The following is a 115,343-nucleotide window of genomic DNA, read 5'->3' on the forward strand; positions in this document are numbered from 1 at the left end:
GCGGGCTGGATCGAACGGGTGACCCGGTAGCCATGGTAATTGGCGAACAATATGTCCTGCGAGTTGCGCACCTCCAGCGACACGGCGTCGCGGCTCTCGCCCGCCTCCTCCTCGGTCTGGGGCGCCAGGAAGCGCCAGTGGCGGACCCGGTCGAGCACGATCTCGGCGCGGCGGTGATGCTCGGCCGACATCTGATAAACATGGCCCGGCGTGTCGGTATCGGACACGTAGAGACCGGCCGAGGCGAAGGTGTTGGGCGTCCACAGCCCGTTGAACGTGCCGCCGCCGCCATCCGTCACCCACAGGCTGGCGAACTGCCCGTCCCAGCGCTTGGTCGGATCGGGATCGCCGCTATGGTCGGCATTATAGGGATCGGTGCGGCTGCCATCGGCGAGGAAGGTGCCATGGCCGCCCTGGAACTTGACGTCGTCGACCAGCGACGCCGCGCCCGCGCGCCAGAGCAGCGCGGTGGCGCGCGGGTTGCGCCCGCCGCTATCCAGACCGAGGCCGGATACGATCGCATCGCCGCCGCGCGCGCTTTCGATCAGGCCGCGCGGACTGCCGATGCCCCGGAACGCCGGGCTGTCCTCCGCCAGCACGATCTGGGTCAGGCTGGGGTGGAGGCCGATCAGCACGCTGTCGCGCCGCAGCTTCAGCGTGTCGGTGACGCGGTAGAAGCCGGCGGGGAAATAGAGCACGCGGTGCGTGTCGATCGCGCGCTGCAGCGCGGCGGTATCGTCGGTCGCGTTGTCGCCGCGCACGCCCAGGTCCCGGACATTGGTCCAGCTCGCCACGGCCGGCATCGCGCGGATCGCATCGGCACGCTGTCCGGGCAGGCGCGTGACCGGAGCGGCATCTATCCGTGTCTCGAACCGGCCCATCGTGCCGAGGCCGGGCAGCGTCAGGCCATAGGTGAACGCCCGCACCTGATAGCGTCCGCCCGATCCGGGCACCGTCTTGCCGCTGTCGCGGAAGCGGGCGAAGACCGGCGTGTTGCTGGCCACCGCATTCTCGAACCCGACTTGCGTATAGGCGTTGCCCTCGTTGCTGATGACGACGCCGGCCTGCGAGACATTTTCGAACCGGACGTTCGATCCCCACAGCCAGTCGCCATAGCCGCGATCGATCTCCACACCGATCGGCACGTTGCGGAACACGGTGTTGACCAGCGTCAGCCCCGCCTCATGCTCGCGGATCGCGGCGTCGCGCTGTCCATCGAAGCTGGAGTCGAGCAGCGTGTACGGCCAGGCGGGCGAGGGCTTTTCGGTCAGGATGCCATAGCGTCCGCCATGGAAGCGCAGGTCCATGCCCAGATTGCCGACCTGGTAGATGCCGGCGAGAGCGCTGCCCAGGTTAAAGTCGATATGGCTGAGATAGGCGTGCTGCGCCGCGTGGAAGCGCACGGCGGTCGCCGCCGGATTGCCGTCGCCGATGCGGAAATCGACATTGCTCATCGCGGAATAGAAGGTGCCCGAATTGGCATCGGCGATGCCCGGATCGAACGGCACGCTGGTCGGCGGCGGCACGGGCACGGGCGGGGCGGCGGGTTCGCCGGGCGCGGCGCGGCGGTTGCCGGTGAAGAAGATCATGCTCCCGACCCCGCGCTGGAACCCCGGCGTGTTGGGGGCAAGCACGAAGACCGGCCGCGTCCGCCCGACACCGAACAGCCGCACCCCCGGCCATATGTAGAGCGTCCGTGACAGGCGATAGTGACCGCTCGGCAGGAAGACGAGGCCGCCGCCGCCCTTCGCCGCGACCGAGTCGATCGCCCGCTGGATGGCGGCGGTCGCGTCGGCGACGCCATCCTTCGGAGCCGTCACGGTCACCGCGCGCGGGTCGGCGGGGGCGGTGAGATAGGCGGAAATGCCGCCACCCCGCCTCGGGGCGGCGTGCGCGGCGGGCAGCCATGCGGCCGGGGTCAGGGTGGTCCCGGCGAGCAGCAGGGCCGCCGCCCGGCCGGTCAGGCGGGTCATGGCTGGTCGGATGGTCATCGCGCTCTCTCCGTCAGGGGCTGTGCCGCGCGTCATATGCGCGCCGGGGCCAATCGCCTGCCCAGGGTGTTGAACCCCGTCGATAGGGTCGGGCCGCCGACCCGACGACTGCGACAAAGGTCGTAATGGTCAAGTCCGCATCGGCCCGTCATCGGTCGGTGATGCGGCCTTGCGGGCCGTGAAGGGATGAAGGACGCGCGATGATGCCAGGCGAGACACCAGCGAGCCAGCCCTGCGCCATCGTGGTCATGGGCGTCAGCGGCAGCGGCAAGTCGACGCTGTCGGCCCGGCTCGGCGAGCGGCTCGGCTGCCCGGTGCTGGAGGGCGACTCCTACCATTCGGCCGAGAACGTCGCGAAGATGCAGGCCGGCCACGCACTGACCGACGCGGATCGCTGGCCATGGCTCGATCGGCTGGGGGCCGCGATCGGCGACGCGGCCCGCACCGGCGGCGTCGCGGTCGCCGCCTGTTCGGCGCTCAAGCGCGTCTATCGCGAACGGCTGGAGACGGCGGCGGCAATGCCGCTCCATTTCGTCCTGCTCGACACGGGCGCGGCGGAGATCGAACGACGGATGGAAAGCCGGGCGGGCCATTATATGCCGTCCAGCCTGCTCGCCAGCCAGATCGCGACCCTGGAACGGCCGGGCCCCGACGAGCGCGCGATCACGCTCGATGCATCCCGCGCGCCGGACGATCTCAGCGTCGCGGTGCTCGACTGGGTGGAGGGCGTGTCGGCCTGACCGGAAACGGCGCATCACGGCATCAGCCGCTTGCGCCCTTGCGACAGATGCCAGCGCATCGCCAGCGCCGCGCCGTCCGCATCCTGTGCGCGGATCGCGTCGACGATCGCGTCATGCTCCTCCATCATCGCGCCGATCACCTCCGGCGCCCGCGCGCGCGAAATCTCGACGCCGGCGCGCAGGATGCGCATCACCGCGTCCTGCAAATGGTCGAAGACGGGCACGAAGGCGGCATTGGCCGTCGCCTCGAAGATCGTACGGTGCAGCAGCCAGTCCTCGTCATGCGCGGGGGCGTTGGACAGCAAGGCGGTGCGCAGCGCCGCCAGCGCCGCCTCGATCGCCTCCATCTGCTCGGGCGAACGCCGCTGCGCCGCCAGCCGCGCCGCCTCCGCCTCCAGCACGAAGCGCACTTCATAAGTGCCGAGCGTCGCCGCCAGCGCATCCATCGGCATATGGCTGCCGAGCCGGGCGGAGGGGCGGCGCTTCACATAGGAGCCGGCGCCGCGCCGCGCCTCGGTGATCCCGTCGGACGCCAACCGCGCCAGCGCCTCGCGGACGATGGTGCGCGACATGCCGAACGTCTCGGCCAGCCGGCTTTCGGAGGGCAGGCGGTCGCCGATCGCCAGGTCTTCCTCGGTGATGATGCGGACGATCGCCGTATAGGCCCGGTCCGCCAGTCGCCCCTCGCTCACCCGCGCCCCCTGTCCGAAATCGGGTCGTTCAAACGACATAGCTGAGCGCCACGACCAGCACGAGCCCGACGACGGAGATGGTCGTCTCCAGCAGGGACCAGGTGCGGAACGTGTCCGCCGTGCTGGTGCCGACATAGCTTTTGACCAGCCAGAAGCCCGGATCGTTGACATGGCTGAAGAAGACCGAGCCCGCGCCGATCGCCAGCACGACCAGTTCCGGCGAGACGCCCGAACTGGCGACCACGCCCGGCATCACGCCGACCGCGGTGATCGTCGCCACCGTCGCCGACCCGGCCGCCAGTCGGATGCCGACCGCGACCAGCCAGCCGAGCAGCAAGGGCGAGATGGCATACATCAGCACGACACGGGCCAGCAGGTCGGACAGGCCGGCGCTGACCAGCACCTGCTTCAGCGCGCCGCCCGCGCCGATCGCCAGCAGGATCGCGCCCGCCGCGCCCATCGTCTCCTGCCACACCGCATCCTGGATCGCCGCCTCGCGCAGCCGCCGGCCGAACAGCAGGGGCAAGGCGAGCAGGTTGGTGACGAGCAGCGCCACGACCGGATTGCTCGCCGCGACCAGCGCCGTGCTGCCCGACAGGCCGGGCAGCAGCTGGCCCAGCTCGCCGGTCGCGATCAGCAACACCGGCAACAGCACGATTAGCAGCGCCAGCGGCAGGGCGGGGGTGGCGATGGCTAGCTGGTGGTCGCCCAGCACCGGCGGGGCGAGGCGGACGCCGCGCGTCGTCACCTTGGCCAACAGCGGCCCGGCGAGGATCGCGGTCGGGATGGCGATGACGATGCCATAGAGCATGGTGCGCCCGAGATTGGCCCCCAGCGCTTCGACCGCCAGCAGCGGCCCCGGATGCGGCGGCACCAGGGCATGGACCACGCCCAGGCCGGCCAGTGCCGGCATGATCAGGCGCAGTCGCGCGGAGTCGCGGTCGGCATCGTCCGGCCCCGCCATCGCCTCGGCGGCCGCGACCACGATCGGCAGCAGCAGGACGAGGCCCGTCTCGAAGAACAGCGGCAGGCCGATGACGATCGCGATGCCGAGCGTCGCCCAGGGCGCCGCGCGCACGCCGGTCAATCCCAGCGCCGCGCGCGCCAAAGCGGCGGCCGCGCCCGACAGATGCAGCATCGCCCCCAGCGACAGGCCAAGCGCCACGACCAGGCCGGTGCCGCCGATGATGTCGCCGACGCCCTTCTGCACCGCCTTGGCGATGTCGGGCAGCGGCAGGCCGGCGAGCAGGCCGACCGTGAACGCACCGCAGAGAAGGCCGATAAAGGGATGCAGCCGACCGCGCACGATCATCAGCACGGCCAGCAAAATGCCCGCCAGCGCCGCGCCGATCAGCCGGACGTCGCCGCCGGTCAATGCACCGCTCACGCCCGCGTCTCCGGCCTTGGCATCTGTCCGGTCCGTGCTGGCCGCATCGCATCCTCCCTTGCTTCATGGGCGGCGCATTCGCCTGTCCCGGGGACTAGCTGTAGGACAGATTTTTGCGGATCGGCAAGAAAAAAGCCTTGATTGCAAGGGGTGACGGGGATCATAGATAAAATCTGTCCAACCGGATCGCGCCCAGCGCCGGTGGGATCATGATATTTCGACCGGCCCGTCAGGTGGCCGGCGAGCCCCGGCCGAAGGGCCGCCAGAGGAGGATGACGATGGAAGCGACCGTCCACACCAGCCGCCAGCCAGACGCGATCGAGTCGCCGCTGGCGCAGCTGACCCCCACCCAGATGAAGGTCATGCGCGGCGTCCATTCGGGCCTGCTCAACAAGCAGATCGCCTTCGACCTCGGCATCGCCGAGGCGACGGTGAAGGCGCACATGACCGCGCTGATGCGCAAGCTCAACGTCCGCAACCGGACCCAGGTCGCCATCGCCGCACAGGCGCTGAGCCTCTGACATAAAAAAACGGCGCGCCGAAGCGCGCCGTCCCGACCATGATGGTGGAGACGGCCCCGAACCTGTCCGAGGCCGTCTTTTTGCGGTCAGAGCTTGAAGCCGACGCTCACGCGGAAGCTGCGGCCCAGGAAAGCGTCATAATAGCGATTGGCGCTGACCGAGAAGGGGAAAGGCACCTTCTTGTCGAGCACGTTGTTGACGATCAACCGGATGTTGAATCGATCGCTCAGATCGTAGCCGGCTGACGTGTTGAACATCCAATAGGCGCCGATGCGCGGATACTCGTAATTGCTGTCCGGTACGTTGACATTGATGCGGGTCGGGCCATTGTAGATGGACTGCCACATCAGGTTGAAGCCGCCATTGTCGTAATTGACGTTCGCGGTGAAATTATCCTTCGGCTCCTGCGTCGTGCCTACCTTGTACTGGATGTCGCCGCTGCCCACCCGGTAATAATGCTCGATCGTGTGCAGGTAATTGACGCCGACCGACAAGGTGCCGGCCGCCTCACTCGCCCCCAGTCGCGTGAAGGGAAGGGTGTAGGCGAAACCGCCCTGAATGCCCCGGAAACGTTCGATGCCGATATTGTAGTTTCCGGTGGTGAACGACGTCACCTGGCCGTTCGCATCGCGGGTGAAGCTGCCGCAGAACGGGCTGTTCGGATAATTGGCGGAATCGTAGCAGGCGTTCATCACATCGACGAGTTCGAGCGAGGCGACTTCGTTCTTTACGTCGATATGGACATAGTCTCCTGACAGGCGCAGGCCGGGGATGAACTTCGGCTCGAAGACGCCGCCCGCCGTCCAGCTATTACCGATTTCGTTCTGCAGGTTGGGATTGCCACCCGAACGTCCGGCAGCCGTGTAGTCGACCACGTTGGACGTGAAGTTGGCGGGTAATCCGGCCGCCGCGCAATTGGCGGCGCGTTTGCTCGGGTTCGGTCCGCCTTTGATGTACCGGCTGTCGCATGGATCGTTAGCGGCGGAGAAGACCTGCCCGATCGGTGCGAACAATTCGGTGATGGCGGGCGCGCGCAGCGACCGTGTGTAGTTCCCGCGCAGCGTCAGGCCCTTGAACGGCGCATATTTGCCGCCGCCGGTATAAGCCCAGAAGCCACCGGTCATGCTGTTCCTGACATAACGGGCCGCGCCTTGGAGTTCCAGGCTGTGGATCAGTGGGACGTGCATGTCGCCCGACACCAGCGGCACGTTCAGTTCGGTGAAGAACTCGTTGGTGTGATAGGAACCGGCGACCGGATCGATCGGAATGGGATTGCCATATTGGGTCCGGGTTCCATCCCCGTTGGGCTCGCCATAATAGAAGGTGCCAGGCCGGAAATTGGTGGACTCGTAGCGATGCTCATAGCCGAGGACGAACTTGGCGAAGCCGGCGGGCAGCTTGATCAGGTCGCCCTTGATGTCGGCGATCACGTCGCCCTGGATGTTCTGTTGCGTGGGGGTAGCGATGGCGGTGATGTAATTCATCGCCGCCTGGCTGGCCTGGTGGACACCGAAGATGTTGAGCGGCGCACAGGTTGCGCTGATCGTCGGGATCGTCGCATTGGTGGCACCGGGAGCGCAGGTGATATTTCCACTGGCATCCCGCACGGCATTGATGGCGTTGAAGAAGTTTTTTGTCACCAGTTCACGCGCGGTGGTCTTGGTGTTCGAACGGCCGTAGATACCCTTCACTTCCCAGGTCAGCGTGCGATCGCCGAAATGCAGGTCGCCGTCCAACCCGCCGACGACGCGATAGAGATCGGTGGCGGTCCGGAACCTGCCGGTTGCCAGGTCGGTGTTGGCACGCGCCAGATAGAATTTATCGGTCGGCTGGCCATTGGCGGCGAGATTGCTGATGATCGTCGCCCGGTCCGCCGCACTCAGGAACGGGTTGGCCGTGCTGATGACCAGATTGCCGTTGGTCTCTCCCGCGTTGCCGAACAGGGCGGTGTTGTAGAAGGGTTGACCGCGAAGATTGGTCGCGATGCTGCGGCCGTACCAAGCCTCGCCCGAGAAGCGCAGGCTGTCACTGAAATCGTAGTGGAACAGCGCCGTTCCCGAGAAGCGGCTGCTGTCGACCTGGAAGTTGCCGAAGTCGCGGATGCGGAAGCCGTCACCACCGGCCTGGATCAGGCTCTGTCCGGTGATTTCGCCATTGTTGAAGGGCGTCAGCGACCCGTTCGCCCCGAAGAAGAGTGCGCGACCCTGTGCATCGGTGATCGCGGAGGACCGCCGACCGGACAGGATCGGTACCCCGTCATTCACCATCGGCATGCCGGTGTTGGTGAACACGGCGTAGCGCTGACCACCATAATAAAGCTGCTGCTGGAACGGCTTGCCACGTTGCGCACGCGTGAAGAACGGCGCATCGCCGCTTTGATAGAAGATCTCGGACGTCGGGATGCCGTTCTGCTTGTCATATTGCATGCTGAGCGTGATGTTGCCGCGCTCTTCGTCAAAGTTCTGACCGACCAGGCCCGACACATTATAGGTGGCGCCGCGGCCGCGCTCGGAGACACCGGACTGTCCGGCGAAGGACAGACCCTGGTAGTTGCGCTTGAGGATGACGTTGACCGTACCCGCGATCGCATCCGAGCCGTAGATCGGCGCGCCGCCGACCGACACCGTCTCGACGCGATCGACCAGGTTGGTCGGCAGTGACGCGAAGTCGACCGGGCTTCCCGCGACCGGACCGAACAACGAAGAACTGGCGCTCGATACGAAGCGGTTGCCGTTGACCAGGGTCAGCGTCCGCTGCGCACTCAGATTGTACATGTTGACGAAGGTCTGGCCTGCGCTGCCGAAGCCCTGGCCGCCGACCGGGCTGTTGCCGGGCACGCTGAAGACCGGCAGTTCGAGGAGCGCCATGCCCAGATTGGTATAGCCACGCTTTGCGATGGTCTCCGCCGTGATCGCCTGGGTCGGCTGTGCCGCGATCGGCGACTGCGCGATGCGTGAGGCGGTGACGACGATCTCGTCACTGGCCTCTGGCGTCGTCGTTGTCGCCTGCGCGTCGACCGACGGCGCTGTGGACGTCGCGGACGCCGCGTCCTGCGCTGCCGCAGGCGTGGCGAGTGTGACGCTGGTTGCGAGCAAGGCGGTGCCAAAGAGGTAGCGAGATCGCATGATTGTGTCCCCTGTTCTCAGATCGACGGGGATCGTAACGTTGCCAAACCGTCATATTCAACTGGATCAATAAATCTGAGTTTATATGCTACATCTATGTTGTATTTGTGCAACACGACTGGGATGCGTTCGTCCGATCGGATCGCCCAGCTACGACTTTGGTCGCGCATGAACGCCGAAACCCCGACGTCTAGAGAAAACCGTGTAAAAACAACGGGAGACGGGTGATGAAGGCGATGTGGCTGCTCGGTTCGGCGATGATCCTCGCAACCTCGCCCGCCCAGGCGGCCTCGACCTCCGTCTATGCCACCGCCCCGGCTGAGCCGCGCGCGGTGACCGTGCGCGGCGTCGGCGACGGCAAGGCGGACGACAGCGCCGCCATCCAGCAGGCGATCGACGCGGCGGCGGCGGGGGGGCATGGCGGCATCGTCTTCCTGCCCTCCGGCCGCTACCGGATCAGCCGCACCATCTTCATCCGCACCGCCGTGCGCGTCTTCGGCGTGGGCAAGACCCGGCCGGAAATCATCCTAGCCGACAATAGCGAGGGTTTCGGCTCGGGCGTCGCGGCGATGCTGAGCTTCTCCGGCGAGGACCAGTATCGCAGCGGCAAGCCCGCCGTGCCGCCGCCGACCAGCGTGCCCTTCGACCCCACCGTCTTCGACGCCACGTCCAGCACCTTCTATTCGGCGCTGGCCAATGTCGATTTCCGGATCGGCGATGGGAATGCCGGGGCGGTCGCGGTGCGGTTCCGCGTCGCGCAGCACGGCTATGTCCGCCATGCCGACTTCCATATCGGATCGGGGCTGGCCGGCGTCTATCAGGCGGGCAACGAGTTCGAGGATCTGCGCTTCTATGGTGGCCGCTACGGCATCATCACCGAGAAGACCTCGCCCGCCTGGCAATTCACGCTGATCGACAGCGAGTTCCAGGGCCAGCGCGACGCCGCGATCCGCGAGCATGAGGTCGACCTGACCCTGGTCAATGTCGCGATCCGCGACACGCCGGTCGGGATCGAGATCGATCGCGGCTATTCGGACTCGCTTTGGGGCAAGAATGTCCGGTTCGAGAATGTCTCCAAGGCGGGCGTCGTCGTCTCGGAGGAGAAGAGCGCCTTCACGCAAATCGGCTTCGACAATGCGATCGCGGTCAATATGCCGGTCTTCGCGCGCTTCCGCGACAGCGGTCGGACGGTGGCGGGGCAGGGGCCGCGCTACCGGGTCAGCGACTTCTCCTATGGGTTGAAGCTGCCCGGCCTCGGCACGATCGGCGAGTTCGCGACCGACGTGACGATGGCGCCGATCGCGCGCGTGCCGGCGCGGCGGACGGCCGCGATCCGCGCGCTGCCGCCGGTGTCGCAATGGGCCAATGCGCATGACCTGGGCGTGAAGGGCGACGACGCGACCGACGATACCGCCGCGCTGCAACGCGCGATCGACACGCACCGTGTCGTCTATCTGCCGATCGGGCGCTACCGCGTCACCGACACGCTGCGGCTGCGGCCGGACAGCGTGCTGATCGCGCTCCACCCCAGCCTGACGCATCTCTACCTGCCCGACGAGACGCCGGCCTATAGCGGCGTCGGCGGTCCCAAGGCGCTGCTGCAAAGCGCCAAGGGCGGCAATGCCATCGTCCATGGCCTGGGCCTGTGGACCGGCGGCGTGAACCCGCGCGCGACCGCGCTGCTGTGGAAGGCGGGCGAGGCGTCGATGGTCAACGACGTAAAGATCCAGGGCGGCGGCGGCACCGTGCTGACCAAGGGCAGCCCGATCGGCTTCGGCGATCCGCGCGCGCGCTTCGACGGGCAGCATCCCAGCATCTGGGTGACGGACGGCGGCGGCGGCACCTTCGCCGCGCTCTGGTCGCCCAACACGCTCGCCTCCGCCGGCTTCTATGTGTCGGACACCAAGACGCCCGGCCATGTCTATGAATTGTCGGCCGAGCATCATTACCGGGCGGAGATCGTGCTCGACCATGTCGAGAATTGGGAGTTTCTGGCCCCGCAGACCGAGCAGGAGGTCCGCGACGGCGTCAACGCCATCTCGACCGAGATGCGCAACTCGCGCAACATCCTGTTCGCCAACTATCATGGCTATCGCGTCACCCGCACGATCAAGCCGATGGACGCGGCGGTGAAGCTCTACAATTCGGGCGATATCCGCTTCCGCAACGTGCATGTGAACGCGGAGAGCGGTTTCGCCAGTTGCGACGCCAAGGGCTGCGGCACCTATACCCGCGCTAGCAAATTCCCGTTCGAGAATGCGATCAAGGACATGACGCGCCAGCAGGAGGTGCGCGAGCGCGAATTCGCGAAGCTCGACGTGCCGGCCGCACCCGCGACCGCCGCCACCGCATCGGCGGTGCCGGTAACGGCGGGGGTGACGAAGCTGGCGGACGGCTTCTACTCGATCGCGGGCGGCGCGACCGATGCCCGGGGCAAGCTCTATTTCATCGACCGCGAGTTCCAGCGCATCCATGGCTGGTCGAAGGCGGAGGGGCTGTCGATCGTCGCCGACGCGCCGCTCGATGCGGTCAATCTGGCGGTCGACCGTTCGGGCCGGCTGATGGTCCAGTCGTCCGCCGGGCGCGACGGCAGCGTCTACAGCATCGATCCCAAGGCTCCCAACGACGTTCGTCCGATCGCGCCGACCCCGAGCGTGGCGCGGCGGAACGCGCGTACGCTGATGCCGGTCAATGTCTGGGCCAATGGCGAGTTCGCCGATCGTATCGATCCTAAGACCTATGAATTTCCGCCCATCTCGCACTTCTTCACCAGCAAGATGGGCGAGGCGCGGCCGCAGGATTACGTCTCGCCGGACGGATCGCTGGTGCTGCCCGCGTTCCGCGTGTGGAACCAGGGGCCGGACGATCATCGCGGCTGGCGCTGGTCGGACACGCTCGACAGCTATGGCCTGGTCGGGCCGGGCGCGGACGGCCGGGTGGTGCTGACCAACGGGTCGGAGAACTTGACCTATAGCGGCGTGGTCGGACCGCAGGGGACGCTGAGCGACCTGAAGGTCGTGGCGGATCGCGGCGGCGAGAGCGTGGCGCGCGACGAGGCCGGCAATCTCTATGTCGCGAACGGCCAGGTGTTCGTCTATGCTCCCGACGGTACGCTCACCCGGCGGATCGACGTGCCCGAGCGGCCGCTGCAACTGGTGATCGGCGGAGAGGATCGGCGGACCTTGTTCATTCTCAGTCACCACGCGCTCTATTCGGTCGGTCTGTGAGCGCAGCCATGATCGATCGCCGCCGCCTGCTGGCCGGTGGACTGGCGCTGGCCGGCACGGCTGGTTGGGTGGGCGCGGCGGCGGAGCCCGTCGCCACGCTTCGCCGCCTGTCGCCCAAGCTCGACCGGATGATCGCGCCGGACGCGCGCATCGACGTGATCGCGCGCGGCATCCGCTGGGCGGAGGGGCCGGTCTGGGTGCCGGGCGGCGATTACCTGTTGTTCAGCGATCCACCCGCCAATCTGGTGCGGCGCTGGGACCGCAAGGCGGGACGCGTCGCGCCCTTCCTCTCGCCCTCGGGGGCGGGCGACACCGATCCGAAACTGGTGCGCGAGCCGGGGGCGAACGGCTTGGCGCTCGACCATCAGGGGCGGCTGCTGATCGCCAATAGCGGCGGCCGGTCGATCGACCGGCTCGACCTGAAGACCCAGCGGCGGGAGACCCTGATCGACCGCTATCAGGGCAAGCGCTTCAACAGCCCCAACGACCTGCATGTCGCCAAGGACGGCGCGATCTATTTCACCGATCCGCCCTATGGACTGGCGGATGCCGACCATTCGCCCTTGCGGGAGACGGCGGTGAACGGCGTCTATCGCCAGTCGCCGGACGGGACGATCGACCTGATCGACGGCACGCTGACCCGGCCCAACGGCATCGCCCTCTCACCGGACGAGCGGCAACTCTATGTCTCCGTGTCGGACGACACCGCGCCACGGATCATGCGCTATGATCTCGACGCCGCCGGTCGTCCCGGCGCGGGGCGGGTCTGGCTGGACGCGAAGCCGATGCAGACGGGCGGCGCGCCCGGCCTGCCCGATGGCATGAAGGTCGCGCGCGACGGCACGCTGGTCTGCTCGGTGCCGGGGGGCATGATGCTGCTGACGCCCGAGGCCGAGCCGCTCGGCCTGATCGCGACCGGCGCGCCGATCGCCAATGCCGCCTTTGGCGAAGGCGGGCGGGCGCTGTTCCTGACCGCCAACGACCGCGTGCTACGCGTGCCGCTCCGGGCGGGGTGGCAGGGATAGTCCCGATCCGATCTCCCCGATGGGGGAGACGGTCAGCCTATTTCGCAGCAGACGGCCATTTCGTGCCGAGCAGCACCAGCCGGTCGCCGGTGATGCCGAACCAGTGCGGCACGCCGGCCGGCACCAGGATCACGTCGCCGGGTGCCAGTCGCCGCGTCGTGCCGCCGACGATCCGGTCGCCCTCGGTCAGGTCGGGCTTGACGACGCGGGACACGTCCAGCGTACCGCCGGAGATCAGCGTGCCGGCCCCCGAAAGGACGATCGCATATTCGGCCTGATCGGGATGGACGGCCGGCTTGCCCGGCTTCTTCCAGATTTCGATCGCCGCCGAGCGATCACCGTCGCGGACCAGCGGCTGCCAGGCGAAACCCTGACCGGGCTCCATCGCCTTGTCCATCGCCTCCACCTGCGCCTTCACCTCGGCGCTGGTGGCGAAGCCGGTCGGGTCGGCGGCCTGCGCCGCCACCGGGGCGGCGAGCAGCAGTGCGAGCAGCAACAGCCTCATGCCCGGCCGTCCAGCCGGATCGTGCGGCCCTCGCGTGCGGAGCGATAGATGGCCTCCACTATCCGCATGTCGCGCAGACCCTCCTCGCCCGAGACGATCGGCTCTTGCCCGGAGCGGATGCACTGCACCAGATGGTCGAGCTGCCCCGCAAACTGCGTCTTGGCGGGGCCGGGGGGTGGCGTGATCTCCTGCTCGCGGCCGTCCTTGCCGGTCCACATCCTGTTGCCGTCATAGCGGGTGGCGGGCTCCAGCTCGATCCGGCCGGTATCGCCCATCAGCAGGATGTGGTTCTGGTTGGCGCTGTACATGGACTGGCAGCCGGCGATCACGCCCGACGGGAATTCCAGCGTCCATTCGATCATGTCCTCCACCTCTGTGAAGCGGGGATCGCGGCGATCGGTGGACTCGCGCGCGGTGACGGCGATCGGCTCCTCGTTGGTCATGTAGCGCGCCGCCTGGAGGCTGTAGACGCCCATGTCCATCAGCGATCCGCCGCCCGCCAGCGCCCGTTTCAGACGCCACGCCTCGGGCGAGCGCTGGACGAAGCCGTGTTCGGTTCGAACATAGCGGAGCTTGCCCGCCGCACCCGTTTTGGCCAGCCGCATCGCCTCCAGGTTGAACGGCTCGAAATGGCAGCGATAGCCGATCATCAGCTTGCGATTGGCCTGTTTGCACGCGGCGATCATCGCCTCGCATTCGGCGACGGAGATCGCCATCGGCTTCTCGCACATCACATGCTTGCCGGCCTTCGCCGCGCGGATCGTATATTCCGCGTGCATCGAATTGGGCAGGCAGACATAGACGATGTCCACGTCCGGATTGTTGCGGATGCTGTCGAACGTCTCATAGGAATAGATGGAGCGCGCCGGCAGCTTATGCTCCGCCGCGACCCGTTGCGCCTTGGCCGGATCGCCGCTGACCACGGCGGCGAGGCGGCTGTGCGCGCAATTGGCGAATTGCGGGATGATGACGTTCAAGCCGTAGGTGCCCAGGCCGACAATGGCATAGCCGAGCGGCCGGTCACCGCGCCCGGCCGCCCAGCCGGTCGAGGTCAGTGACAGCGCGGCGGCGGACAGGATCAGGTCGCGGCGGGCGATTTCCATGGGGGCATAGTCTCCGTTCGGTCGGAGAATGGTCCCCAAAAACAACCGCTTCAAGCGAACATTTCGGCTGCAATCCTTTGTTTGGTCGTAGACGCGCAGCGGGATCAGGCAGCGGCGGCGGCGCGGGGCATCCCGTAGAGATAACCCTGACCCAGCCGGCATCCCAGCGCGCGCAGGGCCACCGCCTGCGCCTCGGTCTCGACCCCCTCCGCCACCACCGCCTTGCCCAGGTCGTCGCCCAGGCTGACGATCGCATGGATGATCGCGGCGGCGCCCTGATCGTCCTCCACCACGCCGGCGGTAAAGGATCGGTCGATCTTGATCGTATCGATCGGCAGGCGACGCAGATGGATCAGCGAGGCGAAGCCGGTGCCGAAATCGTCGAGCGCCAGCTTGATGCCGGCCGCGCTCAGTTCGTGCAGCGTCTGGACCACCGCCTCCGCGCCGCGATCCAGCATCACGCTCTCGGTCACCTCGACGCAGAGCAGGCTGGGTGCCACGCCATGATGCGCCAGCCGGTCGAGCACCCGCCGCGCCGCGCCGGGTTCGGCGAGTTGCAGCGACGTGAAGTTGACGCCCAGCCGGCCGATGCCGCCATTCGCATCGCGCAGATGCGCCAGCGCGCTTTCCAGCACCCAGGCCTGGATGCGCGGCGCGACCGTGCTGCTGGTCAGGACCGTTTCGAACTGGCTCGGCGCCATCAGGCCATAGATCGGATGCTGCCAGCGCAGCAGCGCTTCATGCCCCTCGACCCGGCGGGAGGCGAGGTCGACGATTGGTTGCAGGAACAGGCGGAACTCGCCGTGCTGCAATGCCGCTTCCGCATCGTTCGCCAGCGCCGCCTGGGCGCGACGGTCGACGCGCAGCAGCGGATGGTAGGATTGATGCCGACCGCGCCCCAGGCGCTTGGCCTTGTACAGCGCGAGATCGGCATTCTGGTAGAGCAGGTCGGGCGCGTCCGCATCCTCCGGAAAGCGCGCCGAGCCGATGCTGAGCGAGATGACGCCGCGTTCCTCGGCGAAGTGCCAGGTGGCGCCCTGCACCTGGTCGAGCGCGGGACCGGTCATCATGTCGTCCCGCAGCAGCAGCGCGAACTCGTCGCCGCCGATCCGTGCCGCAAAGCCGCCCTGCTCCTCCGCCACATCGGCCAGCATCCGGCCGACCTGGCGCAGCAATGCGTCGCCGCCAGCATGGCCCAGCCGATCGTTCACCTGCTTCAGATAGTCCATATCCACCAGATACAGGGTGAAGCCATGGCCGCTGTCGATCAGGCTGGTGACATCGTGCTGGAACCGCTGGCGATTGCCCAGCCCGGTCAGGAAATCGGTCTGCGCCGACAGATGGATGGCGCGCGCCTCCGCCCGTTCGACATCGCGGGCGGTACGCGCCTGATCGCGTTCGGTGCGCAACCGCTCGAACCGATCGGCAATGGCGAGCGACAGGACCAGCGCCTCGAAGGCGAAGGCGGAAAAGGTGGCCATGTCGATCGAATCGCTGCTCGGCACCAATCCCAGATTGCGACCGAGCCGGGCAAGCAGCATCACGATCACCGGCCCCCAGCCGAGCAGGTAGAAACGCGCCGCCCGGCTGCCCCGCCATAGCGCGACCATGCCGGCCAAACCGACCCATAAGGTGGCGATCCCTGCCAGGACGTTCAGCGCCCGGTCGCTCAGGACCGGCGGGACGGGGGCGCCGATCGAGGCGACCAGGCCCGCCACGATGCCGGCATATCCCAGCAGCCGCCCCCCGCGCGGCATCCAGGCGGGCAGTTGCTCTTCGTCGACCAGAGCGAAGAAAAAGCCATTGCCGACCGCGATCAGCAGTCCGACCAGGACATAGTCGACCCGTACCGCCATCGGCCCGACCAGGCCGGGCACCAGGAAGCCGGCGACGTTCGACCAGATCAGGCCATAGATCAGCGACAGGCTGGCCCAGAGCACGTACCAGCGACGATAGGTCCAGTGCCGCTGCACCCGCTGCCGGACGGGACCGATCACCAGATTATAGCAGAGCGCCGAGAGCACGGTGCCGGTGAACAGGCCCATGATCCACAGCCAGGGCGCGTCGGTGGAGCCCGGCCCGTCTGCCGGTTGCGCGTCGAGCCGGCGGATCAGCGACAGATCGTCGATCCCTGCAAAGCCGAGATACAGGCCGCGCACCGCCGCGCCGGGCTGGTTGATCGTGAAGAACAAGCGACCGCCCGGCGCCCAATGGCCGTCCAGCGCCTGATGATCCAGCACGGTCCGACGCGATCCCTCGACCGTATCCACCAGAAGCGCGACCTTGCGGAAGCGGGTCTGGTCGAAGGCGACGCGCCAGCCGGGCTGGAGTCCCTGCAATCGGGTGGCGTCGAGGCGCAGCCAGAGCCAACCTTGCGCGGCAGCGGACGGCTTGGCTGTGCCGCACCGATAGGTCGCTCGGCGTACCGTCATGGGGGCGGCCGCATCGACCAGGATCGTGCCGCACAGACCGGGGCGAAGATCGATCGATTGTCCTTGCGCCGAGAGAGGCACGGCCGTCAGCCAGAGCAGCACAAGCCAGCCGAGCTTCATCCCCAATCGCATCAGCGCCCTCGGACCGCCGGTGCCCCCGCCCCGGCTTTTTCCTCAAACCGCAAGTGTTATAGGGAGTTAGGTGAACAAGATAGTCAAAATGGTTCAATTGGACGCAAGGATGTTACCGGCTTCATTCCCGTTATGGGGCGGTGTCCCGGACCAGATGCGCGCCGCCCTGCGCGTCGAGGTCCAGCATCTGCGGCTGTGTGGCGCCATAGGCCGGCCAGGCGGGCAGGGCGGGGCTCGCCGGGTTTCCGGTGCGGACGAACTGGACCAGATAGGCGCTCGCCGTCCTGCCCGCCGCCCGGTCCGTCGCGCTGGTCGCCGCACCATATTTGATCGCGGCGGTATCGAAGAAGAAGGGGATGTCGGTGGCGTGCCCGGCGCCCTGAGTCTCCGGCGTGCGTGCCGACGACGCGACATAGGAGAAGCGGTAATAATAGGTCGGCACGCCCCGCGCCGCCAGTTGCGCCGCCGTGCTGCGCGCGCCTGCGATCATATAGCCGTTCGGTCCGCCGATATCGGCGCTAGTCGCGCCGAGCATGATGGGCACCTGCCGGAAGCGGCCACTGGCATAGGCGGTGCTGGGAACGATGGTGATCAGCCCGTCGACGATCGGACCGCTATAGGTGCGGGGCTGGCCCGGTGGCGGGGCCATGGCGGCCAGGTTGAGGCCGTCGACCACCGCCTCCGCCGGCAGCGCGCGCAGCTTCGCCAGCGCCTGCGGATCGTCGGCGGCGATCCCCTTGGCCGTCGCGAAGGCGACGCCGATCGCCTCGGCTTCCGCCAGGCTGGGGCCGGGGGTGGTGCCGGGGCCGCCCGACTGGATCACTGCCTTGTGGAACAGGGCCGCACCCTTGGGCTCCTTCATCAGCAGTGGCGAGGTGAGCAGGTTGTGGACCGACATGCCGCCAGCGCTCTCGCCGATGATCGTCACATTGTCCGGATCGCCACCAAAGGCAGCGATGTTGCGCCGGACCCAGCGTAGCGCGGCGATCTGGTCCAGATAGCCGTAATTGCCCAGATAGGGGCCATCGGCCTTGGCGCGCGTCAATGCCGGATGGGCAAAGGTGCCGAACCGGCCCAGGCGGTAATTGAAGCTGACCACCATGATGCCTTGTCGGGCGAGGTCCGCCCCCGAATAGGTCGGCGGTGACGACCCGCCATTGACGAAACCGCCGCCATAGATCCAGACCATCACCGGCAGCTTGGCCTTGGCGCCGGCCGGCTTCCAGACATTGGCGTAGAGGCAGTCCTCCGCTGGCGGCGTGCCGAGCGGCGCGGCGTCGCTGGGGAAGGGGAGCTGCATGCAGTCATGGCCGTAGCGGGTGGCGTCGCGCTCCCCCGACCAGGCTGCCGCCGGCTGTGGCGCGCGCCAGCGCAGCGGCCCGACCGGCGGCGCGGCGAAGGGAATGCCCTTGAACGACACCACCCCGGCTGCGCTGCCGCCGCGCAGCGTACCGGTGTCGATGCGGACCCGGGGCGGCGTGGCCTCCTGCGCCAGAACGGGGAGTGCGGTGGTCATGGCAAGCGCGGCCAGGGCAAAGGCGGTACGCATCGAAAATCCTCCCCGGATAATATCTATTTACGTCATCCTACCCGACCTATTCCGGCGGGACCAGCACTGGCGGGCGGGATAATGGTCGTAGAAGGCCGGGGACGATGCGTCCGGCCGGTCAGCGCGCGACCACCAGCTTCACCAGCGTGCCGGGCTTCAGCGGTTGCTCGGCCGACAGGCCGTTGAGCGTCAAGAAGCGCTCGCGCTTCAGCTGCGGGACCGCCATGCGCGCCGACAGCGAGGTGACGCTGTCCCGTGGGCCGACCGTGACGACCCGGATCACCTGACGGTCGCTATCCTTGCCATAGGGCAGGCCATCGAGCATCCGCAGGAAGCGCGTGTCCTGCGCGGGTGCGGTTTCCGGCTTTCCGGTCGCGGCGGCGAGCTGGACCGCGCGGCGTACGCGATCCTCGCCATTGGGATGGGTCGAGGCCCAGGTCGGCACCGAGCGGCTGGCGGTCCCGGCGGCTTGCGCCGACAGGCCGGAGGACGCATCGAGCGCGCTCAATATGTCGGCGGCGGCATAGGGGTCATAGCCGGCGGCGGTCATGTAGCGCACGCCCAGTGCGTCCGCCTCATATTCCTGGTTGCGGCCATAGCGCAGCGTATAGAGTTGCGCGCCGGTGCCGACGACGCGGCTGGCGATGTCGCTGCCCGTGGCGATCCCCGCGCCCGCCGCCAGCAATGCGCCGATCGTCGAGCGGGTGTTGCGGCCGGCGGCATGACGCGCGGCAACATGCCCGACCTCATGCCCCAGCACCGAGGCCAGTTCCGCCTCCGAGTTCATCAGGCCGAGCAACTGCCGGGTGATGTAGATATAGCCGCCGGGAATGGCGAAGGCGTTCTCGATCGGTGAATCCAGCGTCGTCACGGTGAAATCGCTGCCGGCATTGGACAGGCCGGACTCGACGGCGACCCGCCGACCGACCCGCTCGACATAGGCGGCTTGCGGCCCGGTATAGGCGCCGCCGAATTCCTTGATCAGCTGCGGATTGGCGGTGGCACCCTGCTGGCGATCACCGGCGGAGATGGCGGTCGCGGTGCGGGCGCGGGGTTGCTGCGCCTCGACCGGCATCGCCAGCACCGCCGTCGTCGCCATCATGCCCGTGATCCAGTATCGCATTCTCATCCCCCGTCTTGGTACCAAGGGAAAAAAGCGCCGATCCGGTCCCGGTTCCCCTGCCGGCCCGGTTTCTAGGGCCGGAGCGGCACCGACGCCAGCCGCCCGATCCCCGCAGAACGTCGGCTGACGCAGTGCTCAATAGCGGAAGGTGACGGTGCCCAGCACGGTGCGCGGCGCGCCGTAAAAGGCCTGGTCATAGGTCAGGCCGGTCAGATACCGGCTGTTGGTGACGTTGCGCAGATTGGCGCTGACCGCAACCCGATCGGTCAGGCGATAGCTGGCGAGCAGGTCGAGCAGCGCATAGTCGCCCTGGGTAATGCGCGCGGCGACGCCGGTGGCGGTGGTGGCGTCATAATAGAGGCGGCTCTGATATTGCAGCGCCGCGCCCAGCTTGATCCGGTCGAAGGCCGGGGGCGAATAGCTGACGTTCAGCCGACCGGTGTTGCGTGGCACGAAGGTGCGGACCGGGCGGCCGTCCTGTCCGTCGACGCGCATCAGCGTATAGCCGCCCGTCACCTGCAGGCCCGGCGCGAGCTGTCCGCCCACATCCAGTTCCACGCCCTGCGACTTGGCATCCTGCCCGGTGTAGAAGCTGCGACCGGCGGCGAAGCCGGCATAGGCGGCGGTATTCTTCTGCTGCGTCTGGAACAGGGCCGCGCTGGCGTTCAGCCGGCCACCGAACCACGCGCCCTTGACGCCCGCCTCCAGATTGTCGCCGCGGATCGGCGACAAGACCCGGTTCAGCCGGTCGACCTCGGTCTGCGGATTGAAGATGGTCGCATAGCTGGCATAGAGGCTGAGGCTCGACGTTACGTCCAGCGTCGCGCCGACAAAGGGCAGGAAGCGGGTGTTGTCGAAATTGACCGCCGTTCCATAGGATGTGCCCGCGCTGGTCGCATGGGTCAGATTGCCGCCGACCATCAGCTTGAGCGGATCGGCGAGGCTCAGCCGCACCAGGCCATAGGCGGTCTCGCGCCGGGTATGCCGGTCCAGGCTCAGGTCATAGGTGCTGGGGAAGGCGGGTCGGGCGGCACGACCGGCGAGCAGGTCGGGCAGGCTGACTGGCTGGTTGATCGCGCCATAGCTGGAATATTGCCGATAGCTCTGCGCGCTGCGATTGAGGCCGAGCATCACGTCATGCTGTCGTCCGAACAGCGTGACCGGGCCGGTGACATAGCCCTCCAGCGTGAGGTTGCGGGTCGGCGCGCGGAACGCACCCGGATAGTTGAGCAGGCCCTGACCCGTGGTCCGGTCCGGATTGCCATAGACGTAGAAGAGCTGGTTGTCCTCGTCGGTCGCGCGGCGGATCGCGCTCAAGCGGGCGATCCAACCATGGCCCAGCTTGTGCGTCAGGTCGCCGAAGATCTGGCGGTCGATCACGCCCCAGCTCGACCAGTCGGGCGCGGTGCTGTCCGACCGGCGATAGGCGATACGGCTGCCGTCGGTGTAGAGCAGCGGCAAGGCGCCCCAGAGCGCGCCCCGGCTCTTGTGATCCTGATGGCCGTAACCGGCGCTGATCACCGTGTCCGGACCCAAATCCGCCTCGACGATGCCATAGCCGGTCCAGCGGCGCAGATGGTTGCGCGCCAGATAGCTGTCGGCATCCGAATAGACGCCGACCGCGCGGGCCCGGATGCTGCCGTTCTGGGTCAGCGGGACGCTGACGTCGCTTTCCAGCCGCAGGGCGTCATAGGAACCATATTGCGCGCTGGCCGAGGCTTGCAGGTCGCGGGTCGGGCGCTTGCGGATGAAGTTGACCACCGCCGCCGGATTGCCGGTGGAGGACAAAAGCCCCGGCGCGCCGCGCAGCACCTCGATATGGTCGTAGATGGCGGTGTCGATCGAACCGGTCTGGATGCCGAAGGCGAAGGGCACGCCGATGCCGTCGATCTGGAAGGTCTGGATGTCGAAGCCCCGCGCCGAATAATAGACGCGGTCGGTGTCGGAGAATTGCACGGTCACGCCCGGTACCGAGGCGAGTAGCGCATTGACGTCGTTAAGCTGGAAGTCCTGGATCTGCGCCCGCGTGACGACGCTGACTGATTGCGGCGTCTCGCGCAGGCTGAGCGGCAGACGCGTCGCGGTGGTCTGGCCATCGATTGTATAGTCGTCACTGCCCGCCGTCTGCGCGCCGGTGACGACGATCTCGTCATTGCCGGTCGTATTCGCGCGCTGCGGCTCGTCGGCCACAGCCGGGCCGGTCGCGGCGGCTGAGGCCAGCAGCGCAAGAATAAGGTTCATTATCAACAACTCCCTTTCGCGAGCGTCGTAGAAGGGAGATCCAGCTAATGCAACTGGTTATCGTTAGCGTGCTATGCATTGGCGCGATTGCATGGTCGCCCATCGTTCCTCTGCGTGCCGGTGAGTGAGGCGGCCCGAAGTCCTCCTCCGAAGTTGATGCGCGCCGCTTTGGCGCATCGCATAGACCATGTGCGGCCGCCAAGGCCTGCGGCAATATAACCTTAAATTACAGCTATATAACCAGTATTTTTGATTATCTGCTTGAATTCTAAATGACATGTCACTTTCATGTTAATAGCTATTTCTATTAAGCAATTGAAAAATCGAAAATAAGACAGATTGTTGGCCGTGACGTTGCATTTTAGCAACGTAAATTACAAAAATATGTAAGTTTATGGGCGTGTCGTTGCCGAACGACGGGGCGTGATCGATAAAACGCGCATCCAGATATTCGAATCAAAACGGATTCTGGCGAAAAATTCGATAAGATACTAATAACATTGGGGGTCTTGATGAAGACGTGCAAATCTGCTGGCCTTTTGGCGAGCACCTTCCTCGTCAGTACTGCGTTGTTCGCCACCTCGGTTGCCGCGCAGACTGCCCCGGAAGCGCAAGCCGCCCCGGCTGACACGCAAGCGACGGCCGCTGCGCCGCAGGGCGCCGACATCGTCGTGACGGGATCGCGCGTTTCCCGTCCCAATGCCGAGTCTCCCAGCCCGATCACCACGATCGGCGGCGAAGATATCAAGGAATTCGGTGCAACCAAGATCGAGGATCTGACCAACTCGCTGCCGCAGGTTTTCGCCAGCCAGAGCTCGGGTGTCTCCAACGGCGCGGACGGTACCGCGACAATCGATCTTCGCGGCCTCGGCCCGAGCCGTACGCTGGTGCTGATCGACGGTCGTCGCCTGATGCCCGGTGGGATCGCTGGTGGTGCGGGCGCCGACCTCAACTTCATCCCGGCTGCCTTGGTGACGAGCGTCGACCTGCTGACCGGCGGCGCATCGGCGACCTATGGCGCCGACGCCGTGGCCGGCGTCGTCAACTTCAAGATGAACCGCGATTTCCGTGGCCTGCGCCTGGACGGCCAGTACAGCTTCTTCGATCATAATAACGACAATCCGGTTGCCAGCGTCGTCGACCAGCGTTTCAGGGCGCCACGTGGCCACTCGGCCTTTGGCGGGGCATTCGATGTGACCGCAGCCCTGGGTGCGGGACTGAATGACAACCGCGGCAACGTCGTCGCCTATGCGGGGTATCGTGAGGAATCGGCCGTCACCCAGGCGAATTATGACTATTCGACCTGCGCGCTCAATCCGGACAGCCGCAATGTCGGATTGGCCTGCGGCGGTTCGGGGACGCCGGAACTGGCGCGCTTTGGCGGATTTTCGGCTGCGAACACCACGACCGCGGGCCTGCCGAGGGCAAGTGGCTATACGCTGACGGGTTCCGGCCTGCGCCCGTATGATGGCTTGGTCGACGCTTACAACTACGCTCCGGTCAACTATTTCCGGCGGCCGTCGAAGCGCTACACGGCCGGTGCGTTTGCGGATTACGAGATCAGCAAGGCCATCCACCCCTATCTCGATGTGATGTACGCTAATTATAGTACGCAGGCGCAGATCGCACCGTCGGGTGTTTTCTACGGTCCTCGTACGGTCAATTGTGATAATCCCCTGCTGTTGCAGAACAGGCAGCTCGCTACTGCCGCCTGCGGTGCCAATGCGGGAGTCGCCGGGACGACCGCGACCTTCCTGATCGGCAAGCGCAACGTTGAAGGTGGCGCACGGTTCGATGATATCGGCTATAGCCAGTTCCGCATCGTCTCGGGCGTGCGGGGCGAGCTGGACGATGTCTGGTCCTACGACGCCTATTATCAATATGGTCAGGTCAACAATACCAGCGTCTATCGCAACGACGTATCGAGCAGCCGGATCAACAACGCTTTGAACGTCGTGAACGTCAATGGCGTACCGACCTGTACGTCGGTCGTGAACGGCACCGATGACAAGTGCGTTCCCTATAACGTCTTCAACCCGGGCGGGATCACGTCGGCGGCGGCGGCCTATATCGGCATTCCGCTGGTCCTGACCGGCGTCACCAAGGAGCAGGTGCTCAATGGCGTCGTGACCGGCAACCTCAGCCAATATGGCATTCGTTCGCCCTTCGCCGAGGATGGCCTGCGGATCGCTGGTGGCGTGGAATGGCGCAAGGAGTCGCTCGCGACCCAGCCGGATCAGGCCTACATCAACGGTGATGGCGCGGGCCAGGGTGGTCCGACCCTGCCGATCTCCGGTTCCTACAGCGTCTTCGACGTTTTCGGCGAAGCGGGTGTGCCGCTGGTGACCGACAAGCCCTTCTTCCAGGACCTGTCGCTGCAGCTCGGCTATCGTCACTCCAAGTATAATGTCGTCGGCGCGACGAAGCAGAATTCCGCCGACACGTTCAAGATCGCTGGCAACTGGACGCCGATCCGCGACATCACGCTGCGGGGATCGTACAACCGCGCAGTCCGCTCGCCGAACATCGCAGAGCTGTTCGCGGCGCAGTCGCCTGGTCTGTTCGCAGGCACCGACCCCTGCGCCGGCCCAGCATCCAATGGCACCGTCAATGGCAATACCGCTGCGCAATGCGCCCGGACCGGTGTAACGGCGGCACAGTTCGGCAATATCGAGGCCAATACCGCCGCCCAGTATAATCAGTATAATGGCGGCAACGTGAACCTTCAGCCGGAGAAGGCTGACACCTTCTCGGCCGGCGTGCTGCTGACGCCCAAGAGCTTCCTGCGTAACCTCATCCTGTCGGTCGATTACTATCGCATCAAGGTGAACAACGCGATCGGCACGGTCGGGTCGCAGGTCATTCTCAACCAGTGCATCGAGACCAATGACCCGACCTATTGCGGCAAGATCGTGCGTGCGCCGGCCAGTGCCGGTCCGGCGGCCGGGTCACTGTGGCTGTCGCCGTCCGGCTATGTCCAGAACCTGACGATCAACACGGGCTCGCTCAGCACGTCCGGTGTGGAGGTCAACGGCGATTATCGCACGACCTTTGGCAGTGGCTGGAAGGCGCGCTGGCAATTCGTCGGCGTCTATCTGGACAAGTTTATCTCGCAGCCGGTTACGCGTGGCGACAGCTATAACTGCGCCGGTTACTATGGTCTGACCTGCGGCAATCCGAACCCGCACTATCGCTTCAACACCAACGTCAAGATCAGCACGCCGGATGATTTCGGCCTGACCTTGCGGTGGCGCTACCTGTCGGGCGTCACGGTCGACACGCTGAGTCCCAATCCGTTCCTCAACAGCCCGGGTGCGGCACCGAAGCACGACAACCGCATCAAGGCCTATAATTACTTTGACGTGCTGTTCAGCCTGCCGGTCCGTGACACCGCGACGTTCCGCATCGGCGTCAACAATCTGTTCGACAAGGATCCGCCGATCGTCAGCGCTGCTTCGTTGGGCGGCTGGGGCAATGGCAACACCTTCCCGGGTACCTATGACACGCTCGGCCGCACGGTGTTCGTGAACCTGACCGCGGATTTCTGATCCGTGGATGGTCGGGCCCGGCCACGGCCGAGCCCGACTCATACGTGCTAGGGTGGCGGAGCATAGTCTCCGCCACCTTTTTTGTGTCGGCGGTGACCGGTCACAGGGTAGCGCGACCGACACGTGCGGACCCACCACGTCTCGACACAAAAAAGGGGGCGGCACCTGTTCGATGCCGCCCCCTTCATGATGCAGGCGATGAGGATCAGTCGAAGCCGAGCGCCTCGGCGACGACGCGATTGACGATGCGGCCGCCCTGGACGTTCAGCCCTTCCTTCAGCGCCGGATCGGCGTCGATCGCGGCCACGCCCCGGTCGGCCAGCGCCAGGCCATAGGGCAGGGTGGCGTTGTTCAGCGCATGGCTGGAGGTCAGCGGCACCGCGCCCGGCATGTTGGCGACGCAATAATGGATCACGCCGTCGATCTCATAAGTCGGGTCGGCATGGGTGGTGGCGTGCGACGTCTCGAAACAGCCGCCCTGGTCGATCGCCACGTCGACCAGCACGGCGCGCGGCTTCATCAGCTTCAGCATCGGGCGGGTCACCAGCTTGGGCGCGGACGCTCCGGGGATCAGCACCGCGCCGATCACCGCATCGGCCTCGCCGATCTCCTGCTCGATCGATTCCAGCGTCGAGACGCGGGTGCGCACACGGCCGTGGAACAGCTCGTCCAGCTCGCGCAGGCGCGGAATCGAGCGGTCGATGATCGTCACCTCCGCGCCCAGGCCGACGGCCATGCGCGCGGCATGGGTGCCGACGACGCCGCCACCCAGCACCACGATACGCGCGGGCTGCACGCCGGGCACGCCGCCCAGCAGCACGCCGCGTCCGCCATTATAGGCCTTGAGCGCCGCGCCCGCCGCCTCGATCGACAGGCGACCGGCCACCTCGCTCATCGGTGCTAGCAGCGGCAGGTGACCGCGCGCATCGGTGACGGTTTCATAGGCGACGGCGGTGACCCCCGACGCCATCAGCCCCTTGGCCTGTTCGGGATCGGGCGCGAGGTGGAGATAGGTGAACAGAATCTGGTCGGGGCGCAGCTGGGTCCATTCACCGGGCTGCGGCTCCTTGACCTTCACCACCATGTCGGCGGTGGCGAACACCTCGGCCGCGGTGTCGGCGATGCGCGCGCCGGCCGCGACATAGGCCGCGTCATCGGAGGCGATGCCCGCGCCCGCGCCGGTTTCCACCAGCACCTCATGGCCGTGCGCGACATATTCGCGCACCGCGCCGGGGGTCAGGCCGACACGATATTCGTGGTTCTTGATTTCCTTCGGAACACCGACGCGCATGTCGCAACTCTCCATGGATGTTTGACGCACCATAGCGCAGCTGCCCGCGCCATTTCCCGGCGAACTTGGCCGCGACCTTGCCGATGGATGGTAGTTTCCAGTATTGGAGGCGGCGATGACGCTCGAATCCCAATCCTTGGACCAGGTCGACCGCAAGTTGCTGTCGCTGTTGATCGAGAATGGCCGTGCCACTTCCTTCGCGCTGGCCGAAGCGATCGGCCGATCCGCGACCGCGATCGCGCGCCGCTTGCGGGTGCTGGAGGATCGTGGCGTGATCGCGGGCTATGCCGCCCAGCTCGATCATGCCGCTTTGGGCTATCCCACGATCGTCCACATCAAGATGACGCTGGAAAGCCAGCGCAAGGAGGTGCTGGAGGCCTTCGAGGCGGCGGTGAGCGCCAGCCCCTCGGTCGTGCGCTGCGACCTGATGAGCGGGATGGACGATTATCTGGTGACCGTGCGCACCCGCGACCTGTCGCACTTCGCCGAAGTGCATCGTGAGGAATTGTCGCACCTGCCCGGCGTGGCGCGGATGGAGTCGGGCTTCGTGCTGCGCGAGGTGGTGAAGCCCCGGCTGCCCGGCGGGATGCTCGGATCGTGAACGCCCATCCCGCCGGGGTGGTCGTCACACCCGGAGATACCGGAAATACCAGACCTCATGCCCCTGCCGCCGCGCCTTGCGTTCGTAGCGCGTCTCCGGCCAGTCGTCGGGGCGGGTCAGGAAATCCTGCGGCGTCTGCGCCAGCCAGGTGAAGTCGCGGCGCTGGTTCATGACCATCATCGACCAGCGGCAATAGGTCGGGTCGTCCGTCCCCAGCCGGAACTCCGCGCCCGGCTTCAGCTTGGCGGCGATCAGGTCGAGCGGGCCGTGATTGACCATGCGCCGCTTGGCATGGCGCGCCTTGCGCCAGGGATCGGGGTGGAGGAGGTAGACGCGCTCCAGCGAGGCGTCGGGCAGCCGCTCGATCACCTCCAGCGCATCGCCCATGTGCAGCCGGACATTGTCCAGCGCGCCATCGCGGATATGGTTGAGCGCGCCCACCACGCCGTTCAGGAACGGCTCGCAACCGATAAAGCCGTGATCGGGACGCATCGTCGCCTGGCCGGCAAGATGCTCGCCGCCGCCGAAGCCGATCTCCAGTTCGAGCGGACGATCGTCGCCGAACAGCGTCCGGGCGTCGAGCGGGCCGTCATCGGCGATGGAAAGCCGGGGCAGCAGTTCCTCGACGAGCGCGGACTGGCCCTGGCGCAGCTTGTGGCCCTGTCGCCGGCCGTAGAGGCGGCGGATGGTGGTGGGTTCGGTCATGGCGCGCGGCCTTAGCGCCGGTCGACGCCGGAGCAAAGCGGCAGACGGTCCGTTCGAGCCCCTGAACCAGGATGAGGCTGACATGGGCAAGGGTAAGAAGGCGGCGAAGACGGCCGCAAAGGCCGATCGGGACGTGACCCATGAGGCGGCGCGGCACGACGACGGGCCGGTGCTGCGAGCGGCGGGGAAGCTGACGGACCTGGCCGACCAGCCGCCGCTGATCGCGCTGTCGGCTGGCACGATAGTGGTCGGGCTGCTGTCAAGGCGCAGGCCGATCGCGCGGACCGGATCGCGGATGCTCGCAAGCCACCTGCTGGCGACGGCGGTGAAGACGGTGCTGAAAAGCAGCATCGACCGCACCCGGCCGGCGCGCGCGTTGAAGCATGGCTATCATGCCGGCAAGGGGGACGGCGCGGACGACCCCTCGCTCAACTCGTTTCCGTCGGGGCATACCGCCGGTGCGGTCGCGGTGGCGGAGGCGATCGCAGCGGGCCATGGCCGTGCGGCGATCCCGGCGCGGCTGGCGGCGGCGGGCGTGGCGGCGCTGCAACCCAGCCGGGGCAAACATTATGTCAGCGACGTGCTGGCCGGGGCGGTGATCGGCCTGGCCGCCGAACGGCTGAGCCGCGCCCTGCTGGACCGGGTGGAGGCGGCCGTCGAACGACGGCTTACCCCTTCGGCACCCCGATCGTGATCTGCTTTCCCTGATTGCGGCTGTCGGGCTGGGCGTGGAGCACGCGGTCGACCACCTGGTCGGGCCGGGGCAGGCCATCGAATGTGCCATAGCTGCTGGCGCTGCTGTCGACATCCTCCAGCATCACGGTGAAGCGATCCTTGACCTCGGGCTTCAGGATCGTGGCGAAGGCGGGGGAGACGCTGACGCTGCGACCCGCATCGCCCAGCGCCACGACATAGCCGGTCTGGCCGGCGGCGCGGTAGACGGCATAGTCGACCGTGCTGCTGTCGTCGCGGCACCAGCGCGTCGGGGCGGGGTCCGCCGGCTGGGTGGCGGATTGGCTCAACAATCCCAGGAATGATGCGCCAAGCGCCTCGTTCATGTCGGACTTGCGCAGCTTCGCCTTCTTCCAGGCCATCGGCGCGTCACAGGCGCGGATCGGCAGTGCGGCGGGCGAGTCGGGAAAGGCGGCGGGCCAGCGGATCGCGGAGATCAGCCGCGTCATCCCGGCGTCCAGCGCCGCGAGGTCGCCATCCTTGCGGCTGAGCCGCACCGCCACCAGCCACGGCCCCATCGGCAGCATGGCGAGCCCGGTCGCGGGATAGGCCCCTTTGCTGGCGTGATAGACCCGTCGCAAGGCCGAGCCGCTATGGCTACCGGGTGGAGCAAAGGCGACCGGGTCGGCGCTGTTGGGTGCGGTGTCGCCCAACATGTCGTTGGCGCCGATCGCCGCCTCCGCCCGGTCGAACCATAGCGGGACGCTGGCGATGGCGGGGCGATAGAGGAAGAGGGTGGCGATGGTGGCGCGGGTCGGATCGGCGAAGCTGATCGTGACGTCGCGTTCCTGCGTCGTCGAATCCGCCAGGCGGGTGCGCGCCATGCCGTCCAGCGTCGACGGCAGGATCAGCCCGGTCTCGGCATGTTGCCAGCCCTTGCCGGGCGGCACCGGCAGGTCGCGCGCCTGCGTCATGGACGTCGCCAGGCACACGGCCGTCACTGCCGCTGCCGTCCAGCCGGCCCGCCGGATCATCGCCATGAAAAACCTCCCCCATATCGTTATGGGGGAGGCTAGTCGTCCCGGCGTCCGGGCACAATGGCCGCAGGCGGCCGATCGATCAGGCGGTCACGGCGGCCTTCAGCTGGTCGACCAGGTCGGTCGCCTCCCAAGTGAACAGGCCGTTCTCCGCCTCGCGGCCGAAGTGACCATAGGCGGCCGACTTCACGTAGATCGGCGCGTTGAGCTTCAGATGCTGGCGGATGCCCTTGGGCGTCAGGCGGACGAGCTGCGGCAGCACCTGCTCCAGCTTCGCCTCGTCGACCGTGCCGGTGCCGTGCGTGTCGACATAGACCGACAGCGGCTCGGCGATACCGATCGCGTAGCTGAGCTGGATGGTGCAGCGCTTGGCGAGACCGGCGGCAACGACGTTCTTGGCGAGGTAGCGCGCGACATAGGCGGCCGAACGATCGACCTTGGTCGGGTCCTTGCCGCTGAACGCGCCGCCGCCATGCGGGGCCGCGCCGCCATAGGTATCGACGATGATCTTGCGGCCGGTCAGGCCTGCGTCGCCGTCCGGGCCGCCGATCTCGAACGCGCCGGTCGGATTGATATAGACCTTGGTCGCGTCGGTGACGAAGCCGTCGGGCAGCACGCTGGTCAGCACGCCGGTGACATAATCCTTCAGCACGTCATATTTGGTCGGATCGGCATTCTCGCCCTGGAGGCAATAGCCGGCCTTGTGCTGGGTGGAGACGACCAGCGCGGTCGCGCGGACCGGCACGCCATTCTCGTACTGTAGCGTCACCTGGCTCTTGGCATCCGGCTCCAGGAAGGGGGCCTTGCCCGAATGGCGGTCGGCCGCCATCGTCTCCAGGATCTTGTGGCTGTAATAGAGGGTGGCCGGCATCAGGCCCGGCGTCTCGTCGGTCGCGTAACCGAACATGATGCCCTGGTCGCCCGCGCCCTCGTCCTTGTTCGAGCCCTCGTCCACGCCCATCGCGATTTCCGCCGACTGGCCGTGCAGGTTGTTCTCGAAGGTGAACGTCTCCCAGTGGAAGCCCGACTGCTCATAGCCGATCTGCTTCACCCGGTCGCGCACCGCCGCCTCGATCTCCTCGAGCGCGCCGGGGGCCCATTCGCCATTCTCGTACACGCCCTTGCAGCGGATCTCGCCGGCCAGCACGACCAGATTGGTGGTGGTCATCGTCTCGCAGGCGATGCGCGCCTCGGCATCCTTGGAGAGGAAGAGGTCGACGATCGTGTCGCTGATCTGGTCCGCGACCTTGTCCGGGTGACCCTCGGACACCGACTCCGACGTGAAGATATAGGAAGAGCGCATCAAGGCCTCATAACGATATAAAGATAGCTTTATATGACGCTCCTAGCGTCGGCGGCGACGGATGGCAATCGCGGCGGCGAAGAACAGCGCCGCGACGATCGCCGCCATCGCGTTGCCGACGCGCGAGAAGAGCGTGGGCGGCAGAGCCGGCGGCACCGGCAGTTCGATCGCGCCCGCCGTCTCGTGCGGGACGGTGGCGAGCAACGTGCCATCGGCGGCGATGATCGCGCTGATCCCGGTCGGGGTGGCGCGGACGATCGGCAGCCCCTCCTCGATCGCGCGCATCCGCGCCTGCGCCAGATGCTGGGGCGGGCCCCAGCGGCCGAACCAGGCGTCGTTCGACGGGTTGAAGATCAGCCTTGGCCGGTGGGCCTCGTCGATCACTTCGCCCGAGAAGATGATCTCGTAGCAGACCTGGATGCCGACCGGGCCGAAACCGGGCCAGTCGATCGCGCGCGGACCGGGGCCGGGGGTGAAGTCCATGTCGCCGGGCACCAGCCGGGCGAGGCCCAGCGGCTTGAGCAGCCAGGGCATGGGCAGATATTCGCCATAGGGCACTAGGTGCGCCTTGTCATAGACGCCGTGGATGTCCGCGTCCGGGCCGATCGCAAGCACGGAGTTGCCCGCGGCGAGGATCCGGTCGCGATCGTCGAAGGTGAGGCGCGGCGCGTTGGTCAGCAGCAGGTCGCGCGGTCCGAGCGTGTCGGCGATCCGGGCGCGCAGGCCATAGGGGCGGCGGTCGCCATAGACATAATCGGGATAGCCGCTTTCCAGCAGGTCGGTCACCAGCCCCTCCGGCCAGACGACCAGGCGGGGCGCGGGACCGGGCCGGCCGGACAGGCGGATCAGTGTTTCCAGCGAACGCTCGGCGGCGTTCACCCGCGCCTCGTTGCCGATATTGGGCTGGACGACGCGGACGCGCGGCGCGTCGGGTGCGCCTAGCGCGGGATGGGTCCGATAGCCAAAGGGTTGCAGCAGCAGCGGCACGGCCAAAGCGAGCGGCGCCGTCCACCAGCGTCGTCGCCACAGCAGCAACACCATGCCGGCAAAGGCGATGGTCAGGCCGGACAGCGCATAGGTGCCGATCCACGACGCGATATGGGCGATGGCCTGGTCCGGCACCCAGAGCACGCCCAGCGGGTCCCAGGCATAGCCGGTGAACAGCACCGCGCGCAGCCACTCCGTCGCGATCCAGGCGGCGGCGAAGACCAGCACATAGGGGAGGTCCGGTCCCGCCCGGCCGCGCGCGCGCCAGGCGATGCCGGCCGCCGCCATCGGATAGACCGCCAGGTATAGCGCCAGCGCGACGGCGGCGACATAGCCCAGCACCGGCGGCATCTTGTCCTGAAAGTCAAAGGCGTGCTGGAACCAGTTGTTGTTGACGGTGAAATGGCCGAGCCCGAACAGCCAGCCACGCGCCATCGCGCTGCGCAGGCCCGGCGCGCGGTGGACGATCGCCATCCAGGCGGCGAGACAGGCGATCGACAGCGGCCACCAGTCCAGCGGCGCGAAGCCGCAGGCGGCGAGCGCGCCGAGCAGGACGCAGCCCAGGCCCGGAGAGCGGAGCAGGGCGGAAGGGCGCAAGGTCACATCATTGTCCTGATCGGGGCCATCTCCGCTCGCCCTTGCCGCCGCTTCGTGGCGCCAGCAAGTCCGGGGTGGCGAAAAGCCCAACGCACATTACCTGTTGGATCATGACGATTCGCCCCTTTCATCTCGCCTTTCCCGTCCATGACCTCGCCGCCGCGCGCGCTTTCTACGGTGGAACATTGGGTTGCGCCGAGGGGCGGTCCAGCGATCACTGGATCGATTTCGACCTTTTCGGCCACCAGATCGTCGCGCATCTCGATCCCGCCGCCCGCGCAGTGGCAGTGGAGAATGCGGTCGACGGCCATCAGGTGCCGGTGCCGCATTTCGGCGTGGTGCTGGCCCCGGCCGACTGGCGGGCGCTCGCCGACCGGCTGGTCGCGGCGGACACAAGCTTCGTCATCGAACCCTATACGCGCTTCGCCGGGGAGGCGGGCGAGCAATCGACGATGTTCTTCTACGATCCCAGTGGCAATGCGCTGGAGTTCAAGGCATTCGCCGACGACTCGATGATCTTTGCGAAGGACTGACCATGGGCACCCCGATTGCGATCGATATCCCCCATTCGCTGGGCAAGGACGGTGTGCGCCAGCGGCTGGACGGCGGCATCTCGCGCATCACCGAGAAGATCCCCGGTGGCGGCGTCGTCCAGCATCGCTGGGAGGGCGACACGATGCACTTCACCGTCACCGCGATGGGCCAGAGCATCGCCTCCACCGCCACGGTCTTCGCCGACAAGGTCCATGCGGTGGTCGACCTGCCGGCCTTTCTGGGCCTGTTCGCCGGCAAGGTGAAGGAGATGATCGAGCGTGAAGCCCCCAAGCTGCTGAAATAATCGATCGAGCCGGCGAGATGGATGAAAATCGGGTGCGGTTCGGGCGAAGCGGCGGCGTCATGCCAGTAGCGGTCCGACGCATCGGCGTCGCCGCCAGGGCAATGACGTGTTTTCTATGGGGATCATCGTCGCGCTTCGGGCGCGCAGACCAGGCGGGATCGATCCCCATTTGCGGACGTGCCGGCTGTCCCGGCGTTCGCCCGCGCGGCGTCGCGGTTTCTGCACCCGTGTTCCGTTTCGATCCTTTCCGGTTCAAGACGACCGGGTGACGATGGCGCATCCCCTGGCCGAAAGCTTCCTGGCCCAGCGCCCCGTGCTGCTTCGCTATCTGCGCGCACGGGGTGCGAGCGAGGAGGCGGAGGATTTGCTCCAGGATTTGTGGCTCAAGCTGGCGGCGACCAGCGGGCAGGGGGTCGAGCGGCCCGAATCCTATATGATGCGCATGGCGCACAATCTGATGCTGGACCGCGCCCGTGCGACGCGGCGGCGGTTGACGCGCGACGACGACTATCACCGTGACGGTACGGAAGACGTGGCCGCCCCGTCCGCGCTCGCCGATCTGATCGCGCGCGAGCGGCTGGATCAGGTCGACCGGCTGCTCGCGGCTCTGGGAGAGCGGACCGACCGCATCTTCCGCCGCCACCGTGTCGAAGGCGTGGCGCAGCGCGACATCGCCACCGAGTTCGGCATTTCGCTCAGCGCCGTGGAGAAGCATCTGCAAAAAGCCTATCGCGCCATCGCCGCGTGGCAACATGATGACGGGACAGCCGCCATGTCGACCGAGGGTAGGGCATGAGCGGGACGGCTTCGGCGCGGATGGCAGAGGCGCTCGACTGGGCGCGTCGGGTGCATGAGCCCGACTTCGACGATTGGGACGGGCATCTCGACTGGCTGGAGGCCGACCCGGCCAATGCCGCCCTGTTCGACGAGGTGTCGCTCCATCTGGAAGCGGCGACTGCCGGGCTCGCCGCCGAGCCGGTGGCGGCGGCCATACCCGATGCCGCCAACGACAATCCACCCGTCAACACGAGCCGCCGCTGGTGGTTGGGATCGGCGATGGCGGCGGCGCTGGTCGGGGTGATCGGCATCGCTAGCTGGCCATCCGGACCCGATATGCCCGCCACGCCGCTGACGATCGCCACGGCGCTGGGCCAGACGCGCTCGGTGCGATTGGCGGACGGCACGCGGGTGGCAATGAACGGCGGCACCACGCTGAAGGTCGATCGCGCGACGCGCTCGCTGTCGTTCGGCGAGGGCGAGGCGTATTTCGACGTGGTCCATGACCCGGCGCGCCCCTTCCGCCTCCAGATCGGGGCGGCGAGCGTCGAGGATATCGGCACCGCCTTCAACGTCCGCCGCCATGACAATGTGATCGAGGTGGCCGTTCGCGAGGGCGTGGTCTCCTTCGATCCCGATGGCGGGACCGAGCCGGATGACGATGCCGTGATCCTGAAGGCGGGCCAGGCGATCCGCATCGTCGACGATCGCGGCGCGGTCCGGCGGGTCGACCGGACGACGGTCGGCGGCTGGCGGACCGGGCAGTTGAGCTATGGCGATGTCGCGCTGGCCGAGGTGGCAGGCGACCTGTCGCGCGCGATCGGGCAGCCGGTGCGGTTGGCACCCGACGATGGGATGCGCCGGTTCAGCGGGACGTTCAAGGTCGATGCGGATGCGGCGACCAGCGTGCAGCGCTTCGCCGCGATCAGTGGGATGCGCGCGACCCGCGACGCCGGTGGCTGGCGACTGTCGCCGGACGGCTGATCCACGCCTTTCGCCATCCAAGTCGACATTTCGCGCGACAATGATTGCACGTGCCGTGTTGCGATGCGGCGATCATACGGCCATGACGCCAGGATGGCGGACCCAAGTTTAATCCGGACCCCGCCACCGCCCTCCCTGGCGCGCATCGTCGCGTCCCTTGCTGTCAGGACTGGCCCGTGATCCGTCGTTTCCTTGCCCTGTTCGAGCCGTTCATCCTGATGCTGCTCGGCACCGTGTTGCTCGCCACGCTGCTGCCGGCGCGGGGTGGGATGGCGACCATGGTCGCCTGGGCGGCGGATATCGGCATCGTCCTCCTGTTCTTCCTCCACGGCGCGAAGCTGTCGCGCGACGCGATCTGGGAGGGGGCACGCAATTGGCGGCTGCATCTGACGGTGCTGGCGGTCAGCTTCGGCCTGTTCCCCATATTGGGCCTGGGCCTGCGCGCGCTGCCCGGCATCGACAGCGCGGTCGCGGCGGGACTGTTGTTCCTCACCTTGCTGCCCTCGACCGTGCAGTCGTCGATCGCCTTCACCGCGATTGCGCGCGGCAATGTCGCGGCGGCGGTGTGCAGCGCATCCTTCTCCAACCTGCTCGGCATCGTCCTGACCCCGGCCCTGGTCGCGCTGCTGATGCCGGGAGCGGGAGCCGGGCACGGTATCTCGACCGGCGCGGTCGAGGCGATCGTGCTGCAATTGCTGGTGCCCTTCGTCGCCGGCCATCTGCTGCGGCCCTGGATCGGCGGCTTCGTCGCGCGGCGGAAGCAGTGGCTGACGATCGTCGATCGCGGCTCGATCCTGCTCGTCGTCTACAGCGCGTTCGGCGCGGCGGTGGTGGAGGGGCTGTGGACGCGCGTCTCGCCGGCCGATCTGGGCGTGATCGCGCTGCTCTGCACCGCGTTGCTCGCGGTCGTGCTGGGCGTGACGTTGGTGCTGGGCCGCGCGATGGGGCTCTCGCGCGAGGATGCGATCGTCCTGCAATTCTGCGGCTCGAAGAAGAGCTTGGCGTCGGGCGTGCCGATGGCGGGCGTGCTGTTCCCGGCGGCGCAGGTCGGCGTCGTGCTGCTGCCGGTGATGCTGTTCCACCAGATCCAGCTGATCGCCTGCGCCTTCATCGCCCGGCGCTATGCCGACCAGGCGGCGGGGCAGGAGGCATGATCCGCCGCGCCGTCCGCCTGTCCGCGATGCTGGTCGCGACTCCGGCGTTCGCGCAGGAAGCACCGCTCGCGGAGGCGGAGGGCGAGACGATCCTGGTCACCGGTCGCGGCCTGTCCGATCCGCCGGGCGACCGCGCCTTCGACGTGGTCGAGATCGACCGCGACCGCATTGCCGCCAACGCCGCCGGTCGGCTGGAGAGCGTGCTGGCCGAGGTCGCCGGTTTGCAGCAGTTCCGCCGCGCCGACAGCCGCAGCGCCAACCCGACCAGCCAGGGCATCACGCTGCGCGGCCTGGGCGGCAATGCGGCGAGCCGGGCGCTGCTGATCCTCGACGGCGTGCCGCAGAGCGATCCGTTCGGCGGCTGGGTCGCCTTCCCGGCCTATGCCACCGACCGGCTCGGCCGCGTCCGGGTGACGCGGGGCGGCGGCAGCGGCTATCAGGGGCCCGGCGCGCTGGCCGGCACGGTCGAGCTCGACAGTGCCACGCCCGATGGCCCGATGACCGGACGCCTGGCCTATGGCAGCCGCGACTCGGTCGATGCACAAGGCTCGGCGGCGCTGGTCCGGCCGGGGGGCTATCTGACCCTGTCCGGGGCCTATGCGCGCGGCGACGGCTTCGTGCCGATCGTGGCGGAGCGGCGTGGTCCGATCGACCGACCCGCGCCCTATGCGCAAGGATCGGGCGCGGTACGCGGCGTGATCGCGCTGGCCTCCGATACCGAGCTTCAGGCCAATGTCTCAGCCTTCACCGACCGGCGGGAGCGGGGCACGCCCTTCACCGCCAACCGGTCGGAGGGGGTGGATGCCAGCCTGCGCCTGGTCGGGCGCGGCCGCTGGGGCTGGTCGGCGCTGACCTATCTCCAGACGCGCGGCTTTGCCTCCAGCTTCGCCAGTGTCGATGCCGCGCGCACCACGGCCACCCGCACGCTCGACCAGTATAACACGCCCGCCACCGGGCTCGGGGCGCGGGTCGAACTGGCGCCGCCGGTCGGGCAGGGGCTGGCGCTTCGGCTGGGCGGCGACTGGCGCGACGTGTCTGGGCGGACGCAGGAGAGTTACACCTATGTCGCGGGGCAGCCGACCCGGCGCCGCGTCGCGGGTGGCGACAATCGCACCATCGGCCTGTTCGCCGATGGCAGCGCCGAGCTTGGCCGGCTGACCCTGTCGCTGGGCGGCCGGATCGACTGGTGGCGGATCGGCGACGGCCGGCTGAGCGAGCGCCCGCTGGCCGTGGGACCGGCGCTGACGAACCTGCGCTTCGCCGATCGCACCGGGCATCAGGCGACCGGCCGCGCCGGCCTGGCCTGGCGCGCGGTCGAGGGCGTGACGGTGCGTGCGGCGGCCTATCGGGGCTGGCGGTTGCCGACGCTCAACGAGCTGTACCGGCCGTTCCGGGTCGGCCCGGACGCGACCGCCGCCAACCCGCTCCTCTCTCCCGAGACGCTGCGCGGCGTGGAGGCGGGGGTGACGATCGCGCCGGACCAGTCGCTGCGGCTGGCGGCGACGGTCTTCGACAATCGTCTGGACGATGCCATCGCCAACGTCACGGCGGGCGCGGGGCCGGGCAGTTTCCCGCTAGTCGGCTTCGTCGCGGCGAATGGCGTGTACCGGGTACGGCGCAATCTCGACGCCGTCCGATCGCGCGGGCTGGAGCTGGACGCGCGCTGGCAGCCGGGCGCGCTGGGGCTGGGCGCATCGTGGAGCCATGTCGACGCCCGCGTCCGGGCGAGCGGTGCCGGTGCGGCGCTGGACGGGCTGCGCCCGGCACAGACGCCGCGCGATCAGCTCTCCGGCACGGTCGATTATCGCCGGGGCGGGGCGTCGGCGGCGCTGACCCTGCGCCATCTGTCACGCCAATATGAGGATGACCAGAACAGCCGGAGCCTGGCCCCCGCGACGACGCTCGACGCCTATCTCGCCCTGCCGGTGACGATGGCGCTGGCGGTCGAGCTGCGGGCGGAGAATGTCACTGATGCGCGGGTCGAGGCGGGGATCAGCGGCGCGAACCTGATCGAGCGTGCGACGCCGCGTACCCTGTGGATCGGGCTGCGCTATCGGCCAGGACGATGAGGAATCCCTAACGTCCCTTAAATTTCCGGGGCCGGCTACTCATCGGCCCATGGCCGCGATAAATGCGGTGCAGAGGCAACGGCCCCGGAGAGATGATTGATGGATCCCCTATACCCTGTCGGCGACGCGGCGAAGGACGCGCGGATCGACCATGCCGGCTATGAGCGGCTTTATGCCGAGGCGGCACGCGATCCGGAGGGCTATTGGCGGGACGAGGCGCAACGCACGCTCGACTGGATCACGCCGTTCCATCAGGTGAAGGACACGTCCTTCGACGAGGCCGATTTCCGCATCCGCTGGTTCGCGGACGGCGAACTCAATGTCTCCGCCAACTGCCTCGACCGGCATCTGGCGGAGCGCGGCGATCAGGTCGCGATCATCTGGGAGGGCGACGAGCCGGGCGAGACGCGCCGCGTCACCTATCGCGAGCTTCATGGCGAGGTGTGCCGGTTCGCCAATGTGCTGAAGGCCAATGGCGTGGGCAAGGGCGACCGGGTCACGCTCTACCTGCCGATGATCGTCGAGGCGGCGGTGGCGATGCTCGCCTGCACGCGGATCGGGGCGATCCACTCGATCGTGTTCGGCGGCTTCTCGCCCGACAGTCTGGCCAACCGCATCCAGGATTGCGACTCCCGGCTGGTGATCACCGCCGACGAGGGGTGTCGCGGGGGCAAGCGCATCCCGCTCAAGGCCAATGTCGACAAGGCGCTGGCGCACTGCCCCGGTGTCGAGCGCGTACTGGTGGTGCGGCGGACCGGCGCGGACATCGCGATGATCGCGGGCCGCGACCTGTGGTGGCATGAGGCGGCCGAGGGCGTCAACGCCGATTGTCCGGCCGAGCCGATGAACGCCGAGGACCCGCTGTTCATCCTCTACACCTCCGGCTCGACCGGCAAGCCCAAGGGCGTGCTGCACACGACCGGCGGCTATCTGCTCTGGGCCGCGTCGACGTTCCGCGACGTGTTCGATTACCGCGAGGGCGAGATCTTCTGGTGCACGGCGGATGTGGGCTGGGTCACCGGGCACAGCTATGTCGTCTATGGCCCGCTCGCCAATGGCGCGACGACGGTGATGTTCGACGGCGTGCCCAACTATCCCGACCATGGCCGCTTCTGGGAGACGATCGACCGGCTGGGGGTCAACATCTTCTACACCGCCCCTACCGCGATCCGCGCGCTGATGCGCGAGGGCGACGGATGGGTGGCGCAATCCTCGCGCCGGTCGCTGCGGCTGCTGGGTTCGGTCGGCGAGCCGATCAATCCGGAGGCGTGGGACTGGTATCACCGCGTCGTCGGCGAGCGGCGCTGCCCGATCGTCGATACCTGGTGGCAGACGGAGACGGGCGGCATACTGATCGCGCCGCTGCCGGGCGCCACCGACCTGAAGCCGGGCTCCGCCACCAAGCCCTTGCCCGGCGTGCTGCCGCAACTGGTCGATGCGGAGGGGCAGGTGCTGGACGGCGCGACCGAGGGCAATCTGGTGATCGCGGACAGCTGGCCGGGCCAGATGCGCACCGTGTGGAACGATCACGAGCGTTTCTTCCAGACCTATTTCAGCACCTATCCGGGCAAATATTTCACCGGCGACGGCTGCCGCCGCGATGCTGACGGCTATTACTGGATCACCGGCCGGGTGGACGATGTCATCAACGTGTCCGGCCACCGCATGGGCACCGCCGAGGTCGAAAGCGCGCTGGTCGCCCATGCCAAGGTGGCCGAGGCGGCGGTGGTGGGGATGCCGCATGAGGTGAAGGGGCAGGGCATCTATGCCTATGTCACGCTGAACGCCGGCGAGACGCCGTCCGAGGACCTGCGGGCCGAGCTACGGACCTGGGTCCGGAACGAGATCGGTCCGATCGCCAGCCCCGATGCGCTGCAATTCGCGCCGGGCCTGCCCAAGACCCGCTCGGGCAAGATCATGCGCCGCATCCTGCGCAAGATCGCCGAGGGTGACGTGTCGAACTTGGGCGATACCTCGACGCTCGCCGATCCGGGCGTGGTCGACCAGCTGGTCGCCGGGCGGGTCTAGCTAAGGCGTGCTCCCCGGCAAGGGCCGGGGAGCGGTCACGGGACGAAGAAGCCCATCAACCCCGGTACAGCGCCTCCGCATCCCGCTTGAACGCCGCGCCGGAATCCGTGCGGCTGTAAAACATGTGCCCGCCAGGATAGATGTCCAGCTTCACCCGATCCGTCTGGCCGAAGGCGGGCATCTGGTCGACGATCAGGCGCGAGGCGAAGAAGGGACAGGACAGGTCGTCCCAGCCATGGACGATCATCACCTTCATCTTGGGATCGTTGGCGATCGCCTTGCGCAGGTCGGTGACGGGGGTGTCGTCGGGCTTGCCGCGATCCCAGGCCTGGTTCACCGCATAGGACAGCGCATGATAGCGCGCATCCGTCTTCCAGCCGACCTCGCGCGTGACGAAATCGACCATCGCGCTGGTCGTCGGCGCGATCAGCGAGTCGAGGATGGGGTCGTTGGACTGCTGCTCCTTCGCCCAGGGAAAGGGGTCGAAGGCGGTGACGTTCGAGTCGTAGACGCTGCCGATCGTCCCTTGCGCGCGGTGGATCTCGCGCAGGTAGGTGCCCGTGTCGATCCGCCCGCCCATGCGCCGCACCAGCGCCGGGTCCAGCCCGGTCAGTTGCGTGACCCGCTCGACCAGCCGGTTCAGCGCCTCCGGGTTGGACCGGCCGAGCAGCAGGTCGGTGGCGAAGGGCCCGCGCGTATAGGCCTCCACCTCCGCCATCGCCTGCGGCGTCAGCTTGCCCTGCCGCTCCAGATTGGCAGCGGCCATCGAGGGCAGGTCGATCATCCAGGGCAGGGGCGACAAGGCGGTCGAGCCGCTGCCGACCGCCGGGTCGAGATAGGGGGATACCAGGATCAGGCCGTTGACCCCGACGCCGATCTGCGATTGCAGTTCATAGGCGATGCGCGGCGCGCGATAGCCGCCATAGCTTTCGCCCATCACATATTTGGGCGATCGCAGCCGCCCCGACTGCACCAGCCAGTCATAGACGATCTTGGACAGATATTTGATGTCGGGATCGTTGGCGTAGAACGCCTTCTTGGTCTTCTCCTCGTCGACCAGGCTGCGGCTGAAGCCGGTGCCGATCGGATCGATGAAGACCAGGTCGGTGAAGTCGAGCCAGCTATTGGGATTGTCGGTGGCGATCGGCGCGTCGGACGGCGCGTCGCCCTGCGCGCCGAACTGCACGTGCTTGGGCCCCACCGCGCCCATGTTGAGATAGACCGACGCCGCGCCCGGCCCGCCGTTGAACGCGAAGGTCACCGGTCGGCGCACATCGCTGCCCGGCACCGTATAGGCGGTGTAGACGACCTGCCCGATCGTCTCGCCCTTCTCGTCGCGGACCGGCAGGGTGCCGACCGTCGCGCGGTAGCTGATGGTGCGGCCGCCGATGCGGACGCTCTGCGTGATGCTCTTGTCGGCGGGCAATGGCGGCAGCTTGGTCTCGTCGCCGTCCTTCTTGTCGGCGGGGGCGGTCTTGTCGTCGGTCTTGGACGCGGCGGCGGCGGGGGCGGGGGCGGGGGTGGCGAGCAGCGCCAGGGTCAGGATGGAGGCGGCATGGCGAAAGGAGCGCAAGGGCGATGATCCTTGATGATGATGGCGGATGCTATGCGCCCGTTCAGCCTGCGGCAAGACGGCGGCGTTTCGCTGCGATGGCTTCCCCCCACGCCGCGCCTTGCCTAAGACGCGTGGGATGACGGTCATGCTGCCACCACGATGATGCTAACCTACGGAATGGCGGCGACGATGGGCGCGCTGCTCTTCGCGGCGCTGCTCGCGGCCGTCCTGCTGATGTTCGCGGGGCTGAAGGCGCGGCGCGAGGCGGCGGCGGCATTGGCCGAGAATGTGCGGCTCCAGGCGATGCTGCGCGTCAGCCCGACCACGGTGATGCTGATCGGCGCGGACGGGCGGATCGAGATGCCGCGCCGCATGGCCGACTGGTTCGGCCTGGCGCAACCCGCCGTGACCATTGCCGAGCTGGCCGAGCATGGCGGACTGTCCGAGGCGGAGGCCGCCGGGCTGGAGGCGGACGTGCAGGCGGCCCAGCGCGCCGGGCGCGGGTTCCAGCGGGCGATCCGGCCGCGCGGGTCGCAACGGGTGATCACGATGCGCGGCGACCGTGCGCCGGAAGAATTGGGGGCGACCGGCGGCGTCATCGTCTGGGCGTTCGACGCCACCGAGTCGCTCAGCGAGATCGACCGGCTGGGTGCGGAGGCGGCGCGGCTCGGCGCGGCCTATGCGGCCCTGACCGGGCTGATCGAGGCGTCGCCGATGCCGATGTGGTATCGCGATGGCGAGATGCGGCTGACCATGGTCAATTCCGCCTATGTTGAGGCGGTCGAGGGCCGCGACGCCGCCGATGTCGTCGCCCGCCAGCTCGAACTGATCGAGGAGATGGGCAGTGCCGGCCCGGTCGCCGGGGCCAAGTCCGCCCGCGCATCTGGCCGGCCGAGCGAACAGGTGCTGCCCGCCACCATCGCGGGCGACCGCCGCACGTTGCGCGTGTTCGACGTGCCGCTGCCGACCGGCGGCGTCGCCGGCTTCGCCGTTGATATCGAGGAGCTGGAACAGGCGCGCAGCGGCGCGAAACGCTTCGCCGAGGCGCAGCGCGGGATGCTCGATCGATTGTCGGCGGCGGTGGCGCAGTTCGGCCCCGACCATGCGCTGGTCTTCTGCAACCAGCCGTTCCGCCGCATGTTCGCGATGCGTGCCGAATGGCTGGCCGACCGGCCCGAATTCGACCGCGTGCTGGAGCGAATGCGCGATGTCGGCCGCCTGCCCGAGGTGCGCGACTTCCCCGGCTGGAAGGCGGAGCGGCGCGAATGGTTCATGCTGACCGACGAGGCGGTCGAGGAACATTGGCATCTGCGCGGCGGCACGCATCTGCGCGTCGTCGGTCAGCCGCTGCCCGATGGCGGCCTGTTGCTGATCTTCGAGGACCGGACGGAGCAGGTCCAGCTCGCCTCGTCGCGCGACACGCTGCTACGCGTCCGCACCGCGACCTTCGACAATCTGTCGGAGGCGCTGGGCGTCTTCGCGGCCGATGGGCGGTTGCAGCTCTGGAACAACCGGTTCCGCGCGCTCTGGGGGGTGGAGGAGGAATTCCTGTCCTCGCATCCGCGCGTCGATGCCTTTGCCGAGCGGATCGCCCCGCGCCTCAAGGCGCCCGAGCGCGCGGTGGTGATCCCCGACCTTGTCCGATCGGCGACCAACGAACGCCAGCAGCGCGGCGGCAGCATCGTGCTGGCGGACGGCCGGCATTTCGAATTCGCGGGCGTGCCGCTGCCCGACGGCAACGCGCTGTTCACCATGCTCGACATCACCGACTCGCGCCGGGCCGAACAGGCGTTGCGCGAACGGGCCGACGCGCTGGAGGCGGCGCACCGGGTCAAGACCCAGTTCGTCGCCAATATGAGCTATGAGCTGAAGACGCCGCTGACCTCGATCAGCGGTTTCGCCGAGATGCTGCATGGTGGCTATGCCGGCAAGCTGCCGCGTCAGGCGGAGGATTATCTGGAGGCGATCCTCGACTCGGTCGAGCGGCTGACCGTGCTGGTCGACGACGTGCTCGACCTGACGCTGGGAGACGAGGGCGCGGAGATCGAGAAGGGCGATGTCGACCTGGCCGAAGTGGCCCGCGCGGCGGCGGAAGCGCTGCGGCCGGCGATCCGCCGTCACCGGATCGACCTGGCGGTGGAGATCGCGCGATCGGTCGGCCGCGTGCAGGGCGATGCGCAGCGGTTGCGCGAGGTGGTCGAGCATCTGCTGCGCCACGCCTTGGGCGCGCTGCCCGATGGCGGGCGCATCCTGCTCCATGCCGACGGCAATGCCGGCCGCGCGCGGATCGTCGTGTCCGATGACGGGCCGGGGCTCGATCCGGAAAATGCCGAACACGCTTTCGACCGCTTCGCCGAGCCGCATCTGCAACCCGGCGGCGAACGTGCGTTGGGGCTGGGTCTGCCGCTCGCCAAGCAGTTCGTCGAGGCGCATGGCGGCACGATCGCCCTGGTGTCGGAGCCGGGCGAGGGGACGTTGGTGACGGTGGAGCTGCCGAGGCGATGACCGAAATGCGACTGGCGGATGCCGCCGCGACCGAGGCGTTCGGCGCGCGACTGGCGCAATGGGTGCGGGCGGGCGACGTCATCACGCTGCGCGGGGATTTGGGCGCGGGCAAGACCAGCATCGCGCGCGGCCTGCTCGCGGCCCTGGGCCTTGCCGGCGAGGCACCGAGCCCGAGTTTCGCGATCGTCCAGCCCTATCGGCCGCCGGAGGTGGTGCTGCCGGTGCTGCATGTCGATCTCTATCGGTTGGACGATGCCGAGGAGGTGGAGGAATTGGGGCTGGAGGACGAGCGGGGCGACGGACTGTTGCTGGTCGAATGGCCGGAACGCGCCGGCGCGCGTGCCTGGCCGGACGCGCTGGCCCTGACGCTCGCGATCGATCCGGCCGGCGGCCGGCGCTTGACAGCCGAGGTGCCGAAGGCATGGGAGCAGCGATGGCCGATATGATTCCGCCGGCGGGAGCTGCCGCCTTTCTCGCCGCCCATGGCTGGGGCGACGCCGTGGTGACGCCGCTCGCCGGCGACGCCTCGTTCCGCCGCTATTTCCGCGTCACCGATGGTGCGCGCAGTGCGGTGCTGATGGACGCACCGCCGCCGCATGAGGACAGCGCGCCCTTCGTCGCGATGGCGCGATGGCTGGATGCGCGCGGCTTCCTGGCGCCCGCGATCCTGGCCGTCGACGCGATCCAGGGACTGGTGCTGCTCACTGATCTCGGCGATGTCCGGCTGCGCGAGACGGTGGACGCCGATCCCGCGGTGGAGTCGGCGCTCTATGCGGACGCGGTCGACCTGCTGATCGATCTGGCCCGGCATTCGGTCGAGGGGCTCGAACCCTATGATCGTGCCGTGCTGCACCGCGAGGTCGACCTGCTGACGCAATGGTATGGCCCGGCGGTGGGGCTGGACCTGGATGTGGCGGGCTATCACGCGGCTTGGGAGGCGGTGTTCGACCACGCGCTGGCGGCCGAGCCGGTGACCGTTCTGCGCGATTATCATGCGGAGAACCTGATGCTGGTCGGTAGCGCGCGCAGGCTGGGCCTGCTCGACTTCCAGGACGCGCTGGCGGGCCATCCCGCCTATGACCTGGTGTCGCTGCTCCAGGACGCACGGCGCGACGTGTCCCCGGCGGTGGAGGCGGCGATGCTCGACCGCTACCGGGAAGAGACGGGGGCGGGCGAGGATTTCCTGGCGGCCTATCATGTCCTCGGCGCGCAGCGGAACGCCAAGATCGTCGGCATCTTCGCCCGGCTGTGGAAGCGCGACGGCAAGCCGCGCTATGCCGGCCTGTGCCCGCGCGTCTGGGCCTATCTGGAGCGCGACCTGGACCAGCCGGTCCTGGCGCCGGTGAAGCGCTGGTTCGACGCGAACATCCCGGCCGAGCGGCGCGGCGACCCGCTGGTGATCGCGGCGGAGGCGGGGGCATGAGCCGGCCCCAATGGCGGTTGCGCCCCGATCCCGGCGGCGCGGTGCCGAAGACGGCGATGGTGATGGCGGCGGGCCTGGGCAAGCGGATGCGGCCGCTGACCGCCGTCCGTCCCAAGCCCCTGATCGAGGTGGCGGGCAAGCCGTTGATCGATCATGTCTTCGACCGGTTGAAGGATGCCGGCGTCGCGCGCGCGGTGGTCAACGTCCATTATCTGGCGGACACGCTGGAGGCGCATGTCACCCACCGGATCAAGGGGATCGAAGTCGCGATCTCCGACGAGCGCAAGCGGTTGATGGAGACGGGGGGCGGGCTGGTCCAGGCGCGCGACCTGCTCGGCGACGATCCGCTCTACGTCATCAACAGCGACAATCTGTGGGTCGACGGACCGGTCGACGCGCTGAAACTGCTCGCCTCGCGCTGGGATGGCGAGACGATGGACGCGCTGCTGCTGATGGTGCCGCTGGCGCGCGCGCACAACCACAACGGATCGGGCGATTTCCACCTGGCCCCCGATGGCCGGATCACGCGGCGGCGCCGGCCCGGTACGGTCGCGCCCTTCGCCTATACGGGCGTGCAGATCTTCCATCCCCGGCTAATCGCGGACTGGCCGGAGGGGCCGTTCTCGACCAATTTGTTCTGGGACCGGGCGATCGCGGCAGGCCGCGCCTTCGGACAGGTGCATCAGGGCCTGTGGTTCGATGTCGGCACCCCGCGCGCGATCCCGCGGACCGAGGCGATCCTACTCGATGGCTGACTCGCCCGTGGCCGCGCGGCCCCGGCTCTACACCATCCCCGCGCACCGGGCCTTTGCCGATGCGCTGGTCGGCGGACTGATGCGCGGCCGCGACGTGGCGCAACTGGCGCGCGGCATGATCCTGCTGCCCAACAACCGGGCCGTGCGCGCGGTGACCGAGGCGTTCGTGCGCGCCAGCGGCGGCGGCCTGTTGCTGCCTCGGCTGGTGCCGCTGGGCGATCCCGACCTGGGCGAGGCGGTCGGTGCGGCGCTGGACACGGCGGACGAGGACGATCCCCCGCCGCCCGCCGTCGCTCCCTATGCCCGGCGGATGATCCTGGCCCGGCTGGTCGGCGAGGAACGGGCCCGCGCCGGCCAGCCGGTGCCGGCGGCGGAGGCGGTGCGGCTGGCCGGCGACCTGGCCCATACGCTCGACCAGTTGCTGGTCGAGGAGGTGCCGCCCGCCCGCCTCGCCGAACTCGATTTGGGGCCGGAGCTGACCGAACATTGGCACCGGGCGCTGTCGACCTTCCGCATCGTGCTCGATCGCTGGCCGGACGAACTGGCGCGGCTTGGCCGGATCGACGCGGCGGATCGGCGCGCACGGCTGCTCGGCCGGCTGGAGACGCGCTGGCGCTTGACGCCGCCGCCCGGCTTCGTCTGCGCGGCCGGTATCACCGATGCGGCCCCCGCCGTGACGCGGTTGCTGCGCTGCGTGTCGGAGATGGCGGAGGGGCAGGTGGTGTTCGCCGGCCTCGACCTCGACATGGCGGAGGAGGAATGGGAGGCGCTGGGGCCGCATCCGGCCGATCCTGTCACCGGCCATGTGCCGCGCTCGATCGAGACGCATCCGCAATTCCACCTGAAGCAGATGCTCGACCGGATGGGCGTCGCGCGTGGCGAGGTGCGGGCGTGGCGCGGCGGCGCGGCGGCCGGCTCGGGGCCGGACTCCGATCCGGCGCGCGGCCGGGCGATCGCCAATGCGCTGGCCCCGGCCGAGTTCACCGGCCGCTGGACCAATCTCGCCGCGGCCGACCGTCGCCTGTCGGGCGTGCGCGCCATCGAATTGCCGACCCCGGCCGACGAGGCGCAGGCGATCGCCCTGACCTTGCGCCAGGCGCTGGAGGAACCCGGCCGCACCGCCGCCCTGGTCACGCCCGATCGTGCCCTGGCGCGCCGCGTCGCGGTCCATTGCCGGCGCTGGGGCATCGACGTGGCGGACAGCGCCGGCCAGCCGCTGTCGCTGCAACCGCCGGGCACGTTGCTGCTCGCGCTGGCGGAGGCGGCGGCACAGCGTTTCGCGCCGCTCGCGCTGCTGGCGCTGCTCAAGCACCCGCTGGTCCGCGCCGACAATCGGCTGCACTGGCTGGACGGGGTGCGTGCGCTCGACCGGGCCCTGCGCGGACCCCGTCCGCCGGCGGGACTCGACGGGCTGGCCCCCGAGGGCGCCGCCGCCGAATTCTGGGCGGAGGCCAGGCCGGTGCTGGAGCCGGTCGGCCATACTTTCGACAGCGGCGCGCAACCGCTGGCGGGTTTCATCGCCTGCCTGCGCGAGGCGGCGCAGACGCTGTGTGGCGATGCGCTCTGGTCAGGCCCGGCCGGCCGCGCCGCGGCGGACTTCATCGCCGACCTGGAGGCCGAGGCGGGGGCCGGACCTGCCCTGGTCGAGCCGACCGAGATGCCGGCGCTGCTCCGTACCCTATTGGACGAGGTGCCGGTCCGTATCCCGCCGGGCCTGGGTCATCCGCGCCTGGCCATTTACGGCCTGATCGAGGCGCGCTTGCAGACCGCCGACCTGATGGTGCTGGGCGGGTTGAACGAGGGTGTCTGGCCCGGCCGGCCCGCACCCGATCCGTGGCTGGCCCCGCGGATCCGCACCGCGCTCGGCCTGTCGGGGCTGGAGCGGCGGATCGGCGTCGCCGCGCACGATTTCGCCCAGGGGCTGGGCGCGCCGCAGGTGCTGATCACCCGCGCCCGGCGCGACGCCTCCGCCCCCGCGCTCGCCTCGCGCCTGTGGCTGCGCTTGCAGGCGATGGCGGGCGATCGGTTCGTGCGCGATCACGTGCTGGAGGGCTGGACCCGCGCGCTGGACGATGCCGGCATCCCGGTGCCGGCCGAGCGGCCGCACCCCTCGCCGCCGGTTGCGCAGCGGCCCAAGTCGATCTCCGTCACCGAGGTCGACCGATTGAAGGCCGACCCCTATGCCTTCTACGCGCGACGCGTGCTGCGGCTGATGCCGCTGGACCCGGTCGACGCCGATCCGACCGCCGCTTGGCGCGGCACTGCCGTCCATGCGATCCTGGAGGCCTGGTGGACGGAGGATCGCTGCGCGCCGCAGGCGCTGCGGCCGCGCGCGATGAAGATGCTGGAGGAGGCGGAGGTGCATCCGCTGCTCCGCGCCCTGTGGCAACCGCGCCTGCGCGAGGCGATCGACTGGATCGCCGCCGAGGTGGAGGCCATGGCAGGGCAGGGCCGCCGGGTGCTGGCGGCGGAGGGCAAGGGCGCGATCGATATCGCCGGCGTGCGCCTGTCCGGCCGCTTCGACCGGATCGACCGACTGGCCGACGGCATCGGCATCATCGACTATAAGACCGGCAAGCCGCCCAGTGCCGCGGCGGTGCGCAACGGGTTCAGCCTGCAGCTCGGCCTGCTCGGCCTGATCGCCGAGCGTGGCGGGTTCGAGGGGGTGGAGGGCCGCGCGACCGCGTTCGAATATTGGTCGCTGGCCAAGAAGCGCGATGCGTTCGGCTTCATCGAAAGCCCCTGCGATCCCGCCGGCAAGCGCGACAGGATCGTGACCGACGAGTTCGTCGCGATCGCCGCCGCCAACTTCACCGATGTCGCGGGCGAATGGCTGACGGGCGACGCGCCCTTCACCGCCAAACTGGTGCCTGAATATGCCCCCTATGCGGAATATGACCAGTTGATGCGCCGCGACGAATGGTATGGCCGTGACCGCTGAACTCCGCTCGCTGCCCCGGCTGAAGGGCGAACAGGCCGCCGCCAGCGACCCCCATGCGCATGTCTGGCTCTCCGCCTCGGCCGGCACGGGCAAGACGCAGGTCCTATCCGCGCGCGTGTTCCGCCTGTTGTTGAAGGGCGTCGACCCGTCCGCGATCCTGTGCCTGACCTTCACCAAGGCGGGCGCGGCGGAAATGGCGCATCGGATCAGCCAGCGGCTCGCCGCCTGGGTGCGGATGGCGGATACCGATCTCGCCAACGACCTTTACGCGCTGGGCGAGCGGGCCGATCCGGAGCAGCGGGCGCGGGCGCGGACGCTCTTCGCCAAGGTGCTGGACGCGCCGGGCGGCGGGCTTCGCATCCAGACCATCCACGGCTTCTGCCAGGGTCTGCTCGCCGCCTTCCCGGTCGAGGCGGGGCTTGCCCCCGGCTTCCGTCCGCTGGAGGCGCGCGAGGAAGCGGTGCTGGCGCGCGAGTCGCTGGCCCGGATGCTGACCGATGCCGAGCGCGAGGGGCGCAGCGCGGTGGTCGAGACGATCGGCGCGTTGAGCCTGCGCCTGGGCGAGGGCGGGGCGGAGGGCTTCCTGATCGCCTGCGCCCGGTCGCTGGCCGCGCTGGAGGCCCTGCCGGCCGGTATCGGCCCCTATCTGCGCCGCCAGCTCGACCTGCCACAGGGCGATGTCGGCGAAGCGGTGGCGGCCGAATGCGCCGGCTTCGACGAGATTGCGCTGCGCCGGCTCGCCGCCTGTAACGCCGCCTGGGGCACCAAGAACGGCCTGGCCCGTGCCGATGCGATCGCCACCTGGCTGGCGCGCGATCCGGCGGATCGCGCCGCCACGCTCGCCGAACTCCACACCGTCTGGGCGCGCGCCGATGGGGAGCCGCGCTCCTTCGCCAAGGGGCAGGCGCCGCAGGAGCCGGACTATGCCGAAACCGCCAGCCGCTTGCATGGCCAGTGCGCCGCCCTGCTGTCGCTGGCGACCCGCGCCGCCTATGCCGACTTGCTCGGCGCGGGGCTGAGCGTCGGGCGCGACTATGCCCGCGCCTATGACCGGGCCAAGCGGCAGGTCGGCGGCGTCGATTTCGACGATCTGATCCGCGTCACCGTCAGCCTGCTCGAACAGCCCGGCGTCGGTGAATGGGTCCGATATAAGCTCGACCAAGTCACCGAACATGTCCTGATCGACGAGGCGCAGGACACTAATCTGAACCAGTGGCGGATCGTCAGCGCGGTGGCGGACGAGTTCTTCGTCGGGCGGGGCATCTATGCGCCGCGCACGCGCACGCTGTTCACGGTCGGCGACTGGAAACAGGCGATCTTCGGCTTCCAGGGGACCAGCCCGGTCAACTTCGCTTGGGCGGAGCGACGGTTCGGCGGTCGCGCGCAGGAGGCGCTGGGGGACGACGACTGGCCCGAGCATGAGCGCGGACTGCCGTTCGAGCGGCTGTCGCTGACCCATAGCTTCCGCTCGACCCGGGGCATATTGCGCTTCGTCGATGCGGCGGTCGCGGCGGTGCCCGAGCCGGCCCTGGGCGCGATCGGCCTGATGGAGGATCATGCCAGCGAGGTGGCCGGGCCGGGCCATGTCGCGCTCTGGCCGCCGGTGGTGGCGGGCGGATCGGAGGAGGACGAGGAAAGCTGGGTCGACGATGCCGTGCGCAAGCTGGCCGGCGATGTGGCCCGTGCGGTGCGGCGTTGGCTGGACGAGGGACTGGTGCTCGGCGCCAAGGGCCGGCCGCTTCGGCCCGAGGATGTGATGATCCTGGTCAAGCGACGCGGCGACCTCGCCTCGCTGCTGGTCGCACGTCTGTACGCGGAGGGGGTGCCGGTGGCGGGCGTCGATCGCCTCCGGCTCAACGCGCCGCTGGCGGTGCAGGACCTGCTGGCGGCGGTACGCTTCGCGCTCCAGCCCGACGATGACCTGTCGCTCGCCAGCCTGCTGGTCTCGCCGCTGATCGGATGGAGCCAGGACGAGCTGATGCACGCCGCGCCGCGCACGCATGGCAGCCTGTGGCGGCATTTGACCCAGACCCTGTCCGACGACCGGATCGCGCCGCTGCGCCTGATCCTCAACCGCGCCGACTTTACCACGCCCTATCAGTTCCTGGAGGAGCTGCTGTCCGGCCCGATCGGCGGACGGCGCAAGTTGCTGGCGCGGCTGGGGGCGGAGGCGCGCGACCCGATCGAGGAATTGCTGTCGGCGGCGCTCACCTTCGAACATATGACGACGCCGTCGCTCCAGCGTTTCCTCGACTGGTTCGATCGCGGCGATGTCGAGATCGTCCGCGATCCGTCCGCGCCGATGGATGCGGTGCGGGTGATGACCGCGCACGGGGCCAAGGGCCTGCAGGCGCCTTTGGTGATCCTGGCGGATGCGACGGTCGATCCGACGCAGAGCCCGCGCACGACGCTGCGCTGGTCGCCCGAGCCGGGGGCCGCGCCGCTGCCCGTCTTCCCGCCGCGCGCGACCGAGAGGGGCGGGCCGCTGGACGTGGTGAAGGCGGAGGCGGAGGCGGCCGAACTGGAGGAGCATTGGCGGCTCTTCTACGTCGCGGCGACGCGGGCGGAGGAACGGCTGGTGATCGCTGGCGCACTCGGTCCCAAGGCCAAGGGCGTGCCGCCGCCGGCCAGCTGGTATGCGGCCGCCGCGCGCGGGTTCGACTCGCTGGGCGTGCCGGCGGGCGAGGGCGAGCGGGTCTATGAGGAGGGGGCGGCGGTCGCCCCGCGCGGCGGCTCGGCGGTCGTGCCGGTGGCCGAGCCGGCCGAGCCGCTGCCCGATTGGAGCCGGACGCACGCCCCCAAGGAATCGCGCCCCTCCCGGCCGCTCGCACCCTCGGCGATGGGTGAGGATCTGGTCGCCGATCCCCCGCCGACCGCCGCGATGCGCGCGGCGGCGGAACGGGGCCGGCTGCTCCACGCCTTGTTCGAGCGACTGCCGATGGTGGCCCCCGACCGACGGGCCGGCGCGGCCGAGCGCTGGCTGGCGACCGCCGGGGCGGTGGCGGATGCGACGGAGCGACGGCAGCTGACCGAGGCGGCGCTGTCGGTGATCGACGATCCGCGCTTCGCCGCGCTGTTCGGGCCGGACAGCCTGGCGGAAGCGCCGATCGCCGCGACTATTGCCGGCGGGTTCGTCGTGTCGGGCAAGGTCGACCGGTTGCTGATCGGCGACATGATCCGGGTCGTCGACTTCAAGACCGGCCGTCGCGTACCCGATGCGCCGCCCGATTATCATATCCGCCAGATGGCCGGCTATGTCGCTGCGCTGTCAGTGGTGTTTCCCGGCCGGCCGGTGGAGGCCTCGCTGCTCTACACGGCGGGGCCGGTGCTGGTCACGCTGACGCCCGAGCAACTCGCCGGTCACAAGCCCGGCTTTCCCGCGACGGAGCAAAGCTCTGTCGTCGGGGGTTGAGACGATCCACGATTTTCCCCAGATCGATACGCACAAGGAGTAGCATCATGCCCACCAAGACGATCACCGACGCCAGCTTCACCGACGACGTGCTCAACGCTGACACGCCCGTGCTGGTCGACTTCTGGGCGGAGTGGTGCGGCCCCTGCAAGATGATCGGCCCGGCGCTGGAGGAGATTTCCGACGAGCTGGGCGAGCGGGTGACGATCGCCAAGCTCAACATCGACGACAATCCCGACGCGCCCGGCAAATATGGCGTGCGCGGCATCCCGACGATGATCCTGTTCAAGGGCGGCGTTCCGGCCGCGACCAAGGTCGGCGCGGAACCCAAGGGCCGGATCAAGAGCTGGATCGAACAGTCGATCTGAGGATTGCGGCGGCGGCCATCCCGAACGGGGTGGCCGCTCCGGATTAGGTCAGCCGGATCATGACGTTGGCGGCATAGCCCGGCCGCTCCCGCAAGGCCGCGTACCAGCGCGCGACATGGGGACGGTCCGGCCGTTCGATCGCCAGCGTGAACCAGCTATGCGCATAGACGCCCATCGGCACGTCGCCCAAGCCGAAGGTATCACCCGACAGCCAGGGTGTATGCGATAGCTGTTCGTCCAGGATCGCCATCATCGCCCCCGCCTTGACCGCCGCGGCGGCCACCGCCGTCATATCCCGTTCGCCCTCCGGCTTGCGGACCAGGTTGACGAAGGCATCGCGCTGCGCATCGGCAAAGCCGAACTGCCAGTCCATCCAGCGATCGCCCAGCGCCCGTGCCGCCGGATCGGACGGCCAGAAACGCTCGCCGCCATGTTTCGCCGCCAGATAGCGCAGGATCGCGTTCGACTCCCACAGGGTGAAGCCGTCGGCGTCGGTGATCGTGGGGATCAGCGCATTGGGGTTAAGCGCCCGGTACGCCGCATCCATCCCGAACGCGCCGCCGACATCGTGGCGCTGATAGGGCAGGCCCAGTTCCTCGGCAAACCAGGCGACCTTCTTCACATTATGCGAGTTCAGCCGGCCCCAGAGCGTCAGCATCGCCCTCAGCTCCGATAATCGGCGTTGATCGAGATATAGCCATGCGTCAGGTCGCAGGTCCACACCGTGGCGCGCCCGTCACCCAGGCCGAGCTCGACGCCGATCTCGACATGATCGCCCTTCAGATGCGCGGCCACCGGCGCTTCGTCATAGCCCTCGACCGCGAGACCGTCGCGGGCCACCTGCGTCGTGCCGAAGCGGATCGCCAGTTGGTCGCGCTCAGCCGGCTCGCCCGCCTTGCCGACCGCCATGACGACGCGGCCCCAATTGGCGTCCTCGCCCGCGATCGCCGTCTTCACCAGCGGCGAGTTGGCGATGCTCATCGCGATGCGATGCGCCGAGCGGTCGCTGTCCGCGCCATCGACCTGGATCTCGATCAGCTTGGTCGCGCCCTCGCCGTCGCGCACCACCAGCAACGCCAGTTGCCGGCACAGATCGGCCAGCGCCGCGCGGAAGGCATCGGCGCCCAGGCTGTCGTCATCGACCAGCGGCCGGTTGCCCGCCGCGCCGGTCGCGAAGGCCAGCACCGTATCGCTGGTCGAGGTGTCGCCATCGACCGTGATGCACGAGAAGCTGGGGGCATTGGCCGCGCTGAGTGCGCGCTGGAGGAACGGCGCGTCGACCGCGGCGTCGGTGAAGATGAAGCCAAGCATCGTCGCCATGTCGGGCGCGATCATGCCCGACCCCTTGATGATGCCGTTGAGGGTGACGCTGCGCCCGTCGACGATGGCGGTGACGCTGGCGCCCTTGGCATAGGTGTCGGTGGTGCCGATCGTCTCCGCCGCCGCCAGCCAGTCGCACGGTTCGGCGGCGAAGGCGGCGTCCAGCCCGGCCTCCGCCTTGTCGATCGGCAGCGGCACGCCGATCACGCCGGTCGAGGCGACGAACACGTCGGAAGGCTTGCAGGCGAGATGCGCGGCCGCGCGCGCCGCCACCGCCTCCACCGCCGCGCGGCCGCGATGGCCGGTGAAGGCGTTGGAATTGCCGGCATTGACCACCAGCGCCCGTGCCTGTCCCAGGGTCAGCGCGGCGCGGCACCATTCCACCTCGGGCGAGGGGCAGCGGCTCTGCGTCAGCACGCCGGCGACGCTCGTGCCCTCGGCCAGCGTCACATAGGTGAGGTCGCAGCGGTCCCAGGCCTTGTAGCGCGCGCGGGCGACGTGGAGCGTCACCCCGTCGATCGCGGGCAGGGCGGGGAAGGGCGTGGCGAGCGGAGAGCGAGTCATGCCGCGCGTGATAATCACGCGCGGGTGCGCGCGCCAGATGCGTCGTGCCGTCGACGGGATGGACTGTTAAGGGTCGCGACCCTATGTCGTTTCACCGATGAACCTGCTCCTCCTCCTGTCGGCCCTGTTGTCCGCGCTCACCGGGATCGGTGGCAGCGTGCGCGCGCCCGACATGGCGCAGGCGGTCGCGGGGGCAAGTGCGGTGGCGGCCGTCGCGCCCGCCCGGCGGCCGGGTGTCGCCGCGCGGCCGGCCTTCGTGCTGCCCGGCCGCCTCACCCAGGCAATCCTGCCCCGGTACGTGGCGCTGGCCCTGCCGGCGGCCCAACCGATCTGGGCGACGCGTCGGCGCGAATAGCGCGGCCGATCGCCCCACAACCGTCTTCGTCTCTATCCCGCCGCGGCGCCGATCGGCCGCCTGCGGCCTCCCGTATCAGGAAGTCCCTTCATGTTCGGTGGCCTCGCCAAATCCATTTTCGGTTCGTCCAACGACCGTTACGTCAAGTCGCTCAACCCGATGATCGCCAAGATCGCCGGCTTCGAAACCGCCGTGAAGGCGATGGACGATGCCGAACTGGCGCAGCAGACCGTCCGCTTCCGCGAGCGGCTGGCGAATGGCGAGACGCTCGACCAGCTGTTGCCGGAGGCCTTCGCCACGGTGCGCGAGGCGGCGTGGCGCGTCATGGGAATGCGCCATTTCGACGTGCAGATGATCGGCGGCATCGTTCTCCATCGCGGCGAGATCGCCGAGATGCGGACCGGCGAGGGCAAGACGCTGGTCGCGACGCTCGCCACCTATCTGAACGCGCTGCCGGGCAAGGGCGTGCATGTCGTCACCGTCAACGACTATCTGGCCAGCCGCGACGCCGCCCAGATGGGCCGCATTTACAATTTCCTGGGTCTGTCGGTCGGCACGATCGTTCCCAACCTGACCGACGAGCAGCGCCGCGCCGCCTATGACGCGGACATCACCTATGGCACGAACAACGAGTTCGGCTTCGATTATCTGCGCGACAACATGAAGTATGAACGGTCGCAGATGGTCCAGCGGCCCTTCAATTTCGCGATCATCGACGAGGTCGACTCGATCCTGATCGACGAGGCGCGCACGCCGCTGATCATCTCCGGCCCGACCGACGACAAGTCGGAGCTCTACATTCAGGTCGACGCGGTGGTGAAGCTGCTGACCGCGGAGGATTACGAGAAGGACGAGAAGCAGAAGTCGATCATCCTGACCGAGGACGGCACCGAGCGGGCCGAGCGGATGCTGGAGCAGGCCGGCCTGCTCCAGGGCGAGAATCTGTACGATTTCGAGAATACCCAGGTGGTGCATCACCTGAACCAGTCGCTGCGCGCCAACATGATGTTCAAGCGCGACACCGACTATATCGTCAAGGATGGCAAGGTCATCATCATCGACGAGTTCACCGGCCGCATGATGGACGGCCGGCGCTGGTCGGACGGCCTGCACCAGGCGGTCGAGGCCAAGGAAGGCGTCAATATCGAGCCCGAGAACCAGACCATGGCCTCGATCACCTTCCAGAATTATTTCCGCATGTACCCCAAGATCGGCGGCATGACCGGCACGGCGGCGACCGAGGCGGCCGAGTTCTACGACATCTACAAGATCAACGTCGTCTCCATCCCGACCAACGTGCCGGTCCGCCGCGTGGACGAGGAGGACGAGTTCTACAAGGACACGCACGACAAGTTCCGCGCGATCGCCAAGAAGATCGGCGAGCACGCCGCCAAGGGCCAGCCGGTGCTGGTCGGCACCGTGTCGATCGAGAAGTCGGAGATGCTGAGCGAGTTCCTCAGCCAGGAGGGCGTGCCGCACAAGGTGCTGAACGCGCGCTATCACGAAATGGAGGCGCATATCGTCGCCCAGGCCGGCCGCAAGTCGGCGGTGACGATCGCGACCAACATGGCGGGCCGCGGCACCGACATCCAGCTCGGCGGCAATCTCGAATTCCGCATGAGCGACGAATATGGCGATCTCGACGCCGGCACGCCCGATTACGAGGCGGTGGCCGAGCGCGTCCGCGCCGAGATCGCGGCGGAGAAGGCGGAGGTGCTGGCAGCGGGCGGCCTGTTCGTGCTGGGTACCGAGCGGCATGAGAGCCGGCGCATCGACAACCAGCTACGCGGCCGTTCGGGTCGCCAGGGCGATCCCGGCCTGTCGCGCTTCTACCTGTCGCTGGACGACGACCTGTTGCGCATCTTCGGTCCCGACACGCTGTTCGCCCGCATGATGCGCTCCAACATGGAGGATGGCGAGGCGATCGGCAGCAAGTGGCTGACCAAGGCGATCGAAACCGCGCAGAAGAAGGTCGAGGCGCGCAACTACGACATCCGCAAGCAGGTCGTCGAATATGACGACGTGATGAACGACCAGCGCAAGGTGATCTACGAGCAGCGCGCCGACATCATGGACGCCGAGACGGTCGACGACATGGTCGCCGACATGCGCGCGGAGACGGTGAACCTGATCGTCGGCGATGCCTGCCCGCCCAACTCCTATCCGGAGCAATGGGACGTGGCCGGCATGAAGGAGAAGCTGGCGGAGGTGCTGAACTTCCACCCGCCGATCGACGACTGGTTGCAGGAGGAGGCGATTGACCCGGAAATGGTCGAGAGCCGCGTGCAGGAAGCGGCCGACGCGATGGTCGTGGAGAAGGCGCAGTCGCTCGAACCCGCCACCTGGCAGCAGGTCGAGAAGTCGATCCTGCTCCAGCATCTGGACCATCACTGGAAGGAGCATCTGGCGACGCTCGACGCGCTGCGCCAGGTCGTCCACCTGCGTGCCTATGCGCAGAAGACGCCGATCAACGAGTATAAGCAGGAGGCGTTCTCGCTGTTCCAGCGGATGCTCGACCATATCCGCGAGGATGTGACGCGCACCATCGCCCACGCCAACTTCGCCTATCAGCCCGCGCCCGAACTGCCCGAGCTGCCTGATTTCCTCACCACCCATTTCGATCCGTTCACGGGTGAGGACAACACCAACGACATGGACGCCGGCACGCGCGGCTTCGTCACGACGCAGCTTCCGCCGCTCCAGATCATCCGCCCCGAATCGGCGGACCTGGGCGAGGACCCGGCGAACTGGGAAGGCCGGGTCAGCCGCAATGCGCCATGCCCCTGCGGCTCGGGCCAGAAGTACAAGCACTGCCACGGTGCGGTGACGGCGTAAGGCCCGCCGGTCGTCCCCACCGGTCCCCTGCCGTCGCAGGGGAACGGGTAGGGCAGGGCAACAGAGTGAAAAAGGGCCGCCGGGATCGCTCCCGACGGCCCTTTGCTTATGTCCGCGAACGGAGACAGATCAGCGTGTGCGATGTTCCGGCAGCTGCACGGTCGGCCCGATCGACTCGACCACCTTGCGCGCGTCGAAGGCGCGGATGTTGTCGCGCGGGATCGGGCCCTTGCGCATCACGATCTCGGCCGTCGCTTCGTACCGGTCGATGGTGCGGACGTCGAAGTCATTGCCCCACGGACCGCCGAAACCGCCGCCAAAGCCGCCGCCGAACCAGGGGTCCCAGCTACGCCAGCCGAAACCACGGCCCCAATAGCGCCACGACGGACCCCAATAGCCGCCGAAGCCGCCATAGCCCCAGGGGCCGCCAATGCCCGGCGTCGAGAAGGTGCGGCTCTGCAGGTTGGTGTCACGATCGGCCATGACGAAATAGTCGAAGCCCTGCTGCAACGTCAGTTCGGCGGCGCGATAGAAGAGATAGCGCTCGACCGTATCGCGCGACGTCACGCTGTTGCCCGCGAAGCTCACCAGGAAACGGCCCGGCTCGATCATCCGCTCGCTATAGCCCTGGCGATTGAAGCCCTGGCCGGTCGCGGGGCGATAGCGCGTCTCGGTAGCGCAGCCTGCGACCATCAGGGTTGTGGTGGCGAGTGCCGCCACCATGGCCTTGCGGCCCAAAGATAGTGCCATTTTCCACATCTCCGTTCGCGGCCCGTGCGGCGAACCGCCTGTCTTTAGCCGTTGATGGCAGAACGGTCGATGAACGAACTCGGTCCGTCGCGATCGGTGAACGATTCGACATGCTGCCGTGGATCAATCGCCGATCAGATGCACCGCGACCGAACGGCGATGCGGCCGCCTGCGATGTTCGAACAGGTACACGCCCTGCCAGGTTCCGAGCATCAAAAGCCCGCCGATCAAGGGGATGGACAGGTGCGTCTGGGTCAGGGCGGTGCGCAGATGGGCGGGCATGTCGTCGGGCCCCTCGTCGTCATGTTCATAGCCTTCGCTCTCCGGTGCGAGGCGGGCGAAATAGCGTTCGACATCGCGCCGGGCGGCCGGCGCCGCATTTTCCTGGATCAGCAGCGAGGCGGAGGTGTGCCGGCAGAAGAGGGTGAGCAGACCGGCCTCGAATCGCTGGGCGCTTACCCAGTCGACCAGGCGGTCGGTCCATTCGTGCAGGCCCGGTCCGGGCGTGTCGATCGTGAAAAGGGTCGTGGCTTGGCGCATGGCCCGACCATGGACGAAAGCGGCGTCGCGCTCCAGCCGCTGGATGGTCCCGACGCCTTGCCCTATCAACCGCCTATGGGGGAGAAGATGCGATGACGTTCGACCTGAGAATTACCATCGGCGTGGCGGCCGCCGTGCTGGCGAGCGGATGCCAGCGCGAGCCGGAACGCTGGACGGCGGATCGCGACACCGCCATCTGCACCGACCGGTCCGGCCGGCGGGTGTCCGACGATCAGTGCAGCCAGCACAACCGCCATGGCGGTGGCGGCTTCGGCTGGTATTATCTGGCCCGCAACGCGACGCTGCCGTTCCTGGGCGAGCGGGCGCGGGGCGGCTCCTACCAGCCGGGCGCGGGGCGCTATGTCCGCGCGCCGGTCGCCAGCGCGGTCACGCGGACGGGTGCGGTGTCGCGGGGCGGCTTTGGCGGATCGGGGCGTTTATTCGGGAGCGGCCACGCATGATCCGGCGGACTATCACGTCCCGGCCCGACTGGCAGGCGCTGGTCGAGGCGGAGGGGCTGGTCTGGCACAGCGCCGATGGCCGGCCCTATTGGGATGAATCCGCCTGCTATGTCTTCACGGCCGATCAGGTCGCGGAGATCGAGACGGCAAGCGCCGAACTCTATCGCCTGTTCCTGGCGGCGGGACAGGCGGTGGTCGACAGCGACGATTTGCTCGACCGCTTCGCCATCCCACGTCCCTTTCATGCCGCGATCCGCGCCGCCTGGGAGGCGGAGCCGCCGGCGCTCAACATCGGGCGGTTCGACCTGGGCTATGACGGCCGCACGCCGCCCAAGCTGTTCGAGTTCAACTGCGACACGCCGACCGCCTTGTTGGAGGCGGCGGTGGTGCAATGGACGTGGAAGGAGGCGGTCTTCCCCCATGCCGGACAGTGCAACGGACTCCACGAGGCCCTGGTCGCCAAATGGGCCGACATCGCCCCCTATCTGCCCGCGACCGTCCATGTCGCGCATGTCGAGGACGATGCGGGTGAGGACAGCGTCACCGCCGCCTATCTGCGCGACACCGCCCGAGCGGGCGGCGTCGAGACGGTGCCGCTGCTGATCGACGCGATCGGCTGGGATCATGACCGGCGCTGCTTCGTCGACGCGGACGACCGGCAAATCGCGGCCTGCTGGAAACTCTATCCCTGGGAATGGCTGGCGCAGGAGGCGTTCGCGCCGATGCTGCTCGACAGCCTGAGCCAGGGAATATTGTGGATGGAGCCGGTCTGGAAAATGATCTGGTCGAACAAGGCGATTCTGCCCGTCCTGTGGGAGCTGTTCCCAGGTCATCCCAATCTGCTGCCGGCCAGCTTCACCATCCCGGCCGGCGACGCGGTCGCCAAGCCGTTGCTGTCGCGGGAAGGGGCGAACGTCTCGATCCGCCGGGGCGGCACGATCCTGGCGGAGCGGGAAGGGGAATATGGCGACGAGGGCTATGTCTATCAGTCGCTCTATCCGTTGCCGGAGCCGGCGGCCGGGTGCTTTCCCGTGGTCGGCAGCTGGATGGTCGATGGCGCGCCTGCCGGGATCGGCATCCGCGAGGATGGCCTGATCACGGGCAATAGCGCGCGCTTCGTGCCGCATATCGTCGAGGGCTGAGATGGTCGGATCGGTGGCGTTTTCGAAAAAATCGCTTCCGTAACGAATTTGCCAAAAAACAGGCTTGCGCCATTTTTCTCGCCCTTTATAGGAGCCCGCACGGCAACGATCCCTGATAGCTCAGCGGTAGAGCTCTCGACTGTTAATCGAGCGGCCGTAGGTTCGAATCCTACTCAGGGAGCCACCTTTTCCAGCGGAAAAGGCAGGCCTTTTGCCAAAGACGAAGCGCCCCGCGCCGTCGCATTATGACAGCCCTTATCAACCTATTATCACATTCGCGGTCTGTTCTGACTCGCGGATGCAGCCTAGCGAATCGGCTTCGCCATTGCCCCCGCATACACACAGGCGAGGGTGGCATGAGCGGGCGCCCTTGTGCCTCAGATCTTTTCTGCTGCGCTGGCGCGCTCGATAGAGTGGCTCGCCAGTGTCCAGGCAACCAAACTGGCCGTTATAGTATATCGATCAGGCAGGAGCACAGGGGCACAGGAGATTCCGAAGCGATGGCTACAGCGGTCCGCCAAGCATCGGTTGCCGTTGAGGGCAAGCGCGGGCTGACCTTCTTAGCCTGACGCACTGATGTCGATAGTTTATAGGGTGATTGGTCCAGCCATTTAATCAGAGTTGCATTTTCCGACTCACGACCCAGCGAGGTCAAGGCGATATCGCAGAGCAATTTTCACAGTTTCTTAACTATGAAAATGCCACTGGGCGTGGTCTGGGAGGCCGTCATCTATGCCGTCTATATCCTCGACCTCGCAAGCCGGCCTGACAATGCCTGCTGTCATGCGCCGATCTGCGCTGATGATATTGACGTTGGCGGCGGTTGGATCGTGGTGGCTGAGTTCTCGTGGGCTATCTGGAATCCAAGATTACTATTTTTTTCACCAGGACCTGCCCCTCTTGCTCGTAGGAGGCGCAGCCATGTTCGCTGCTGCTCGAACGCCGGTCGCGGCCGGTGTAGCGGCTACGGAGCTACAGCCGCGGGCGGTGATCGCGCTCACCATCGCAGCGGTAGCGCTGGCCTACATAGGCACTTGGGTCGTGATGAATCGCTACGCGATGTCCCGTGACGAGGATATGGCCGACTTTGCCGCACGGTACATGCAGCAAGGTCTGCTAGGTATGCAAATTCCCACAAAGCTTCACGATTTCGGCAAGGCTGGCCTACCTTCGAGTGCAGGTCGATTCATTGCACATGGTTATTGGGTTTCCGACTACTTGCCGATGAATTCGGCGTTGCGAGCCGCTGCCGGCCTGATTGGCGACCGTTGGTTGGCAGGGCCGATTCTGTTGCTTGTAGGTATAGCTGCAACATGGAAAGCAGCGCGGCTTCTGTGGCCGAGCGACCCAGCGGCGGCATTGGTTGCTGTTGTTTTGGCAGCGACCTCTACTCAGCTCATTGTGAATGCAATGACGCCTTATGCCACTACTGCGCATTTTGCCCTGAATGCGGTTTGGATTGTATGTTTCCTTCATGGGGGGCGTAACGGTCATGCTGCTGCGATCCTATGTGGACTGGTGGCAGCCGGATTGCACCAACTTCATTTTCACTTATTGTTTCTATCGGGGTTCATCATATGGATGGCACTAACGGATCGTAAGGGGCTTGCGATACTGTATGCCGGAGCCGCAATTGGCTATTGCGTGTTTTGGGACATAGTATGGACTCAGTTTATTCTGTCACCCCTGTTTGGTGGAGGGCAGGCGCCGGGTAGTAATCTATCAAAAACCCTGTCTGACGTGATCGTGGAGCACTTATCCAGGCTGAATAATCTGGAACCAATCACTAGCGCAGCACGATTCTTAGCGTGGCAGAATATTTTGACGTTGCCTCTTGTTTTGATTGGCGTAAGTGCTGCCGCACAGAAGAGCAGCGGGAATATTTCGGTCTCCTTTGCCTTTGTCATTTCTCTTGGTATTGGCCTTATGCTTATGCCGTGGCAGGGTTTTGGCTATGGATATCGCTACCTCCATCACCTGATGCCATGCATTATCCTTCTAGCAGCCGGTGGTGTCGTACATCTGAAGGCATCTGGCGTTTTTTTGAAGCGCAAATTGCTTACCGCCAGCATAATATTTGCTGTATGTATTTCTGCCCCATTTGCCATGTGGCGTTCACATGAACTTTTAATGCCTTACGCCAACGCTTATCAGCTATTGCGAGCCGCCCCAGCAGACGTCGTCATAGTTGACCCTCTGGCAGGAGCCTATGTTCAAGACATCGTTCGCGTAGGCAATTCAAATGGTAGCCCATTTTTACTCGATATGTCAGAATTGAGTACCAACCAGATTGATTATATCTGCAACAATAACAGGGTAATGATCTTTGATCGAGCCGTTGCGAAATTGGTAGGTATTCAGGGTGATGAGGGCTTTGATACGCCGGCTATGATATCTATACGACGTAAGCGCGTTCATATGCTAGAGCGGGGATGCGCTCGCCCCGTGCCGGCCACGCATATCTGAGGGGATATCGAAAACCACATAAATTCGGCCTGTGGGCGAACACCCATCAAGGGGTCCGGTATTATGTTTATCATTATTGTTTGGAGTACTGTTGCGGGTCGGAAGTGGTGCAAAGTCAGCGTGAAGACTGGTGGTGGCAGTGCCGTTGTTTCATATTCCGGTGGAGAATAGTTGAGTCTACTGTGCGGCCGGACAATGTTGCTGTTCTGGTCGCTCGCGCATACGCAAATCTTCATGCCGCGTAGCGGAGCAATGGATCGCGCCATCGCCGCGCACGTGCGCGGCGCCATCCCGGCCGATGTGCGAACCCGCTGACTGTTCGTGTTCGAGGGGCTGGTCGCCTATGATCAGCTGATCGACGCCTGTCGTGTCACCCGCTTCCCGTTCAGCGCGCATATCAGTTCCCACCGGGAGGCGGCGGCGCTGGGGGAGCCGCCGAGGGTAGCGCTGGATTCCGCCATGGCCCGGCATCCGGGCACCGTCATCACCGTCACCGCACCGGCCCGTCAGAATTGCAATGCCGAAATGGAGGCCCGCCTGCTCGGCCTCCTGCACCGTGGCTATCGCTTGATCGCGCATTTGCCGCACCGCTTCTTCACGGTGGACGAAACCTTGGTCATCTGGCGGCGCAACGACCTGCGCTGAGCGACGGCTCAGGCGATGAACTGCTCCATCGTGATCCGGTCGTCCAGCGCATGTTCGGGATCGAACAGCAGCGTCAGTTCGCGGGCCCGGTCTATGCAGACATCGACGCTGGCGACATCGCGAATCTCGCGCTGGTCGGCGACGGCGGAGATGGGACGCTTGTCGGTATGGATGGCCCGGATCGAGATGCGCGCCTTTTCCGGCAGGATCGCACCGCGCCAGCGGCGCGGGCGGAATGGGCTGATCGGGGTCAGCGCCAAAAGGTTCGAGCCAAGCGGCAGGATCGGGCCCTGCGCGGAGAAATTATAGGCGGTCGATCCGGCCGGGGTCGCCACCAATATGCCGTCGCAGGCCAATTCGGGCAGGACGACGCGGTTGTTCACCGTGACTTCCAGCTTGGCGGTCTGGCGCGTCTCGCGCAGCACGGACACCTCGTTGATCGCCGGCAGCACATGGATGCGGCCGTCCGAGCCGGTGATCGTGCATTGAAGCGGCGTGACCTTGAACGGTCGCGCCGCGTCCAGTCGGGCGTTCAGGCCGTGCAACTGCCATTCGTTCATCAGGAAGCCGACCGTGCCCAGGTTCATGCCGAACACCGGCACCGGCGGCTTGCGGCGTTCCAGCATCCGGTGAAGCGTCTGGAGCATGAAGCCGTCGCCGCCGAGCGCGACGACCATGTCGGCCTCCTCCCAGTCGACCCAGTCCGCCGCATCGGCCAGGGATTTCGCCGCCTGCTGCGCCGGCGCGGTCGGGGAGGCGAGTAATGCGCGCCGTGGGTATCGGGTCATCCGCCGGTGACGCTCATATGCCGGGCCACGGCGGGGGACGCGCCGGTGGCGATCTGGAAGTCATGCCGCGCGGGCTTGCGCGCCAGGCCCAGGTCGATGGCGTCATCCAGCGCCGACAGACCGCCCTCGCGCAGGGCACGCTTCAGGTCGACCTGATCATCATGGCCCAGGCACAGATACAGCTTGCCCTCGGTGGTCAGGCGCACGCGGTTGCAGCCGTCGCAGAAATTGGCGGTAAGCGGCGAGATCAGGCCCAGTCGGGTGTCCGTGCCTTCGACCCGCCAGTAGCGGGCCGGGCCGCCGGTGCGATGTGCATCGCGCACCAGGGGGAAGCGGCGCTGCAGCCCCTCCATCGCCACCGTCAGCGGCAGGAACCGGTCGACCCGGTCCTCATCGATCGCGCCGAGCGGCATCGTCTCGATCAGGGAGAGGTCGAGCCGCTCGTCCACGCACCATTGCAGCAGGTCGGGCAGTTCGGCGTCGTTCAGCCCCTTCAGCGCGACCGCGTTGATCTTGACCCGCAGCCCCGCCGCCTGCGCGGCGCGGATGCCGCCCAGCACCTGATGCACGTCGCCGTGCCGGGTGATGTAGCGGAAGCGATCCGGATCGCGCGTGTCCAGGCTGACATTGACCCGGCGCACGCCCGCCGCCACCAGCGTCTCGGCATGATCGGCCAGCCGCGTGCCGTTGGTGGTCAGGGTTAGTTCGTCCAGGCCCTGGCCGACTAGACGCCCGATCCGGTGGATCAACTCGCCCACGTCGCGCCGGACCAGCGGCTCGCCGCCGGACAGACGAATCTTGGTGACCCCCCGCGCGACGAAACGTTCGGCGATGACCGCGATCTCCTCCAGCGCCAGCAACGCCTTGCGCGGCAGGAAGGTCATCGCCTCCGCCATGCAATATCGACAGCGGAGATCGCAGCGATCGGTGACAGAGATGCGCAGATAGCGGATGGCGCGGCCATGCGCATCGATCAGCGCGGGCTCGGCAGGGACAGTATGGTTCACCATCGCTGTAACGCGCTAAGCAGGGACAGGCTCCGTCGCAAGCCGGGATTGCTTGCCGCCGGACGTGAAAGGACGCAAAAAGGTATCAATGAGCGATACCCATTCCAGTGGCACCGCCACGATTCCTCCGCCGCCCATCGAGCGCGGCCCGGCGGGGCGCGTCGCCGTGATCGACGCACGGGGGCGCGGATCGCGGGCCGCGCAATCGGTGGAATCGGCGGCGCAGCGTGGTCCGGTGCTGGTCCTGACGGATACGCTGGAGGATGCCGGGGTGCTGGTCGCGGCAGGGGCGACGCATTTCCTGGTCGATCCGTGTGAGCCGGACGCGATCGCGCTGGCGGTGCGGGCGGCGGGGGGCGGTCTGCCGAAACGACACAGCGCCACTGCGGCCGTCACGCCGGGGCCGCTGCATCGCTGGCTGGCCGGGCGGCTGGCCAATGGGGCCAATTGCGCGGTGGCGGCGGTGGCCCTGTCCCGGCTCGATCTGGTCAATGCCGCGCATGGACGAAGCCGCGCCGATGCCGCCATCTCGGCCGTGCTCGAACGGTTGAGCATCGCCGTCGAGGGCCACGCCATCATCGCCCGCGCCGGCGGCGAGCATGTGCTGCTGGCGATGGAGGATGGCAGCACCGATCACATGCTGGCGATCCTGGGCGAGGAACTGACCCGGCCGGTGTTGATCGGCGGGGTGCGGGTGGTGCTGGGCAGCCGGGTCGGATTTGCCACGCCGGAGCCGGGCGACGATGCCGAGGCGATGATCCGCCGCGCCTATCAGGCGCTGCACGGCGCGCGGGAGAGCGACGGCGCGACCATCCACCTCGCCGAGCCGGAGGGAGTGGCGCCGATCGACGCGCTGGCGGTCGATCTGCATCTGGGCCTGTCGCGCGGTGAGATCGGTGTCGTGTTCCAGCCGCAGGTGGAGGTCGCCAGCGGTCGGATCGTCGGGGTGGAGGCGCTGGCCCGCTGGGAGCATCCCCGCTGGGGACCGCTGGGTGCGGCCACCCTGTTCGCCGCGGCCGAGCGCGCTGATCTGGGCATTGCGCTGTCCGACCAGATCCAGGCCCTGGTCCTGTCGCGCGCCGCCGCCTGGCCGCGCGCGTTGAGCGCGTTGCGGCTGTCGCTCAACCTGACCGCCGCCGATGTCGCGCGCCGGGGCTTCGCCGCGACCTTCCTGGACCGGGTCGATGCCAGCGGCTTCCCACGCGGGCGGCTGACCGTGGAGCTGACCGAGACGGGCATGATCCGTGAGATGAAGACGGTCGCGGGCCTGCTCGCCGAATTACGCGCGGCGGGATGCCGGATCGCGATCGACGATTTCGGAACGGGCTATTCCAGCCTCGCCTATCTCAAGGCGCTGCCGCTCGATTATGTGAAGCTCGACAAGGCCCTGGTCGACGAGATCGCCGGCAGCCCGCGCGACCGGGTGGTGGTGCGCGGGGTGATCGACATCGCCCGTGCCCTGGGCCTTGCCGTCATTGCCGAGGGGGGTGGAGACGCCCGCGCAGCTGGCGCTGCTCTCGGCTGAGGGATGCGGCTGGTATCAGGGGTTTTTGTGCGCCGGTCCGTTGCGGGAAGAGGAACTGGTCGCCTTGGTGGAGCAGTCGTGATGATGATGCCGATGATCCTGCTTGCGGCGGCGGCGGTGCAGCCGAGCGGCGTCGGGGCCGCCATGGCCGACAGCGCCGCCGCCTGGAACCGGGGCGACCTGTCGGCTTTCGTCGCCGTCTATGCCGAGGATGCCGTGTTCGTCACCGCCAAGGGGCTGGTGCGGGGACGGGCGGCGATCGCGGCGCGCTATGCCCCGTCCTTTCGGTCCGGCGGCAACGCGCGGGGGCGGCTGTCGTTCGAGACGCTGTACGAGCGGCCGATCGATGCCACCCACCGCCTGTTGATCGCCCGTTGGACGCTGACCGCCGAGGACAAGGTGGAAACCGGCCTGACGTCGCTGGTCTTCGAGCGTCAGGGCAAGGCTTGGCGGATCGTCAGCGACCATAGCAGCTGAGGCGGACGGATCAGGCGGGCGGGGCGGCATCCATGGCCCGGGCCATGGCGACGAACTCCGCCACCGACACGGTCTCCGCCCGGCGCGACGGATCGACGCCGACCACCGCCATCGCCGCATCCGCACCCGGCACGCCCTTGAGGCTCTGCCGCAGCATCTTGCGCCGCTGGCCGAAGGCGGCGGCGGTCAGTCGTTCCAGCACCGGCAGCCGGACGCCCTCGGGGGTCGGCGTCGGGGTCAGGTGAACCACCGCCGACATGACCTTGGGCGGCGGGGTGAAGGCGGAACGGTGGACCGGCATCGCGATGCGCGCGGTCGAGCGCCACTGCGCCAGCACCGCCAGCCGGCCATAGGCGGACGAGCCGGGGGCGGCGACGATCCGATCCGCCACCTCGCGCTGGAACATCAGCGTCAGCGACCGCCACCAGGGTTCGGGCGACCAGTCCGCCGACAGCCAGCCGATCAGCAAAGCGGTGCCGACATTATAGGGCAGGTTGGAGGCGATATGCGGCCGGCCGGCGAAGAGCGACGGCGCGTCGATCGCCAGCGCATCCCCCTCGATCAGCCGCAGCTTGCCCGGATAGGCTTCGCCGAGTTCCTCCAGCGCGGGGATGCAGCGATGGTCGCGCTCGATCGCGGTCACCTGTGCTCCCGTCGCCAGCAAGGCGCGGGTCAGGCCGCCGGGGCCGGGGCCGACCTCCAGCACTTCCTGGTCGGCGAGCGGACCGGGAACGGCGGCGATGCGGCCGAGCAATTGCCCATCGAACAGGAAATTCTGTCCCAGCGCCTTGGAGGCGGACAGGCCGTGCCGCGCGATCACGTCGCGCAAGGGGGGCAGGGTGACGGTCATGTGTGCGCCGCCGCGCGGCGGGTGGCGGCCGCGCCGGACATGGCGATGGCGGCGATCATCGCGCCGGGCACCGCCCGATCCTGTCCGGCGATGCCGAAGGCGGTGCCATGGTCGGGCGAGGTCCGCACCACCGGCAGGCCGAGCGTGATGTTGACGCCGTCGTCGAAAAACAATGTCTTGATCGGCACCAGCGCCTGGTCGTGATAGCCGCACAGCGCCGCGTCATAGCGTTCGCGCGCTCGGGGGTGGAACAGCGTGTCGGCGGCATGTGGCCCGGTGATGTCGATCCCCTCCGCCCGGAGCAGGGCGATGGCCGGCTCCATCACCTCGATCTCCTCGCGACCGATCGCGCCGCTCTCACCGGCATGGGGGTTGAGGCCGGCCAGGACCAGTCGCGGCGCGGCAATGCCGAAATCCCGGCGCAGGCCATGGGCGGTCACGCGGGCGCTGGCCATGATCAGCTCCGGCGTCAGCAGCGCCGGGACGGCTGACAGCGGCACATGCGTGGTCATCGGCACGACCCGCAGGCCCGGCCCGGCGAGCATCATCACCGTGTCCGCCGTGTGCAAGCCGCAACGGTCGGTCACGAACTCGGTCTGGCCCGGATAGCGGAAGCCGATCTCGTAGAGCTGCGCCTTGGACACCGGCGCCGTGACCAGTGCGCCAGCGCGCCCGGCCAGTACCAGCGCCATCGCCTGTTCCAGGCTGTCGAGCGCGACCTGCGCACCCGCCAGATCGGGCTGGCCTGGCTGGATCGTGCCCGCGCCCCGCACCGGCAGGATGGGCAGGCCGGTCGCGAACGCCGCTTTCGCCTCCGAGGGATCGGCGATCTCGATGACCGGCCCGGCCCAGACCCGCGCGACCGCGCGCGGATCGCCGACGGCGAAGAAGGGCGGCAGCGCCTTCTCCGCCCGCCGGTCCCAGGCCTTGGCGACGATCTCCGGGCCGACCCCGGCCGGATCGCCCAGCGATACCGCGAGCGGCGTCATCGGATCAGCGATACTCGACCACCGCGTCGCGACGCAGGTCGCGCAGCTTCTGCTGGGCGCGTAGGTTCACGCGCTGCTGCTGCAACTGGTTCTGGATCTGGTCGGACGAGGGAAGCTGGCCCGATTGCGGGTCGTCGCGGCCGCACAGCACCAGGGCGCGGACGCCCGATTCGGCGGAGCCGAAGGGCGGCGTCGCCTGGCCGATCTGGAGCTGGAGCATGATGTCGGCCAGCTGCGGCGGCAGGTCGCGAATGCGGACTGTGTCGTTGTCGACCACTTCCGCGCCGACGCTGGCCGCGATCTTGGCCACGGTGCCGCAACCCTGGATCTTCTTCAGTCCCTCGCCGAACGCGGCCGCGCGCTGTGTGGCCTGGGCCTGGGTGGTGCCGGGGGCGAAATGGACGGTCAGCTGCTTCAGGCTGAGCCGGGCGTCGCGCGGATCGGCGGTCAGCACCTGGCGCTTGTCGGTCAGGTACAGGATCGAGAAGCCGCCGGGGATCGGGATCGGCCCGGCGACCTGCCCGACCTGCATCTGCTGTGCGGCGCTCGCCAGTTCGGCAGGCAGCACGGCGGCGCGCACCCAGCCCAGATCGCCGCCGACCGAGCGGGTCGAGGCCTCCGAATATTGGCGGGCGAAGAAGTCGAAGGGCTGCTGCGCCTTCTGGATCTCGCCGATGATCCCCTTGGCGCGTTCCGCAATCTGCGCAGCATTGGCGTCATTGGCGGCGAGGAAGATCTCGCGGAGGTTATATTCCTCAGTGCCCTTGGCGGCCTCCAGGCGGTCGAGAATGCCCTTCACCTCCTGGTCGCCGATATTGACGAACGGTTCCACCTTGCGGCGCAGATAGCGCTGCCAGGCGAGTTCGCCCTCGATCTGCCGCTTGAGCGAGCGATCCGACGATCCGTTCTGGCGCAGATAGTCGGTCATCTGCTGCGGCGTGCGGTTGAAGTTGCGCGCGACCCGGTTGTAGCTCTGGGTGATCTCGTCGGGCGTGATGGTGATCTCGGCGGACTTGGCCTCCTGGATCTCCAGCGTCTCGTCGATCAGCTGGCGCAGCACCTGCAGCTTCAGCCGGTCGCGATCGGCCTGGCTGATCTGGCCGCCATTGTTCGCCGCCAGCACCAGCGCGACGCGCTGGTCGACATCGGTGCCGGTGATCACCGTATCGTTCACGATCGCGGTGGGCTTGCGGACATTGGGATCGAACTTGCCGAAGATCTGCGAATCGGCCGGAATGTTCAGGCCATTATCGGCCCCCGGCGCCTCCTGAGCAGGCGATCCCTGCTGCGCGGACTGGGCGACGGCGCCCGCCGCCATGGCGGTCAGCGCGACAAATCCCAGCATCCGGCCGCTGCGTGCAGCCCAACGACGATTCTGCTTCACGTGTTCGATCCGTCCCCACTCGGCCGCAAAGCCGGCCGGAAAGGCGACGGCTAGTGCAGGCTAACTGAACCCGCGCTTAGCGGCCGAGGTTGGTGAACGCCAGCGTCAAGAGGAAGTTGTTGCCCTGGCGCGCATCGCCGATCTGGCGATAGTCGCGCCGCCAGGTCGCGCCCAGCCGCAGACAGTCGTCCTGATATTCGATGCCGAGCCGGTGGCGGATCGGACTGAAGCCGTCCGCCACGCCCAGCGGATCCTCGTTGCGATCGGTGAGGTCGACGATCGCCGAGCCGAAGGCGGACCAGAAGCGCGCGAACTGCACGCGCCCGGCGAGGCGCACCTCCTCGCGGTCGCGCAGGTCCTCGACCGTGGTGATGTCGCGGTTGAGCTTGAGATAGCCGATCAGCGCATAGGTGCTGCGCGAACCGATGGTCGCGTCCACCTCGTTGCGGCGAACGAAGAAATTGTCCTTGTCCAGGCGGTAGCGATGGACGACCGACACGAAGTCGCGGAACCGCAATTCGGTGCGCCCGACGATGTCCGACCAGCGGTCCGACAGGCCGGTGCCGTCCGGCAGGATGCTGGGCCGGGCCGACAGGCGATAGCTCTGCCCGACCACCGCATCCAGGCTGAAGCCGGGCAGGTTCAGGCCATATTCCGCGCCATAGGTCGCGCGCGAGCTGTCCTCGAACCGGTCATAGCCGGGGAAGCGGTTGAGCGCGAACAGGTTGGAATCGTCCAGGTCGACGGCGCGCGAATCCTCGTTGGGGATCGAGAAATTCTTGATGCGCGGCGCGGCGACGATCTGGAAGCGGGGGGTCACCCGCTGGGTGCCCGCGCCGATGCTGCCGACGAACGGCCAGCGCATGTCGACCGCCACCGCGCCGATCGCGCGCGTCTGGAACCCCTCGGTCCCGCGATAGACGATCTGCGTCGTCGCCAGCGTGTCGTGCGCATTATAGGCGTCGCCGCGCGCGAAGGCGGTGAAGGTCAACTCCTGGCCCCAGTTGGTCAGGCGGCGCAGGTCCCAGCGCAGGCTGGCGAAGGCACGCTGCGTGTCCTGCCCGGCGGTGCGGGTCAGCGCCAGGCTGTTGAGTTGGAGCTCGACCTTGCCGCCGGCGATACCGTCGTCGAAGCGGCGGCGATAGTCGATCTCGGGCAGGGCGATCGGTTGCAGCCCCTGCCGGTCGTTGACCCGCAGCGTCTGCACCGCCCAGCCGGTCACCGCGAAATAGCTGTCGGTGTCGATCCGCTGGAGCGAGACGGTGTTGCGCAGCCGGTCGTCGCGCGAAATGTCGTAGCGGCGCAGGAAGGTGCGGTCGGTGGTAACTCGCAGCGATCCGCTGAGGCTCCATTCGGGCGTGAACTGGTAGCGCGCGACACCGTCCAGATAGCCGCGAAACGCCATGCGCGTATCGGTCGGGTCGATGGTGTTCAGGTCGTCGCTGCGCCGGCTTTCGGTGGCATAGCCGCGCAGCCGGAACGCACCGACTTCGCTGAGCTGCTGATATTCGACGTCCGCCATCGGCAGTACGCTGGAATAGACGTGCGGCGTCAGGGTCAGCCCGCGATTGGGCGCGAGCCGGAAATAATAGGGCAGCGCGACCTCGACCCCGTTGACCCGGCTGTACTGGATATTGGGGCTGAGCAGGCCGCTGTCGCTGCCGCCGCCGACCGGGTGCGAGAATTGCGGCAGCGGGATCGACGGCAGGCCGAACAGGTGAAGCTGTGCGCCCTGATAATAGACGCGCTCGCGATTGGGGCGATAGACGACGCGGACCGCCGTGATCTTCCAGCTCGGCTCCTTGGGACAGCCCTCGGCATTGGTGACCGAGCAGGGCGTGTAGGCGGCCTGTTCCAAGTCGATCCGGCCATCGGTCGCGCGCGTGCCGCGGCGGGCCGCCAGCCGGCCGCCCTGGTTCAGTACGACCAGCATATTGTCGACCACGCCGTCCTTCAGCGAGTCCGTCAGGTCGATGCTGTCGCCATAGGCGGTGTCGCCCTCCTCGCCGACGATCGCCACGTCGCCGGTCGCGACGACCCTGCCGGTCTTGCGGTTCCACACGACCTTGTCGGCGCGCAACCGGCCATCGGTGCGGAACATGCGCACGTCGCCGGTCGCGGTCACGATATCGTCGTTGGTGTCATATTCCAGCGCATTGGCGCTGAACTTCACCTGGTCGTCATCGGCGGGCGGCGCGGCGGCGGGCGGCGGGGGCGGCACGACGGGGGTCTGGAGATCCTGCGCCGAGGCGGGCAGGGCAAGCACGATCCCCAGGGCGCAGCCGGCAAGAAGGCTGATACGCGACAAACAACTTCCCCTTTTGGCGCACACGGTTCGACCGCCCTGATCCCGCCACGCGATCGGGCTTCCGCTCGCCTATCGCACCCTCGTTCAAGCCGCAACGCTTGCCAGCGGCGACATGCGGCTTAGATGCACAGGATCAGTCAACGAGGTTTTCCCTATGCAGATCAGTTTCGCCCCCGGCGCCGCGGATGCCGCGCTGCTCGTTCTCCCCGTCGAGAAGGACGGGGTGGCGCGCATCGGCTGGGGGCAATTGGGCGAAGGGGCGGCCCCGGTCGCCGAAGCCGCGGCCACGGCGCATCGCTTCGCCGGCGAAGCGGGTACGACGGTCGAGCTGTTCGTGCCGGCGGCGGACGGCGTGCGGCGCGTGCTGATGCTCGGCATCGGCGCGGGGGGCGACAAGGACTGGGCCAAGGCGGGCGGCGCGCTGACCGCGAAGCTGCTGACCTCCGCCACGGAGGCGACGGTGGATTTCGCCGCGCTCGCCACCGCGCCGAGCGCGCAGGCCGCGGCGCGGTTCGCGGGCGCGGCGGCGCAGCGTGCCTGGCGGCATGACATCTATCGCACCACCCTGCCGGAGGCGCAGAAGCCAAAGTTCGCCAAGCTGGTGCTGGCCGCCGCGCCGACCGGTACGGACGAGGCCTGGACCGTGCAGGAGGCGGTGACGAACGGCCTGGAACTGACCCGCACGCTGGTCGCCGAGCCGCCGAACATCGTCTATCCGGAAAGCTTCGTGGAGCGCGTCCGGCAGTCGGTCGACGGACTGGGCCTGGAGATCACCGTGCTGGGCGAGGAGGAGATGCGCTCGCTCGGCATGGGCGCGCTGCTCGGCGTCAGCCAGGGGTCGGTGCGCGACGCCCGCATCCTGGCGTTGCGCTGGAATGGCAAGGGCGCGGGCGATCCCGACCTGGCCTTTGTCGGCAAGGGCGTGACCTTCGACACCGGCGGCATCTCGCTCAAGCCCGGCGCCGGCATGGAGGACATGAAGTGGGACATGGGCGGCGCCGGCGCGGTGGTCGGTGCGATGAAGGCGATCGCCGGCCGCAAGGCCAAGGCGAACGTCGTCGGCGTCTGCGGGCTGGTCGAGAACATGCCCGACGGCAATGCGCAGCGCCCCGGTGACGTCGTCACCTCCATGTCGGGCCAGACGATCGAGGTGATCAACACCGATGCCGAAGGGCGGCTGGTGCTGGCCGATGTCATCACCTGGACGCAGAAGACCTTCCGCCCCAAGACGATCGTCGACCTGGCGACGCTGACCGGCGCGATGATCGTCAGCCTGGGCAATGAATATGGCGGCCTGTTCTCCAACGATGATTCGCTGGCCGACGCGCTGCTGGCGGCGGGCACCGCGACCGACGACAAATTGTGGCGCTTCCCGCTGTCGGACACCTACAACAAGCTGATCGACAGCCCGATCGCCGACATGAAGAATGTCGGTCCGCGCGGAGCCGGGTCGATCACGGCGGCGCAGTTCATCCAGCGCTTCGTCGACAAGGATGTGCATTGGGCGCATCTCGACATCGCCGGCATGGTCTGGTCCGACAAGCCCGGCACGACCTGGGACAAGGGCGCGACCGGCTATGGCGTGAAGCTGCTCGACCGGTTCGTCGCCGACCGGTTCGAGGATTGATCCGCTGGTGGCGGGCCGGTTCGCCGGTCCGCCACCCTTGGAGAGCGATCATCCGCGATGCAGGTCGACTTCTACCATCTCACCGCCACGCCGCTGGAGCGCGCGTTGCCGCAGATCGCGGAGCGCGTGCTGGCAAGCGGTGGTCGGCTGCTGATCGTCGCCGAGCCGGAGGAGCAGCGCCGGCATCTCGATCGCTGGCTGTGGAGCTATGCGCCCGACAGCTTCCTGCCCCATGCCGCCGCCGGGGACGGGGCGGAGGCCGCGCAACCGGTCCTGATCGCCCCGCAGGTCGAGCCGGCGAACGGCGCGCGCTTCGTCGCGATCGTCGACGGGCAGTGGCGCGACGCGGCGCTGGCGTTCGACCGCGCCTTCCACTTCTTCGACGACGACCGCATCCGCGAGGCGCGGCTGGCCTGGAAGGGGCTGGCCGACCGCGAGGGCGTGGAGCGACGCTATTGGAAGCAGAACGATGCCGGCCGCTGGGAACAGGCGGCCTGAGCGGTCGTGAGGCCGGGCGCGGGTGAGGGCGGTTGCCATTCCGTCCGCCCGCGACTAGGGCGACGCGACTTTCCACCTTGCCAGCAGGAGCCCGTGACCGTCATGGCCGCGAACCGTACCTTTTCGATCATCAAGCCCGATGCCACCCGCCGCAACCTGACCGGCGCGGTCACCAAGATGCTGGAAGAGGCCGGTCTGCGCGTCGTCGCTTCCAAGCGCATCCAGATGACCCGCGAGCAGGCCGAGGGCTTCTATGCGGTCCACAAGGAGCGCCCCTTCTTCAACGACCTGGTGTCGTTCATGATCTCCGGCCCGGTGGTCGTGCAGGTGCTGGAAGGCGAGAACGCCATGCAGCGCAACCGCGACATCATGGGCGCGACCAACCCTGCCAATGCCGAGCCCGGTACGATCCGCAAGGAGCTGGCCGAGTCCATCGAGGCGAACACCGTGCACGGTTCGGATTCGGACGAGAATGCGGCGATCGAGATCGCCTATTTCTTCAAGCCGGAAGAGATCGTCGGCTGATGCGCTGGCGGCTGCGGCGGGCGGCGCCGGCGGATGCGCCGGCCGTGTCGCTCGTCGCGGCCGCGAGCTTTCTGGAAACCTTCGCCGGCATCCTGTCGGGCGAGGACATCGTCGCGCATGTCGGGCGGAAGAGCGCGCCCGAACGTTTCGCCGCTTGGATCGCCGATCCCGCGAGCCGCGTGACGCTGGCGACGCATCCCGACGGGGACGCACCGGTCGGCTATAGCCTGCTCACCACCCCGGAGGATGTCGGCGCGGTCCGGCCCGGCGATACCGAACTTCGGCGTATCTACACCTTGTCGGTGGCGCGTGGAACGGGCCTGGGGGCGGCGCTGATGGCGCAGGCGATTGCGGATGCCCGCGCCATGGGGCATGACCGGATGCTGCTCGGCGTGTTGGCGACGAACCGGCGCGCCTGCGACTTCTACGAGCGACAGGGCTTCGCCGTCGTCGGCGAGCGTCGCTTCCTGGTCGGGGCGACCTGGCACGACGATCGGGTCTACGCTCGGGCGATCTGACCCCGGCCCATCGGTTCAGCGACTTTTCGGCAGCCAGCTCAATTCCTTGCGCTTCTCGCGCTGGGGCCGGCTGGCCAGCTTGGTGAGACCGGGGCGATCGAGGATCGTGATCCGCTCCCGATCGCGGCGGATCAGCAGCTTGTCCTCCAGCAACCGTATCATCCGGTTCACATGGACATTGGTCAGGCCGAGCAGGTCGCCGATATGCTCCTGGGTCAACCGCAACGCGAAGCTGTCATTCTGTACCTCGCCCAGCCGGTCCAGGCGCCTGGCGATGTCGAGGAGGAAGGCGGCGAGCTGCGCCTCGGCCGTGGTGCGCCCCATTTCCGCCAGCTGGTCCATCAACGCCAGCCGCTCGGCCTGGACGCTGAGCAGGAACAACGCGCCGAGCCGCGGGTGCGCATCGATCAGCGCGCCGAACTGGGTCAGCGGCACGAAGCGAATCACCACCGGCGTGATCGAGGACAGGGTCTCGACCGCCTGGTCGCTGCACATGCTGGGCGTGCCCAATATGTCGCCCGGCAGATGGATCTTGAGGATCTGGCGGCTGCCGCTGGGCAGGATGTGCGACGCCGTGGCCCAGCCTTTCTCCAGCATAAAGAAGCCCGTAGCCGGTTCGCCCTCGCGCCGGATCTCGCGCAACCGATCGAGTCGGATGATCGGGCCGCCAAGCGCGCGGACCGCCTCCGCCTCCTCGGGCGTCAGCGTCGTAAAATCCTCCAACCGTCTCAACGACATTTTTTCACGCTATTGCCCCTTAACATTCTTTCGCTAGCCCATCCTAACCGATGCGCCAAGCGCCTCACATGCCGTAATGATTGCGCTACCGAAGAGCAGGAATGCGGCGAAAGGAGCGGGATGACGGGGATGCGCTTTGTCGAGACGCGTTGTCGCGTTAGTGGTAATTCAACCTAAAGGGCTCCAGATAGGGTGCCATGAGCCGTCTGATTTCCCGTTTGCGGCAACTACATACGTCGGACGGCACGATTGCCGCCCATGTGCGCGAGACGTTGGTGGAGTCGCTCTATGCCTCGCCGCAGTCGCTGGTGATCGGCGCGCTGACCAGCAGCGCGATCACCATGACCGTGGCGGCGATCAGCGGCAACGGCCTGATGCTGGGCGTCGCCCTGACCATCGCGGCGGTGGCGGCTATCCGCATCATCGACGTGATGCGCACGCCCAACGTCGCGACTCGGCCTGCCGAGCGGCCGCGTCATCAGGAACTCATCTACCGCGCTGGGGCGCTCAGCTATTCCGCATTGCTCGGCCTGTTCGGCCTGCTGACGCTGACCAAAACCGATGACGGCGTGCTGCAACTGCTCGCCGTCACCACCACGATCGGATATGCGGCGGGGATCGCCGGACGCAATGCCGGTCGCCCTTGGATCGCGCTGTCGCAGCTCTGTTTCGCCTCGCTGCCGCTCGTCGGCGGGCTGCTATGGTCGCTGATGCCGCTCAAGGCGCTGCTCGCGGGCGTCATCCTGCTCTTCATCGTGGCGATGATGGACATCACGCTCCAGACCTATGGCGTCATCCTGAAGGCGACGGTGGGTGCGATCGAAAAGGCGGCGCTGGCCGAGCATCACGCTGCGATCGCCCGCCGCGACGACCTGACCGGGGTCGCCAATCGGACCGCCTTTCGCGAAGGGTTCGAGGCACGGTTGGGGGCGGTGGCGCGGGGCGAGGGGATGCTCGCCTTGCTCTGGCTCGACCTGGACCGGTTCAAGGAGATCAACGATTCCTTCGGGCATCTGGCCGGCAATGAACTGCTCGCCACCGTCGCCCGGCGGATGAACGAGGCGTTCGGCCACCGCGACATCGTCGCCCGGCTGGGCGGTGACGAATTCGCCCTGGTCTGCACGATCCGCGACGAAGAGGAGGCGGCGGTGATCGGCGCTCGTATCCTCGATCTGGTCGCGCTGCCCGTCATGCATGACGGTGCGCCGCTGCGGGTCAGCGGGTCGCTGGGCGTGGCGATCGCGCCCAAGGACGGTGTCGATCCCGACTGTCTGCTCAAGAATGCCGACCTCGCGCTCTACCGCGCCAAGGATGGCGGGCGCGGCGAGATGCGCATCTTTGAGCCGCGGATGGACGAGAAGATCGAGCGTGCGCGCGATCTGGCCGGCGAGATGAAGGGCGCGCTGGAACGGGGCGAATTCCACCTGGCGGTGCAACCGATCTTCGACCTGGCGGGCGAGCGGATCACGGCGGGTGAGGTGCTGCTGCGCTGGACCAATCGACGCCATGGCGATGTGTCGCCGGCCGAGTTCATCCCCATTGCGGAGGATAGCGGGCTGATCGTCGCGATCGGCGGCTGGGTGATCCGCGAGGCCTGCCGGATCGGCCGCGAGTGGGGCGACATCACGATCGCCGTCAACCTGTCGCCGATCCAGCTTCGCTCGGCGGAGTTGCCGGCCGTGATCCTGGGGGCGCTCGCCGCGAGTGGCCTGCCGCCCGAACGGCTGGAGCTGGAGGTGACCGAGACGGTCCTGCTCAACGACATCGATGCCTCGCTGGCGGCGCTCGATGCGATCAACCGGCTGAGGGTGCACACCACGCTGGACGATTTCGGCACGGGCTATTCGTCGCTCAGCTACCTGACCCGCTTCCCCTTCCAGACGCTCAAGATCGATCGTTCCTTCATCACCGACCTGGAACGCAATCCGGCCTCGGTGGCGATCGTGCAGACGGTCATCGAACTGGCGCGGAAACTGGGCATGCGCACCACCGCCGAAGGGGTGGAGACGCAAGCGCAGCTCGACCAGTTGCGGCGGACCCGGTGCGACTCGGTCCAGGGCTTCCTGCTCGGCCATCCGCTGCCCGCCGACGCGTTCGGCGCGCTGTTCAGCGAGACGGGCAAGCGGCACCGCCTGACCTCCTGATCGTGGCCGGGCGGACGCCGAAGCGCCCGCCCGGCCGGTGATGCCCGCTTATGCGATGGCGGGGCCGGACAATCGGCTTTGCGCCCGCACCAGGCGCTGCATCAGCTTCAGGTCGGTCTCGCTCAGGCGCAGGGCCGCGTCGGCCCAGAGGTCGACCACCGCCTCCAGCTCCGCCAGCGGCAGCGGACTGACCGAGCGCGACGCCTCATAGATCGCGCAATGGCCGCTGTGCCGCCGGCGGTTGAGGCGGATATAGTCCTCCACCGCCGCGCGCCCCTGGCCGGCCTCGGCCAGGCCGTGGACGATGCCGAGATCGTACAGCTCCTCCGCGCTATAGATGCGGCCGCTGAGGATCATCTGTTCGGCCCGTGCCGCGCCCAGCCGTCGCGACAAGAAGCAATGCGCCCCCATGCCGGGGAACAGGCCGAACGCCGTCTCGGGCAGGCCGAAGCGCGCGCCCCGTTCGGCGATGACGACGTTGAACGACAGCAAGGCCTCGAACCCGCCGCCCAGGGCGTCACCCTGCACCAGCCCGATCGTGATGATCGGCCGGTCGAGGCTCATCATGTTGCGATGGAGGATGCGCACGCAGGCGCGGCCATAATCGACCAGCGCCGATCGATCGCCGGACCGGATCTTCGCGGCGAACAGGTCGAGATCCCCGCCCAGCGAGAAGACGCCCGGATGGCGCGAGCCGAGCACGAGGTAGCGGATCGGCATCTCCTCGGATCGCAACGCCTCGACGATATCCTGCTGCCACAGGCCGAACTCCGTGAGCAGCGACGGATTGAAGCTCGGCCGGTCGCGGGCGCGCATGAAGGTCCAGAGCGTGTCGAGCGCCGGGTCGAACTCCACCTCCAGCTCGCCATAGGCGAAGGGATGGTGGCCATCCGGACGGGAGGGGGAGGGGATGGTGACGCGAAGGGTGACGGTCGGCGGAGACGACGGGGGGAAATTCGACGGTCATGCTGACTTCCTTTTTCACTCGCAGCAAGTTGCTGCGTCGGAAGGATAGTTTGCTTGGTCGCGACCGTGCGACGTGGAATCGGAACTGGTCCGCGATTGCTGCGGATGGTGCAGACCGTGCCAGACATGGCCCGCGGTCTCGGCAATGTGATCGATGATATCGCCGTGATGGCGATCACCGGCCGGGGACGAAAGAAGCGTGGCCGGCTCGACTTGATCCGGCCGGCGGGCGGTCGCTATCATATGGGATGCTGCCGAGCCCATCCGCCCCGATCGCCCCTGTCCATGGGGAGTCGCCCGATTTCGTCGTGATCGATGTCGAGACCGCCTGTTCCCGCGTCAGCAGCATCTGCCAGATCGGCATTGTCGGGTTCCGCAACGGCGCGGTCTGCTTCGAATATGAAACGCTGGTCGATCCGCGCGACACGTTCAGCGGCTTCAATGTCAATATCCACGGCATCACCGCCGACCATGTGCTGGGCCAGCCCTGTTTCGGAGAGCTGCATTCGATCGTCGATGGTCATCTGGCGGGGCGGATCACCGTCGCCCACTCGCATTTCGACAAGGGGGCGCTCGCCGCCGCCTGTCGCGTCCATGACCGGCCGGAGATCGCGACCACCTGGCTCGACAGCGTCCGCGTCGCCCAGCGGGCCTGGCCGGAATTGAGCAGCCACCGGCTGAACGTGCTCGCCCGCCATCTGGGCCTGGAGCATCGCCATCATGATGCCCTGAGCGACGCGCGCGTCGCCGGCTTGGTCGTGGTGCGCGCGATCGAACATAGCGGCCGGCCGCTCGCGGAATGGCTCTCCCCCGGCAAGCCGCCCAAGCGCCCGCCCGCGCCGTCGCCGGCCTTGCACGGGCCCCTAGCCGGGCAGCGGATCGCGATTCTGGGCGAGCCGCGCGATGGTCCGCTCGCGCATCGCATCGCCGCGCTGGGCGGGCGCGTCGTCAGCGCGGTCGGCCCGTCGACCACGGTGCTGGCGATCGCCCCCACCGCGCCCGCCGGTCCCGCCTTGCAACAGGAGTCCCGCTATCGCCGGGCGGAGGCGATGCGCCGGGCGGGCGGGCGCATCCGCATCATGGCGGCCGACCTGCTGTTTTCCGGAGATGCCGGCATCCTGTAAGCGTCCGCCGAACGGCGAGCGCTCCATCACGCCGATCGGGGTTTCGCAGAACTTTGCTTGCCCTGATCGGCCAACCCGTCCTAGAACCGGATGATAACGTTACCGTAGGGGAGAGGGGCTTGCGCGGGTTTCCCTATATTCGCTGGACGATCATCGCGCTGTTCGTCGTGGCGATGGTCATCAACTATCTGACCCGCAGCATTCTGGGTGTCGCGGCGCCGGCGATCATGGCGGAGCAGCACATCAGCTCCGAACAATATAGCTGGATCACCGGCGCCTTTCAGTTCGGCATCATGTTCCAGCCGGTGGCCGGCTATCTGCTCGACCTGATCGGGCTGAAGGTCGGCTTCTCGCTCTTCGTCGCGATCTGGTCGTGCATCACCCTGGGGCATGGCTTCGCCAATGGCTGGATGGGGTTCGCCGGCCTGCGCGGTGCGCTGGGGCTGGTCGAGGGATCGGCGCAGCCGGCGGGGATGAAGCTGGTCGCCGAATGGTTTCCGGCGCGCGAGCGCGGCGTGGCCGGCGGCATCTATCAGATCGGCGCCTCGTTCGGCGCGGTGTTCGCACCGCCGCTGGTCGCCTGGGCGGTCTTCCATCACAGCTGGCGCGCGGCCTTCTTCGTCGCGGGTGGCCTGGGCCTGGCCTGGGTCGTCGCCTGGCTGGTCTGGTATGCGCCACCCGCCCGGCACCGCCGCCTGTCCGAGGGCGAGCGGCGGCTGATTGTCGAGGGGCAGGAAGCGTCGCTGGTTAGGCAGCGGCGGCGGCCGCCGCTCGGCGAACTGCTGCGCCGACGCAATTTGTGGGCGATCGCCGCGGCGCGCTTCCTGGCCGATCCGGTCTGGGGGATGCTGTCGCTCTGGATGCCGCTCTATCTGGTGCAGGCCCGGCATTTCGACCTGACCCAGATCGCGCTGTTCGCCTGGCTGCCCTTTCTGGCGGCCGATCTGGGCTGCCTGTTCGGGCCGGCCGTGGTCGCCTTCCTGCAACGGCGCGGCGTCCAGCTGGTGGACGCGCGGCGCGGCGCCTTCACGCTCGGCGCGGTGCTAATGACGGGCATGATGTTCGTCGGCAGCGTGACCAGCCCGATTGCGGCCATCGCGCTGCTGTGCCTGGGCGGCTTCGCGCACCAGACGCTGTCGGTGACCGTCATCACCCTGTGTTCCGACCTGTTTCCGCAGGATCAGGTCGCGACCGCGACCGGCGTGTCGGGCACCGCCGCCAATCTGGGCGTGCTGATCTTCACGCTGTCGCTGGGCGCGATGGTCGATCAGGTCGGCTATCAGCCCTTCTTCATCCTGCTCGGGCTGCTCGACCTGGGCGGGGCCGCCTTGCTCTGGACCCTGGTGCGAAAACCCGCATGACCGCTGACCCCATCACGCCCGCCAATCCGATCCTGCGCGGCTTCAATCCCGATCCATCGATCGTCCGGGTGGCGGAGGATTACTACATCGCCACCTCAACCTTCGAATGGTTTCCGGGGGTGCAGATCCATCACAGCCGCGACCTGGCCGACTGGCGGCTGGTGGCCCGGCCCCTGTCGCGGGCCAGCCAGCTCGACATGCGCGGCGATCCGGATTCGTGCGGCGTCTGGGCCCCGGACTTGAGCTACAAGGACGGGCGCTTCCACCTGATCTATACCGATGTGAAGCGGTACGGCCGCACCACGGTCGACGGCGCACGCGGCGCGTCCTTGCGCGACTTCCACAATTACTGGGTGTGGAGCGACCGGATCGACGGCCCCTGGTCCGATCCCGTGCATCTCAACAGCAGCGGCTTCGACCCCGCGCTGTTCCACGACGATGACGGGCGGAGCTGGATGCTCAACATGCTGTGGGACCATCGCCCCGGCCGCAAGCGCTTCGCCGGCATCGTCGTGCAGGAGCTGGACATGGCGGCGCGGCGGCTGGTCGGCGAGCGGCGGGTGATCTTCCAGGGTACCGCGCTGGGCTTCACCGAGGGGCCGCACCTCTACAAGCGCGACGACTGGTATCATCTGCTCGTCGCCGAAGGGGGGACGGAGCGCGGCCATGCGGTGACCATGGCGCGGTCGCGTACCCTGTTCGGTCCCTATGACGTCCATCCCGATGGCCCGGTGCTGACCGCGCGCGACACGCCGGCCGCGCCGTTGCAGCGGGTCGGCCATGGCGATCTGGTCGAGACGCCGGAGGGGGCGCCCTGGATGGTGCATCTGTGCGGCCGGCCGATGCCGGGCAGCGATCGTTGCGTGCTGGGGCGCGAGACGGCGATCCAGCCGATGCGCTGGGACCCGGATGGCTGGCTCCGCGCCGCCGCGCCGCCGCCCACGACCATCGACGAGCGGCCGGTCACCGCATTCGACCGGTTCGACGGGCCCGACCTGCCCGACGCCTTTCAATGGCTCCGCTCGCCCGAGCCGGATCACCTGTTCAGCCTGACCGCGCGGCCCGGCCATTTGCGGTTGTTCGGACGCGAGACGATCGGCAGCCATTTCGAACAGGCCCTGGTCGCGCGCCGGCAGACCGCGTTCCGATACGACGCGCGCACGCTGGTCGATTTCGCGCCCGAGCATTTCCAGCAGGCCGCCGGGCTGGTCTGTTACTACAACAGCACCAAATATGTCTTTCTGCAGGTCACGGCCGACGATGACGGCCGACGGGTGCTCCAGCTGCTCTCGGTCCTGCCGATCGGCGAGGGGCAGAGCGTGATGACCGATCCGATCCCGCTACCCGCCGGGCCGATCGCGCTTCGTGCCTCGGCGGATCATGCCGTGTTGCGCTTCGCCTGGCGGGCCGAGGGGGCGGAGGAATGGCACTGGCTGTCGGAGACGGTCGACGCCAGCCTGTTGTCCGACGAGGCGACCCTGCCGGGCCTGCCCAATTTCACCGGCACGTTCGTCGGCATGGCCTGCCAGGACATGGCCGGCACCGGACGCGCGGCGGATTTCGCCTGGTTCGCCTATGACGAGGCGGTCGGCTGAACGATCGGCCCCGCCCGCTGGCGGGGCCGAGGCCCAATGATCAGGCGCGCGCGGCGATCCAGCCGTGCATCATCATCCAGCGGGAGAAGGCGTCGAACCAGCCGGTGCTGGTCGTCGGCTTCTGGTACATGCCGAACCCATGGCCGCCCTGTTCATAGAGGTGGAACTCGACCGGGCGCTTCGCCGCCTTCCAGGCTTCGATCAGGCCGAAGCCGCCATTGGCGAAGAAGGGATCGTCGGCGGCCAGCGCCGCGAATAGAGGCGGGGCGTCCGCCGGCACGGTCACGGTGGATAGCGGGCCATAGATGTCCGCGATGAAGGCGGGCTTGGCATCCTGTCCGGTCAGCGCGGTGGCCATCGTCAGCATCGCGCCGGCGGAAAAGCCGACCATGCCGATCTTGTCCGGCTGGACATGCCACTCGCCCGCGCGCGCGCGGATCAGCTTGAAGGCGGCGCGCGCATCGGCGATCTGCGGCGCGATGCCGGCCATCATCGCCTCGGTCGAGGGGCGGGGGCGCGGGTTGGTGCCCGAGAAGCGCTCGCGCATCTCGCGCTCATAGCCGGCCATGTCGGCGGGCGTCGGGTTCAGCCGGTACTTGAGCACGAAGGCGGCGACGCCCTGCGCGGCCAAGGCCTTGGCCACGTCCCAGCCTTCATTCTGCATCGACAGCGTGGTGAAGCCGCCGCCCGGCGCGACGACGACGGCCGCGCCGGTCGCCTTGGCCGGATCGGGCAGGAAGGGGGTCAGCGTCGCGACCGTGACGTTCCGTGCGAAGACGCTGCCATATTGGCTGTGCCATGCCTCCTTTGCGGTGGCGCCGGGAAGGGGGCCGGTATTCAGCGTGATGGCACCGGGTTGGGCGGGCGTGGCGATCGACGCCATGCGGTCGTTCTGCGCCGAGGCCGGCGTTGCGGCTGCCAAGGCCAGTGCGACGGCGGCACAGCCTGTCACCCCACACCACCGACGATGAACCATGCTCGCAAGATACTGATGCATCGCCGAATCCTCCTGTTTCGAACATCCTCGCGGTTCGACCGGCCGGCGTCAATTGTCCAACAAGAGGAAGATGGTGGCCACCATCGGAACAAATGACCACATAGGCCATTGTATATCGCGATATAGACTATCGAGGACGGCAATCCTCTTCGATGCTTTCGTGCCAAGTTGAGACTGCTCAGGTGCGGAAGTCCTGATAACTCACCTGGATCAACACGTTAACCGATTGTTTTAACACATCTGTAACATTAGCTATCAGGTAATGCCTATCGCGACCTACCTTCAAGAGACGTCACCGTCCGACCGGCCGATATCGTCGGATGCCGTGATCTCGGTATTGTCGGACGCACTTTATCCGGATGGTCGTCGGATCGACAAGGTCGAGGTCATCCGTACCCAGTCCATGGTCGCGGACGGTGCGGCGATCTTCCTGCTCGATCACGACCATGTATTGTTCCTGTCACCAGCAGCACATCCGGATGCGGCGGCGATCCAGGCCCAGGCGACGCAGACGATGGCCGGGCTGGGTCCGGTCATGGCCGAGCGGATATTGCCGGTCACCGCGACCGGCACGCTGGCGGATCGCAGTTTCCTGATCCTGCCACGTTGCGAACCGCTGGCTGGCGGCCGGCTCCGTCGCCTGATCCAGACGCCGAAGGTGGCGGCGGCGATCCTGGGGTGGCTGCGGCAATTGGTGGGTGCGACCGTCGCGGATGGTCCAGCGGACGATCATGCGGAGACGGACGAGTTCCAGCGATCGCTCCGCGCGCTGGTCGACATGCACGATCTGCCCGAACCCCTGCGGGCGGACGCCGAGCGGCTGGATGTGGACATCACCGCCGGAACGCTCAAGCCGCGCCACGTGCCGATGCACGGGGATTTGTGGCGCAACAACATCATGGTCCGGCCGGGTGGCGGCGAGCTGGTGGTGATCGACTGGGCGGGGGGCACGGCCGCCGGCTATGCCATTTACGACCTGATCCGCTTCCACCAGTCGTTCAACCTGTCGTCGGACCGGCTGCGACGCGAACTGCTATGGTATCAAGAGGCGCTGGGCGGTGGCGCATTGGGGCTGGCGATGATCCGCGTGCACCTGCTCGGCGCGCTGGGTCATTATGCCAACCGGCTTGGCGAGTTTCCGCGTGATCGCTTCGTGGCACTGGCCCGCGATTGCTACGGCGCGGTGGACTCAGCGCTGGCCGGGCTGGCGCGCGGCTGACTGGCGCAGCAGGCTGCGGTCGTCCGGCTGCGTGTCCGCCCAATCGCGCAGGGTGGACAGGCTGCGATGCCGGTGCATCCGGCCAAGTAGCGCCTGGGGCAAAGCAAAAATCCTCATGGTCAGCGGCTCCGTGAACCTTTTGCACCTCAATAGTTACGAACCGATGACCAAGCCGTTAAACCGCTGACCTGACGATCGGATTTCGTAAAGGCGCGCTGTCGCCGCGGGTCAGGCCGGGGGCGGGGCGGTGGATTGGCGTTCGACCAGCAGATGGTCGAGGACATGGGGGGCTGCGCTGCTGGCCACCCGTCCGCGCCGCATCGCCTCGATCAGACGCTGCATCGCCTCCGCCGCCAGCGCGCGCACCGGCTGGCGGATGGTGGTGAGCGGCGGCCAGAGCGTGACCGCGGCAGTGCTGTCGTCGAAGCCGACCACGGTCAGGTCGCGCGGCACATCGAGATGACGGCGATGCGCGACCGAGACGACGGCGGCGGCCATGTCGTCGTTGCTGGCGAAGATCGCGGTCGGCGGGGCGGGATCGTCGAGCAGCGTCTCGCCCGCCACCAGGCCGCTGGCATAGCCGAAATCGCCGGGCACGATCCGGACGGTCGCCTCACCACATTCCGCCGCCGCTTCCTGGAAGCCGGCGAGACGCTCGCGGCTGGCGGACTGGTCGGGATTGCCGAGGACGAAGCCGAGGCGGCGGTGACCCAGTCCGAGCAGATGGCGGGTCATGTCATAGGCGGCACGGCGATTGTCGATGCCGATACAGATCGCGCCGGGGGCCACGCCGCCGACCACCGCCACCGGCAGCTTCGCCTCGGCGAGCATCGCCCGCACCGCGTCGTTCTCGCCCAGCGGCGGGGCCAGCACGACGCCGCCGATCCGTCCGGCGATCAGCCGCTCGATCGCGGCGGGGGCGGGGGGCTTGCCGGCCTCGCCCTTCAACAGCTGGAGCTGTGCGCCGCGCGCCGAGGCCTCCTCGAACACGCCGGCCAGGAAGCCGCTCATGAAGGCGGCGCTGGGATTGGAATAGAGCACGCCGATCCGGATCTCGCGCGAGGTGACCAGGCTGCGCGCCATCAGGTTGGGCGTGTAGTTGAGCGTCGTGATTGCCGCCTCGACCAGCCGGCGGGTTTCGTCGCGGACGCCAGGCTCGGCGTTGATGACGCGCGACACCGTCATCGGTGAGACGCCGGCATGGCGGGCGACATCGATGATGGTCACGCCGCGAGGGCGGCCGGGGGAGCGGGGCAAGTGCGGGTCAGGCCGAGAGGAACGAAGATCGCATGGCGGGGTGGTGCCCCGGCCACCGGGGAAAGGTCAATGGGGCGCGGTGACGATGCCCGGCCATCGCTGCGGCACCTTCGGGCAGGCGTTGCGTTGGACCGCGATGACCGAAGATGATGAACGCTGGATGCGCGAGGCGATCCGCATCGCCCGATCCAAGGGCTCCGACCCGTCCACCTCCCCGCTGGGCTCGGTGATCGTGCTGGACGGCCGGGTGATCGCGGCGGAGCGCAATCAGACGCATGAGCTGCCCGATGCCACGGCCCATGCCGAGATGATGGCGATCCGGCGCGGATGCGAGGCCAGTGGCGAGCTGGAGCTGCGCGGCGCGACGCTCTATTCGACGCTGCAACCCTGCGGCATGTGCACCATGGCTTCGATCTGGTCTAAGGTCGGGCGGGTCGTCTACGGCGCGGAGCGCGAGGACGTGCATCCGATGTATTTCGAGGCGCGCCATGTCGATACGCTGGCCTTCATCACCGATGCCTATCGCGACGACATCGTGATCGAGGGCGGTTGCCTGCGCGAGGAATGCGCGAAGCTCTATTATCCCCCCGACGCCGACCTGCCCGAGGACGAGCAGGCGAATCTATGAGCGATCAGACGTCGAGCGCCAGTCCGGCATACCAGTCGGCATAATGGGTGTTGCGGGCGAGGTGACGGTTCAGATCCTCCTCGCCCGGCCACCAGACCGGACCCCGTTCGCCGAGCGCGACCTTCGCGGCATCGACGGCGGTGCGCGCGGCACGAAGGGCATTGGTATCGCCGTCGGAAAGCGCGCTGCGGACGGCCCGTCTGGCGGTCATCAATGCGGTGACATGGGCCTGACGTTCGGCCTCCGGCAAATGCGGGTTGGCGCGTCGCCACAACCGGCCGCGCACCACGATATAGCGTCCGTCGGGAGTGACCGGCGGCGCGCTCACCGTCGCCGTCGCCACAGCACTGCGCCGATCCCCGCCAGGCCCAGGGCCAGCGCGGCTCCGGTCGCCGCCTTGCGGCCCCGGTCGGGATCGCGGCGACCGCCATCCGGGCCGCTCGCGCCGGCGGGCGGGTGATGGACCGCGCCGCTGCCATCCTCGCCGCGCTCGGCGTGGCGGGACCAGACGTCCATGAAGCCGTTCATCGTCGCCGCCATCAGATTGGGAATGGCGAACTGCCCCAGCTTCAGGGCGAGCGCCGGCGCGCCGATCACCGTCGTGTTGCGCGGATGCCGGGCCAGCCGCACCACCGCCTTCGCCACGCTGTCCGGCGAAAGCGCACCGGGCGGCAGCGACAGGCGCGCGCCCGTATAATTGCCGGCATGATCGATCCCCGGCGTGTCGACGAAGGTCGGATAGACGTCGCAGATATGGATGCGCGGATATTTCGAGACTTCGCCGCGCAGGGCCTGGGACAGCCCGCGCAGGCCGAACTTGCTGGCGGCATAGGCGGCCGCATAGGGGGTCGCGACGAAGCCGCCGACCGAGATCATGTTGACCCAGGTGCCATGTTCCTGCGCCAGGAAGATCGGCAGCACGGCATGGGCTTCGTTCATATGCGCGGTCAGATTGGTGTCGATGACGCGGGCGTGATCCTGGATGGGCACCTGCTGGAACCGGCCGACCACCCCGACCCCGACGCAACTGAACCACAGGTCGATGCCGTCGAGCATCTGCTGCGCCATCTGGGCGAAGGCAGAGACCGCCGCCGCGTCGGTGACGTCCAGCACCTGCGTCTCGGCCGTGCCGCCGGCGGCGCGACAGCGCGCGGCGATATCGGCCAGCCCCTCCGCACCGCGCGAGGCCAGGATCAGTTGTGCGCCCTCTTTTGCAAAGGCGATCGCGGTGGCGGCTCCGATGCCGCTGGATGCGCCGGTGATGACGATGCGCAAGGGATGTTGGGTCATGGCGGTTCCTCGATCAGCGCGATCATGGACGCATGAGTTCCGGCGTGCGTTCCCGACAATGCTTGCCGCCTGCCTGCGGCTCGCCTACCGCGCCTTTTCCGGCTATTTGATCAGGATCAGGTTTTTTGACGGTGCAGCACGATCCAGGATCATCGTCTCCGGGGCAGCGGCCGGCCGTCATATTGGCGGCGATGCTGGTGCTGGCGCTGCTGTTGCGCGGCTGGGATTTCGGCAATCCGGTGCTCGACATCGACGAGCAATGGTATCTGCTAGTCGGCGACCGGATGCTGCACGGCGCGGTGCCGTTCATCGACCTCTGGGACCGCAAGCCCTACGGCCTGTTCCTGCTGTTCGCGGGGTTCCGGCTGATCCCGGCGGACGGCATCATCGTCTATCAGGTGGCGGCGGCCCTGTTCGCGGGTACGACCGCCGCGGTGATCCTGCACATCGCCCGTCGCCTGGGCGCGGCCCCGGTCGGGGCCTGGAGCGCGGGCATCCTCTATCTGCTGACAATGGCGGTGATCGGCGGGCAGGGCGGGCAGTCTCCGGTCTTCTACAATCTTCCGGTGGCGCTGGCGGCGCTGCTGACGTTGCGCCTGCCCTCCCTCACCGGCGAGCGGGCAGCGCAGGCGATCGGGCGCAACGGCCTGGCCGCCTGCGCGCTGTGCGGTCTGGCGATCCAGATCAAATATACCGCCGCGTTCGAGGGACTGTTCATCGGCCTGGCGCATCTCTGGGCGATCGTGCGGGTCCGCCGGCCGGGTGTGACGATCGGCTGGACCTTGGCCTGGGGCGTGGCGGGGATCGCGCCGACACTGGCGGTCGGTCTGGCCTATGCCATGATGGGGGCAGGGGCGTTCCAGGCCTTCTGGTTCGCCAATTTCGTGTCGATCACGCTGCGCCAGGCCTATCCGGCGGGCAAGATGCTGCTCAACCTCGGCGGTCTGCTGGCACAGATCACGCCGCTGCTGATCGCCGCCGGCGTGACGCTGGCGCGGATCGGGCCGCGCGCCGCCCGGCACCCGGTCCATGCGCTGGCGATCGGCTGGCTGCTGGCGGCGGTGATCGGCTTTGCCTGCATCGGCACCTTCTACGACCATTACGGCCTGCCGCTGTTGCCGCCGCTGGCGGCGCTGGCGGGCTGGTCGCTTGGCCGCTCCACGAAGCTGCGCACCATCGTGGTCCTGGCCGCGATGCTGGTCTTCATCGGCGAGCGGGTGGACATGCCCGACGACCGGGCCGCCATCGCCCCGGTCGTGGCATTGATGCGCGCGAACCATGGCACCGGCACCTGCCCCTATGTCTTCAACGGCCCGTCCATCCTCTACTATCTGGCCGATAGCTGCATCCCGACCCCCTATGCCTTCCCCAATACATTGGGCCACGCGATCGAGGGTGGCGCGACCGGCGTCGACGAGGGGCGCGAGGTGGCGCGGATCATGGCGACCCGGCCGCCGGTGGTGGTGACGCTGGACCGCGCGACCAGCTTCTTCAACCCGGCGAGCCTGGCGGCGGTGACGCTGGTGCTGGCCCGCGACTATTGCCTGGCCATGACCCTGCCGCGCGACAAGCGGAAGATGCGTGTCTATACACGCTGCATCCGTCCCACCGCTACCAGGGCACGCTGAGCGCGATCGTCGCCAGCGGCACGACCGGGGCGGTGGTGCCGCCGGGGGCGTCGAGCCGGCGCAGGCGTTGGTCACGCGCGATCGCCAGGATCTCCGCCCGCAGGCTGGCGGCGCGGCCCAGCGGGTGCTGCACCGAGATTCCTGCGCTGGCATAGCGCCGATCGGCGCTGTCCGGTCCGTAGAATCCGCTCCAGCCGACGCCCGCCACCAGCGGCGCCGACAGTGTCGTCTCGCCCAGCCGCACCTCCGGCGACAGGCCGACCAAGGTAAAGACGCCGCCATCACCCTGGGTCCGACGCGTGACGACCAGGTTCGGCCGCCACCAGCCGATGCCCCGGTTACCGGCGTAGCGAACCGACAGGCTCGCCTCATGCGTCGTCCCCGCGATGCCGTTGGGGCTGGCCTTGATCGCATAGGCGGCGGCGGTGGTCAGGCCCTTGGCCGGCTGCCATGCGAGCGCGACGATCGTGTTGCTCTCATACCAGCTCCGGGGGCGGGTGCGTTCGTCGGCCGAGGGGGCGTGGAAGCCGTTGGAACTCTGCCCGATCAGGAACAGCCGCGCGTCCCCCGCAGCATCGCGCGCCAGCACCCCGGCGAAGGCGACGGCCACATGGACCGGCAGGCGCGACAGGTCGGCATCGTCGTCGTCATAGGCCCCGCGCGCATAATCGCCGTTGCGTATGTCCAGCGACAGGGTGCCGTGGAGCGCGCCGGCCGGCACCTGGGTGGTGCCGAGCGTCGCGTCCTCGGTATCGATCACCGGCACCGACTGGCGCTCCGCCGCCTGGGCCCCGACCGGTGCGAGCAGCGCCGATGCGGCCCCCAGCCACGCCCTCACGAAGCGCGACGGACCAGCCAGACCGTGTCGCCGGCGTCGTCGACCACGAACACCGCGCCATCGCCGCGCGTCTGGACGCTGACCGGCCGGCCATAGACCTCGCCCTTCCTGGCATCCGCGACGAAGCCGGTCAGGAAGGGGCGCGGCTCGGCGGCGGGGCGGCCCTGGGCGAAGGGGACGGCCAGCACGTCATAGCCGATGAACGACGCCCGGTTCCACGAACCGTGCCGCGCGACAAAGGCAAGCTGGTCCGTGCCGGGGCGATCCTTGGCGAAGGCGAGACCCAGCGCGGCGGCATGGGGACCGACTGCGACATCGGGCATCAGCGTGGTGGCGAGCAGGTCGCGCCGTTCATTGGCGTGGCGCGGGTCCTGCCGACCGTAATAGCTATATGGCCAGCCGTAAAAGCCACCCTCGCGCACCCCGACCAGATAGTCGGGCGCGATATCGTCGCCGAAATGGTCGCGCTCGTTCACCGCGGTCCACAGCGTGCCGGTGGTCGGGGCGAAGTCCATGCCCACGGGATTGCGCAGACCGCTGGCGTAGAGCCGCTCGCGCCCGGTGGCGAGGTCGATCGCCAGGATGGCGGCGCGGCGCTTCTCCTCGTCCATGCCATATTCGGCCACGTTGGAGGCGGACCCGACCGAGACATAGAGCGTGCGCGCATCCGGGCTGAGCAGCAGGTTGCGCGTCCAGTGATTGTTGTAGCCGCCCGCCGGCAGGCTGGCGACCGGCGCGGGCGCGGCGGTGATGCGGGTCTGGCCCGGCTGGAAGGGGAAGCTGACCACGCCGTCCGTATTGGCGACATAGAGGCGACCGCCGGCATATTGCATCCCGAACGGCTGGTTCAGCCCGTCGCGCAGCACGAACCGCTGCTCCGCCACCCCGTCGCGATCGGCGTCGCGCAACAGGGTGATGCGGTTGGCGCTGAAGCCGGTCGTCTTGGACAGGGCCTGTCCGCGCTGCACCTCCGGCTCGGCGTCGAGCTTGGGCTTGGTGCGTGCCTCGGTGACCAGCACGTCGCCATTGGGCAGCAGCAGCGCCTGGCGGGGGTAATCCAGGCCGCCGGCGAACTTTATCACCTGATAGCCGCGCGGCGCGACCGGCGTGCGACCCTCGGGCCAGCCGATCGTGCGGGGGTGATTGACGACCGACTCGGTCGCATAGGGCTGTGGCTGGCTCTCCGCGCCCAGGACGGCTTTGGTAGCGGTGCCGGCTGGCGGGGTCTGTGCATGCGCCGCGGTGGCCAATGCCATGGTTGCGCAAAGGGTGGAGGCAAAGAGCCTCTGGCTGGTCAAATGGTTCATGACGGCTCCCGGTTTGTCGGGTTTTCTAATGCACCAGCCGGACGTGCGGCTCCGTCTGTATAAAAAAATTGTGCCGACGCGGTCCTTTGTCCCAAACGCGCCGCTGGCTTGCGATTGCAAGGAATACAATCGCGATCAGAATCGTTATCGCACCGCACCAATTTGACGGTGGTGCGTCGCAACAAGGACAAATCGGATCATGGCACGGACGATCGCGGATCTTCTCACCAGCACCCTGGTCGAGGCCGGGGTGGAACGGATCTGGGGCGTGACGGGCGACAGCCTGAACGCCTTCAACGAAAGCCTGCGGACGTCGGGTGCGATCGAGTGGATGCACGTCCGCAACGAGGAGGCGGGGGCCTTCGCCGCCGGGGCCGAGGCGGCGGCGACGGGCGGGCTGGCGGTCTGCGCGGGCAGTTGCGGCCCCGGCAACCTCCATTTGATCAACGGCCTGTACGATTGCCACCGCAATCATGTGCCGGTGCTGGCGATTGCCGCCCATATCCCGTCGAGCGAGATCGGCCTGTCCTATTTCCAGGAGACGCATCCGACCGAGTTGTTCCGCGAATGCAGCCATTTCTGCGAGATGGTGCAGGACGCCAAGCAGATGCCCGAGTTGCTCCACCGCGCGATCCGCACCGCCGTCGGTCAGCGCGGGGTCGCGGTGCTGGTCATTCCCGGCGACGTGGCGCTGCTGCCCGCGCCGGAGACGCGGGACGTGCCCTTCACCCTGCCGGCCACGCCGCGCCTGCTGCCGGACGATGCGACGCTGGCGCAGGTCGCCGCGCTGCTCAACGATGCGGAGCGGGTGACCCTGCTCTGCGGTGCAGGAGTGGCGGGCGCGCATGACGATGTCGTCGCGCTGGCCGAAGCGTTGCAGGCCCCGATCGTCCACGCCTATCGCGGCAAGGAGTGGATCGAATGGGACAATCCCTTCGATGTCGGCATGACCGGTCTGATCGGCTTCTCCTCCGGCTATCACGCGATGATGGAGTGCGATACGCTGCTGATGCTGGGCACCGACTTCCCCTATCGCAACTTCTATCCGGACAAGGCGCGGGTGGTGCAGGTCGATCGCGAGGCCACCGCGCTCGGCCGGCGCGTGCCGCTCGACCTGGGTGTGGTCGGCGATGTCGGCGAAACGGCGCGGGCGCTGCGCCCGCTGATCCGGGACGGCCGCGACGGCGCATTCCTGGCCAAGGCGAAGGAGCATTATCGCGATGCCCGCAAGGGCCTGGACGAACTGGCGACGCCGCGCGACGGTGACAAGCCGCTCCACCCGCAATTCGTCGCCGCGACGATCGATCGGCTGGCGGATGAGGACACGATCTTCACCGCCGATGTCGGCACGCCCTCGGTCTGGGCGGCGCGCTATCTGCGGATGAACGGCCAGCGGCGACTGATCGGATCGTTCAACCATGGCTCCATGGCCAATGCCATGCCCCAGGCGCTGGGCGCACAGGCGGCCTTTGCCGGGCGACAGGTGGTGTCGCTGTCGGGCGATGGCGGCCTGACCATGTTGATGGGCGATATGCTGACCGCGATCCAGATGAAGCTGCCGATCAAGATCATCATCTTCAACAACGGCACGCTCGGCTTCGTCGAGCTGGAGCAGAAGGCCTCCGGCTATGTGGATGCCAATGTCGCCCTGCAAAATCCCGACTTCGCCGCGATCGCGCGTGAGATGGGCTATGCCGCCGAGCGGGTCACGCGGTCGGACGCGCTGGAGGGGGCGCTGCGCACCGCCTTCGCGCATGACGGCCCCGCCTTGGTCGATGTGGTGACCGAGGGGCTGGAACTGGTGATGCCGCCCAAGATCAAGGCCGAGCAGGTCAAGGGGTTCAGCCTCTATGCCGCGCGCGCGGTGATGAGCGGCCGGGGCACGGAGGTGATCGAGCTGGCGCGGGCCAATCTGTTCCGGTGACGGGGAAGGACGGGGCCATGGCGGCGGCGCCTCCGTCCGGGGCCTTGCGGTCCGTCGCCTTCGTCCTGCGCTGCACGGCGGCGGCGGTCGTCGCCGCCATGCTGGCGGAGGGGTTGGGCCTGAGCCATCCGGTCTGGGCCTGCGTCTCCGCGCTGGTCGTGTCGCAGGATCGGATCGGCGACACGCACCGCGCGCTCGGCTGGCGGGTCGCGGCGACGCTGATCGGACTGGTGGTGGCGCTGTTTTCCGCGATGGTCGTGTCCGCCGGACCGGCGGAATTGCGGCTGGCGGTGGCGGTCGGGATCGCGGCGAGCATCACCCGCTGGCGGCCGGAGACGCGGGTCTGCATGTGGACGGCCGTCATCGTGCTGACCACCGTGCCGACCGGCGGCACCGTCCTCCAGACCGGATGGGATCGCGCGCAGGAGGTGCTGCTCGGCGCCTTGGTCGGCGCGATCCTGCACCAGGTGGCGGAATGGGTGATCCTGCGGCTGGAGCGTCGATTGGCGCGCGGGGTCAGTGAAAGTCGCGCGACTTGATCCGCACCACCTGCTCCGGGTCCATCCCCGTGGCATGGCTTGGCCAGTAGCTGTCGCGCGGACCCGGCCGCCAGCCGGCATCGCCGCGATCGGGCGCGCCGGGGTGGCGGGCACCGTCACCGCGCCCGGTCCTGGGGCGGAAGTCCATCCGTCCGACCTGGGCGAGCAGATCGCCATGATCGACGATCCGGTCGCAGATGACGTGGATCACTTGCCCCTCGCGCTGGACGCGGCCCTTCATGCCGATCATTGAGGCGGACATGACGGTGCGGCGTTGCGCCTCGAACCGGTCGGGCCAGAGGATGCCGTTGGCGATGCCGGTCTCGTCCTCGATGGTGATGAACAGCACGCCCTTGGCGCTGCCCGGCTTCTGGCGGACCAGGATCAGCCCCGCCACCTCGACATGCCGTCCGTCGCGGAGCTGGGCCAGATCGGCGGCGCGGGTGACGCCGCGCCGGGTCAGCTCGTCACGCAGGAAGGCGAGCGGGTGCGCGCGCAGCGACAATTGCAGCGCGCGATAATCCTCCACCACCTCGCGCCCCTCGGTCAACGGCCGCAACGCGACCTCCGGCTCGCGCCCCGCCGCCGCCGCGAACAGGGGCAGGGGCGCTTCGTCCAGGCCCCGCGCCTTCCATAGTCCCTGGCGCCGGTCGGCCCCCAGCCTGTGAAAGGCATCGGCCTCCGCCAGCCGCTCGATCGCGGCGCGGGGGATGTCGGCCCGCCGCCACAGATCCTCGACCGATTCGAACGGCAGATGGCCGCGCGCGCCGATGATCGCCGCGCCATGGACATTGGCCAGCCCGCGCACCTGGCGCAGGCCCAGCCGTACCGCCAGATAGCGGCCGGCGGTCGGCTCCAGCGTACAGTCCCAGCGGCTGGCATTGATGCAGGCGGGGCGGATCTCGACGCCATGCTCCTGCGCGTCGCGGACGATCTGGGCCGGCGCGTAGAAGCCCATCGGCTGCGCGTTGAGCAGCGCGGCGCAGAACACGTCCGGGTGATGATGCTTCATCCAGCAACTGGCATAGGCGATCTTGGCGAAGCTGGCGGCGTGGCTTTCGGGAAAGCCATAGGAGCCGAACCCCTCGATCTGCTTGAACGTGCGTTCGGCGAAGTCGCGGGGATAGCCGTTCGCCACCATGCCCCCGACCAGCTTGTCGTAGAAATGATGGACCCCGCCGGTGAACTTGAATGTCGCCATGGCGCGGCGGAGCTGGTCCGCCTCGACCGCGGTGAAGCCCGCCCCGACGATCGCGACCCTCATCGCCTGTTCCTGGAACAGCGGCACGCCCAGCGTCTTCTCCAATACCGCGCGCAGTTCAGGGCGCGGATAGTCCGGCATCTCGATCTTCTCGCGTCGGCGCAGATAGGGGTGGACCATGTCGCCCTGGATCGGTCCCGGCCGGACGATCGCGACCTCGATGACGAGGTCGTAGAATTCGGCTGGCTTCATGCGCGGCAGCATCGCCATCTGCGCCCGGCTCTCGATCTGGAAGGTGCCGAGCGTGTCGGCCTTCTGGATCATCGCATAGACGTCCGGATCGTCGTCCTGGAGGTCGGCCATCTCCACATGCACGCCCTTGGCGTCCGCCAGCAGGGTGAAGGCGCGGTTCATGCAGCCGAGCATCCCCAAACCCAGCACATCGACCTTCATGAATTGCAGCGCGTCGATATCGTCCTTGTCCCATTCGATCACCTGCCGCTTGTCCATCGCGGCCGGCTCGATGGGCACGAGGTCGTCGAGCCGGTCATGGGTCAGCACGAAGCCGCCGGGATGCTGCGACAGATGACGCGGCGTGCCGATCAGTTGGCGTGCGAGATCGAGTGCGAGGCGCAGCCGCCGGTCGTTCATGTTGAGGCCGAGCTGGCCGACCTGCTTCTCGCCCACACCCTCCTCGCTCCACCCCCAGACCAGGCCGGCGAGCGCGCGGGTCAGATCCTCGGGCAGGCCCAGCGCCTTGCCGACCTCGCGCATCGCGCCCCGCGCGCGGTAGCGGGTGACGACCGCGGTCAGCGCCGCATGGGTGCGGCCATAGCTGTCGTAGATCCACTGGATGATCTCCTCGCGCCGCTCATGCTCGAAATCGACGTCGATATCGGGCGGCTCGCGCCGTTCGCCGGAGACGAAGCGCTCGAACAGCAGTTCGTGCTTGATCGGATCGATGCTGGTGATGCCGAGCAGATAGCAGACGCAGCTGTTCGCCGCCGATCCGCGCCCCTGGCACAGGATGCCGCGTCGTCGGCTTTCCGCGACGATGCTGTTGACGGTCAGGAAGTAGGGCGCATAGCCCAGCTCGCCGATCAATCGCAGTTCGTGGTCGATCTGCCGGCGATAGGCCTCCGGCACCCCGTCTGGAAACTTGCGCTCCGCCGCCTCCCCGGTCATCCGTTCGAGTGCTTGTTGCGCGGTCAGCCCGTCCATCACGCGTTCGTGCGGATATTGGTAGCTCAGCTCACCCAGGTCGAAGGTGCAGGCCTGGGCGATCGTGGCGGTGGCGGCGATCGCGTCGGGAAAGGCGGCGAAGCGGCGCTCCATCTCGCCGGGCGATTTCAGATGCCGGTCGGCATGGCGCTCGCGCGCATAGCCGAGCGTGTCGATCGTCCGCTTCTCGCGGATCGCGGTGACGACGTCCTGGAGCGGCCGCACCTCGGGCGCGTGATAGAGCACATCGCCCAGCGCGACCGCACGCACCCCCGCCATGCCGGCCTGGCGGGCAAGTTCGTGCAGCCGCATCGCGTCGTTCGGACGGCGACGAAAGGTCAGGCCGCAATAGCCCCGGTCGCCGAATACCGCGCGCAGGTTGGTCAGGTCGCGCGCCGCCGCCGCGCCCGGATCGCCCGGCAGCAGGATCGCGATCAGCCCCTCCTGCCACTCCGTCAGGTCCGCCCAGCCAAGCGTGCAGCCGCCCTTGCCGGCGCGCGCCTTGCCGATCGACAGGAGGCGGGTCAGCCGCGACCAGCCGGGCCGGTCGGTCGGATAGAGGAGCAGCGCGCGGCCATCGTCCAGCACCACCCGCGCGCCCGCGATCAGCCGCACGCCCGTCGCCTTCTGCGCCGCCCAGGCCCGCACCAGTCCGGCGACGGACCCGAGATCGGCGATGCCCAGCGCCCGGTGGCCGAGCAGGGCCGCGGCGCTGAACAGTTCGTCGGGGCTGGACGCACCGCGCAGGAACGAGAAGTGGCTCGTCACCTGAAGCTCGACATAGGTGGTGGGACTCGCCATCAGCCGAACAGCCCGTGCAGATGCCAGGACAGGTCGCCGGTCGTCGGGTCTTCGCCATCGCCGCGCCGGAACAGCCAGAAACGCGCCCCCCGGCTGTCCTCGACGCGGAAATAGTCGCGGCAGCTCCACATCTCGCCGTCGCGTCGCCACCATTCGCCATGGACGCGCTCCGGCCCGTCGCCCGCGACCACGGCATGGACTTGTCCCCGCCAGGTGAAGCGACGGGGCGGCTGGTCGGGCAGGAGCGCGAGTACCGCCTCCAGCGGCTCGGGACGAAGGAGCAGGCGCACGGGCCGGGGCCAGTCGGGCCAGCCGCCGGGCGCGTCCAGCGGGCCGGCGCGGCGAACCGCGCGTTCGGGCACGTCGCTTTCGACCGGTGCGGCGGTGAACAGCGCAGCCCCTCCGACCCGGCCGGCGATCTGGTCGACCAGCGTCGCGACGTCGGCGGGGGCATCGTCCCCGGCCAGGCTCGCTCCCAGCGCCGTCGCGCCCAGCGGATCGGTGCGGGTCGCGGCGAGGCGCATCGTCTCGATCCCCTCGCCGGGATCGATCCGGTCGATGCGCAAGGCGAAGAGGCGGGCGAGATGCGCCGCGTCCCGACTGGCGCGTGCGGTGCCGATCGCCAGTCGCTGCTCGCTCCCGTCGATCCGGTCGAGGATCAGCAGCAGCATCCGCGCGCCCAGTCCCCGGTCGCGCAACCGCTCGACCAGATCGGCGAGCAGGTCGCCGATCACCTGCGCGATCGCGTCCGCCGTGCCGATCGGCTCCAGCAGCCGGCGCTCGGCGCGCGGGGTGTCGGGGGCGAGGACGGGCGCGATCGGTTCGGGTATGCGGCCCAATGCCTCGTCCAGCCGCCTCACCGTGGCGAGGCCCAGTCGGCGCGCCAGCGGTCCACGCGGCATCGGGATCAGGTCGCCGATCCGCTCCAGCCCGAACCGGCCGGCGGCGGTGCAGGCCTCCGGCGTCAGGCGCAGCGCGGCCGGGGGCAGGGCGCGGAGCGCCTGCGCCTCATGGCCGTTGGCGATCCGCAGGATGGGCTGACCGCCGAACCGGGCCAGCGCATGGGCCGCCCCCGGCGTGCCGGCCACCGCCACTCGCGCGGAAAAGCCCAGCCGCCGGCAGAAATCGAGCAGCCGCCGACACAGCCCCGCCTCGCCGCCATGGAGGTGCGCGACGCCGCTCAGGTCCAGCCACAGGCCCTGCGGGCCGTCGGGCGCGGCGATCGGCGTCCAGTGGCGCACGGCATGACGGGCGAGGCCGTCCAGCCATGCCGCGTCCGCCGCCGGTTCGGCGGGGCGGATGTCGAGCGCGGGCACCAGCACCCGCGCCTGCGTCACCGCCATCCCGGTCGCGAGCCCCAGCGCCAGCGCCGCGGGGCAGGCGGCGGTCACGAGCTGGCGCTGGCCGACCTGTGCCGCCAGCACCATCGGTCGGGCTTCGGGCACTGGTTCCCCAGGATGCGGCGCGGTCGGGGCGGGGGGCGTCATGTGCTTGAACGGATGCTCGGCCGCTTCCGATCGGCGGCCGAGTTCGCGCATCGTCGGTCGCTGATGGAGCGGCAGCGCCTCGATCGCTTCCCCTCGTGCCCAGCGCGCGCCGGGCCGCCAGCCGCCGCCGCGCGGCACCGAGCAGGCGCCGGGATCGTCGTCCACCGGCAGCAGCGCCATGCGGACCGGCCGGTCAGGCCGCGCGTGCGGTGGTCGCTCCAGCCGCCGCAACCGCTCGATCGCGAGATGCGGCAGGTAGAGCGAGGCGACCCGTCGCATCGCATGCCTCCAGTTCCAGGGTGAATCCGGGCCCGCCGCGCTGGCGCGTCAGCTCGACCGTCCAATGCGCGCGGCCGACACCGGGCGCCGGCAACCGCACCGAGGGCGCGCAGCCGATCCGCCAGCGGGTCATCGCCGCCGAATGCTCGGCCAGCGGGCAGAGGGCCGGCCTGCGCCAGTGGCGGGCGAGGAGGGCGGGCGCGTCGCCGTTCATCGCGGCCAGTTGCAGCCGCCGGGTCGCGACCATGTCGGCGCGCTTCACCTCGCCGACCACCGCCGCCAGCCCACCATGGCGCAGGCCATCCTCCATCACCGCCAGCACCTGGCTGTCCTCTCGCGCCTCGACAAAGAGCAGCATGGCAGGGTCGAGGCCGGCCTGTTCCAGGCCGGGCGCGTACAGGTCGAACCGGGTCAGGGCCCAGAGCACGCGCCGGCCCTTGAGCGCGGCGGCGCGAGCGGCGATGCCGACCGTGAACAGCGTCGCGGCGGCATCCTCGTTCAGCGTCGGCGCGGCGGCGGCGACCTCGTGCAGGCCGCCCATCGCCAGCCCGCCATCGGCCAGCCGCCCGTCCATGGCGTCCACGCCGAACGGCAGCACGCCGGCCCCGCGCGGCCGCACCCCCTGGTCGAGCGCGGTGCGGAGCGCAGCGATTCGTTTGGCGGGGGGATCGTCCGGCGGATCGTCAGGGGCAAAGTGGGACATGGCTGTAGCGACTCATTTGTTCGCTATATGTTCCAGATTTACCGGCCAATGGTCAAGGCGTTACGGCACCGAAAGGATGATGCCGTGCTTGAGGCTTCAGCGTCGCATTGGCCCGCATTATCGCGAAGGGGCAACAGCCGGAGCATCGACACACCCCATGGCTTTGCCCAACCCAAGGCAGCGGACGATCGCCGCATCCCCGGCGATCGTCACTCATGGATCAAGGTTGAAGGCCGGGAGGCACACGGTTTCGCCGGATTGTGGAAGGTCGGTCGCGACCATGACCGCGTCTTCGCCTGCTGCACCGCCCAGCCCAGACCTCCGGTCGCGCCGAACCCTCCCAAAGTGATGCCGGTCAGCCGCCCGCGTGGACGATGCCGCGTTCCAGCCCGCGCAGCTCGGCGAGTCCGCGCATCCGGCCGAGCAGCGAATAGCCGGGATTGGTGCGCTTGGTCAGGTCGTCGAGCATCTGATGGCCATGGTCGGGGCGCATCGGGATGCTGCGATCCTCGCGCTGCTGCAACCGGCTGACCGCGGCGACCACGGCGGGCATGTCGGCATTCCCTTCCAGATGCGGTGCCTCGTGGAACGCGCCGTTCGCCTCGCGCGCAATGGCGCGGAGATGCAGGAAACCGATCCGCTCACCCAGCCGGTCGACCATGCCGGGCAGGTCGTTGTCGGCGCGGACCCCGAACGACCCGGTGCAGAAGCACAGGCCGTTCGAACGGTTGGGCACCCGCGCGAACAATGCGGCCACGTCGCTCTCGGTGCTGACGACGCGGGGCAGGCCGAAGATCGGGAAGGGGGGATCATCGGGATGGACGACCAGTTGGACGCCGACTTCGTCCGCCACCGGGCAGACCGCCTCCAGAAAGGCGACATGGTTGGCGCGCAGATCGTCGGCGGATATGCCGTCATAACCGGCGATGGCGTCGCGGAACTGCGCGACGGTGAAGCTTTCCTCGCTGCCCGGCAGGCCGGCGATGATCGTCCGTTCCAGCCGGTGCCGCGCCTCGGCGTCCATGCCGGCGATGCGGGCGGCGGCGGCCTCGACCATGGCGGACGTATAGTCGTCGGCGGCGCCGGGCCGTTCGAGCAGATGGATGTCGAAGGCGGCGACCGCCTCCAGCTCGAACCGCAGCGCCAGCGCGCCGTCTGGCATCGCCCAGGCCAGATCGGTGCGCGTCCAGTCGAGCAACGGCATGAAATTATAGGTGACGGTGCGGATACCCGCCGCCGCCAGATGGCGCAGGCTCCGACGATAGGCGTCGATCAATCGGTCCCAGTCGGGGCCCCGCGTCTTGATCCCCTCATGGACGGGCAGGCTCTCGACCACGTCCCAGTCCAGGCCCGCCGCGCGGATCATCGACTGGCGGGCGAGGATCGTCTCCAGCGGCCAGACCACGCCATTGGGCAGTTCGTGCAGCGCGGTGACGATGCCGGTCGCCCCGGCCTGGCGGATGTTGCGCAAGGCCACCGGGTCGGCCGGACCGAACCAGCGCATCGTCTGTGTCATCATCCTGCGGTCGGCCTGCTGCACCCCATTCTCCTGTCGCTTGCCCGGACATTTGGTACCGGTATCGTCACGACGGGCTCATGCCCATAGTTCGGCCGTACCGAAACCCTTTAAAGGGTCGCGGATGCGGCCGATGTGCAAGACACCGTCAGAACTGGAAGTGCAAGCTGACGATCACGGTGCGCCCGTTGCCGAAGTTCAGCGACCCGCCATTGGCGATGCGCGGGGCCGACCAGACATTGCTGGAAATAGCGCTTGTCGAACAGGTTGGTGACGTTGAGCTGGAGATAGGTCTTGTCCAGCCCGGCCCAACCCAGCGTCGCCTGCGCATCCAGGTCGACCAGGGTATAGCCGGCGGACTTGGCGTCATTCTCGTCGGTGATGAAGCGGTCGCCGACATGCTTGGCGGAAACGCCGACTACAGCGAACGGCAGCGACGCCTGGACGCGACCGCCATATTGCCAGTTGGGCGTGTCGACCAGCGCCTTGCCCCTGGTCGCGATCAGCACCTTGCCGGTCGCGCCATCCAGCACATCCTCCTTCAACGTCGATTGCAGATAGGAGCCGAAGCCATAGACCGACAGCCAGGAGGTAGGCATCAGCGACAGGGTCGCGTCGATCCCCTTGCTGTCGACTCCGCCGACATTGCGGCTGGCGCTGATTGTGCCGCCTCCTTCCAGCAGCGTGGTCGTGGTGACCAGCCGGTTGGCGTAGCGGATGTACCAGCCGCCCAACTGCGCCTGGACCGGCCCGGTGATGTAGCGCAGGCCGAGATCGTAGGAGTCGGTCCTTTCCGGCACCGCTTCCTTGTCCTTCAGCGAGATCGTCTTGTCGTCATAGGAATAGATGTCGGTGGTCGGGGCGGAGAAGCCCTTGTTGTAGCTGGCATAGAGGCTGACCGCCGGGTCCATCTGCCAGACCAGCCCGGCACTTGGCAGAAGGGCACGATATTCCCGGATGCGGCCCGTATAGGGCGCGCCGAACCCGGCGGTGCGGCTGTCCGCCGCCACGATGCTGGCGGCCTGCGACGTGCAATAGGCTTCGCTGCCGCTGTTCGGAATGGTGTAGCAGGCGTTGCTCATATTGCGTCGGAAGAAGGCCGCGCGCAGTCCCAGCGTGATCGACAGGTCGTCGGACAGGGGCTTGCCGCGATATTCGCCCGACAATTGATGCAGGACCGAGAAGGTCAGGCGATTGCGCTTGTTGAGTATCGCGCCCGTCGCGTCGCGTACCGCCGCCCGGGGATCGCGTCCGCCGAAGACGTTGACCGGCGTGCCATCGACCTGCAACGCGCCGGCCTCACCCGTCTGGCGGATGCGGGAGCGGTCCCAGGTATAGGCCAGGCGCACGAGATTCGACGGGTCGATATCATAGCGCAGACCGGCAATGCCGATCAGCCGGTGCGTCTGCGTGTTCGAGGGATAGAAGACGCGGACGTAATCCAGCCGGTCGCCATCGCCGTTCAAGTCACGGCCGGCGGCGATCCCCGCGCCGATCCGGCCATATTGGTTGCGCGAGGCTCCGCCCTTGCCCGCATTGGCGTCGCTCTCGGCGAACACGGTCGAGCCGCCGCCATTGGCCAGCGTGTAGCTGTACCCGCCATCGAGCGTCAGCGTGAGCCGATCGTTCAGGGTGAACAGGCTGTTGAAGCGGGCATTGCCGGTGTCGACTGGGTTGACGCCGATCTGGCGCACATTGCCGCAGAGCTTGCGGTCGTCCTGCATCGTGCCCGCCCCCGGCGTGCCGGAGGCCAAGGTGCAATGATCGGCATTCTGATATCGCGCGCTGGCATCCAGGACCCGGTCATATTGCGCGCGGGTGAGATCGACGCGCAACGGCCGGTCGCTCGTGGCACTCGCGATCGGCAGCGCACCGCCCAGCACCGTGTTGACCTGGGCGAGCGACATGCCGCCAAAGCCCATGTTGCGGTGCTGGTAGAAGAAGCCGGCCAGCGAGATGAAATCCTTGCCCGACCCGATCGGCTGGTAGATGCGGGCATTATACTGGCTCTTGCGCACGATCGCATAGGGTTGCAGCGCGTAACGCTGGTTGCTCGCCGACACCCAGGCGCGCGTGCCGCTGGCGGTCAGGTCGCCGGTGTTGATCAGGCCGAACACGCGGTTCATCTCGCCGCGACCATGGCTGTAGTCGACGATCGCGCTTACCTGATGGGTCGGCATGATGGTGCGGTAATTGACTGTGCCACCGGCGGCGCTCGCGGTCGGCGTATCGACGTCCGTCGCCCCGAAATTGACGTTGACCGATTCCACCAGCTCGGGATCGATCTGCTGGCTGGAATAGATGGCATAGTTGCCCGCGTCGTTCAGCGGCAGGCCATCGAAGGTGAAGGCGATGCGCGACTGATCGAACCCGCGAATGCGGATGGTGCCGCCATTGCCGCCATAAGGATCGCTGGCGACATAATTGACGCCGGGCAACAGATTGAGTGCGTTGAAGATCGACTGGCCCGGCACCGTATGGGCAATGAAATCCTGGGTAACGACGGCGCGCGCCTTGGGCGAATTGGGGATTTCGATGCCGGTCGCGTCATGCTTGCTGCCGGTGACGACGATCTCGTCCTTTGCCATGTCCTCGGCGGCGATGGTGCCGGCGGTCTGGGCGAGGGCGAGATGCGGCGCAGCCAAGCACAGGCACGCCCCGCCGACCCCGGCGAAGCGGAAGATATTCAGTACCACTACAAGTCCCCCGACGATCCATGTGTCGGATGGGGCCATTATGGATGTAATGCGACGCCCGCATTACAAACTATCATGGATCAGTATATGATATTGCCCTATCGGGGCGCGTGAGAGCCGATCCCGGTTAGCGAACCCGCCTGACGAAGGAGCGGCCGCCCTCGCGCCGTTCGATCTGGAAGATGGGCACGGCCTCGATCAGGTCGGAAAGGCGATGATAGCCGTAGTTGCGGACGTCGAAGCTCGATCGATTGGCGGCAAGCTGCCCCATGGCGGACAGGGAGACGAAGCCTTTCTCATCCCGCTTGGTCGCATCATAGGCCGCGACCAGCAGCTCGACGAGTTCGGGATCGACCGGCGTCTTGGCCTTGGCCGGTCGGTTGGGAACGATCGCAGGGGGCAGGGACTCCGCGATCGGCACATCCTTGCTCGGAGGCTTGGCGACGGCCGGCGGCACGGTTGCCGTCACTCGCGCTGGCTGCGGCGGGACGGCCGGGGCCGGAGCGGGCGTCGCGATCTCCGGCACGCGGGCGGCCAGCGCCCCCACATCGATGAAGCGGGTGCAGGCGCGCTTGAAAGCTTCCGGCGTGCGGCTGGTGCCGAAGCCGTAGACGGGAATGCCCTCCTGCCGGATGCGCATCGCCAGCGGCATGAAATCCGAATCGGACGACATGATACCGAACCCCTCGACCTTGCCGCGGAACAGCAGGTCCATGGCGTCGATCGTCATCTTCATGTCGGTGGCGTTCTTGCCCTTGGTCAGGTCGAACTGCTGTTGCGGCTCGATGCCGTGCTTCACCGTCATGTCGCGCCAGCCCTTGAGCGCCGGCTTGGTCCAGTTGCCATAGACCCGACGGACGTTGACCGTGCCGAGTTCCGCCAGCACGGTCAGCACCGGATCGATGGTGGCGGCGGACGCATTGTCGGCGTCGATCAGCAATGCGATGTTGCGGGTGGGCGTTTCTTCCATGGCCCCCGTGTCGCAAGCCCGGCGCCGCACGGCAAGCCGTCAGCCGCTATTGCCGCGCCGATCGCTGTCATAGGCTTGGTTGTTGGCGATAGTATCGGCCTTTTCGGGCCGAAGATGCGCCTCGGGATCGTCGACATCGGTGATGCGATCGGCCTGGCTGCCGATATCGGTCTGCAAATGGCCACCGCCGCTGCTGCCTTCGATCGCCGGGTCGGAATCGGCGATGGCGGCGTCGATCAGTTCGTGATCGTCGGTCTCGCGAGCCGTGGTGGTGCGGGGATTCTCAGCCATGTCATGCTCTCCTTCTGCATGACCAACGGCCCGCAAAACGCCCATGTTCCTCAATCTATCGAGTAGCTTATGTCGATAATCTCATATTCCTTCTCACCCGCGGGCAGCGTCACGCGGCGGAGGTCGCCCAGACCCGCGCCCCGCAGCGCACGGGCAATCGGCGAGTACCAGCCGACCCGCCCCCGGCCGGCATCCGCCTCGTCGTCGCCGACCAGGGTGAGCACACGCTGCTGATCGTCCTCGTCGGCGATGGTGACGGTACAGCCGAACCAGACGCGCGTCCGGTCGGTCTGGGCGGCGGGATCGACGACCTTGGCCGCCTTCATCCGCCGCGACAGCCAGCCCAGCCGCCGGTCGATCTCGCGCAACCGCTTGCGACCATAGATATAGTCGCCATTCTCCGACCGATCGCCATTGCCGGCGGCCCAGCTGATCGTCTCGACCAGGGCGGGGCGTTCGGTCGCGAACAGCTGCTCATATTCGGCCCGCAGGGCGGCATAGCCGGCGGGGGTGATGTAATTGGGTCGATCGGTCACCCGGCTTCCCTTACTCAACCCGGACGGGTCTTGCCCAGATACCAGCTAAGCCGCGCCGCACCCCGGCTCTTCGACCGGGCGGGGTTCATCAGGTCGTAGACGACGGCATTCTCCAGCACGCGCTGCACATAGTTGCGCGTCTCGCCATAGGGGATCGCCTCCACCCAATCGACCCAGTCGACCGCGCCGGTGCGGGGGTCGCCATTGGCGCGCAGCCATTTGTTCACATTGCCACCGCCCGCATTATAGGCCGCGATCGCAAGCGGATAGCTGCCATAATTGGCATAGACCCTCTGGAAATAGCTGGCCCCGAGCTGGATCGAGATGAACGGGTCGGACGACAATTGCTCCGGCGTGAAGCTCAGGCCGATCTTGCCGCCCTGCTCGCGCGCGGTGGCGGGCATCAGCTGCATCAGCCCGCGCGCGCCGGCACCCGACACAGCGGCGCGGTCGAACTGGCTTTCCTGGCGCGCGATGGCGTGGATGATCGTCCAGCTGTCGTCATAGCCGGCCGGGATCGGCACCACGGGAAAGCCGATCGCGGAATAGTCCGTCAGCCCGTTCTGCATCGCGCTGCGCCCGACCATCACGCCCAGATCGGGGCGGCCGATCTCGCGCGACAATTGCTCGGCGAGCAGATGGTCGGTGTCGGTCGTGGCATCGGCGGCGATCTGGCGGACGAAGGCGGTCTGGTCCTGCCAGTCGCCGATCTGGCCCAGGAAGCGCGCCGCCGTCACGATCTCGCGCGCGTTGAACGCGGCGCGGACCGCCGGATCGAGCGTCGGGGCGGCGACGGGCGGCGGCGCGGTTAGCGGCCGGCCGGTCCGCTCCAGGGCGAGCTGTCCGTAATATTGGTCACGATAGCCCGCGGCCTGCGCATAGAATTGCGCGGCTTGCGGCTGGAGCCCCGCCGCCTCGGCCGCGCGGCCGGCCCAATAATAGCCCTTGGCGCGGGTCTGCGGCGCTTGGCTGCCGCGCGCATAGCGTTCGAACAGCGGCATCGCATCGGCGGGGCGGCCGAGCTGCTTCATCGCGACCTGCCCGCCCAGCCAGACCAGCGAGGTATAATCGTCCCGCTCGCCATAGGGCTTCTTCGACACATCGGTGCCGGCGGGATAGGCATCGTCGACCTGGCGGGCGATGTCATAGGCGAGCTGGTACTGGCTGTCCGCCGCTGCCGCACGGGCGTTTACGAGCAGAACCTCATACCATTTCTCGACGTCGCCCGGCAGGGTCGTCAGCGTGCGCGGCTGTGCCAGATAGGCGCGCACGCTGGGTGACAGCGTGTTGCGCAGCCAGACCGCACGATCGGCGATATAGCCGGGGTCATTGGCGTAGATGGCCTGGGTCGCGGCGGACAGGTCGGCGGCGTTCGGCGCCTTGGTCCGGAAGGCGAGCCGTGCCTCGAACAGCGGGCGCTTGGCCGGGCTGACCAGGGCGAGCTGCCGCTGGGCGAGGCTGGTCTGGCCCTGCCACAACAGCCGGTCCATCCGCGCGTCCTGATCCTCCGGGCGGAGCGCAGTGGGGAAATAGGTCAGGATCGCGCTCTCGTCCGCGCTCGACAAGGCGCCCATCCGCCAGGCGGCGCGCGCGGCGGCCTGCGCCCCGGCGGCATCGCCGGTCGCGAGCAAGGCGCGTGCCTGGGCCACCGTGCCGGTCGCGGTCAGCGGCGGATAGCGGCGGAAGAAGGCGACGACATTGGCCGGCGCGGCGTTGGCCGCCTGGCGTTCCGCCGCCCGCCGGTTCGCCGCCTCGCCCGGCCAGCCGGGATGGCGCTGGGTGAAGCCGGCATAGCTGTCGAAGGGCAGGGCATCGGTCTGGCGCAGCGCCCGCCATTCGGCCAGGGCCGAGGCGATGGCGGGACTGGCGGTCGGTTGCGGCAGGCCGGCGGCGATGCGGTTGGCGGCTTGCGTGGAGGCGCGGTCGCTCTGTTCCTGCGACTGGGGCAGGATGGCCGTGCCGGCGAGAAGGGATAGCAGCAGGGTCGATTTCAGGGGCGCGATCATGTGGACAGGATAGGGATCGAACCCGTATCTGTCCTGAACGAAATTTTGGCGGCTTCTCGCGAACCGCCGCAATAGGACGAAGTATCATAATGTTTTCAGGCTCTATCCCCGCGCTGGTGACACCATTCGACGCGGCCGGCGGGTTCGCCGAGGCGGCCTTTCGCGACTTCGTGGAATGGCAGATCGCAGAAGGGTCGGCGGCGCTGGTCGCCTGCGGCACCACGGGCGAGGCGGCGACGCTGAGCGCTGAGGAGCATTTCCATGTCGTACGGGTCTGCGTCGACCAGACGCGCGGGCGGGTGCCGGTAATCGCGGGTGCCGGATCGAACGACACGCGCGTCGCCGCCGCCAATCTCCGCGCCGCCAAGGAGGCCGGGGCGGACGCCGCGCTGATGGTGCCGCCCTATTACAACCGTCCCTCGCAGGAAGGCATCTTCCGCCATTTCGAAGCGCTGGCCGCCGATGCGCCGCTGCCGATCATCCTCTACAATGTGCCGGGCCGCACCGTCACCGATATCCAGCCGGCGACGCTGATCCGGATCGTCCAGGCCTTTCCCGCGCTGTTCGTCGGGGTGAAGGACGCCAGCGGCGTGCTGCCGCGCGTGACGCAGCACCGGCTGGCGCTGGGGGCGGACTTTGCTCAATTGTCCGGCAATGACGATCTGGCGCTCGCTTATAACGCGCTGGGCGGGGTGGGGTGCATTTCCGTCACCGCCAATGTCGCGCCGCGCCTGTCCGCCGAGTTCCAGGCCGCCTGCGCCTCGGGCGATCACGCGACGGCGCTGGCCCTGCACGACCGGCTCTATGCGCTGCACGACGCGATGTTCACCGATGCCTCGCCGGGGCCGGTCAAATATGCGCTGACCCGCGTCCGCCCGGACTTCCCACCCGCGCTTCGCCTGCCGATGACCTGGCCGTCCGACGCGGCGCGGGCGGCGGTGGATGCCGGACTGGCGACGGCGAGGCTGATCTGATCCAGTTTGTCATATCTCCGCCATGATCCGAGATGAAGTTCGCGGCTCTCGGGCGGGGGATGTCGATCGATGCTGTGGGCGCTGTTGCAGATGGTCTCGGGTCCCGTCCTGCCGGTCGCCCGGCCGCGCCGTTCCGATGCGCCCTGTCCGGCGACGCCGGCGGCGAGCGACGAAGTGATCGTGTGCGGCCGCGACGACGATCGCTACCGCCTCAAGCCGCTGCCGGCCCGCCCGGAGGAGCCGCTGATCCCCAAGGCCGCGATGGCGCTGCCCGGCGGCGCCAAGGCGACGGCCGAGGTCGAGCAGGGCAGCGTCGGCGGGGTGCCGAGCAACCGGCTGATGCTGCGCCTATCCAAGCCCTTCTGACGTCCGGACGCGCTTCGCACCGCACCGGTCGCAACGGCCGCTTCCCTAAGCGGCATCGCGCGCCTACATCGCCACCATGTCGCGTCCGAAACCAGCCACCTTCGACAAGAAGAAGATCGTCGCCGAGAACCGCAAGGCGCGGTTCGAATATTCGATCGACACGACCTATGAGGCCGGCATCGCCCTGACCGGCACCGAGGTGAAATCGCTGCGCTTCGGCGAGGGGTCGATCGCCGAAAGCTATGCCGAGGTGAAGGACAACCAGGTCTGGCTGATCAACGCCAACGTTCCCGAGTTCAGCCACGGCAACCGCTTCAACCACGAGGCCAAGCGGCCGCGTAAACTGCTCCTTCACGAGCGGGAGATAAACAAGCTTCACGGCGCGGTGGCGCGCGAGGGCATGACCCTGGTGCCGCTGATGGTCTATTTCAACTCGCGGGGGAGGGCGAAGGTGGAGCTGGCATTGGCCAAGGGGCGGAAGAATCACGACAAGCGCGAGGCGATCAAGGAGCGCGACTGGAAGCGGGAGGCGCAACGCATCCTCAAGGATCGCGGCTGATGGCCACGGCCGCGCCGCGCTCGCTGTGGCAGCGTGCGGCCGGCTGGTGTCGGCGCAACCTGCCGACGCGCGAATCGATGGAGCGCAGCCGGATGCTGCGGCCGGTCGCGCATCGCGTCCTGGCGCCCGAACTGTGGCGCTTCACCCGGCGGTCGGTGCCGCGTGGGGTCGCGCTGGGCATGGTGGCGGGCGTGATGTTCCCGGTCGCGCAGATCGCGATCGCGGCGGTGATCGCGCTGCCGTTCCGCGCCAATGTGCCGGTGGCGGCGCTGACCACCTTCATCACCAATCCCTTCACCACGCCGCTGATTCTGATCGCCGCCTATCAGATCGGCCGCTGGGTGCTGCATGTCGATGCCCCCGTGGTGGCGCAGCCGGTGGCGCAGGCGGCGACCGGCTGGCTGCAATGGCTGTGGGAGGCGGGTCCGGCGACGGTCACCGGGCTGGTCATCATCGCGGCGGTCGGCGCGGTGCTGGGCTATGGCCTGTCGGCGCTCGGCTGGCGGCTGTGGATCGCGCGCAAGTGGCGCAACCGCCACGACGCGGCGACATCGTAACATTAGTCACGAAGCCTGCATTGACGAGGCGTCGTAGCGACGTACAACAGCATCACTGACCTTGATTGAGGATACTCGATGCGTACGCCGTTGATTGGCCTGATCCTGCTCGCTTCCACCGTTTCCACCACCGCCCTGGCGCAGACCAGCGCCCGGACCGCCAAGCAGACCCGGACGGTCGGCAAGGCCGCGACCGGCCCGGTCGCCCCGGCCAATGCGGACAAGCCGCAGATCGGCGATTTCGGCTTCGACATGGCCGGGCGCGACACCAGCGTGCAGCCCGGCAACGACTTCTTCAACTATGCCAGCGGCCGCTGGTACGCCTCGACCGAGATCCCGGCGGACCGGTCGTCCTATGGCATGTTCCACGTCCTCCAGGACCTGTCGCTGGAGCGGACGCGCGGCATCCTGGAAGAGGCGGCGAAGCGCTCGGGCGACAAGACCGGCGACTTCTATACGAGCTTCATGGATCAGGCCGCCGTCGACGCCAAGGGCATCACCCCGGTCCAGCCCTGGCTGAACGCGATCAAGGGTGCGGCCGACAAGACCGCGCTGGCCACCGAGATCGCCAAGCTCCAGCGTCAGGGCGTGCGCGGCCTGGTCGGCGTATCGGTCGGGCAGGACGACAAGTCGCCCGAAACCTATGTCGTCAGCCTGGGGCAGAGCGGCATCGGCCTGCCGGACCGCGACTATTATCTGAAGGACGATCCGAAGCTGGCGGCGGTGCGCACCGCCTATCAGGCCTATCTGGCCAAGATGCTGACGCTGGCGGGCGAACCCAATGCCGAGGCGCGCGCGGCGGCGGTGTTCCAGATGGAAAAGGCGATCGCCAACGCCCATTGGTCCGCCGTGCAGAGCCGCGACGCGGACGCGACCTATAATGTCTGGAAGGCCGGCGACTTCGCCGCCAAGGCGCCGGGCTTTCCGTGGCAGCCCTTCCTGACCGAGATGGGCGTGGCCAATCGCCCGATGTACCTGGTCGCGCAGCCCAGCGCGCTGACCGGCGAGGCCAAGGTCTATGCCGACACGCCGCTACCGGTGCTGAAGGATGCGGCGATGCTGCGCGTCCTGCGCTCCTACGCCTCCTATCTGGCCGCGCCGGTCGACCAGGCGAACTTCGCCTTCTACGGCACCACCCTGTCGGGCACGCCGCAGCAGCAGGCCCGGTGGAAGCGGGCGGTGTCGACCGTCAGCAACGCGATGGGCGAGGCGATCGGCGAGCAATATGTCGCGCGCTATTTCCCGCCCGAGGCCAAGGCGACCGCCGATGCGCTGGTGAAGAATGTCATCGCCTCGATGGGCGACCGGTTGAAGAACCTGCAATGGATGGCGCCCGAGACCAAGGCGAAGGCGCTGCAGAAGCTGGCGGCCTTCACGCCGAAAATCGGCTACCCCGACAAGTGGCGCGACTATTCGGCGCTGACCATCCAGCGCGGCGATCTGGTCGGCAATGTCGCGCGCGCCAATGCCTTCGAATATCAGCGTGAGCTCAACAAGCTCGACAAGCCGCTCGACCGGGGCGAGTGGTTCATGACGCCGATGACGATCAACGCCTATGCCAAATCCGGTGATGAACGAGATCGTCTTCCCGGCGGCGATCCTGCAACCGCCCTTCTTCGATCCCAAGGCGGACCCGGCGATCAACTATGGCGGCATCGGCGCGGTGATCGGGCATGAGATCAGCCATCATTTCGATGACCAGGGCCGCAAGTACGACGCCACCGGCAAGTTGACCGACTGGTGGACGCCGCAGGATGTCGAGCGGTTCAAAAGCTTCACCGACAAGCTGGTCGCGCAGTACAACGCCTATGAGCCGATCCCCGGCCAGCACATCCAGGGCGAACTGACGCTGGGCGAGAACATCGCCGACCTGGCCGGGCTGACCGTGGCGCTCGACGCCTATCACAAGTCGCTGGGCGGCAAGCCCGCGCCGGTGATCGACGGACTGACCGGCGACCAGCGTTTCTATCTGGGCTGGGCGCAGGTGTGGCGGACCAAGTGGCGCGAGCCGGCGCTACGCCAGGCGCTGCTCTCCGATCCGCATTCGCCGGGGCATGAGCGGACGCTGACCGTCCGCAACCTCGACCCCTGGTATGCGGCGTTCGGCGCGAAGCCGGGCCAGGAAATGTATCTGGCGCCCGCCGACCGGGTCCGGATCTGGTGAGGCATCGGGCCCTGTCCGTCGCGGCGGACAGGTCCCTCCACCCGGCGGGGTTTCGCCCGCGCCTTGCTTCGTACAGGTTCGGAGAAAGCCGATATAACCGGTTGCGAAGGCAATGAATTGGCGCGAAGCTGGCCTATCGACGCTATTCAGGACAGCCATGACGCGACTTCTTCTCGCCAGCCTGCTCGCCGCCGCATCGGCGGTCGCGCTTCACGCCCAGACCCAGACGCCTGTCGCGGCCCCGGCCGGCAATGCGCCGCAGATCGGCCGCTTCGGTTTCGATGAAGCCGGCATGATGAAGACCACGCCGCCCGGCGACGACTTCTACGCCTATGCCAATGGCGAATGGGCCAAGACTACCGCGATCCCGGCCGACAAGGCCAGCTATGGCGCGTTCGACACGCTCGCCGACCTGTCGCGCGACCGGACGCGGGGCATTCTGGAAGCGGCCGGCGACAGTAAGATCGGCCAGGCCTATGCCTCCTATCTCGACACCGCCGCGATCGAGGCGAAGGGACTGGCGCCGATCCGCCCCTGGCTCGAC

At 68.0% G+C, this 115,343-nt stretch carries 91 protein-coding genes, 1 tRNA gene and 1 pseudogene (2 of these 93 running past the window's edge); 49 read left to right on the forward strand and 44 right to left on the reverse strand.

Annotated features, from left to right (window positions below):
- Positions 1-1,991: the 5' portion of a glycosyl hydrolase family 28-related protein gene (locus tag QE452_RS05455; RefSeq protein WP_309660148.1), read on the reverse strand. 1,096 nt of this gene lie to the left of the window's left edge; 1,991 of the gene's 3,087 nt are visible here — the first part of the coding sequence; it begins with the start codon at positions 1,989-1,991; its stop codon lies off the left edge, out of view.
- A 200-nt stretch (positions 1,992-2,191) separates the two neighbouring features.
- Between QE452_RS05455 and QE452_RS05460 the strand changes: the two genes are divergently transcribed.
- Complete coding sequence (locus QE452_RS05460) at positions 2,192-2,731, forward strand: gluconokinase (protein WP_309660149.1); 540 nt, start codon at positions 2,192-2,194, stop codon at positions 2,729-2,731.
- Positions 2,732-2,745: 14 nt separating this feature from the next.
- On the opposite strand, the gene QE452_RS05465 is transcribed toward QE452_RS05460, so the two are convergent.
- Positions 2,746-3,462 (reverse strand): FadR/GntR family transcriptional regulator, encoded by a 717-nt coding sequence (locus QE452_RS05465; RefSeq protein ID WP_405052737.1) that lies wholly within the window; start codon positions 3,460-3,462, stop codon positions 2,746-2,748.
- Positions 3,452-4,798: a gluconate:H+ symporter gene (locus QE452_RS05470; RefSeq protein WP_309660274.1), complete on the reverse strand. Its 1,347-nt coding sequence runs from the start codon at positions 4,796-4,798 to the stop codon at positions 3,452-3,454. The genes QE452_RS05465 and QE452_RS05470 overlap by 11 nt, the downstream gene beginning before the upstream one ends.
- A 290-nt stretch (positions 4,799-5,088) precedes the next feature.
- On the opposite strand from QE452_RS05470, the gene QE452_RS05475 reads away from it, so the two are divergent.
- Positions 5,089-5,331: a helix-turn-helix transcriptional regulator gene (locus QE452_RS05475; protein WP_125993834.1), complete on the forward strand. Its 243-nt coding sequence runs from the start codon at positions 5,089-5,091 to the stop codon at positions 5,329-5,331.
- Between the two features lie 86 nt (positions 5,332-5,417).
- On the opposite strand, the gene QE452_RS05480 is transcribed toward QE452_RS05475, so the two are convergent.
- Positions 5,418-8,456, reverse strand: a complete 3,039-nt coding sequence (locus tag QE452_RS05480) for a TonB-dependent receptor domain-containing protein (RefSeq protein ID WP_309660150.1) — start codon at positions 8,454-8,456, stop codon at positions 5,418-5,420.
- A 227-nt stretch (positions 8,457-8,683) separates the two neighbouring features.
- Here QE452_RS05480 and QE452_RS05485 point away from each other — a divergent pair, with 227 nt between their 5' ends.
- Both QE452_RS05485 and QE452_RS05490 read left to right on the forward strand, forming a co-directional pair.
- Positions 8,684-11,683, forward strand: a complete 3,000-nt coding sequence (locus tag QE452_RS05485; RefSeq protein WP_309660151.1) for a glycosyl hydrolase family 28-related protein — start codon at positions 8,684-8,686, stop codon at positions 11,681-11,683.
- An 8-nt stretch (positions 11,684-11,691) separates the two neighbouring features.
- On the forward strand, positions 11,692-12,708 hold the full coding sequence (locus tag QE452_RS05490) for an SMP-30/gluconolactonase/LRE family protein (RefSeq protein WP_309660152.1): 1,017 nt from the start codon (positions 11,692-11,694) through the stop codon (positions 12,706-12,708).
- Between the two features lie 37 nt (positions 12,709-12,745).
- Here the strand turns inward: QE452_RS05490 and QE452_RS05495 are convergent, their stop codons facing one another.
- From QE452_RS05495 to QE452_RS05520, 6 genes are all read right to left on the reverse strand, one after another.
- Positions 12,746-13,213 (reverse strand): cupin domain-containing protein, encoded by a 468-nt coding sequence (locus QE452_RS05495; protein ID WP_309660153.1) that lies wholly within the window; start codon positions 13,211-13,213, stop codon positions 12,746-12,748.
- Positions 13,210-14,316, reverse strand: a complete 1,107-nt coding sequence (locus QE452_RS05500; RefSeq protein ID WP_309660154.1) for a Gfo/Idh/MocA family oxidoreductase — start codon at positions 14,314-14,316, stop codon at positions 13,210-13,212. The genes QE452_RS05495 and QE452_RS05500 overlap by 4 nt, the downstream gene beginning before the upstream one ends.
- 104 nt (positions 14,317-14,420) lie before the next feature.
- Positions 14,421-16,868, reverse strand: a complete 2,448-nt coding sequence (locus tag QE452_RS05505) for an EAL domain-containing protein (protein WP_309660155.1) — start codon at positions 16,866-16,868, stop codon at positions 14,421-14,423.
- Positions 16,869-17,010: 142 nt separating this feature from the next.
- The gene (locus tag QE452_RS05510) at positions 17,011-18,429 is read right to left on the reverse strand and encodes a carboxylesterase/lipase family protein (protein ID WP_405052739.1); all 1,419 of its coding nucleotides are present in this window, start codon (positions 18,427-18,429) and stop codon (positions 17,011-17,013) included.
- A gap of 118 nt (positions 18,430-18,547) precedes the next feature.
- Positions 18,548-19,552, reverse strand: a complete 1,005-nt coding sequence (locus tag QE452_RS05515) for a M48 family metalloprotease (protein WP_309660156.1) — start codon at positions 19,550-19,552, stop codon at positions 18,548-18,550.
- A 135-nt stretch (positions 19,553-19,687) separates the two neighbouring features.
- Positions 19,688-21,793 (reverse strand): TonB-dependent siderophore receptor, encoded by a 2,106-nt coding sequence (locus QE452_RS05520; protein ID WP_309660157.1) that lies wholly within the window; start codon positions 21,791-21,793, stop codon positions 19,688-19,690.
- A gap of 512 nt (positions 21,794-22,305) precedes the next feature.
- On the opposite strand from QE452_RS05520, the gene QE452_RS05525 reads away from it, so the two are divergent.
- Positions 22,306-25,341: a TonB-dependent receptor domain-containing protein gene (locus tag QE452_RS05525; protein WP_309660158.1), complete on the forward strand. Its 3,036-nt coding sequence runs from the start codon at positions 22,306-22,308 to the stop codon at positions 25,339-25,341.
- 205 nt (positions 25,342-25,546) lie between these two features.
- Here QE452_RS05525 and ald read toward each other — a convergent pair whose 3' ends face one another.
- On the reverse strand, positions 25,547-26,632 hold the full coding sequence (ald, locus tag QE452_RS05530; RefSeq protein ID WP_309660159.1) for an alanine dehydrogenase: 1,086 nt from the start codon (positions 26,630-26,632) through the stop codon (positions 25,547-25,549).
- A gap of 115 nt (positions 26,633-26,747) precedes the next feature.
- Here ald and QE452_RS05535 point away from each other — a divergent pair, with 115 nt between their 5' ends.
- Positions 26,748-27,233 (forward strand): Lrp/AsnC family transcriptional regulator, encoded by a 486-nt coding sequence (locus QE452_RS05535; protein ID WP_309660160.1) that lies wholly within the window; start codon positions 26,748-26,750, stop codon positions 27,231-27,233.
- Positions 27,234-27,257: 24 nt separating this feature from the next.
- On the opposite strand, the gene QE452_RS05540 is transcribed toward QE452_RS05535, so the two are convergent.
- Positions 27,258-27,938: a tRNA (guanine(46)-N(7))-methyltransferase TrmB gene (locus QE452_RS05540; RefSeq protein WP_309660161.1), complete on the reverse strand. Its 681-nt coding sequence runs from the start codon at positions 27,936-27,938 to the stop codon at positions 27,258-27,260.
- Positions 27,939-28,020: 82 nt separating this feature from the next.
- Here QE452_RS05540 and QE452_RS05545 point away from each other — a divergent pair, with 82 nt between their 5' ends.
- The gene (locus QE452_RS05545) at positions 28,021-28,632 is read left to right on the forward strand and encodes a phosphatase PAP2 family protein (protein WP_309660162.1); all 612 of its coding nucleotides are present in this window, start codon (positions 28,021-28,023) and stop codon (positions 28,630-28,632) included.
- On the opposite strand, the gene QE452_RS05550 is transcribed toward QE452_RS05545, so the two are convergent.
- The 3 genes from QE452_RS05550 to lnt all read right to left on the reverse strand — a co-directional run bounded on the left by QE452_RS05550 (position 28,607) and on the right by lnt (position 32,540).
- Complete coding sequence (locus QE452_RS05550) at positions 28,607-29,650, reverse strand: hypothetical protein (protein ID WP_309660163.1); 1,044 nt, start codon at positions 29,648-29,650, stop codon at positions 28,607-28,609. The genes QE452_RS05545 and QE452_RS05550 overlap by 26 nt on opposite strands.
- Positions 29,651-29,729: 79 nt before the next feature.
- Positions 29,730-30,950, reverse strand: coding sequence for a methionine adenosyltransferase (gene metK / locus QE452_RS05555; RefSeq protein WP_309660164.1), 1,221 nt, complete (start codon positions 30,948-30,950; stop codon positions 29,730-29,732).
- A gap of 42 nt (positions 30,951-30,992) precedes the next feature.
- On the reverse strand, positions 30,993-32,540 hold the full coding sequence (gene lnt / locus QE452_RS05560) for an apolipoprotein N-acyltransferase (protein WP_309660165.1): 1,548 nt from the start codon (positions 32,538-32,540) through the stop codon (positions 30,993-30,995).
- 104 nt (positions 32,541-32,644) lie between these two features.
- Here lnt and QE452_RS05565 point away from each other — a divergent pair, with 104 nt between their 5' ends.
- The 7 genes from QE452_RS05565 (at position 32,645) to acs (ending at position 40,384) form a co-directional block, all read left to right on the forward strand.
- Positions 32,645-33,067 carry a VOC family protein gene (locus QE452_RS05565; protein ID WP_309660166.1) on the forward strand — a complete coding sequence of 141 codons (423 nt, stop codon included), beginning with the start codon at positions 32,645-32,647 and terminating at the stop codon, positions 33,065-33,067.
- 2 nt (positions 33,068-33,069) lie between these two features.
- Positions 33,070-33,372 carry a polyhydroxyalkanoic acid system family protein gene (locus QE452_RS05570; RefSeq protein WP_125993818.1) on the forward strand — a complete coding sequence of 101 codons (303 nt, stop codon included), beginning with the start codon at positions 33,070-33,072 and terminating at the stop codon, positions 33,370-33,372.
- Positions 33,373-33,643: 271 nt separating this feature from the next.
- Entirely contained in the window at positions 33,644-34,168 is a 525-nt protein-coding gene (locus tag QE452_RS05575) for an RNA polymerase sigma factor (protein WP_309660167.1), read from the forward strand.
- Positions 34,165-35,133 carry a FecR domain-containing protein gene (locus QE452_RS05580; RefSeq protein WP_309660168.1) on the forward strand — a complete coding sequence of 323 codons (969 nt, stop codon included), beginning with the start codon at positions 34,165-34,167 and terminating at the stop codon, positions 35,131-35,133. Before QE452_RS05575 ends, QE452_RS05580 begins: the two co-directional genes overlap by 4 nt.
- Positions 35,134-35,312: 179 nt before the next feature.
- Complete coding sequence (locus QE452_RS05585; RefSeq protein ID WP_405052789.1) at positions 35,313-36,287, forward strand: bile acid:sodium symporter family protein; 975 nt, start codon at positions 35,313-35,315, stop codon at positions 36,285-36,287.
- The gene (locus tag QE452_RS05590; protein WP_309660170.1) at positions 36,284-38,356 is read left to right on the forward strand and encodes a TonB-dependent receptor domain-containing protein; all 2,073 of its coding nucleotides are present in this window, start codon (positions 36,284-36,286) and stop codon (positions 38,354-38,356) included. Before QE452_RS05585 ends, QE452_RS05590 begins: the two co-directional genes overlap by 4 nt.
- A 99-nt stretch (positions 38,357-38,455) precedes the next feature.
- Complete coding sequence (acs, locus tag QE452_RS05595; protein ID WP_405052740.1) at positions 38,456-40,384, forward strand: acetate--CoA ligase; 1,929 nt, start codon at positions 38,456-38,458, stop codon at positions 40,382-40,384.
- A gap of 55 nt (positions 40,385-40,439) precedes the next feature.
- Here acs and QE452_RS05600 read toward each other — a convergent pair whose 3' ends face one another.
- Positions 40,440-41,957 (reverse strand): S10 family serine carboxypeptidase-like protein, encoded by a 1,518-nt coding sequence (locus QE452_RS05600; RefSeq protein WP_309660172.1) that lies wholly within the window; start codon positions 41,955-41,957, stop codon positions 40,440-40,442.
- A 141-nt stretch (positions 41,958-42,098) separates the two neighbouring features.
- Between QE452_RS05600 and QE452_RS05605 the strand changes: the two genes are divergently transcribed.
- From QE452_RS05605 to trxA, 7 genes are read left to right on the forward strand one after another with little or no spacing between them, the layout of a single operon-like run.
- Positions 42,099-44,444 (forward strand): PAS-domain containing protein, encoded by a 2,346-nt coding sequence (locus QE452_RS05605; protein ID WP_405052741.1) that lies wholly within the window; start codon positions 42,099-42,101, stop codon positions 44,442-44,444.
- A gap of 5 nt (positions 44,445-44,449) precedes the next feature.
- Entirely contained in the window at positions 44,450-44,890 is a 441-nt protein-coding gene (gene tsaE, locus QE452_RS05610) for a tRNA (adenosine(37)-N6)-threonylcarbamoyltransferase complex ATPase subunit type 1 TsaE (RefSeq protein ID WP_309660277.1), read from the forward strand.
- Complete coding sequence (locus QE452_RS05615) at positions 44,887-45,867, forward strand: phosphotransferase (RefSeq protein WP_309660278.1); 981 nt, start codon at positions 44,887-44,889, stop codon at positions 45,865-45,867. Before tsaE ends, QE452_RS05615 begins: the two co-directional genes overlap by 4 nt.
- Positions 45,864-46,622 (forward strand): nucleotidyltransferase family protein, encoded by a 759-nt coding sequence (locus QE452_RS05620; RefSeq protein WP_309660173.1) that lies wholly within the window; start codon positions 45,864-45,866, stop codon positions 46,620-46,622. The genes QE452_RS05615 and QE452_RS05620 overlap by 4 nt, the downstream gene beginning before the upstream one ends.
- The gene (locus QE452_RS05625) at positions 46,615-49,563 is read left to right on the forward strand and encodes a PD-(D/E)XK nuclease family protein (protein ID WP_309660174.1); all 2,949 of its coding nucleotides are present in this window, start codon (positions 46,615-46,617) and stop codon (positions 49,561-49,563) included. The genes QE452_RS05620 and QE452_RS05625 overlap by 8 nt, the downstream gene beginning before the upstream one ends.
- Entirely contained in the window at positions 49,547-52,975 is a 3,429-nt protein-coding gene (addA, locus tag QE452_RS05630) for a double-strand break repair helicase AddA (RefSeq protein WP_309660175.1), read from the forward strand. Before QE452_RS05625 ends, addA begins: the two co-directional genes overlap by 17 nt.
- A gap of 47 nt (positions 52,976-53,022) precedes the next feature.
- Positions 53,023-53,343, forward strand: coding sequence for a thioredoxin TrxA (gene trxA / locus QE452_RS05635; RefSeq protein WP_125993807.1), 321 nt, complete (start codon positions 53,023-53,025; stop codon positions 53,341-53,343).
- Between the two features lie 43 nt (positions 53,344-53,386).
- Here trxA and QE452_RS05640 read toward each other — a convergent pair whose 3' ends face one another.
- Together QE452_RS05640 and argJ are read right to left on the reverse strand one after the other, a co-directional pair.
- Positions 53,387-54,001, reverse strand: a complete 615-nt coding sequence (locus QE452_RS05640) for a glutathione S-transferase family protein (protein WP_309660176.1) — start codon at positions 53,999-54,001, stop codon at positions 53,387-53,389.
- Between the two features lie 5 nt (positions 54,002-54,006).
- On the reverse strand, positions 54,007-55,227 hold the full coding sequence (gene argJ / locus QE452_RS05645) for a bifunctional glutamate N-acetyltransferase/amino-acid acetyltransferase ArgJ (RefSeq protein WP_309660177.1): 1,221 nt from the start codon (positions 55,225-55,227) through the stop codon (positions 54,007-54,009).
- A 97-nt stretch (positions 55,228-55,324) separates the two neighbouring features.
- On the opposite strand from argJ, the gene QE452_RS05650 reads away from it, so the two are divergent.
- Together QE452_RS05650 and secA are read left to right on the forward strand one after the other, a co-directional pair.
- Positions 55,325-55,582, forward strand: coding sequence for a hypothetical protein (locus QE452_RS05650; RefSeq protein ID WP_309660178.1), 258 nt, complete (start codon positions 55,325-55,327; stop codon positions 55,580-55,582).
- Positions 55,583-55,672: 90 nt separating this feature from the next.
- On the forward strand, positions 55,673-58,417 hold the full coding sequence (gene secA, locus QE452_RS05655; RefSeq protein ID WP_309660179.1) for a preprotein translocase subunit SecA: 2,745 nt from the start codon (positions 55,673-55,675) through the stop codon (positions 58,415-58,417).
- A gap of 129 nt (positions 58,418-58,546) precedes the next feature.
- Here the strand turns inward: secA and QE452_RS05660 are convergent, their stop codons facing one another.
- Both QE452_RS05660 and QE452_RS05665 read right to left on the reverse strand, forming a co-directional pair.
- On the reverse strand, positions 58,547-59,167 hold the full coding sequence (locus QE452_RS05660) for a CC0125/CC1285 family lipoprotein (RefSeq protein WP_309660180.1): 621 nt from the start codon (positions 59,165-59,167) through the stop codon (positions 58,547-58,549).
- 123 nt (positions 59,168-59,290) lie between these two features.
- Positions 59,291-59,707 carry a secondary thiamine-phosphate synthase enzyme YjbQ gene (locus tag QE452_RS05665; RefSeq protein ID WP_309660181.1) on the reverse strand — a complete coding sequence of 139 codons (417 nt, stop codon included), beginning with the start codon at positions 59,705-59,707 and terminating at the stop codon, positions 59,291-59,293.
- Positions 59,708-59,799: 92 nt separating this feature from the next.
- Between QE452_RS05665 and QE452_RS05670 the strand changes: the two genes are divergently transcribed.
- From QE452_RS05670 to QE452_RS05690, 5 genes are all read left to right on the forward strand, one after another.
- Entirely contained in the window at positions 59,800-60,168 is a 369-nt protein-coding gene (locus QE452_RS05670; protein ID WP_309660182.1) for a hypothetical protein, read from the forward strand.
- Positions 60,165-61,310 carry a glutathionylspermidine synthase family protein gene (locus QE452_RS05675; RefSeq protein WP_309660183.1) on the forward strand — a complete coding sequence of 382 codons (1,146 nt, stop codon included), beginning with the start codon at positions 60,165-60,167 and terminating at the stop codon, positions 61,308-61,310. The genes QE452_RS05670 and QE452_RS05675 overlap by 4 nt, the downstream gene beginning before the upstream one ends.
- Positions 61,311-61,419: 109 nt before the next feature.
- Positions 61,420-61,494 (forward strand) — tRNA-Asn (locus tag QE452_RS05680).
- Positions 61,495-62,231: 737 nt separating this feature from the next.
- Positions 62,232-63,776 carry a hypothetical protein gene (locus QE452_RS05685; protein WP_309660184.1) on the forward strand — a complete coding sequence of 515 codons (1,545 nt, stop codon included), beginning with the start codon at positions 62,232-62,234 and terminating at the stop codon, positions 63,774-63,776.
- Between the two features lie 321 nt (positions 63,777-64,097).
- Positions 64,098-64,421: a hypothetical protein gene (locus QE452_RS05690; RefSeq protein WP_309660185.1), complete on the forward strand. Its 324-nt coding sequence runs from the start codon at positions 64,098-64,100 to the stop codon at positions 64,419-64,421.
- An 8-nt stretch (positions 64,422-64,429) separates the two neighbouring features.
- Here QE452_RS05690 and QE452_RS05695 read toward each other — a convergent pair whose 3' ends face one another.
- Together QE452_RS05695 and moaA are read right to left on the reverse strand one after the other, a co-directional pair.
- Positions 64,430-65,209, reverse strand: a complete 780-nt coding sequence (locus tag QE452_RS05695) for an NAD kinase (RefSeq protein ID WP_125993796.1) — start codon at positions 65,207-65,209, stop codon at positions 64,430-64,432.
- Positions 65,206-66,219: a GTP 3',8-cyclase MoaA gene (moaA, locus tag QE452_RS05700; RefSeq protein WP_309660186.1), complete on the reverse strand. Its 1,014-nt coding sequence runs from the start codon at positions 66,217-66,219 to the stop codon at positions 65,206-65,208. Before moaA ends, QE452_RS05695 begins: the two co-directional genes overlap by 4 nt.
- Before the next feature lie 85 nt (positions 66,220-66,304).
- Between moaA and QE452_RS05705 the strand changes: the two genes are divergently transcribed.
- The gene (locus QE452_RS05705) at positions 66,305-67,741 is read left to right on the forward strand and encodes a GGDEF domain-containing phosphodiesterase (RefSeq protein WP_309729714.1); all 1,437 of its coding nucleotides are present in this window, start codon (positions 66,305-66,307) and stop codon (positions 67,739-67,741) included.
- A gap of 93 nt (positions 67,742-67,834) precedes the next feature.
- Positions 67,835-68,218 (forward strand): nuclear transport factor 2 family protein, encoded by a 384-nt coding sequence (locus tag QE452_RS05710; protein WP_309660188.1) that lies wholly within the window; start codon positions 67,835-67,837, stop codon positions 68,216-68,218.
- Positions 68,219-68,228: 10 nt separating this feature from the next.
- Here the strand turns inward: QE452_RS05710 and rsmA are convergent, their stop codons facing one another.
- The 4 genes from rsmA to QE452_RS05730 all read right to left on the reverse strand — a co-directional run bounded on the left by rsmA (position 68,229) and on the right by QE452_RS05730 (position 73,749).
- Positions 68,229-69,068: a 16S rRNA (adenine(1518)-N(6)/adenine(1519)-N(6))-dimethyltransferase RsmA gene (gene rsmA, locus QE452_RS05715; RefSeq protein WP_309660189.1), complete on the reverse strand. Its 840-nt coding sequence runs from the start codon at positions 69,066-69,068 to the stop codon at positions 68,229-68,231.
- Positions 69,065-70,057 (reverse strand): 4-hydroxythreonine-4-phosphate dehydrogenase PdxA, encoded by a 993-nt coding sequence (gene pdxA / locus QE452_RS05720; RefSeq protein ID WP_309660190.1) that lies wholly within the window; start codon positions 70,055-70,057, stop codon positions 69,065-69,067. The genes rsmA and pdxA overlap by 4 nt, the downstream gene beginning before the upstream one ends.
- 4 nt (positions 70,058-70,061) lie before the next feature.
- Entirely contained in the window at positions 70,062-71,402 is a 1,341-nt protein-coding gene (locus QE452_RS05725) for a peptidylprolyl isomerase (protein WP_125993873.1), read from the reverse strand.
- 115 nt (positions 71,403-71,517) lie between these two features.
- Entirely contained in the window at positions 71,518-73,749 is a 2,232-nt protein-coding gene (locus QE452_RS05730) for an LPS assembly protein LptD (RefSeq protein WP_309660192.1), read from the reverse strand.
- Positions 73,750-73,903: 154 nt separating this feature from the next.
- Here QE452_RS05730 and QE452_RS05735 point away from each other — a divergent pair, with 154 nt between their 5' ends.
- The 4 genes from QE452_RS05735 to QE452_RS05750 all read left to right on the forward strand — a co-directional run bounded on the left by QE452_RS05735 (position 73,904) and on the right by QE452_RS05750 (position 76,917).
- Positions 73,904-75,376 (forward strand): leucyl aminopeptidase, encoded by a 1,473-nt coding sequence (locus QE452_RS05735; protein WP_309660193.1) that lies wholly within the window; start codon positions 73,904-73,906, stop codon positions 75,374-75,376.
- Positions 75,377-75,433: 57 nt separating this feature from the next.
- Positions 75,434-75,874 carry a DNA polymerase III subunit chi gene (locus tag QE452_RS05740; RefSeq protein ID WP_309660194.1) on the forward strand — a complete coding sequence of 147 codons (441 nt, stop codon included), beginning with the start codon at positions 75,434-75,436 and terminating at the stop codon, positions 75,872-75,874.
- Positions 75,875-75,976: 102 nt separating this feature from the next.
- Positions 75,977-76,399, forward strand: a complete 423-nt coding sequence (gene ndk / locus QE452_RS05745; RefSeq protein WP_125993787.1) for a nucleoside-diphosphate kinase — start codon at positions 75,977-75,979, stop codon at positions 76,397-76,399.
- Positions 76,399-76,917 (forward strand): GNAT family N-acetyltransferase, encoded by a 519-nt coding sequence (locus QE452_RS05750; RefSeq protein WP_309660195.1) that lies wholly within the window; start codon positions 76,399-76,401, stop codon positions 76,915-76,917. The genes ndk and QE452_RS05750 overlap by 1 nt, the downstream gene beginning before the upstream one ends.
- Before the next feature lie 15 nt (positions 76,918-76,932).
- Here the strand turns inward: QE452_RS05750 and QE452_RS05755 are convergent, their stop codons facing one another.
- Positions 76,933-77,655 (reverse strand): Crp/Fnr family transcriptional regulator, encoded by a 723-nt coding sequence (locus QE452_RS05755; protein WP_309660196.1) that lies wholly within the window; start codon positions 77,653-77,655, stop codon positions 76,933-76,935.
- Positions 77,656-77,852: 197 nt separating this feature from the next.
- Here QE452_RS05755 and QE452_RS05760 point away from each other — a divergent pair, with 197 nt between their 5' ends.
- Positions 77,853-79,799 carry an EAL domain-containing protein gene (locus QE452_RS05760; protein WP_309660197.1) on the forward strand — a complete coding sequence of 649 codons (1,947 nt, stop codon included), beginning with the start codon at positions 77,853-77,855 and terminating at the stop codon, positions 79,797-79,799.
- A 48-nt stretch (positions 79,800-79,847) separates the two neighbouring features.
- Here QE452_RS05760 and QE452_RS05765 read toward each other — a convergent pair whose 3' ends face one another.
- Positions 79,848-80,711: a crotonase/enoyl-CoA hydratase family protein gene (locus tag QE452_RS05765; protein ID WP_309730514.1), complete on the reverse strand. Its 864-nt coding sequence runs from the start codon at positions 80,709-80,711 to the stop codon at positions 79,848-79,850.
- Positions 80,712-81,073: 362 nt separating this feature from the next.
- Here QE452_RS05765 and QE452_RS05770 point away from each other — a divergent pair, with 362 nt between their 5' ends.
- The 3 genes from QE452_RS05770 (at position 81,074) to QE452_RS05780 (ending at position 84,845) form a co-directional block, all read left to right on the forward strand.
- A complete protein-coding gene (locus tag QE452_RS05770) occupies positions 81,074-81,889 on the forward strand; it encodes an exonuclease domain-containing protein (protein WP_309729717.1) in 816 nt (271 codons plus the stop codon).
- 119 nt (positions 81,890-82,008) lie between these two features.
- Positions 82,009-83,250 carry an MFS transporter gene (locus QE452_RS05775; RefSeq protein WP_309660200.1) on the forward strand — a complete coding sequence of 414 codons (1,242 nt, stop codon included), beginning with the start codon at positions 82,009-82,011 and terminating at the stop codon, positions 83,248-83,250.
- Positions 83,247-84,845: a glycoside hydrolase family 43 protein gene (locus QE452_RS05780; protein ID WP_309660201.1), complete on the forward strand. Its 1,599-nt coding sequence runs from the start codon at positions 83,247-83,249 to the stop codon at positions 84,843-84,845. The genes QE452_RS05775 and QE452_RS05780 overlap by 4 nt, the downstream gene beginning before the upstream one ends.
- Before the next feature lie 40 nt (positions 84,846-84,885).
- Here the strand turns inward: QE452_RS05780 and QE452_RS05785 are convergent, their stop codons facing one another.
- Complete coding sequence (locus QE452_RS05785; RefSeq protein WP_309660279.1) at positions 84,886-85,821, reverse strand: alpha/beta hydrolase; 936 nt, start codon at positions 85,819-85,821, stop codon at positions 84,886-84,888.
- Positions 85,822-86,179: 358 nt separating this feature from the next.
- Here QE452_RS05785 and QE452_RS05790 point away from each other — a divergent pair, with 358 nt between their 5' ends.
- Positions 86,180-87,061 carry a phosphotransferase gene (locus QE452_RS05790; RefSeq protein ID WP_309660202.1) on the forward strand — a complete coding sequence of 294 codons (882 nt, stop codon included), beginning with the start codon at positions 86,180-86,182 and terminating at the stop codon, positions 87,059-87,061.
- Here QE452_RS05790 and QE452_RS05795 read toward each other — a convergent pair.
- Together QE452_RS05795 and QE452_RS05800 are read right to left on the reverse strand one after the other, a co-directional pair.
- Positions 87,032-87,178, reverse strand: coding sequence for a hypothetical protein (locus QE452_RS05795; protein WP_309660203.1), 147 nt, complete (start codon positions 87,176-87,178; stop codon positions 87,032-87,034). The two genes, QE452_RS05790 and QE452_RS05795, sit on opposite strands and share 30 nt — an antisense overlap.
- 111 nt (positions 87,179-87,289) lie before the next feature.
- Positions 87,290-88,288 carry a LacI family DNA-binding transcriptional regulator gene (locus QE452_RS05800; RefSeq protein WP_309660204.1) on the reverse strand — a complete coding sequence of 333 codons (999 nt, stop codon included), beginning with the start codon at positions 88,286-88,288 and terminating at the stop codon, positions 87,290-87,292.
- Between the two features lie 166 nt (positions 88,289-88,454).
- Between QE452_RS05800 and QE452_RS05805 the strand changes: the two genes are divergently transcribed.
- Complete coding sequence (locus QE452_RS05805) at positions 88,455-88,946, forward strand: nucleoside deaminase (RefSeq protein ID WP_309660280.1); 492 nt, start codon at positions 88,455-88,457, stop codon at positions 88,944-88,946.
- Between the two features lie 4 nt (positions 88,947-88,950).
- Here QE452_RS05805 and QE452_RS05810 read toward each other — a convergent pair whose 3' ends face one another.
- Positions 88,951-89,274, reverse strand: a complete 324-nt coding sequence (locus tag QE452_RS05810; RefSeq protein WP_309660205.1) for a hypothetical protein — start codon at positions 89,272-89,274, stop codon at positions 88,951-88,953.
- On the reverse strand, positions 89,271-90,236 hold the full coding sequence (locus QE452_RS05815) for an SDR family oxidoreductase (protein ID WP_309660206.1): 966 nt from the start codon (positions 90,234-90,236) through the stop codon (positions 89,271-89,273). Before QE452_RS05815 ends, QE452_RS05810 begins: the two co-directional genes overlap by 4 nt.
- Positions 90,237-90,367: 131 nt before the next feature.
- Here QE452_RS05815 and QE452_RS05820 point away from each other — a divergent pair, with 131 nt between their 5' ends.
- Positions 90,368-91,864 (forward strand): hypothetical protein, encoded by a 1,497-nt coding sequence (locus QE452_RS05820; protein WP_309660207.1) that lies wholly within the window; start codon positions 90,368-90,370, stop codon positions 91,862-91,864.
- Here QE452_RS05820 and QE452_RS05825 read toward each other — a convergent pair.
- Both QE452_RS05825 and QE452_RS05830 read right to left on the reverse strand, forming a co-directional pair.
- Positions 91,848-92,702, reverse strand: a complete 855-nt coding sequence (locus QE452_RS05825) for a hypothetical protein (protein WP_309660208.1) — start codon at positions 92,700-92,702, stop codon at positions 91,848-91,850. The two genes, QE452_RS05820 and QE452_RS05825, sit on opposite strands and share 17 nt — an antisense overlap.
- Positions 92,699-93,958 carry a sorbosone dehydrogenase family protein gene (locus tag QE452_RS05830; RefSeq protein WP_309660209.1) on the reverse strand — a complete coding sequence of 420 codons (1,260 nt, stop codon included), beginning with the start codon at positions 93,956-93,958 and terminating at the stop codon, positions 92,699-92,701. Before QE452_RS05830 ends, QE452_RS05825 begins: the two co-directional genes overlap by 4 nt.
- A 250-nt stretch (positions 93,959-94,208) precedes the next feature.
- On the opposite strand from QE452_RS05830, the gene poxB reads away from it, so the two are divergent.
- Together poxB and QE452_RS05840 are read left to right on the forward strand one after the other, a co-directional pair.
- Positions 94,209-95,933: a ubiquinone-dependent pyruvate dehydrogenase gene (poxB, locus tag QE452_RS05835; protein WP_309660210.1), complete on the forward strand. Its 1,725-nt coding sequence runs from the start codon at positions 94,209-94,211 to the stop codon at positions 95,931-95,933.
- 17 nt (positions 95,934-95,950) lie between these two features.
- Positions 95,951-96,472: an FUSC family protein gene (locus tag QE452_RS05840; RefSeq protein ID WP_309660211.1), complete on the forward strand. Its 522-nt coding sequence runs from the start codon at positions 95,951-95,953 to the stop codon at positions 96,470-96,472.
- Here the strand turns inward: QE452_RS05840 and QE452_RS05845 are convergent.
- The 9 genes from QE452_RS05845 to QE452_RS05885 all read right to left on the reverse strand — a co-directional run bounded on the left by QE452_RS05845 (position 96,450) and on the right by QE452_RS05885 (position 110,179).
- Complete coding sequence (locus tag QE452_RS05845; RefSeq protein ID WP_309660212.1) at positions 96,450-99,695, reverse strand: error-prone DNA polymerase; 3,246 nt, start codon at positions 99,693-99,695, stop codon at positions 96,450-96,452. The two genes, QE452_RS05840 and QE452_RS05845, sit on opposite strands and share 23 nt — an antisense overlap.
- Positions 99,695-101,461: a DNA polymerase Y family protein gene (locus tag QE452_RS05850; RefSeq protein WP_309660213.1), complete on the reverse strand. Its 1,767-nt coding sequence runs from the start codon at positions 101,459-101,461 to the stop codon at positions 99,695-99,697. Before QE452_RS05850 ends, QE452_RS05845 begins: the two co-directional genes overlap by 1 nt.
- On the reverse strand, positions 101,376-102,164 hold the full coding sequence (locus QE452_RS05855; RefSeq protein ID WP_309660214.1) for a protein ImuA: 789 nt from the start codon (positions 102,162-102,164) through the stop codon (positions 101,376-101,378). Before QE452_RS05855 ends, QE452_RS05850 begins: the two co-directional genes overlap by 86 nt.
- Before the next feature lie 355 nt (positions 102,165-102,519).
- Entirely contained in the window at positions 102,520-103,683 is a 1,164-nt protein-coding gene (gene uxuA, locus QE452_RS05860) for a mannonate dehydratase (RefSeq protein WP_309729720.1), read from the reverse strand.
- Positions 103,684-103,790: 107 nt separating this feature from the next.
- Positions 103,791-106,376, reverse strand: coding sequence for a TonB-dependent receptor domain-containing protein (locus tag QE452_RS05865; protein WP_309660216.1), 2,586 nt, complete (start codon positions 106,374-106,376; stop codon positions 103,791-103,793).
- A gap of 127 nt (positions 106,377-106,503) precedes the next feature.
- Positions 106,504-107,346, reverse strand: a complete 843-nt coding sequence (locus QE452_RS05870; protein WP_309660217.1) for an NYN domain-containing protein — start codon at positions 107,344-107,346, stop codon at positions 106,504-106,506.
- A gap of 39 nt (positions 107,347-107,385) precedes the next feature.
- Complete coding sequence (locus QE452_RS05875) at positions 107,386-107,637, reverse strand: hypothetical protein (RefSeq protein WP_309660218.1); 252 nt, start codon at positions 107,635-107,637, stop codon at positions 107,386-107,388.
- A 50-nt stretch (positions 107,638-107,687) separates the two neighbouring features.
- Positions 107,688-108,173: a transcription elongation factor GreB gene (greB, locus tag QE452_RS05880; RefSeq protein WP_309660219.1), complete on the reverse strand. Its 486-nt coding sequence runs from the start codon at positions 108,171-108,173 to the stop codon at positions 107,688-107,690.
- Between the two features lie 14 nt (positions 108,174-108,187).
- Positions 108,188-110,179, reverse strand: coding sequence for a lytic transglycosylase domain-containing protein (locus tag QE452_RS05885; RefSeq protein ID WP_309660220.1), 1,992 nt, complete (start codon positions 110,177-110,179; stop codon positions 108,188-108,190).
- Between the two features lie 89 nt (positions 110,180-110,268).
- Here QE452_RS05885 and dapA point away from each other — a divergent pair, with 89 nt between their 5' ends.
- From dapA to QE452_RS05915, 6 genes and pseudogenes are all read left to right on the forward strand, one after another.
- Positions 110,269-111,153: a 4-hydroxy-tetrahydrodipicolinate synthase gene (dapA, locus tag QE452_RS05890; protein WP_309660221.1), complete on the forward strand. Its 885-nt coding sequence runs from the start codon at positions 110,269-110,271 to the stop codon at positions 111,151-111,153.
- A gap of 69 nt (positions 111,154-111,222) precedes the next feature.
- Positions 111,223-111,519, forward strand: coding sequence for a hypothetical protein (locus QE452_RS05895; RefSeq protein WP_309660222.1), 297 nt, complete (start codon positions 111,223-111,225; stop codon positions 111,517-111,519).
- A gap of 76 nt (positions 111,520-111,595) precedes the next feature.
- Positions 111,596-112,078: an SsrA-binding protein SmpB gene (gene smpB, locus QE452_RS05900; protein WP_125993760.1), complete on the forward strand. Its 483-nt coding sequence runs from the start codon at positions 111,596-111,598 to the stop codon at positions 112,076-112,078.
- Complete coding sequence (locus tag QE452_RS05905) at positions 112,078-112,635, forward strand: DUF2062 domain-containing protein (protein ID WP_309660223.1); 558 nt, start codon at positions 112,078-112,080, stop codon at positions 112,633-112,635. The genes smpB and QE452_RS05905 overlap by 1 nt, the downstream gene beginning before the upstream one ends.
- 78 nt (positions 112,636-112,713) lie before the next feature.
- A pseudogene (locus tag QE452_RS05910) lies at positions 112,714-114,799 on the forward strand (M13 family metallopeptidase).
- 157 nt (positions 114,800-114,956) lie between these two features.
- Positions 114,957-115,343, forward strand: the start of a protein-coding gene (locus QE452_RS05915; RefSeq protein WP_309660225.1) for a M13 family metallopeptidase. 1,638 nt of this gene lie beyond the right edge of the window; the window shows 387 of its 2,025 coding nt (coding positions 1-387); its start codon is at positions 114,957-114,959; its stop codon lies beyond the right edge, outside the window.

Source organism: Sphingomonas sp. SORGH_AS_0438 (assembly GCF_031453475.1).
Classification (GTDB): domain Bacteria; phylum Pseudomonadota; class Alphaproteobacteria; order Sphingomonadales; family Sphingomonadaceae; genus Sphingomonas.

What these genes read in the sequence shown, in the direction of transcription:
- QE452_RS05460 (WP_309660149.1), top strand. Translation starts at nt 2,192, where the DNA reads ATGATGCCAGGCGAGACACCAGCGAGCCAGCCCTGCGCCATCGTGGTC.
- QE452_RS05465 (WP_405052737.1), bottom strand. Translation starts at nt 3,462, where the DNA reads ATGTCGTTTGAACGACCCGATTTCGGACAGGGGGCGCGGGTGAGCGAG.
- QE452_RS05475 (WP_125993834.1), top strand. Translation starts at nt 5,089, where the DNA reads ATGGAAGCGACCGTCCACACCAGCCGCCAGCCAGACGCGATCGAGTCG.
- QE452_RS05480 (WP_309660150.1), bottom strand. Translation starts at nt 8,456, where the DNA reads ATGCGATCTCGCTACCTCTTTGGCACCGCCTTGCTCGCAACCAGCGTC.
- QE452_RS05485 (WP_309660151.1), top strand. Translation starts at nt 8,684, where the DNA reads ATGAAGGCGATGTGGCTGCTCGGTTCGGCGATGATCCTCGCAACCTCG.
- QE452_RS05490 (WP_309660152.1), top strand. Translation starts at nt 11,692, where the DNA reads ATGATCGATCGCCGCCGCCTGCTGGCCGGTGGACTGGCGCTGGCCGGC.
- QE452_RS05495 (WP_309660153.1), bottom strand. Translation starts at nt 13,213, where the DNA reads ATGAGGCTGTTGCTGCTCGCACTGCTGCTCGCCGCCCCGGTGGCGGCG.
- QE452_RS05500 (WP_309660154.1), bottom strand. Translation starts at nt 14,316, where the DNA reads ATGGAAATCGCCCGCCGCGACCTGATCCTGTCCGCCGCCGCGCTGTCA.
- QE452_RS05505 (WP_309660155.1), bottom strand. Translation starts at nt 16,868, where the DNA reads ATGAAGCTCGGCTGGCTTGTGCTGCTCTGGCTGACGGCCGTGCCTCTC.
- QE452_RS05510 (WP_405052739.1), bottom strand. Translation starts at nt 18,429, where the DNA reads ATGCGTACCGCCTTTGCCCTGGCCGCGCTTGCCATGACCACCGCACTC.
- QE452_RS05515 (WP_309660156.1), bottom strand. Translation starts at nt 19,552, where the DNA reads ATGCGATACTGGATCACGGGCATGATGGCGACGACGGCGGTGCTGGCG.
- QE452_RS05520 (WP_309660157.1), bottom strand. Translation starts at nt 21,793, where the DNA reads ATGAACCTTATTCTTGCGCTGCTGGCCTCAGCCGCCGCGACCGGCCCG.
- QE452_RS05525 (WP_309660158.1), top strand. Translation starts at nt 22,306, where the DNA reads ATGAAGACGTGCAAATCTGCTGGCCTTTTGGCGAGCACCTTCCTCGTC.
- ald (WP_309660159.1), bottom strand. Translation starts at nt 26,632, where the DNA reads ATGCGCGTCGGTGTTCCGAAGGAAATCAAGAACCACGAATATCGTGTC.
- QE452_RS05535 (WP_309660160.1), top strand. Translation starts at nt 26,748, where the DNA reads ATGACGCTCGAATCCCAATCCTTGGACCAGGTCGACCGCAAGTTGCTG.
- QE452_RS05540 (WP_309660161.1), bottom strand. Translation starts at nt 27,938, where the DNA reads ATGACCGAACCCACCACCATCCGCCGCCTCTACGGCCGGCGACAGGGC.
- QE452_RS05545 (WP_309660162.1), top strand. Translation starts at nt 28,021, where the DNA reads ATGGGCAAGGGTAAGAAGGCGGCGAAGACGGCCGCAAAGGCCGATCGG.
- QE452_RS05550 (WP_309660163.1), bottom strand. Translation starts at nt 29,650, where the DNA reads ATGGCGATGATCCGGCGGGCCGGCTGGACGGCAGCGGCAGTGACGGCC.
- metK (WP_309660164.1), bottom strand. Translation starts at nt 30,950, where the DNA reads ATGCGCTCTTCCTATATCTTCACGTCGGAGTCGGTGTCCGAGGGTCAC.
- QE452_RS05565 (WP_309660166.1), top strand. Translation starts at nt 32,645, where the DNA reads ATGACGATTCGCCCCTTTCATCTCGCCTTTCCCGTCCATGACCTCGCC.
- QE452_RS05570 (WP_125993818.1), top strand. Translation starts at nt 33,070, where the DNA reads ATGGGCACCCCGATTGCGATCGATATCCCCCATTCGCTGGGCAAGGAC.
- QE452_RS05575 (WP_309660167.1), top strand. Translation starts at nt 33,644, where the DNA reads ATGGCGCATCCCCTGGCCGAAAGCTTCCTGGCCCAGCGCCCCGTGCTG.
- QE452_RS05580 (WP_309660168.1), top strand. Translation starts at nt 34,165, where the DNA reads ATGAGCGGGACGGCTTCGGCGCGGATGGCAGAGGCGCTCGACTGGGCG.
- QE452_RS05590 (WP_309660170.1), top strand. Translation starts at nt 36,284, where the DNA reads ATGATCCGCCGCGCCGTCCGCCTGTCCGCGATGCTGGTCGCGACTCCG.
- acs (WP_405052740.1), top strand. Translation starts at nt 38,456, where the DNA reads ATGGATCCCCTATACCCTGTCGGCGACGCGGCGAAGGACGCGCGGATC.
- QE452_RS05605 (WP_405052741.1), top strand. Translation starts at nt 42,099, where the DNA reads ATGATGCTAACCTACGGAATGGCGGCGACGATGGGCGCGCTGCTCTTC.
- tsaE (WP_309660277.1), top strand. Translation starts at nt 44,450, where the DNA reads ATGCGACTGGCGGATGCCGCCGCGACCGAGGCGTTCGGCGCGCGACTG.
- QE452_RS05615 (WP_309660278.1), top strand. Translation starts at nt 44,887, where the DNA reads ATGATTCCGCCGGCGGGAGCTGCCGCCTTTCTCGCCGCCCATGGCTGG.
- QE452_RS05620 (WP_309660173.1), top strand. Translation starts at nt 45,864, where the DNA reads ATGAGCCGGCCCCAATGGCGGTTGCGCCCCGATCCCGGCGGCGCGGTG.
- QE452_RS05625 (WP_309660174.1), top strand. Translation starts at nt 46,615, where the DNA reads ATGGCTGACTCGCCCGTGGCCGCGCGGCCCCGGCTCTACACCATCCCC.
- addA (WP_309660175.1), top strand. Translation starts at nt 49,547, where the DNA reads ATGGCCGTGACCGCTGAACTCCGCTCGCTGCCCCGGCTGAAGGGCGAA.
- trxA (WP_125993807.1), top strand. Translation starts at nt 53,023, where the DNA reads ATGCCCACCAAGACGATCACCGACGCCAGCTTCACCGACGACGTGCTC.
- QE452_RS05640 (WP_309660176.1), bottom strand. Translation starts at nt 54,001, where the DNA reads ATGCTGACGCTCTGGGGCCGGCTGAACTCGCATAATGTGAAGAAGGTC.
- argJ (WP_309660177.1), bottom strand. Translation starts at nt 55,227, where the DNA reads ATGACTCGCTCTCCGCTCGCCACGCCCTTCCCCGCCCTGCCCGCGATC.
- QE452_RS05650 (WP_309660178.1), top strand. Translation starts at nt 55,325, where the DNA reads ATGAACCTGCTCCTCCTCCTGTCGGCCCTGTTGTCCGCGCTCACCGGG.
- secA (WP_309660179.1), top strand. Translation starts at nt 55,673, where the DNA reads ATGTTCGGTGGCCTCGCCAAATCCATTTTCGGTTCGTCCAACGACCGT.
- QE452_RS05660 (WP_309660180.1), bottom strand. Translation starts at nt 59,167, where the DNA reads ATGGCACTATCTTTGGGCCGCAAGGCCATGGTGGCGGCACTCGCCACC.
- QE452_RS05665 (WP_309660181.1), bottom strand. Translation starts at nt 59,707, where the DNA reads ATGCGCCAAGCCACGACCCTTTTCACGATCGACACGCCCGGACCGGGC.
- QE452_RS05670 (WP_309660182.1), top strand. Translation starts at nt 59,800, where the DNA reads ATGACGTTCGACCTGAGAATTACCATCGGCGTGGCGGCCGCCGTGCTG.
- QE452_RS05675 (WP_309660183.1), top strand. Translation starts at nt 60,165, where the DNA reads ATGATCCGGCGGACTATCACGTCCCGGCCCGACTGGCAGGCGCTGGTC.
- QE452_RS05685 (WP_309660184.1), top strand. Translation starts at nt 62,232, where the DNA reads ATGTTCGCTGCTGCTCGAACGCCGGTCGCGGCCGGTGTAGCGGCTACG.
- QE452_RS05695 (WP_125993796.1), bottom strand. Translation starts at nt 65,209, where the DNA reads ATGACCCGATACCCACGGCGCGCATTACTCGCCTCCCCGACCGCGCCG.
- moaA (WP_309660186.1), bottom strand. Translation starts at nt 66,219, where the DNA reads ATGGTGAACCATACTGTCCCTGCCGAGCCCGCGCTGATCGATGCGCAT.
- QE452_RS05705 (WP_309729714.1), top strand. Translation starts at nt 66,305, where the DNA reads ATGAGCGATACCCATTCCAGTGGCACCGCCACGATTCCTCCGCCGCCC.
- QE452_RS05710 (WP_309660188.1), top strand. Translation starts at nt 67,835, where the DNA reads ATGATCCTGCTTGCGGCGGCGGCGGTGCAGCCGAGCGGCGTCGGGGCC.
- rsmA (WP_309660189.1), bottom strand. Translation starts at nt 69,068, where the DNA reads ATGACCGTCACCCTGCCCCCCTTGCGCGACGTGATCGCGCGGCACGGC.
- pdxA (WP_309660190.1), bottom strand. Translation starts at nt 70,057, where the DNA reads ATGACGCCGCTCGCGGTATCGCTGGGCGATCCGGCCGGGGTCGGCCCG.
- QE452_RS05725 (WP_125993873.1), bottom strand. Translation starts at nt 71,402, where the DNA reads ATGCTGGGATTTGTCGCGCTGACCGCCATGGCGGCGGGCGCCGTCGCC.
- QE452_RS05735 (WP_309660193.1), top strand. Translation starts at nt 73,904, where the DNA reads ATGCAGATCAGTTTCGCCCCCGGCGCCGCGGATGCCGCGCTGCTCGTT.
- QE452_RS05740 (WP_309660194.1), top strand. Translation starts at nt 75,434, where the DNA reads ATGCAGGTCGACTTCTACCATCTCACCGCCACGCCGCTGGAGCGCGCG.
- ndk (WP_125993787.1), top strand. Translation starts at nt 75,977, where the DNA reads ATGGCCGCGAACCGTACCTTTTCGATCATCAAGCCCGATGCCACCCGC.
- QE452_RS05750 (WP_309660195.1), top strand. Translation starts at nt 76,399, where the DNA reads ATGCGCTGGCGGCTGCGGCGGGCGGCGCCGGCGGATGCGCCGGCCGTG.
- QE452_RS05755 (WP_309660196.1), bottom strand. Translation starts at nt 77,655, where the DNA reads ATGTCGTTGAGACGGTTGGAGGATTTTACGACGCTGACGCCCGAGGAG.
- QE452_RS05760 (WP_309660197.1), top strand. Translation starts at nt 77,853, where the DNA reads ATGAGCCGTCTGATTTCCCGTTTGCGGCAACTACATACGTCGGACGGC.
- QE452_RS05780 (WP_309660201.1), top strand. Translation starts at nt 83,247, where the DNA reads ATGACCGCTGACCCCATCACGCCCGCCAATCCGATCCTGCGCGGCTTC.
- QE452_RS05785 (WP_309660279.1), bottom strand. Translation starts at nt 85,821, where the DNA reads ATGGTTCATCGTCGGTGGTGTGGGGTGACAGGCTGTGCCGCCGTCGCA.
- QE452_RS05795 (WP_309660203.1), bottom strand. Translation starts at nt 87,178, where the DNA reads ATGAGGATTTTTGCTTTGCCCCAGGCGCTACTTGGCCGGATGCACCGG.
- QE452_RS05805 (WP_309660280.1), top strand. Translation starts at nt 88,455, where the DNA reads ATGACCGAAGATGATGAACGCTGGATGCGCGAGGCGATCCGCATCGCC.
- QE452_RS05815 (WP_309660206.1), bottom strand. Translation starts at nt 90,236, where the DNA reads ATGACCCAACATCCCTTGCGCATCGTCATCACCGGCGCATCCAGCGGC.
- QE452_RS05830 (WP_309660209.1), bottom strand. Translation starts at nt 93,958, where the DNA reads ATGGCATTGGCCACCGCGGCGCATGCACAGACCCCGCCAGCCGGCACC.
- poxB (WP_309660210.1), top strand. Translation starts at nt 94,209, where the DNA reads ATGGCACGGACGATCGCGGATCTTCTCACCAGCACCCTGGTCGAGGCC.
- QE452_RS05840 (WP_309660211.1), top strand. Translation starts at nt 95,951, where the DNA reads ATGGCGGCGGCGCCTCCGTCCGGGGCCTTGCGGTCCGTCGCCTTCGTC.
- QE452_RS05845 (WP_309660212.1), bottom strand. Translation starts at nt 99,695, where the DNA reads ATGGCGAGTCCCACCACCTATGTCGAGCTTCAGGTGACGAGCCACTTC.
- QE452_RS05850 (WP_309660213.1), bottom strand. Translation starts at nt 101,461, where the DNA reads ATGCGACGGGTCGCCTCGCTCTACCTGCCGCATCTCGCGATCGAGCGG.
- QE452_RS05855 (WP_309660214.1), bottom strand. Translation starts at nt 102,164, where the DNA reads ATGTCCCACTTTGCCCCTGACGATCCGCCGGACGATCCCCCCGCCAAA.
- uxuA (WP_309729720.1), bottom strand. Translation starts at nt 103,683, where the DNA reads ATGATGACACAGACGATGCGCTGGTTCGGTCCGGCCGACCCGGTGGCC.
- QE452_RS05870 (WP_309660217.1), bottom strand. Translation starts at nt 107,346, where the DNA reads ATGGAAGAAACGCCCACCCGCAACATCGCATTGCTGATCGACGCCGAC.
- QE452_RS05875 (WP_309660218.1), bottom strand. Translation starts at nt 107,637, where the DNA reads ATGGCTGAGAATCCCCGCACCACCACGGCTCGCGAGACCGACGATCAC.
- QE452_RS05885 (WP_309660220.1), bottom strand. Translation starts at nt 110,179, where the DNA reads ATGATCGCGCCCCTGAAATCGACCCTGCTGCTATCCCTTCTCGCCGGC.
- dapA (WP_309660221.1), top strand. Translation starts at nt 110,269, where the DNA reads ATGTTTTCAGGCTCTATCCCCGCGCTGGTGACACCATTCGACGCGGCC.
- QE452_RS05895 (WP_309660222.1), top strand. Translation starts at nt 111,223, where the DNA reads ATGCTGTGGGCGCTGTTGCAGATGGTCTCGGGTCCCGTCCTGCCGGTC.
- smpB (WP_125993760.1), top strand. Translation starts at nt 111,596, where the DNA reads ATGTCGCGTCCGAAACCAGCCACCTTCGACAAGAAGAAGATCGTCGCC.
- QE452_RS05905 (WP_309660223.1), top strand. Translation starts at nt 112,078, where the DNA reads ATGGCCACGGCCGCGCCGCGCTCGCTGTGGCAGCGTGCGGCCGGCTGG.